This window comes from Pantoea rodasii (assembly GCF_002095465.1).
Classification (GTDB): Bacteria; Pseudomonadota; Gammaproteobacteria; order Enterobacterales; family Enterobacteriaceae; genus Pantoea; species Pantoea rodasii.
Genome location: NZ_MLFP01000007.1, coordinates 57,672 through 173,014, shown reverse-complemented (window position 1 = coordinate 173,014; position 115,343 = coordinate 57,672). Strand labels below are relative to the sequence as shown.

83 protein-coding genes, 15 pseudogenes and 1 riboswitch (2 of these 99 cut by a window edge) are annotated in these 115,343 nt (G+C 55.2%); of the genes and pseudogenes, 46 read left to right on the top strand and 52 right to left on the bottom strand.

The genetic code is table 11. The annotated features are described in order from the left end of the window. From HA45_RS11985 to dgt, 4 genes and pseudogenes are all read right to left on the bottom strand, one after another. A protein-coding gene (locus tag HA45_RS11985) for an alginate lyase family protein (RefSeq protein WP_100704646.1) crosses the window boundary here: on the bottom strand, nt 1-813 show its 5' portion. Its footprint begins 459 nt before the window's first position; only the first 813 of its 1,272 coding nucleotides appear in the window; it begins with the start codon at nt 811-813; its stop codon lies off the left edge, out of view. Between the two features lie 25 nt (nt 814-838). Beyond that, complete coding sequence (locus tag HA45_RS11980; RefSeq protein WP_100704645.1) at nt 839-1,996, bottom strand: CdaR family transcriptional regulator; 1,158 nt, start codon at nt 1,994-1,996, stop codon at nt 839-841. A 242-nt stretch (nt 1,997-2,238) separates the two neighbouring features. Further along, nucleotides 2,239-3,683: pseudogene (degP, locus tag HA45_RS11975) on the bottom strand (serine endoprotease DegP). Nucleotides 3,684-3,819: 136 nt separating this feature from the next. Then, entirely contained in the window at nt 3,820-5,313 is a 1,494-nt protein-coding gene (dgt, locus tag HA45_RS11970) for a dGTPase (RefSeq protein WP_100704643.1), read from the bottom strand. Between the two features lie 97 nt (nt 5,314-5,410). On the opposite strand from dgt, the gene mtnN reads away from it, so the two are divergent. The 3 genes from mtnN to HA45_RS11955 all read left to right on the top strand — a co-directional run bounded on the left by mtnN (nt 5,411) and on the right by HA45_RS11955 (nt 7,270). Then, nucleotides 5,411-6,109: a 5'-methylthioadenosine/S-adenosylhomocysteine nucleosidase gene (gene mtnN / locus HA45_RS11965; protein WP_100704642.1), complete on the top strand. Its 699-nt coding sequence runs from the start codon at nt 5,411-5,413 to the stop codon at nt 6,107-6,109. Next, nucleotides 6,102-6,911: a vitamin B12 ABC transporter substrate-binding protein BtuF gene (btuF, locus tag HA45_RS11960; protein WP_100704693.1), complete on the top strand. Its 810-nt coding sequence runs from the start codon at nt 6,102-6,104 to the stop codon at nt 6,909-6,911. Before mtnN ends, btuF begins: the two co-directional genes overlap by 8 nt. Before the next feature lie 107 nt (nt 6,912-7,018). Continuing rightward, nucleotides 7,019-7,270 carry a hypothetical protein gene (locus tag HA45_RS11955; RefSeq protein WP_100704641.1) on the top strand — a complete coding sequence of 84 codons (252 nt, stop codon included), beginning with the start codon at nt 7,019-7,021 and terminating at the stop codon, nt 7,268-7,270. Nucleotides 7,271-7,305: 35 nt separating this feature from the next. On the opposite strand, the gene erpA is transcribed toward HA45_RS11955, so the two are convergent. Further along, nucleotides 7,306-7,653 carry an iron-sulfur cluster insertion protein ErpA gene (erpA, locus tag HA45_RS11950; protein WP_100704640.1) on the bottom strand — a complete coding sequence of 116 codons (348 nt, stop codon included), beginning with the start codon at nt 7,651-7,653 and terminating at the stop codon, nt 7,306-7,308. Nucleotides 7,654-7,875: 222 nt separating this feature from the next. On the opposite strand from erpA, the gene hemL reads away from it, so the two are divergent. Next, entirely contained in the window at nt 7,876-9,156 is a 1,281-nt protein-coding gene (gene hemL, locus HA45_RS11945; protein ID WP_100704639.1) for a glutamate-1-semialdehyde 2,1-aminomutase, read from the top strand. 143 nt (nt 9,157-9,299) lie between these two features. Here hemL and fhuB read toward each other — a convergent pair. From fhuB to hrpB, 6 genes and pseudogenes are all read right to left on the bottom strand, one after another. Continuing rightward, nucleotides 9,300-11,275 (bottom strand): annotated as a pseudogene (fhuB, locus tag HA45_RS11940) (Fe(3+)-hydroxamate ABC transporter permease FhuB). Then, nucleotides 11,275-12,153, bottom strand: a complete 879-nt coding sequence (gene fhuD / locus HA45_RS11935) for a Fe(3+)-hydroxamate ABC transporter substrate-binding protein FhuD (RefSeq protein ID WP_100704638.1) — start codon at nt 12,151-12,153, stop codon at nt 11,275-11,277. Before fhuD ends, fhuB begins: the two are co-directional and overlap by 1 nt. Before the next feature lie 9 nt (nt 12,154-12,162). Continuing rightward, complete coding sequence (gene fhuC, locus HA45_RS11930; protein WP_100704637.1) at nt 12,163-12,957, bottom strand: Fe3+-hydroxamate ABC transporter ATP-binding protein FhuC; 795 nt, start codon at nt 12,955-12,957, stop codon at nt 12,163-12,165. A gap of 81 nt (nt 12,958-13,038) precedes the next feature. After that, nucleotides 13,039-15,240: a ferrichrome porin FhuA gene (fhuA, locus tag HA45_RS11925; protein WP_100704636.1), complete on the bottom strand. Its 2,202-nt coding sequence runs from the start codon at nt 15,238-15,240 to the stop codon at nt 13,039-13,041. Nucleotides 15,241-15,458: 218 nt separating this feature from the next. Continuing rightward, nucleotides 15,459-17,987, bottom strand: coding sequence for a bifunctional glycosyl transferase/transpeptidase (gene mrcB, locus HA45_RS11920; RefSeq protein WP_100704635.1), 2,529 nt, complete (start codon nt 17,985-17,987; stop codon nt 15,459-15,461). Nucleotides 17,988-18,099: 112 nt separating this feature from the next. Further along, a pseudogene (gene hrpB / locus HA45_RS11915) lies at nt 18,100-20,556 on the bottom strand (ATP-dependent helicase HrpB); the annotation flags it as partial. 25 nt (nt 20,557-20,581) lie between these two features. On the opposite strand from hrpB, the gene thpR reads away from it, so the two are divergent. The 9 genes and pseudogenes from thpR (at nt 20,582) to panD (ending at nt 27,652) form a co-directional block, all read left to right on the top strand. After that, nucleotides 20,582-21,118: an RNA 2',3'-cyclic phosphodiesterase gene (gene thpR / locus HA45_RS11910; protein WP_100704633.1), complete on the top strand. Its 537-nt coding sequence runs from the start codon at nt 20,582-20,584 to the stop codon at nt 21,116-21,118. Next, nucleotides 21,119-21,835, top strand: a complete 717-nt coding sequence (gene sfsA / locus HA45_RS11905) for a DNA/RNA nuclease SfsA (protein WP_100704632.1) — start codon at nt 21,119-21,121, stop codon at nt 21,833-21,835. A gap of 258 nt (nt 21,836-22,093) precedes the next feature. Then, nucleotides 22,094-22,549 carry an RNA polymerase-binding protein DksA gene (gene dksA / locus HA45_RS11900; protein WP_084938388.1) on the top strand — a complete coding sequence of 152 codons (456 nt, stop codon included), beginning with the start codon at nt 22,094-22,096 and terminating at the stop codon, nt 22,547-22,549. A 70-nt stretch (nt 22,550-22,619) separates the two neighbouring features. Further along, complete coding sequence (gene gluQRS / locus HA45_RS11895) at nt 22,620-23,555, top strand: tRNA glutamyl-Q(34) synthetase GluQRS (protein WP_100704631.1); 936 nt, start codon at nt 22,620-22,622, stop codon at nt 23,553-23,555. A gap of 37 nt (nt 23,556-23,592) precedes the next feature. Further along, nucleotides 23,593-25,004, top strand: a pseudogene (gene pcnB / locus HA45_RS11890) (polynucleotide adenylyltransferase PcnB). Beyond that, entirely contained in the window at nt 25,001-25,486 is a 486-nt protein-coding gene (folK, locus tag HA45_RS11885) for a 2-amino-4-hydroxy-6-hydroxymethyldihydropteridine diphosphokinase (protein WP_058960868.1), read from the top strand. Before pcnB ends, folK begins: the two are co-directional and overlap by 4 nt. Nucleotides 25,487-25,568: 82 nt before the next feature. Further along, a complete protein-coding gene (gene panB / locus HA45_RS11880; RefSeq protein ID WP_100704629.1) occupies nt 25,569-26,363 on the top strand; it encodes a 3-methyl-2-oxobutanoate hydroxymethyltransferase in 795 nt (264 codons plus the stop codon). A gap of 15 nt (nt 26,364-26,378) precedes the next feature. Then, a pseudogene (gene panC / locus HA45_RS11875) lies at nt 26,379-27,232 on the top strand (pantoate--beta-alanine ligase). A gap of 39 nt (nt 27,233-27,271) precedes the next feature. Further along, nucleotides 27,272-27,652, top strand: a complete 381-nt coding sequence (gene panD / locus HA45_RS11870; RefSeq protein ID WP_100704627.1) for an aspartate 1-decarboxylase — start codon at nt 27,272-27,274, stop codon at nt 27,650-27,652. 37 nt (nt 27,653-27,689) lie between these two features. Here panD and HA45_RS11865 read toward each other — a convergent pair whose 3' ends face one another. The 3 genes from HA45_RS11865 to hpt form a co-directional block, all read right to left on the bottom strand. Next, a complete protein-coding gene (locus HA45_RS11865) occupies nt 27,690-28,460 on the bottom strand; it encodes an ABC transporter permease (protein ID WP_100704626.1) in 771 nt (256 codons plus the stop codon). Next, nucleotides 28,457-29,380 carry an ABC transporter ATP-binding protein gene (locus tag HA45_RS11860; protein ID WP_100704625.1) on the bottom strand — a complete coding sequence of 308 codons (924 nt, stop codon included), beginning with the start codon at nt 29,378-29,380 and terminating at the stop codon, nt 28,457-28,459. The genes HA45_RS11865 and HA45_RS11860 overlap by 4 nt, the downstream gene beginning before the upstream one ends. Before the next feature lie 245 nt (nt 29,381-29,625). Beyond that, entirely contained in the window at nt 29,626-30,162 is a 537-nt protein-coding gene (gene hpt, locus HA45_RS11855) for a hypoxanthine phosphoribosyltransferase (RefSeq protein WP_039331277.1), read from the bottom strand. A gap of 166 nt (nt 30,163-30,328) precedes the next feature. Here hpt and HA45_RS11850 point away from each other — a divergent pair, with 166 nt between their 5' ends. Then, nucleotides 30,329-31,621, top strand: a complete 1,293-nt coding sequence (locus HA45_RS11850; RefSeq protein ID WP_100704624.1) for a cystathionine gamma-synthase family protein — start codon at nt 30,329-30,331, stop codon at nt 31,619-31,621. 105 nt (nt 31,622-31,726) lie between these two features. Here HA45_RS11850 and cueO read toward each other — a convergent pair whose 3' ends face one another. Then, complete coding sequence (gene cueO / locus HA45_RS11845; RefSeq protein WP_100704623.1) at nt 31,727-33,349, bottom strand: multicopper oxidase CueO; 1,623 nt, start codon at nt 33,347-33,349, stop codon at nt 31,727-31,729. A gap of 177 nt (nt 33,350-33,526) precedes the next feature. Between cueO and HA45_RS11840 the strand changes: the two genes are divergently transcribed. The 3 genes from HA45_RS11840 (at nt 33,527) to speD (ending at nt 35,661) form a co-directional block, all read left to right on the top strand. Next, nucleotides 33,527-33,874: a YacC family pilotin-like protein gene (locus HA45_RS11840; protein WP_007888732.1), complete on the top strand. Its 348-nt coding sequence runs from the start codon at nt 33,527-33,529 to the stop codon at nt 33,872-33,874. 108 nt (nt 33,875-33,982) lie between these two features. After that, on the top strand, nt 33,983-34,846 hold the full coding sequence (gene speE, locus HA45_RS11835; RefSeq protein WP_100704622.1) for a polyamine aminopropyltransferase: 864 nt from the start codon (nt 33,983-33,985) through the stop codon (nt 34,844-34,846). Between the two features lie 5 nt (nt 34,847-34,851). Continuing rightward, on the top strand, nt 34,852-35,661 hold the full coding sequence (gene speD, locus HA45_RS11830; RefSeq protein WP_100704621.1) for an adenosylmethionine decarboxylase: 810 nt from the start codon (nt 34,852-34,854) through the stop codon (nt 35,659-35,661). A gap of 102 nt (nt 35,662-35,763) precedes the next feature. Here the strand turns inward: speD and HA45_RS11825 are convergent, their stop codons facing one another. From HA45_RS11825 to dtnK, 3 genes are read right to left on the bottom strand one after another with little or no spacing between them, the layout of a single operon-like run. After that, nucleotides 35,764-36,525 (bottom strand): DeoR/GlpR family DNA-binding transcription regulator, encoded by a 762-nt coding sequence (locus HA45_RS11825; protein ID WP_100704620.1) that lies wholly within the window; start codon nt 36,523-36,525, stop codon nt 35,764-35,766. A 6-nt stretch (nt 36,526-36,531) separates the two neighbouring features. Further along, complete coding sequence (locus tag HA45_RS11820; protein ID WP_100704619.1) at nt 36,532-37,512, bottom strand: D-threonate 4-phosphate dehydrogenase; 981 nt, start codon at nt 37,510-37,512, stop codon at nt 36,532-36,534. Then, on the bottom strand, nt 37,505-38,776 hold the full coding sequence (gene dtnK, locus HA45_RS11815; RefSeq protein WP_100704618.1) for a D-threonate kinase: 1,272 nt from the start codon (nt 38,774-38,776) through the stop codon (nt 37,505-37,507). The genes HA45_RS11820 and dtnK overlap by 8 nt, the downstream gene beginning before the upstream one ends. A 188-nt stretch (nt 38,777-38,964) precedes the next feature. Between dtnK and HA45_RS11810 the strand changes: the two genes are divergently transcribed. The 6 genes and pseudogenes from HA45_RS11810 to HA45_RS11785 all read left to right on the top strand — a co-directional run bounded on the left by HA45_RS11810 (nt 38,965) and on the right by HA45_RS11785 (nt 45,945). Then, complete coding sequence (locus HA45_RS11810) at nt 38,965-40,113, top strand: iron-containing alcohol dehydrogenase (protein ID WP_100704617.1); 1,149 nt, start codon at nt 38,965-38,967, stop codon at nt 40,111-40,113. A 17-nt stretch (nt 40,114-40,130) separates the two neighbouring features. Then, nucleotides 40,131-41,015 (top strand): dihydrodipicolinate synthase family protein, encoded by an 885-nt coding sequence (locus HA45_RS11805; RefSeq protein ID WP_100704616.1) that lies wholly within the window; start codon nt 40,131-40,133, stop codon nt 41,013-41,015. A gap of 54 nt (nt 41,016-41,069) precedes the next feature. Continuing rightward, entirely contained in the window at nt 41,070-42,023 is a 954-nt protein-coding gene (locus HA45_RS11800; RefSeq protein WP_100704615.1) for a phosphoglycerate dehydrogenase, read from the top strand. A 157-nt stretch (nt 42,024-42,180) separates the two neighbouring features. Beyond that, nucleotides 42,181-43,500: an MFS transporter gene (locus tag HA45_RS11795; protein WP_100704614.1), complete on the top strand. Its 1,320-nt coding sequence runs from the start codon at nt 42,181-42,183 to the stop codon at nt 43,498-43,500. A gap of 68 nt (nt 43,501-43,568) precedes the next feature. After that, nucleotides 43,569-44,905, top strand: a pseudogene (locus HA45_RS11790) (MFS transporter). Continuing rightward, nucleotides 44,902-45,945 carry a cyclase family protein gene (locus HA45_RS11785; protein ID WP_100704612.1) on the top strand — a complete coding sequence of 348 codons (1,044 nt, stop codon included), beginning with the start codon at nt 44,902-44,904 and terminating at the stop codon, nt 45,943-45,945. The pseudogene HA45_RS11790 and the gene HA45_RS11785 overlap by 4 nt, the downstream one beginning before the upstream one ends. Before the next feature lie 153 nt (nt 45,946-46,098). On the opposite strand, the gene yacL is transcribed toward HA45_RS11785, so the two are convergent. From yacL to HA45_RS11770, 3 genes are all read right to left on the bottom strand, one after another. Next, nucleotides 46,099-46,461 (bottom strand): protein YacL, encoded by a 363-nt coding sequence (yacL, locus tag HA45_RS11780; protein WP_100704611.1) that lies wholly within the window; start codon nt 46,459-46,461, stop codon nt 46,099-46,101. A gap of 172 nt (nt 46,462-46,633) precedes the next feature. Continuing rightward, the gene (gene acnB / locus HA45_RS11775) at nt 46,634-49,231 is read right to left on the bottom strand and encodes a bifunctional aconitate hydratase 2/2-methylisocitrate dehydratase (RefSeq protein ID WP_100704610.1); all 2,598 of its coding nucleotides are present in this window, start codon (nt 49,229-49,231) and stop codon (nt 46,634-46,636) included. A gap of 236 nt (nt 49,232-49,467) precedes the next feature. Beyond that, nucleotides 49,468-50,463, bottom strand: coding sequence for an aldo/keto reductase (locus HA45_RS11770; protein WP_100704609.1), 996 nt, complete (start codon nt 50,461-50,463; stop codon nt 49,468-49,470). 98 nt (nt 50,464-50,561) lie between these two features. Here HA45_RS11770 and HA45_RS11765 point away from each other — a divergent pair. Together HA45_RS11765 and HA45_RS29025 are read left to right on the top strand one after the other, a co-directional pair. After that, nucleotides 50,562-51,460 (top strand): annotated as a pseudogene (locus HA45_RS11765) (LysR family transcriptional regulator). A gap of 281 nt (nt 51,461-51,741) precedes the next feature. Next, nucleotides 51,742-51,888 carry a Hok/Gef family protein gene (locus tag HA45_RS29025; RefSeq protein WP_100704607.1) on the top strand — a complete coding sequence of 49 codons (147 nt, stop codon included), beginning with the start codon at nt 51,742-51,744 and terminating at the stop codon, nt 51,886-51,888. A gap of 146 nt (nt 51,889-52,034) precedes the next feature. Here the strand turns inward: HA45_RS29025 and lpdA are convergent, their stop codons facing one another. The 4 genes from lpdA to pdhR all read right to left on the bottom strand — a co-directional run bounded on the left by lpdA (nt 52,035) and on the right by pdhR (nt 59,097). Beyond that, nucleotides 52,035-53,459, bottom strand: a complete 1,425-nt coding sequence (lpdA, locus tag HA45_RS11755; RefSeq protein WP_038650261.1) for a dihydrolipoyl dehydrogenase — start codon at nt 53,457-53,459, stop codon at nt 52,035-52,037. 174 nt (nt 53,460-53,633) lie between these two features. Further along, on the bottom strand, nt 53,634-55,523 hold the full coding sequence (gene aceF / locus HA45_RS11750; protein WP_100704606.1) for a pyruvate dehydrogenase complex dihydrolipoyllysine-residue acetyltransferase: 1,890 nt from the start codon (nt 55,521-55,523) through the stop codon (nt 53,634-53,636). A gap of 14 nt (nt 55,524-55,537) precedes the next feature. Continuing rightward, nucleotides 55,538-58,204 carry a pyruvate dehydrogenase (acetyl-transferring), homodimeric type gene (gene aceE, locus HA45_RS11745; protein ID WP_100704605.1) on the bottom strand — a complete coding sequence of 889 codons (2,667 nt, stop codon included), beginning with the start codon at nt 58,202-58,204 and terminating at the stop codon, nt 55,538-55,540. A gap of 128 nt (nt 58,205-58,332) precedes the next feature. Beyond that, on the bottom strand, nt 58,333-59,097 hold the full coding sequence (gene pdhR / locus HA45_RS11740) for a pyruvate dehydrogenase complex transcriptional repressor PdhR (RefSeq protein WP_034829622.1): 765 nt from the start codon (nt 59,095-59,097) through the stop codon (nt 58,333-58,335). A gap of 513 nt (nt 59,098-59,610) precedes the next feature. Between pdhR and aroP the strand changes: the two genes are divergently transcribed. From aroP to HA45_RS11725, 3 genes and pseudogenes are all read left to right on the top strand, one after another. Then, nucleotides 59,611-60,966 carry an aromatic amino acid transporter AroP gene (aroP, locus tag HA45_RS11735; protein WP_100704604.1) on the top strand — a complete coding sequence of 452 codons (1,356 nt, stop codon included), beginning with the start codon at nt 59,611-59,613 and terminating at the stop codon, nt 60,964-60,966. 162 nt (nt 60,967-61,128) lie between these two features. Beyond that, the gene (locus tag HA45_RS11730) at nt 61,129-62,535 is read left to right on the top strand and encodes a glycoside-pentoside-hexuronide (GPH):cation symporter (RefSeq protein ID WP_100704603.1); all 1,407 of its coding nucleotides are present in this window, start codon (nt 61,129-61,131) and stop codon (nt 62,533-62,535) included. Further along, nucleotides 62,532-63,483, top strand: a pseudogene (locus HA45_RS11725) (glycoside hydrolase family 43 protein). Before HA45_RS11730 ends, HA45_RS11725 begins: the two are co-directional and overlap by 4 nt. Here the strand turns inward: HA45_RS11725 and ampE are convergent. After that, nucleotides 63,465-64,319, bottom strand: coding sequence for a beta-lactamase regulator AmpE (gene ampE, locus HA45_RS11720; RefSeq protein ID WP_100704601.1), 855 nt, complete (start codon nt 64,317-64,319; stop codon nt 63,465-63,467). The pseudogene HA45_RS11725 and the gene ampE sit on opposite strands and share 19 nt — an antisense overlap. Nucleotides 64,320-64,335: 16 nt before the next feature. Beyond that, complete coding sequence (gene ampD, locus HA45_RS11715; RefSeq protein ID WP_100704600.1) at nt 64,336-64,887, bottom strand: 1,6-anhydro-N-acetylmuramyl-L-alanine amidase AmpD; 552 nt, start codon at nt 64,885-64,887, stop codon at nt 64,336-64,338. A gap of 181 nt (nt 64,888-65,068) precedes the next feature. On the opposite strand from ampD, the gene nadC reads away from it, so the two are divergent. The 4 genes from nadC to hofC all read left to right on the top strand — a co-directional run bounded on the left by nadC (nt 65,069) and on the right by hofC (nt 69,164). Beyond that, the gene (nadC, locus tag HA45_RS11710; protein ID WP_100704599.1) at nt 65,069-65,965 is read left to right on the top strand and encodes a carboxylating nicotinate-nucleotide diphosphorylase; all 897 of its coding nucleotides are present in this window, start codon (nt 65,069-65,071) and stop codon (nt 65,963-65,965) included. Between the two features lie 175 nt (nt 65,966-66,140). After that, nucleotides 66,141-66,584, top strand: coding sequence for a prepilin peptidase-dependent pilin (ppdD, locus tag HA45_RS11705; protein WP_100704598.1), 444 nt, complete (start codon nt 66,141-66,143; stop codon nt 66,582-66,584). Then, nucleotides 66,584-67,972 (top strand): type II secretion system protein GspE, encoded by a 1,389-nt coding sequence (gspE, locus tag HA45_RS11700; protein WP_100704597.1) that lies wholly within the window; start codon nt 66,584-66,586, stop codon nt 67,970-67,972. The genes ppdD and gspE overlap by 1 nt, the downstream gene beginning before the upstream one ends. Then, nucleotides 67,965-69,164 (top strand): protein transport protein HofC, encoded by a 1,200-nt coding sequence (gene hofC / locus HA45_RS11695; RefSeq protein WP_100704596.1) that lies wholly within the window; start codon nt 67,965-67,967, stop codon nt 69,162-69,164. The genes gspE and hofC overlap by 8 nt, the downstream gene beginning before the upstream one ends. Before the next feature lie 159 nt (nt 69,165-69,323). On the opposite strand, the gene HA45_RS11690 is transcribed toward hofC, so the two are convergent. Then, nucleotides 69,324-70,364 carry a GMP reductase gene (locus tag HA45_RS11690; protein WP_100704595.1) on the bottom strand — a complete coding sequence of 347 codons (1,041 nt, stop codon included), beginning with the start codon at nt 70,362-70,364 and terminating at the stop codon, nt 69,324-69,326. Between the two features lie 219 nt (nt 70,365-70,583). On the opposite strand from HA45_RS11690, the gene coaE reads away from it, so the two are divergent. From coaE to yacG, 3 genes are read left to right on the top strand one after another with little or no spacing between them, the layout of a single operon-like run. Beyond that, the gene (gene coaE / locus HA45_RS11685; RefSeq protein WP_100704594.1) at nt 70,584-71,192 is read left to right on the top strand and encodes a dephospho-CoA kinase; all 609 of its coding nucleotides are present in this window, start codon (nt 70,584-70,586) and stop codon (nt 71,190-71,192) included. Between the two features lie 4 nt (nt 71,193-71,196). Then, entirely contained in the window at nt 71,197-71,940 is a 744-nt protein-coding gene (gene zapD, locus HA45_RS11680) for a cell division protein ZapD (RefSeq protein ID WP_100704593.1), read from the top strand. 8 nt (nt 71,941-71,948) lie between these two features. After that, entirely contained in the window at nt 71,949-72,146 is a 198-nt protein-coding gene (yacG, locus tag HA45_RS11675; protein ID WP_100704592.1) for a DNA gyrase inhibitor YacG, read from the top strand. Between the two features lie 26 nt (nt 72,147-72,172). Here yacG and mutT read toward each other — a convergent pair whose 3' ends face one another. From mutT to ilvI, 22 genes and pseudogenes are all read right to left on the bottom strand, one after another. Further along, nucleotides 72,173-72,568, bottom strand: coding sequence for an 8-oxo-dGTP diphosphatase MutT (gene mutT, locus HA45_RS11670; protein WP_100704591.1), 396 nt, complete (start codon nt 72,566-72,568; stop codon nt 72,173-72,175). A 110-nt stretch (nt 72,569-72,678) separates the two neighbouring features. Beyond that, entirely contained in the window at nt 72,679-75,384 is a 2,706-nt protein-coding gene (secA, locus tag HA45_RS11665; RefSeq protein ID WP_100704590.1) for a preprotein translocase subunit SecA, read from the bottom strand. 74 nt (nt 75,385-75,458) lie between these two features. Then, nucleotides 75,459-75,959, bottom strand: coding sequence for a secA translation cis-regulator SecM (gene secM / locus HA45_RS11660; protein WP_143808502.1), 501 nt, complete (start codon nt 75,957-75,959; stop codon nt 75,459-75,461). Between the two features lie 267 nt (nt 75,960-76,226). Continuing rightward, a complete protein-coding gene (gene lpxC, locus HA45_RS11655; protein ID WP_100704588.1) occupies nt 76,227-77,144 on the bottom strand; it encodes a UDP-3-O-acyl-N-acetylglucosamine deacetylase in 918 nt (305 codons plus the stop codon). Between the two features lie 101 nt (nt 77,145-77,245). Then, the gene (ftsZ, locus tag HA45_RS11650; RefSeq protein ID WP_100704587.1) at nt 77,246-78,400 is read right to left on the bottom strand and encodes a cell division protein FtsZ; all 1,155 of its coding nucleotides are present in this window, start codon (nt 78,398-78,400) and stop codon (nt 77,246-77,248) included. Between the two features lie 71 nt (nt 78,401-78,471). Then, nucleotides 78,472-79,728, bottom strand: a complete 1,257-nt coding sequence (gene ftsA / locus HA45_RS11645; RefSeq protein WP_013507861.1) for a cell division protein FtsA — start codon at nt 79,726-79,728, stop codon at nt 78,472-78,474. Further along, on the bottom strand, nt 79,725-80,564 hold the full coding sequence (gene ftsQ, locus HA45_RS11640) for a cell division protein FtsQ (protein ID WP_100704586.1): 840 nt from the start codon (nt 80,562-80,564) through the stop codon (nt 79,725-79,727). Before ftsQ ends, ftsA begins: the two co-directional genes overlap by 4 nt. A gap of 1 nt (nt 80,565) precedes the next feature. Continuing rightward, nucleotides 80,566-81,486: a D-alanine--D-alanine ligase gene (locus HA45_RS11635; RefSeq protein WP_100704585.1), complete on the bottom strand. Its 921-nt coding sequence runs from the start codon at nt 81,484-81,486 to the stop codon at nt 80,566-80,568. Next, nucleotides 81,479-82,953: pseudogene (gene murC, locus HA45_RS11630) on the bottom strand (UDP-N-acetylmuramate--L-alanine ligase). Before murC ends, HA45_RS11635 begins: the two are co-directional and overlap by 8 nt. A gap of 70 nt (nt 82,954-83,023) precedes the next feature. Beyond that, nucleotides 83,024-84,081, bottom strand: a pseudogene (gene murG / locus HA45_RS11625) (undecaprenyldiphospho-muramoylpentapeptide beta-N-acetylglucosaminyltransferase). Then, on the bottom strand, nt 84,078-85,292 hold the full coding sequence (ftsW, locus tag HA45_RS11620) for a cell division protein FtsW (protein ID WP_100704582.1): 1,215 nt from the start codon (nt 85,290-85,292) through the stop codon (nt 84,078-84,080). The pseudogene murG and the gene ftsW overlap by 4 nt, the downstream one beginning before the upstream one ends. Then, nucleotides 85,292-86,607: pseudogene (murD, locus tag HA45_RS11615) on the bottom strand (UDP-N-acetylmuramoyl-L-alanine--D-glutamate ligase). The gene ftsW and the pseudogene murD overlap by 1 nt, the downstream one beginning before the upstream one ends. A 2-nt stretch (nt 86,608-86,609) precedes the next feature. Then, a complete protein-coding gene (gene mraY / locus HA45_RS11610) occupies nt 86,610-87,692 on the bottom strand; it encodes a phospho-N-acetylmuramoyl-pentapeptide-transferase (protein ID WP_100704580.1) in 1,083 nt (360 codons plus the stop codon). Further along, nucleotides 87,686-89,047, bottom strand: coding sequence for a UDP-N-acetylmuramoyl-tripeptide--D-alanyl-D-alanine ligase (murF, locus tag HA45_RS11605; protein ID WP_100704579.1), 1,362 nt, complete (start codon nt 89,045-89,047; stop codon nt 87,686-87,688). The genes mraY and murF overlap by 7 nt, the downstream gene beginning before the upstream one ends. Then, nucleotides 89,044-90,530, bottom strand: a pseudogene (murE, locus tag HA45_RS11600) (UDP-N-acetylmuramoyl-L-alanyl-D-glutamate--2,6-diaminopimelate ligase). The gene murF and the pseudogene murE overlap by 4 nt, the downstream one beginning before the upstream one ends. Next, nucleotides 90,517-92,280 (bottom strand): annotated as a pseudogene (locus HA45_RS11595) (peptidoglycan glycosyltransferase FtsI). Before HA45_RS11595 ends, murE begins: the two co-directional pseudogenes overlap by 14 nt. 20 nt (nt 92,281-92,300) lie before the next feature. Further along, a complete protein-coding gene (ftsL, locus tag HA45_RS11590; RefSeq protein ID WP_100704576.1) occupies nt 92,301-92,621 on the bottom strand; it encodes a cell division protein FtsL in 321 nt (106 codons plus the stop codon). Continuing rightward, nucleotides 92,618-93,559, bottom strand: coding sequence for a 16S rRNA (cytosine(1402)-N(4))-methyltransferase RsmH (gene rsmH / locus HA45_RS11585; RefSeq protein WP_100704575.1), 942 nt, complete (start codon nt 93,557-93,559; stop codon nt 92,618-92,620). The genes ftsL and rsmH overlap by 4 nt, the downstream gene beginning before the upstream one ends. 2 nt (nt 93,560-93,561) lie before the next feature. Further along, nucleotides 93,562-94,020 (bottom strand): division/cell wall cluster transcriptional repressor MraZ, encoded by a 459-nt coding sequence (gene mraZ, locus HA45_RS11580; RefSeq protein ID WP_038649082.1) that lies wholly within the window; start codon nt 94,018-94,020, stop codon nt 93,562-93,564. A 495-nt stretch (nt 94,021-94,515) separates the two neighbouring features. Next, the gene (gene cra, locus HA45_RS11575) at nt 94,516-95,526 is read right to left on the bottom strand and encodes a catabolite repressor/activator (protein ID WP_100704574.1); all 1,011 of its coding nucleotides are present in this window, start codon (nt 95,524-95,526) and stop codon (nt 94,516-94,518) included. A gap of 199 nt (nt 95,527-95,725) precedes the next feature. Then, nucleotides 95,726-96,217, bottom strand: coding sequence for an acetolactate synthase small subunit (gene ilvN, locus HA45_RS11570; RefSeq protein ID WP_100704573.1), 492 nt, complete (start codon nt 96,215-96,217; stop codon nt 95,726-95,728). A gap of 2 nt (nt 96,218-96,219) precedes the next feature. Next, a complete protein-coding gene (gene ilvI / locus HA45_RS11565; protein ID WP_100704572.1) occupies nt 96,220-97,944 on the bottom strand; it encodes an acetolactate synthase 3 large subunit in 1,725 nt (574 codons plus the stop codon). A gap of 732 nt (nt 97,945-98,676) precedes the next feature. On the opposite strand from ilvI, the gene leuL reads away from it, so the two are divergent. The 5 genes from leuL to leuD all read left to right on the top strand — a co-directional run bounded on the left by leuL (nt 98,677) and on the right by leuD (nt 103,535). Next, the gene (gene leuL, locus HA45_RS29020; protein WP_128598939.1) at nt 98,677-98,760 is read left to right on the top strand and encodes a leu operon leader peptide; all 84 of its coding nucleotides are present in this window, start codon (nt 98,677-98,679) and stop codon (nt 98,758-98,760) included. Nucleotides 98,761-98,858: 98 nt separating this feature from the next. Then, a complete protein-coding gene (gene leuA, locus HA45_RS11555; RefSeq protein ID WP_100704571.1) occupies nt 98,859-100,421 on the top strand; it encodes a 2-isopropylmalate synthase in 1,563 nt (520 codons plus the stop codon). Nucleotides 100,422-100,423: 2 nt separating this feature from the next. Next, complete coding sequence (gene leuB, locus HA45_RS11550; RefSeq protein ID WP_100704570.1) at nt 100,424-101,515, top strand: 3-isopropylmalate dehydrogenase; 1,092 nt, start codon at nt 100,424-100,426, stop codon at nt 101,513-101,515. A gap of 4 nt (nt 101,516-101,519) precedes the next feature. Continuing rightward, complete coding sequence (gene leuC / locus HA45_RS11545; RefSeq protein ID WP_100704569.1) at nt 101,520-102,926, top strand: 3-isopropylmalate dehydratase large subunit; 1,407 nt, start codon at nt 101,520-101,522, stop codon at nt 102,924-102,926. Nucleotides 102,927-102,929: 3 nt separating this feature from the next. Then, nucleotides 102,930-103,535 (top strand): 3-isopropylmalate dehydratase small subunit, encoded by a 606-nt coding sequence (gene leuD, locus HA45_RS11540; protein WP_100704568.1) that lies wholly within the window; start codon nt 102,930-102,932, stop codon nt 103,533-103,535. An 83-nt stretch (nt 103,536-103,618) separates the two neighbouring features. Here leuD and HA45_RS11535 read toward each other — a convergent pair whose 3' ends face one another. After that, nucleotides 103,619-104,800, bottom strand: a complete 1,182-nt coding sequence (locus HA45_RS11535) for an MFS transporter (RefSeq protein ID WP_100704567.1) — start codon at nt 104,798-104,800, stop codon at nt 103,619-103,621. Nucleotides 104,801-105,052: 252 nt separating this feature from the next. On the opposite strand from HA45_RS11535, the gene sgrR reads away from it, so the two are divergent. From sgrR to thiQ, 4 genes are all read left to right on the top strand, one after another. Beyond that, nucleotides 105,053-106,714 (top strand): HTH-type transcriptional regulator SgrR, encoded by a 1,662-nt coding sequence (gene sgrR / locus HA45_RS11530; RefSeq protein WP_100704566.1) that lies wholly within the window; start codon nt 105,053-105,055, stop codon nt 106,712-106,714. A 35-nt stretch (nt 106,715-106,749) separates the two neighbouring features. Next, nucleotides 106,750-106,844: riboswitch (TPP riboswitch) on the top strand. Between the two features lie 47 nt (nt 106,845-106,891). After that, entirely contained in the window at nt 106,892-107,878 is a 987-nt protein-coding gene (gene thiB, locus HA45_RS11525; RefSeq protein WP_100704565.1) for a thiamine ABC transporter substrate binding subunit, read from the top strand. Continuing rightward, the gene (gene thiP, locus HA45_RS11520; protein ID WP_100704564.1) at nt 107,854-109,464 is read left to right on the top strand and encodes a thiamine/thiamine pyrophosphate ABC transporter permease ThiP; all 1,611 of its coding nucleotides are present in this window, start codon (nt 107,854-107,856) and stop codon (nt 109,462-109,464) included. The genes thiB and thiP overlap by 25 nt, the downstream gene beginning before the upstream one ends. Then, the gene (thiQ, locus tag HA45_RS11515) at nt 109,448-110,149 is read left to right on the top strand and encodes a thiamine ABC transporter ATP-binding protein ThiQ (protein WP_100704563.1); all 702 of its coding nucleotides are present in this window, start codon (nt 109,448-109,450) and stop codon (nt 110,147-110,149) included. Before thiP ends, thiQ begins: the two co-directional genes overlap by 17 nt. Here the strand turns inward: thiQ and HA45_RS11510 are convergent. Beyond that, nucleotides 110,146-110,909 (bottom strand): annotated as a pseudogene (locus tag HA45_RS11510) (DedA family protein). The gene thiQ and the pseudogene HA45_RS11510 sit on opposite strands and share 4 nt — an antisense overlap. A 166-nt stretch (nt 110,910-111,075) precedes the next feature. On the opposite strand from HA45_RS11510, the pseudogene polB reads away from it, so the two are divergent. Both polB and rapA read left to right on the top strand, forming a co-directional pair. Continuing rightward, nucleotides 111,076-113,435 (top strand): annotated as a pseudogene (polB, locus tag HA45_RS11505) (DNA polymerase II). 152 nt (nt 113,436-113,587) lie between these two features. Then, nucleotides 113,588-115,343, top strand: partial view of an RNA polymerase-associated protein RapA gene (rapA, locus tag HA45_RS11500; RefSeq protein ID WP_100704560.1) — the 5' portion only. 1,151 nt of this gene lie beyond the right edge of the window; the window shows 1,756 of its 2,907 coding nt (coding positions 1-1,756); it begins with the start codon at nt 113,588-113,590; its stop codon lies off the right edge, out of view.

Genomic DNA, 115,343 nt, shown 5'->3' with positions numbered 1-115,343 from the left:
TTTAATCACTGCAGGCTGATGCAGGTACCAGGTAATTCCAGCCACTTGCGCCGCGTACCAACTGCCGTGGTTATTGGGCGCATCACGCTCGCCTTGAGCCAGCGTGTTGTTTTGCAGCCAGTCGAGATAATCGCTGAACCAGGCCTGCAGTGCGACCTGATCCTGTTGCCGCCAGCCCGGCGAATCTTGCAATAGTCGCAGTGCATCTACCACGCGAGTGGAAAAATAGCGCCCATCCAGCACCCCGGTGTGACGCCCCTGCGCTCTGCCCGGCACGCCCTGGGCAAAGTTAAGGTTGGGATTCATGCGCGTTGCTGGGTCGATAAACCAGGTGCGTATCATCGATTGGGCTTTCGTCGCATAACGCGCCTCGCCGGAAAAATACCAGGCGAGGGTGAGCGCCTGCACATCAGCGGTAAAACGCGCCAGACGCACACCGTCACTTTGATTGTTCTTACTCGCTGGATTGACCTCGCCATCGCGACGCACCCATGGCAAGCCATCGGCCTTCTCAGGATCCGGCCACCAGTAGGCGCTCAGGCTGAGGTAATCATGGCGCGAACCGCTGGGCGGTAATATACCTTTCTGAATCACGCTGGGATTTGGCTGCTTGAGTGCACGGTCAGCTGCCTGTTTGAGTTGCTGCCAGGCCTGCACGGTCTGTGGCGCAGCCTGATGACTCTCCAGCGCTGCTCGTGTCTGCTGCATCGCCTCACGGGATAAAAATGCCAGCGCGGGGAGTTGAGCATGGCAGGCCGCCGTCATCATCAAACCAACCAGTAGCCCGGCAATGCGCACTTTCAATGGCAACATCTTCCTCTCCCACTTACAACAATGATTAGCTCTGTTCGTCCAGTTGCAACGCCACATACAGCAGCAGACGATCGTCAAAATTACCCAAATTTAATCCGGTGAGTTCGGAGATGCGGTTAAGGCGATACTCCAGGGTATTACGATGGATAAACAGCGCGCGCGCCGTGGCGCTCGGCTGGACGTTATGGCTGAACCACGCCACCAGCGTGCGGCGCAATAAACCATTATTATCATTGGCTTTCAGTTTCGCCAGCGGACGCGCCAGCTCATTGGCTTGCCAGCCTCCGCGCAAACTGTCCAGCAGCACGGGCAACACCAGATCCTGATAGAAGAAGCTGCGCTGTTCAGGCATACGCTGTTTGCCCACCATCATGGTGGTGCGCGCCGTACGATAGGAACGGGCAATACTGCCGGGGCCGGTAAAGAAATTGCCGAGCGCGATGCGCATGCGTACCTGACCACTCTCTTTCATGCGTTGTAACAGTTGATCGACACGACGGCGGTGATCGTCCTGATCGTAACGGCCATGGGCGTTGAGCGCTGGCTTTAAGACCACCATTTCAGTGAGTGAGACGATGGCAATCAGGTTGTCACGATCCGGCGTGGTCAGTAGCGTTTGCAACTGCTGGAGTTCCGACATGGCGCTGTCAACGCCAAGCTGGCCACTGTCCACTTCCACCACCGCCACCACGCGCGGTTGATTAAGATCGATGCCCAGGCGCTGCGCCCATTCGCTCAGCGCGGGTGAAAGCGTATCGCTGCGGATCAGGTTCAACACCAACTCCTCGCGCAGACGACTGTCCTGCGCCAGCATGTGCAGCAGCCGTGCCTGCTCCAGCATCATTTCCGCCGTCATACACACCAGTTCACCGTAGTGACGCAGTGCCGTAGGTTGACCGGTCAGGCCGATAACACCCACGATTTCACCATCAATACGCAACGGCAAGTTGATGCCTGGCCGCACGCCGTGCAAGTGTTTTGCCACGGCTTCATCGATATCCACCACTCTTCCCTGCGACAACACCAACAGCGCACCTTCGTGCAATTCGCCAATACGCTCACGATCACCGCTGCCGATAATGCGGCCGCGCGCATCCATCACGTTGACATTACTGTCAATAATTTGCATGGTGCGGGCAACAATATCCTGAGCCAGTCGCGCATCGAGATGATAGGTGGCCATCAATCACTCCAGAGAAAGAGACGAATTGACAGAATACGCATCCCACGCACGCCTGGCATTGTGCAACTGCACATAGCCGGATGGAGAATGCGGGAATTGCGGTGGACGTCACATTGCGAAACCGGCAGCTGCACAATTTGGACCACCTTAAAAGGGTGCTGATGCTAGCGAGTGGCGCAGCCGCGCATGACAAAAACAAAACAGGCGAGCCGAAGCTCGCCTGTTGACATCATCAGATGACTTTACTGCATCAGCAGGTAGAGGCTGCTGTCTCCGCGTTGCACGTTCAGTGCCAGCACGGACGGTTTAGTATCAAGGATTTTGCGCAGTTCACCGAGATTAGCGATAGCCTGTTGGTTGACGCCCAGAATCACGTCACCTTTCTTCAGACCAATCCTCGCCGCTGCACTGCCCGCTTTCACATTATCCACACGCACGCCTTTCTGGCCATTGCTGTCGATATTGCTCAGGTCGGCTCCTTCAATGCCAGTGTAGATAGTGGCGGACTGCACTTTTTCCTGCGTGCTCTGTTGCAACTCAACCGTGATATTCACCGGCTTGCCATCACGCAACAGACCCAACTGCAGTTTAGTGCCGACCGGCAGTGAACCCACTTCAGCACGCAACGCCGCAAAGCTGGTCAACGGTTTACCGTTCATCGACACCACAACATCACCGGCTTTCACGCCCGCTTTTGCCGCTGCCGAATTCGGCAGAACCTGGCTGACAAAGGCACCGCGCTGGGCATCGACTTTCATCGCTTTCGCCAGTTCAGAGTTTAACTCGGTGCCCATAATACCCAGCTCACCGCGTTTCACCTGGCCAAACTCGATCATCTGCGCCGTCAGGTTTTTCACCATCGCACTCGGGATCGCAAAGCCGATGCCGATATTGCCGCCGTCTGGCGCCAGAATCGCCGTGTTGATGCCGATCAGTTCACCGTTCAGGTTCACCAGCGCACCACCGGAGTTACCGCGGTTAATCGCGGCGTCGGTCTGAATAAAGTTTTCGTAATTTTCAACGTTGAGACCACTACGTCCCAGTGCAGAAACGATACCGGAGGTCACCGTTTCGCCGAGTCCGTAAGGGTTACCGATCGCAACGGTATAATCACCTACACGCAGGTCGTCAGAGTCGGCGATCTTAATCGCCGTCAGGTTTTCGCGTCCTGCAGCTGAATCAGCGCGATATCAGACTGCGGATCTTTGCCGATCACTTTGGCGTCATAGCGACGGCCATCGCTCAGCTGCACCTGAATTTTAGTGGCGTTGTCCACCACGTGATTGTTGGTAACCACATAGCCTTTATCAGCATTGATCACCACACCTGAACCCAGCGCGCGGAATTTTTGCTGCTGAGTGTTGGCTCCGCCGCTGTCACCGCCCTGGCTTCCCTCACCGCCGCTCTGGCACATTGGCGAGCTTTGGAAAGGCGATCCGTCCTGGCAGAAAGGTGAATTATCACCAAAGAATTGCTGGAACTGCTGCGGCATGCGCGGGGTTTTCACCGTGGTGCTGCCTTCAACGCTAATACTCACCACGGAAGGCATGACTTTTTCCAGCATCGGTGCCAGGCTTGGCAACTGTTGGCTCGAGGAGGAAGCACTTTCCGCCGCGAAACTCACAGGGCTCATTGCCATGCCCAGACTAAGCGCCAGTGCACTTAACATTAATGTGCTTTTTTTCATTTGTCTGTGTCTCTCTAAGATTTACGGCCAGACCATTGCTGTGGTCGTGATGATGAGATTAAGTTTTTAGCGCGAAGTTCCTACTAAAGTTTTGGTCAAAGGTAAAAATTTATTCTTCATCTTTACAATTCTCACCTTATTCCACGGCCATTAAACGGCGATACTCATCCCAGGCGTAATTGTCTGTCATACCGCTGATATAGTCCTGAATCAGCCGTGAACGATAATAACGTTCCCACAACAAACGCTGATATTTATGCTCGACAATTAATGAGCGCGTCTGCTGTTGATAGGCTTTGCGATGTTTTCCTGAAAGCTTATGAAACAGTCGGGTTTCAATCGGATGTTGCGGTAAGAAATCGTCGTTCATCAGGCTGGTAAACTGCTCATAATCCAACAACATCAACGACTGATAGATTTCCAGCAGGCCTTTTATCACCCGATAACCCTGTAATTCCAGCTGTTCAACTTCAGGATGGTTAAATACCCGCTGTCGCGCCACGGTTTTAAATAATTTCAATAAACGGCCTTCTTCACCGTCATCTTCCAGCAGTGCGTGATTGAAGTTTCCTTCGAAAATAGCCGGAAGGTTATCGACAAAACGGCGCACAGCATGGCTGACTAACACATTTTGTACGTTAACCCGAAGCGACATGAAAAATTGGTCGCTAACACTGCGACGTTTTTTCTGATTGGCCTCTTTCCAGGCCTCGCCCACCGTGCGGCTAAATGCATCGCCACTGTTTACCGCCCCCCAAGCCTGGAGCAAATATTTATACAAGGTTTCGACATCGAAAATATCTTTTTCGACGGCATCATCTAAATCAGCAATACAGTAAGAAATATCGTCGGCGGCTTCCATAATCCAGGTGAGTGGATAACGGTGATGTTCTTTAATATCGGTGGCGGCCCGTAAGTCAGCCACATATTCGCGCTCGGACAAATAAAAGCCCGGCTTCTTCATCAACACGCTAAACGCTTCCGGCTTATCGCCCTGCCACCACGCCGGTGCGGTGTATTTTAAAATACAGGCGACCTGCGCATAGCTGAGATTGAGCTGCAGCAGTGTATGTACGAGACGAATCGCCTGCGCGTTGCCCTCAAAGTGGCACAAATCCTGACGAATCATTGCATTTAGCTGGTCAAAATCCGCGCGCTGATGTTCATCGGCCACGCCCGCCACCAGCGGGTCCACCAGCTCAAGAGGCAGATTGTCGTCAAACCAGTCATTAATCGCGGCTTCACCAAAGTGGCCAAACGGCGGATTACCCACATCATGCAGCAGGCAGGCCATCTCAATCAGGCTCTCAAACGCACCTTCAAACTCATCCAGTCCGTAATTCGCCAGCCCACCGCCCTGCGTTTTCAGGTTTTGCAGGATCTCTTTGGTGATATAGCGCCCGGTTTGCTGCACTTCCAGCGAATGCGTCAGACGCGAACGCACCGCAGCATTGCGCTCCAGCGGAAACACCTGCGTCTTTTGTTGCAAACGGCGAATAGCAGCAGAATTGATGATGCGCCCACGGTCACTCTCAAAGTGGCGGGTAATAAAGTATTCGCCCTCGGGATCTTTGCGGCTGGTATAAGGTCGGGTGAAACTGATCTTATTTTTGAAATTGATCGGCGCCATCATTACCCCTTATTTTTGGTGAATTCATCCTCTGCCAGCCATGGTAGACTATGCCTCACTTTTAAGCTTTACATCCATAACTACAGCGAGATTCTTTATGAAAGCAGGCATTATTGGCGCGATGGAGCAGGAAGTCACCCTGCTGCGTGACAAAATTGAAAACCGTCAGACCCTGACGCTGGCTGGTTGTGAAATTTATACCGGCACGCTGAACGGTGTTGAGGTTGCTCTGCTGAAATCAGGCATCGGTAAAACGGCGGCGGCACTTGGCACGACCCTGTTGCTGGAGCTGTGCAAACCCGATGTGGTGATCAACACCGGTTCGGCGGGCGGCTTGGCTGCAACCCTGAAGGTCGGCGATATCGTGGTCTCCGATGAAGTGCGCTATCACGATGCCGACGTCACCGCGTTTGGTTATGAACCAGGCCAGATGGCCGGTTGCCCGGCAGCCTTTGTGGCGGATGAAAAACTGATCGCCGCTGCGGAGCAAGTGATTAAGCAATTGGATCTCAACGCCGTGCGCGGTTTAGTGGTCAGCGGTGATGCGTTCATCAACGGTGCTGAGCCACTGGCACGCATCCGCTCCACCTTCCCACAGGCGATCGCCGTGGAGATGGAAGCCACCGCTATCGGTCACGTTTGCCATCAGTTCAAGGTGCCGTTCGTGGTGGTGCGCGCGATTTCTGATGTGGCGGATAAAGAATCCCACCTGAGCTTTGATGAGTTTCTGGTGGTTGCCGCAAAACAATCGTCACTGATGGTTGAAAACCTGCTGGCGCAGCTGGCGCGTGGCTAAATATCTGCTTTTAGGGCTATTGCTGATTGGCAATAGCCTGTTTGCCGCTGCACCCCGTGTCATCACCCTGTCGCCCCATCTTACCGAACTGGCATTCGCTGCAGGCATTACGCCGGTGGCGGTCAGTGCGTATTCAGATTTCCCGGTGCAGGCAACCCAGCTTGAACAGGTGGCAAACTGGCAGGGCATTAAAGTTGAGCGCATCCTGCAACTGAAACCGGACGTGGTGCTGGCCTGGCGCGGCGGTAATCCGCAGCGGCAGATCGATCAACTGCAACGTTTAGGCATTAAGGTTGAGTGGATCGATCCGCAATCCATCGATCAGATGATTGATGCGCTGGCAGCGCTAAAACAGTGGAGTCCACAACCTCAGCAAGCGCTAGACGCCGCCCAATCACTGCGAGAGCAGGAAAATGAGCTACGTAAACAGTATCAACAGCACACGCCAATTCCACTGTTTCTGCAGTTCGGCCAGCAGCCACTGTTTACAGCCTCACGCAACACGTTGCAAAACGAAGTCATCACGCTGTGCGGTGGCAAAAACATCTTTGCTGACAGCCGCGTGAACTGGCCGCAGGTCAGTCGTGAGCAAGTGCTGGCGCGTCATCCGCAGGCGATTGTGATTGGCGGTGACCGTGCTCAAGCTGCAAATATCGTGAAATTCTGGCAGCCACAGCTGATGGTGCCAGTGATCGCCATCAATGATGATTGGCTCAGTCGTCCTGGCCCGCGTATCCTGCTGGCAGCCAAACAGCTGTGCGCTGATTTACATCCGGCGAAAATAAACACCATAAAAGATTAAAGATTCGGCAAAAATTGTCGAAAATCAAAATATAAGGCACTGCGGCCACGTATGCTCAGTGCCCTTTTTGCGCAACGCGCAACTTTTGACTTCACCAGGAATTATTCATGACCAGAGCACTGCTCATGGCCATAGGGCTCGCGATGGCTGCGCCAATTGGCGCGGCGACTTCAACCGGCTCAATTGCCGTCACGCTGACGTTATTTTCCCGCTGTGATATTTCACGCCAGAGCGAACAAACATTGCCATCGATTGATTGTGGACGTCACTTCAGTGCACAGCCGCGGGTGACCGAAAGCGTGTTAAAACGCGATGCGAAGCGTCGAGAAACGTCACGATTAGTGACCGTTGAATGGTAGGTTTCTGGCCGCCAGAACGGCGGCCAGAACAAGTATCAGATACTGAAAGAAGAACCACAGCCGCAGGTGGTTTTCGCGTTCGGGTTTGTCACGATAAAACGTGAACCCTCAAGGCCTTCAGTGTAATCGACCGAACCACCCACCAAATATTGCAGGCTCATGGGATCAACCACCAACGCCACGCCCTGCTTCTCAATGGTCATGTCGCCGTCATTCATTTGATCGTCAAAGGTAAATCCGTACTGAAAACCACTGCAACCGCCGCCAGTGATATACACGCGCAGTTTCAGCTCTGGATTTTCTTCATCCGCTATCAGGTTTTTTACTTTTTTCGCTGCTGCCTCAGTGAATTGCAAAGGCAACACGGCTACGTCGTCACTCATGTTTTACTCCGGGTAAACGTCCAGGTCAGAAAACGACCTTAATTCCGCTATTATCTGCCAGCCGCCCAGTGCAATCAAGTACCCGACTTGTCACTGTGTGCCGACCAGGGTGCGCTAAAGTATAGCTTTACTAAGGGCTTTCGCACCCATGCGCCTTTCGCCGCGAGACGTTCTTCCCTAAAATGGCGCCAGAATTTATTCCAGAACAGCAGGAGCCGAACAATGAGTAAGTCAGAAAACCTGTATGCCGAAGCGCAACGCCTGATCCCTGGCGGTGTGAACTCCCCGGTACGTGCTTTTACCGGTGTGGGCGGCGTGCCGCTGTTCATCGAACGCGCCGACGGTGCCTATTTGTATGACGCCGATGGCAAAGCCTATATCGACTATGTCGGTTCATGGGGCCCAATGGTACTGGGGCACAACAACGCCACCATTCGTAATGCGGTGATTGAAGCGGCATCACGCGGTTTGAGTTTCGGTGCACCAACCGAAATGGAAGTGAAAATGGCGGAGTTGGTGTGTGAGCTGGTGCCAAGTATGGACATGGTGCGCATGGTGAACTCCGGTACCGAAGCCACCATGAGCGCGATTCGTCTGGCGCGAGGCTTTACCCATCGTGACAAGATTATTAAATTCGAAGGCTGCTACCACGGCCACGCCGACTGCCTGCTGGTGAAAGCCGGTTCCGGCGCGTTGACCTTAGGCCAACCGAACTCGCCGGGCGTTCCTGCAGATTTTGCTAAACACACCCTGACCTGCACCTATAACGATCTGGCATCAGTGCGCGAGGCCTTCGAGCAGTATCCAGAAGATATCGCCTGTATCATCGTTGAGCCGGTTGCGGGCAACATGAACTGCATCCCGCCACAGCCGGACTTTCTGCCAGGACTGCGTGCACTTTGCGATGAGTTCGACGCATTGCTGATTATTGATGAAGTGATGACCGGCTTCCGTGTGGCGCTGGGCGGTGCTCAGGCCTATTACGATGTTACTCCAGACCTGACCTGCCTCGGCAAAATCATCGGCGGCGGGATGCCGGTGGGCGCGTTTGGTGGTCGTCGTGATGTGATGACAGCGCTGGCACCAACCGGGCCGGTTTATCAGGCGGGTACGCTGTCGGGTAACCCGATTGCGATGGCAGCCGGTTTTGCCTGTCTGACACAGATTGCTCAACCGGGCACGCACAGCACTCTGACCGACCTCACCACGCAGCTGTCTGAAGGCTTGCTGGCAGCGGCTAAAGCGGAAAACATCCCGCTGGTGATCAACCGTGTTGGCGGTATGTTCGGTATTTTCTTCACCGATGCAGAGAGCGTAACCTGCTATGCAGACGTGACGAAATGCGACGTTGAGCGCTTTAAGCGCTTCTTCCACCTGATGCTGGAACAAGGCGTGTACCTCGCACCTTCTGCCTTTGAAGCGGGCTTTATGTCACTGGCGCACAGCCAGGAAGATATTCAGCGCACCGTAGATGCAGCACGCCGCAGTTTCGCGCAGCTGTAAATCAATTAGCGGGCGCCATGAATGGCGCCCGCTACATTAGTGCCCGACTGAACCTTAAGGCGCAGTTACCCCGCAGACACCCATTGCCGAAATCTGCGCATTTATGCGTGCCCCACAGAAACCCATTGCCGTAGGTTGCGCATTTATGCGCGACGCAACAGCCAGATAAAGTACGGCGCGCCAAAGAAGGTCGCCATCAGCCCTGCCGGGATCTGATCCGGGAACGCCAGCATCCTGCCACACCAGTCGGCAAACACCATCAACCCGCCGCCTAATAATCCCGCCATCAACACCTGCGGTAAGGCACGCCGGAAACCTAGCATGCGCACGATATGCGGCGCCATCAAACCGACAAAACTCAACGGACCAATGGTTAAGGTGGCCGTTGCCGTCAGCGCCGCCGCCAGCAGCAGCAAGCTCAGACGCGAGCCGGTCAATGCCATACCGGCCGAACGCGCCGTAGCGCTGCCCAACGGCAGCAGCGTGAGCCAGCGACTCGCCAGCGGGGCTAGTGCTATCAGGATGATACCCACCACGGCACTTTGCACTGCTTGCGACAGATTGATGTTGTAGGTTGAACCGGAAATCCAGCTCAGCAGACCGCCCATCCGCGGATCGCCGCTCGCCATTAACACCATCAGCAAAGTGACAAACGCACTGTTGAGCGCCATACCCGCCAGCAGCATCCGTTCCGGTGAGAAGCCACCGCGACTGGCGACCAGCATAATCACCAGCAGCGTCAGCGCCGCGCCCAGTGCCCCGGCTGGCAGCAGCCATGCCACCGCATCGCCGGGCACGAAGAACATCATCACCACCACACCACAGGCCGCACCGGAGCTGATGCCTAATACTTCCGGGCTTGCCATCGGGTTGCCGGTGAGGCGTTGAATCAGCGCACCGGCCACACCCAGCATCATGCCCACCACCAGCGCCGCCAGCACGCGCGGTGCACGCCACGGCAACAGCTGATGCAGCATTTCACCGCTCGCCCACGTCCAGCTATGCGCATCGCGACCAAACGACAGGCCAGCAGCACTCAACAGTGCCAAAATCCCTAAACCGATGCCGCACCATAGCAGCACCTTTTGACGCTCTGCCGGCACTTTGTCACCGATATTCATCGCCGGAGGAACCGAACCGGTGCGCAATCGCGGCAATAGCCACAGCAGAATCGGCACACCGATCAGCGCCGTCGCCGTTCCGGTGGAGACTTCGCGCCAGTGGCTGGTCAGCCACAGCACGCACTGATCGGCGAGCCACAGCAGTAAGGCACCGATCAGCGGCGCCAGCAACATGCGGCTCAGCAAGCGGCGGCCGCCCAGCATTTTCGCCAGCAGCGGCGCAAACAGGCCGATAAAACCAATAATCCCGGCGACGTTTACCAATTGCGCACTCAGCAAGATGGCCAACGCCAGAGAGGCAATGCGCGCCACCGACAGCGCCAGTCCGAGGTTTTTGCCACGCCATCATCCAGCCCCATCAGCGTCAGCGGACGTAACAGTGCCAGTGCGACCACAAAGGCCAGCAGCAGACGTGGCCACAGCATCGCGACGTTATGCCCATCCATCTGATTCAGTGCGCCAGTGCTCCACAGGAACATATTCAGCAGTTGGTCGTGGTTGAAGATGGCAAAGATTTGGTTCACCGAACCGGCATATAAGCTGAGCACCAGCCCGGCGAGGATCAGCGTTACCGGCGACAGCCGTTTGCCCCATGCCACGCCAAACACCAGAATGCCCACCAGCACCGCACCGGCCATCGCGGCAAATTGCTGCGTCAGCTCGCCGCCCGGCAAGTGCCAGAGCGTCGCAACGGTAATACCGAGTTGCGCGCCCGATGACACGCCCAGCGTAGTCGGTTCGGCCAGCGGATTGCGCAGCACCTGTTGAAACAGCAGGCCAGCCAATCCGAGGCCCGCGCCCACCAGCAGCGCCAGGGCCAGCCGCGACAACAGGCTGTGATGGAACACCACTTGTTGAATACTGTTGATATCGGGGGCAAAGAGAGCCTGCTGCCACTGCGCCACGGGCAAGGCTTCACGCAGGTTGATATAGGTCAGCGCCAGCGCCAGCAAGAACATGCTGCTCAGCAGCATCACAGGAAAGAGACGATGGCGCATCATTGCGACTCCAGCGCGTGTTCCAGCACGCGAACAAATTTCAGCGCCGAATAGGTCGCGCCGTAATACCACACCGCCGGAACGCGCTGAAAGCGGCCGCTGCGAATAAACGGCAATGCCTGCCACAGCGCGGTTTTCATCACCTGCTGCATATCCCGATCGTTGTCGTGATCAAAGCAGATCACCTGCACATCGCCGACATCGGCCAGCCGTTCAAGCCCCACTACGGCGCTGCCCCAGAAGTTGGTTTCACCATGCCAGGCGTTGCTCAGGCCAAGGATTTCCATCACTTCCAGAAACAGACTGTTGGTGCCAAAGGTGATCGCGTGGCGGCTGTCCATTAATGACATCAGCAGCACCGGGCGATCCGCCCAAGGCTTCAGACGCTCCCGCGCCGCCGCTAGCTGCTCGTCAAGGAATTGCAGATGTTGTGCGGCCTGCGCTTCACGCCCCAGCCGGGCACCGAGTGCATGCAGTGATTTGCGGGCAGTGCTGAGCGGTTTACCGTCGCCGCTATTGAGATCAAAGCCCATGGTAGGTGCGATGCGATCGAGTTTATCCAGCCCAGGACCGTAGCCGTTGGAGTGCAGGATTAAGGAAGGTTCGAGCTGCGTCATCAGTTCCAGATTGGGTTCGGTGCGCAAGCCGAGATCAATAGTGCTGGCAGGCAGCAGCGGCTCGCCCACCCAGATGTTGTAGTTACGCAAATCGGCCACACCGAGCGGTGAAACACCCAGCGCCATCAGTAACTCCACCGGCAGCCACTCCAGCGCCAGGATGCGCTGCAGATCAGGTATTGCCGCGCGTAGTGGGGCAACATTCATCAGTGGCGAAAGTGCCAGCGCCGTCAATAAGCGACGGCGGGAAATGTCGAACATGGCGAGGCCTCAGTAAACAAAACTGACGGGCGCACCGCCCTGTGGATGAGGCAGAATGCCCATCGGAATACCGTAGATATTGCCCAGCACATCGGCTTGCATGATCACCTCAGGGCCGCCCTCGGCAATCATTTCACCGCCTCGTAGCGCCACCAGGCGATCGCAATAACGCGCCGCCATGTTGATGTCATGCAGTACGGCAATCACTGTTAACCCCCGCTCGCGGCTCAGGCGCTGTATCAAGGCCAGCACATCAACCTGATGGGCGATATCCAGCGCCGACGTCGGTTCATCCAGCAGCAAACAACGGCTGTTCTGCGCCACTAACATGGCCAGCCACGCACGCTGACGCTCACCGCCTGACAGGCTGTCCACCAGACGCCCGGCGAACGGTTTCAGTCCCACCAGCGTAATCGCTTCCTCTACGCGGTCACGGTCTTCCTGGCCGTAGCGCCCCAGCGCGCCGTGCCATGGATAACGACCAATCGCTACCAGCTCACGCACCGTCATTCCTTCCGCTGCCGGTAACTGCTGGGGTAGATACGCCACCTGGCGCGCAAAATCTTTGCTGCCCCAGTTGTCCACCTCATCGTCATTCAGCAATACCCGCCCTTCACTCGCCGCGTGGTGGCGACCGAGCATTTTAAGCAGAGTGGATTTGCCAGAGCCGTTGTGACCAATCAGCGCCGTGACTTTACCGGGTGCAAAGGTGAGTGAAAGTGGATGCAGCAGCGTGCGCCCAGGCACGCGAAAGCTGACGTTATCCAGCGTAAAGGTGGTTTCCTGGTGATGCGGATGCTGCATGGTTATCCCTGATTAATAAACACAAAACAGTGCTGATTTTGCCGGGTGCGGCCCTTGGCCGCACCCGTATTACATGACGAATCAGAAGCGGAAGGTCGCCGTACCAACGATTTGACGCTCAGCGCCCCAGTAGCAGGCGTAATCACGATAGCAGCTGGCAACGTATTCACGATCGAACAAGTTGTTGATGTTAACGCCAACCGTCGAGCCCGGCAGGCCAAAGCGACCAAGGTCATATTTCAGCGCGGCATCGACGGTGGTGTAACCTGCCACATCGAAGTTTTGATTGATGTTGTCGCCTGTTGAATAAAGGCCTTTGCTTTCGCCAACATAACGTACACCTGCGCCCAGCGTCACGCCTGAAAGCGCAGTCTCATGGAAGGTATAGTCACCCCACAGCGAGGCCATATGCTTCGGCACCTGAACCGGCGTTCTTCCCTTCAGCACGGTGTCTTCAGTGTATTCGGCATCAGTGTAGGTGTAGGACGCCGTCATGTTGATATTGGCGTTCACCGCCGCCTTGGCTTCCAACTCAACACCGCGTGAACGGATTTCACCGCTCTGTACGCTGAAATTAATATTGTTTGGGTCTGGCGTCAGGTTCTTGGTTTTGGTCAGTTGATAGATCGCACCGGTAATCACGATTGGGCGGTCTTTCGGTACGTATTTCACCCCGGCTTCATACTGCTTCGCACGTGAAGGGTCGAAAGTTTCACCGCTGGATGTGGTACCCGCCGTTGGGATAAACGATTCGCTGTAGCTGAAGTAAGGCGCAATACCGTTATCAAAGACGTAGTTTAAACCGCCACGCCAGGTGAAGGCCTGATCATGGTTTTTCTCTTCCGTGTTGCCATTACGATTCAGTGCTGAAGTCATCGCATAATCGTAACGCCCCCCTAAGGTCAGAACCCAACGGTTCCACTCCATCTGATCCTGGGTGTACAGGCCGGTTTGCTCTTGGCGATTCAGATATTGGTAAGGGAATGCAGCACCATCTAGTGCATCGTTACCGTATTGAGGATTGGTCGCACTGATTGGGAATGCTGAGCCAAACGCCGCATCAATATCATTACGTGTGCGCTGATAATCCACGCCCATCAGCAAAGTATGATCCACCGCGCCAGTGCCAAATTTAGCCTGTGCCTGCGTATCTACCGCGAATTGGTTTAACTTCTCATCTGAAACCGCAGAACCACGGGTAATTTCATTGGTGGCGGCGTTGAAGCCATTACCGTAAATACTGCGATATCCCGTACGTAAATCCGCATAGCGCAGATTCTGACGCACCGTCCAGGTATCGTTAAAGCTGTGCTCGAAGTTGTAGCCCACCATCTTGGTGTTGCGCGAGATCTTATTGCTGTCTTCGCCTTCATCAAAGTTGGTTGGCAGTTTGTAGCTGCTGCCGTCCGGGCGGGTAATACCTACCACGGTGCCCTGACGCGGCAACCAGCCGTAATAACCGGTTTCCGGTTCATTCTGGAAGTAGGTCAGCAGATCAAAGCGGGTATTGGCATCGGGACGCCAGCTGAACGAAGGCGCAATGGTGTATCGCTTCTCTTTGTTCATATCCTGCTGCGCATCAGCGCTGCGGGCCAGGCCCGTCAGACGATAGCTATACACGCCGTCATCATCCAGCGAACCGCCGAAATCGAAGCCCGTTGAGAACAGGTTGTCAGTGCCCATCTGGAACTGCACTTCACGCAGCGTTTCCTGCGTCGGGCGCTTACTCACCAGCGACACGACGCCGCCCGGGTTGCTTTTGCCGTACAGCACCGATACCGGACCGCGCAACAGCTCGGCGCGTTCCAGGAAGTAAGGATCGATAGCAAACTCAGAGTAGTTATCACCCTGCAGTTTCAGGCCATCAAGGTATTGGTTGGTATTGGTTTCGCTGAAGCCGCGAATTGACAGCGCATCGATCACGCTTGAGCTGCCACGGTTACCGGTTAACACACCCGCCGTGTAGTTAAATGCACCTTTAACGCTGGTCACCGCGTGCATCGACATCTCTTCCTGAGTCACCACCGAAACCGACTGAGGGTTTTTCTCAATCGGCGTATCGGTTTTGGTACCGGTGGCACTTTGCTTGGCAGCAATAGTGGGAGCCGGGCCCCATGCGCTTTCCTGCGCTGCGCTGCTGCCGCCATTACCGGTGACCACCACGGTATCTTCCGCCAGCGCCTGTGCGCTCAGCGTGCCCAGAGTTAATGAAATGATTAAAGCGAGCGGACGACGGGAAGTCGCAGCACGGGCAGAACAAGGATTAAAATTTCGCGCATTCATAAAAGGATCTCTCGAAAAAAGGAAACAACGATGCAGGCGAATGAAAACGAGAATGATTATTAGACGCACGGATTTTAGGCGAAGTTCTGCAAGATCCGCAAGATGTAATGCCTGATAGCGGAGCGTTTGCGACCAGATCGTGCATATCCATGATCGCGATTAACAATAGTGCAGACGTAAAAAAGGGCGCCGAAGCGCCCTGTACTTTCTGCAGCTAACTATTTGCTGCCGAACATATCTTTGATCCAGCCGGCGACACCGTCAGCGTCTTTCTGCTCACCCTGCTGCTGCTGAGGTGACTGCTGTTGCGGTTGCGACTCTTGCTGCTGTTGGATCTGTTGCTGCTGTTGCTGACACAGCGAGGCAGGATCCAAAGTCCATACTGGCAGTGAACGCCAGGTGCTGCTGCCTGTACCGCACACGAAGTTACCGGCAGAATCGACGTTCATCTGCGTGATATCTTCCGGCGGTGTCAGTTGCAGCGGCATCGGTGCCTGGTTATCGAGGTAGCGACGATAAATCTGCATCGCCCCGCTCGCACCATACAGTTTCGAGGTTTGGTTGTTGTCGCGGCCCACCCAGGTGATGGCCACTTCTTTACCATCGACACCCGCAAACCAGCTATCAATCAGGTCATTGGTGGTACCGGTTTTGCCCGCCAGATGAGCATTCGGATAGCGTGCACCCAACGCGCGTGCAGTACCGTGATCGGCAACCTGCTGCATGGTATACAACGTCAGATAAGCCGCCTGCGCCGGTTCTACGCGCTGCGCCTGCGGGAAGCTCTGATACAACACCGTGCCATCTTCTGCGATCACCGAACGTACCGCTGACAGGTCCGCACGGTTACCGCCGCTGGCAATCGACTGGAACGCCTGCGCCACTTCGATTGGTGTCAGGTTCAGGGCTCCCAGCAGCATTGCTGGCACTGGATTCAGCTGATCTTTCGGTACGCCCAGCTTCGTCCAGGTATCGACCACGGAATTCAGCCCCAGCGTCATCCCCAGATTGACCGTCGGTACGTTCATGGAGTTGGTCAGCGCGTCCACCAGCATCACTTTGCCACTGAAGCGCTTATCGTCATTCATCGGCTTCCAGACCGATCCATTTGGCTGCTTCAGGGCAATCGGTTCGTCGGCAATCCAACTGTTCAGGCGATAAGTGTTTGGCTGGCCTAGCGCGGTTAAATAGGTCGCTGGTTTTGCCAGTGAACCAATCGAACGACGCGCCTGCAGCGCACGGTTGTATCCGGCAAACTGCGGATCGGAACCGCCGACCATGGCGCGTACTTCACCACTGAAGCGGTCAACCACCACCATTGCGGTTTCCAGATCCTTCAAGCCACGCTGCTTCTTCAGCGCTGGAATGCCATCTTCCACCGCTTTTTCTGCCGCATCCTGTGAAATCGGATCCAGCGTAGTGAAGATCTTCACGCCAGACAGATCTTTTACCTTGTCGCCCAGTTTGGCCTGCAACTCGTTACGCACCATCTGCATAAAAGCAGGCTGAGGTGTGATCACGCCGCCTTTCGGCTGCACACCCAGCGGACGCGCAGAGAGCATGTCATACAGCTCCTGGTCGATGACGTTCTGCTGTTGCAGCAAACGCAGCACCAGGTTACGACGTTCCAGCGCCAGTTTCGGGTTGCGCCACGGGTTATACAGCGACGCACCTTTCACCATGCCGACCAGCATCGCCTGTTGATCGAGGCTCAGCTCATCCACCGGACGACCAAAGTAATACAGACTCGCCAGCGGGAAGCCACGAATTTGATCGTTGCCAGCCTGACCGAGATACACCTCGTTCAGATACAGCTCAAGGATACGATCTTTGCTGTAGCGCGCATCCATGATCACGGCCATATAGGCTTCACGCGCTTTACGCCACAGTGAACGCTCATTGGTCAGGAACAGGTTTTTCACCAGCTGCTGCGTCAACGTACTGCCGCCCTGCACCGCTTTACCAGCGGTAATGTTGGCGAGGAACGCACGACCAATCGAATACGGGCTGATGCCGTCATGCTCGTAAAAATGGCGGTCTTCGGTGGCGATCAGCGTACTGACCAGCAGATCCGGGAATCCTGCGCGCGGCACGAACAGACGTTGTTCACCGTTCGGCGATTGCAGCATGGTGATCAAACGTGGATCGAGGCGGAAGAAGCCAAAATCACGTCCGGTATCGAGGTTTTTAATCTCGCTCAGTTCGCTACTGCTGAACGTCAGACGGGCGTTGATCTGCCCTTCTTTGCTGTCCGGGAAATCAAACGGACGACGCAGCAGATCGATGGTGTTGCCTTTGACGCTGAATTCGCCGGGACGGGTAATGCGCGACACTTCGCGATACTGCGTGCCTTCCAGCAGCGCAATCATCTCTTTTTTGTCGTACGGCATGCCCGGTTCGAGGCTCACCATGCGGCCGTAAACGGCTGCAGGTAACTGCCACACTTTACCGTCGATGCGGCTGCGGATTTCTGAGTCGAGATAGATGCCCCAGGCAACCATCACTACCACAAAGACCAGGAAGAGCTTAATCAACCAGCCTAACCAACGACGTTTGCCGCGTGGCGGACGTTTTCCTTTCCCTTTACCTTTTGGTGGCACTGGTGTGCTCTCCTCATCATCTTCGTCAAAATCATCCTGATCGATATCATCATCAAGTTCCCTGCGGCGACCCCGACGCGCAGTGCTGCGCGGCGGCTTTGGCGCTTTTCCTTTGCGCCCAATAGGTTCGCGATCGTTCCCAGACATGCTTTTATTCTCCAGGCACAGCTTCGGCTGCGGCCGTTACTCTAACTGCTTTCTCGTGCTGCGCATGGCAGAACCCTCTGAAATCGATCCACAGAGCGTCACGATGAAAATTTTTGGTGCGCCTTGTTGGTAAGGCGCTGGCCGGATCGTCGGGCCAGGGATGTTTGGGATAGCGCCCTTTCATCTCTTTCTGCACTTCTGGATACGCCCCCCGCCAGAACCCCGCCAGGTCACGGGTGATCTGCAACGGACGGTGCGCGGGTGAGAGCAATTCCAGCACCAGCGGAATACGGCCTTCAGCCACCGCCGGGTTTTGCGCTTCGCCAAACATCTCCTGTATGCGCACTGCCAACGCCGGGGGCTTTTCAGTATCGTAACGAATAGGCAGGCGACTTCCGGTCGGCACAGTGTAATGAGTTGGCAGCACAGTATCCAGCCGCTGACGTTGTGACCATGTCAGCAAATGTAATAATGCGCTGACAAGACTGACGCCTTGCAGGCTTTTGAGATCGCGCACGGAACCCATCTCGGGCAGCAGCCAGCGCTCCAGTGAATCCAGCAGGCTTTCATCGTCCAGCGGCGGCCACGCCTCCTCCGGCAGCCATTTGGCCGCGCAGTGTAAACGCAGACGCAGCTGTTCTGCTTGCGGTGTCCAATCCAGTACCGAGAGCCCTTTTTCGCGGATCCAACGCAGCATGGCCAGATGCAGAATGTCAGGCTCCGGACGTGCCTGTGGCTGCGCTTTTAGGACCAGCGCCCCCACCAATTCGCGTCTCCACGCGCGCAAAGTGCCCTTTTCTTCGTCCCATTCCACATCCGTGCGCTGCGTCACCAGTTCAGGACATTGCAGGCGTAACGCCGTCATCTCCACCGGCAGCGCCAGCAATATGCGGGCTTCGGCAGCGCTGGCGCCTTGTAGCAAGGTCGGCGCAATCAGCCACTCATTCCGGCTCAAGCCATCCTGTTCATCCAGCATCGCCCCAATGCCGTTGGCCAACTGATAACGCGCGCTGGTGCCACGACGCAGCGCCAGACGATCGGCAAAACCTGCGGCCAGCAACGAGGGGAAAAGATCGGGATTCACCTTGCCAGCGCTGGCATTAAGCCGCTGCTGCCACTGGCGCGCGCGTCTCTGCCAATGCGGCTGAGGTCGATTGAGCGCATCACGCAGATCTGCACTGCTATTACGCGGCGGATCTTCCAGAATCGCCACCAGCAAACAAGCACTGGCGATGGCATCGCTGTCCTTTGCTGCGCAGAGTATCGCCGTCAAACGCGGATCGCTGCCGAGCGCCGCCATTTTGCGGCCGCGTGCGTTGAGCTTATCGTTCTCCAGCGCGCCTAAACGGGTCAGGAGTGCATTCGCCGCCTTAATGCTGCGAGAAGGTGGTGCGTCAAGCCAACGCAGCTGTGACGCATCCTGACAGCCCCATTGCAGCAAATCGATCTGCAACGAGGCCAGGTCGCTGTTGAGCATCTCGGGTTCACTTTGTGCCGCAGCTCGCATCGCTTGCTCCTGCGGCAACAAATGCAGACAGATGCCCGGTTCAAGTCGTCCGGCTCGCCCCGCTCGCTGGGTCATGGAAGCCTGGCTGATTCGCTGTGTTTGCAGGCGCGTCACGCCGCTGCGCACATCGAACTGCGCCGAACGCTCCAGCGCGCTATCCACCACCAAACGGATACCCTCGATGGTTAAACTGGTTTCTGCGATATTCGTCGCGAGCACCACTTTGCGGCGACCTGCGGGCGACGGCAGAATGGCGCGACGCTGCGCATCCAATGATAAGGCGCCATATAAAGGAGAGAGATCAACGTCTTCGCCCACGCGGGATTCCAGCTCGCGCTTCACACGCTCAATTTCCGCCACGCCGGGCAAGAACAATAACAACGAGCCCGATTCTTCCCGCAGCATCTGCGCCACTTCGCGCGCGACCGCCTCTTCAAAGCGCGGCTGCAGGTTGAGCGATGCGTAACGCCGCGCTACCGGGAAACTGCGCCCTTCAGAGACGATAAAAGGGGCCTCCGGCAGCAGTTGTCGCAGACGATCGTTATCCAGTGTCGCGGACATCAGCAGAATTTTCAGGTCGTCGCGCAGCCCTTGCTGCACGTCCAGCAGCAGCGCCAGCGCTAAATCCGCCTGCAGGCTGCGCTCATGGAACTCATCGAGAATCACCAGCGACACGCCTTCAAGCATCGGGTCGCGCTGTAACATGCGCGTCAGAATGCCTTCGGTCACCACTTCCAATCGCGTATGGGGTCCGCAGCAGTTTTCTCCGCGCATACGATATCCCACGGTGGCGCCGGGCTGTTCACCCAGCTGCTCTGCCAGGCGTTGCGCCACATTACGGGCCGCCAGACGACGTGGCTCAAGCATGATGATTCGGCCTTGGAGTTGCGCCTGTTGCAACAGTTGTAACGGCAACCAGGTCGATTTTCCCGCGCCGGTGGGGGCCGCCAGTAATACCTGCGGCGACTGCGACAGCGCATTCAGCAATGCAGGCAGCACCTCGCTTACCGGTAATTCACTCACACTCAACTCCCACTCTGCCTGTGCTAAGATGGCGCGCATTGTAGCACTCTACGGCCACGCCACCATGTCCACGCAACGTCTGTTTTTTGCCCTCGAACTCCCCACTCCGCTCCAGCAACAGCTGGTACAGTGGCGTGCGGATACCTTCGCTGAAGAGGCGGGGAAACAGGTGGCAGCAGCCAATCTGCATCTGACGTTGGCGTTTCTCGGTGACGTCAGTGCTGAGACCTCGCAACAGTTACAGCAGCTCGCCTCACGCATTACACAGCCCGGTTTTGCTCTTGATCTGGATGATGCCGGACACTGGCCGCGCCCCGGCGTGGTGTGGCTTGGCTGTCAGCGGGCACCACGGGGTTTATTACAGCTGGCAAGTTTACTGCGCGCTCAGGCTGCACGTCATGGGTGCGCACAAAGTCCACAGCCTTTCCACCCGCATATCACGCTTTTGCGCCATGCCACGCAGCAGGTCGCCTTACCGCCGCGCGGCTTTCACTGGCGCTACGATGTCAGTGACTTTGCCCTGTTCTCATCGACCTTTAGCCAGGGCCGTACCCGCTATCGGCGGCTGGCTCACTGGCCACTTTCTTCCTCAGGAGCTTAGATGCAGTTTGACCCGCCACTGAAACCCGCCCGTCTGATTGCGCGTTACAAACGCTTCCTCGCTGATGTGGTGACATCAGAAGGCGAAACCCTGACGATCCACTGCGCCAATACCGGTGCGATGACCGGTTGCGCCACGCCAGGCGATACCGTGTGGTACTCCACCTCCAGCAGCATCACGCGCAAATACCCACACAGCTGGGAGCTGACCGAAACGCAGCAAGGCCATTGGATCTGCGTTAACACCCTGCGCGCGAATCAATTAGTGCGGGAAGCGTTAACCCTTGACGCGATTCCAGAATTATCCGCTTACAGCCACATCCAGCCCGAAGTGAAATACGGCACGGAAAAAAGCCGAATTGACTTCCTGCTGCAAGCGGAGGGCAGATCAAACTGCTATATTGAAGTCAAGTCCGTCACCCTTTTACAGCAGGGCAAAGGCTATTTTCCGGATGCGGTGACGACTCGTGGACAGAAGCATCTGCGCGAACTGAGTGCTATCGCGGCAGAGGGTCATCGAGCCGTTTTGTTGTTTGCCGTTCTGCACACGGGGATTGAGGACGTCTCCCCGGCGCGCCATATCGATGCGCACTACGCAGAACTACTGGGACAGGCACAGCGCTGTGGAGTTGAAGTGTTGGCGTACCAAGCTCAGATCTCTCCTGCTCAAATGTTACTCACTCAGTCAATCGCCGTGACGATTAACGCAGAGTTGTAATATTTATAGCAATTTGCTGTGATAGGAATGTTCAAGGCGGTGCGCTAAATACGCTGTTCCTCACAGGCTTGTCAAGGTGCGAATATGAATAATTGCCAACCTTGATGGCTTCTGCTATTTATAGCGGCCTGTTTTTTCCCTGATGGGAATCGATATACCCCTTAATAATTCACGTTGCGGGCAGTTGGTGGATAATTTAACCAGCGCACAGGCAACCTGAAGTATGACGGGAAGGGCGTGTTATCCAGGAGAAACAACATGCAAGAAGGGCAAAACCGTAAAACATCGTCCCTGAGTATCCTCGCCATCGCTGGTGTGGAGCCGTATCAGGTGAAACCGGGCGAAGAGTATATGAACGACGCCCAACTGGTCCATTTCCGCAAGATTCTGGAAGCCTGGCGCAACCAACTTCGTGATGAAGTCGACCGCACTGTGTCGCACATGCAAGACGAAGCAGCTAACTTCCCGGATCCGGTAGACCGTGCCGCGCAGGAAGAAGAGTTCAGTCTGGAATTACGTAACCGCGATCGTGAGCGTAAATTGATCAAAAAGATCGAGAAGACGCTGAAGAAAGTGGATGACGACGATTTTGGCTACTGTGACTCCTGTGGTGTAGAAATTGGTATTCGCCGCCTTGAAGCGCGTCCGACTGCCGATCTCTGCATTGACTGCAAAACGCTGGCTGAAATCCGCGAGAAGCAGATGGCAGGCTAATGGCCGTGAGCAGACTGTCACCGCACTGCCGGGAAAACCACTGTTTTCCCGACGTGCGGTGCACTTCAAAATGAACTCTTCCATTTCTTCCTGCGTGGGACGCTTTGCTCCCTCTCCTTCTGGTGATCTGCATTTTGGTTCGCTGATAGCCGCATTAGGCAGCTATCTTAGCGTGCGTGCGCAGCATGGCCGTTGGCTGGTGCGCATAGAAGATATCGATCCCCCGCGGGAAGTCGCTGGCGCGGCCACGCGCATCCTCAAGCAACTGGCGCATTACGGCCTGCATTGGGATGGCGAAGTGGTGTGGCAGTCGCAGCGTCATGAAGCTTACCGTGACGCTTTGAGTTGGTTGCAGCAGCAGCGTCAGAGCTATTTCTGCACCTGCACGCGCAGCCGTATTCAGCAACTTGGCGGCTTTTATGATGGCCACTGCCGTGCTTTACATCTGCCCGCGGAGAACGCGGCGCTTCGTCTGCGTCAGCATGCGCCGGTGTATGGCTTTGACGATCGCCTGCGCGGTTATTTAGCGGCGGAGGCCTCGCTGGCTGAGGAAGATTTTATTATTCATCGCCGGGATGGGCTGTTCGCCTATAACCTGGCGGTGGTAGTGGACGACCATTTTCAGGGTGTGACGGAAATCGTACGTGGCGCGGATTTGATTGAGCCCACGGTACGCCAAATCGCACTTTACCAACAGTTTGATTGGCCAGTGCCGGCATATCTGCATTTGCCGCTGGCGGTCAATCATGACGGCAACAAGCTGTCCAAACAGAATCACGCGCCCGCCTTACCGACGGGCGATGTGCGACCATGGCTGATTCATGCGCTGCGCGTGCTCGGGCAACCGATTATGGATTGCTGGCAGGATGCCACGGTGGAGCAGTTGCTACAGCACGCGGTTACCGAGTGGAGTATCCAACTGATCCCACAACAGAACGCGCGAATAGCGGATGAGGCGACATCGCCATTCCTAAATGGTTCGCAACAGGCTATGATTAGCCGCTGATTTATTAACACCAATTTTGTCACTGTCGAGGTGTCCCATTTTTACCCGAGTCGCTAATTTTTGCCGGAGAGTCCTCAAGCGTGACGAGGAGGCGCCTGAAGAGGTGGAAACTGAAAGTCTGATGACCGTCATTCCCCGTGAAAGCCATAACATCTCACGCAAAGATATCAGCGAAAACGCCCTTAAAGTGCTGTATCGCCTGAATAAAGCCGGTTTCGAAGCTTACCTGGTTGGCGGCGGCGTACGCGATTTGCTGCTGGGTAAGAAGCCGAAAGACTTTGATATCACCACCAACGCCACGCCTGAGCAGATGCGCAAATTATTCCGCAACTGCCGTCTGGTGGGACGTCGTTTCCGTTTGGCGCACGTGATGTTCGGTCCTGAAGTGATCGAAGTCGCGACCTTCCGTGGTCACCATCAGGAAGAAGCTGAAGACGATCGCAACAATTCTCAGCGCGGCCAGAACGGCATGCTGCTGCGTGATAACATTTTTGGCAGCATCGAAGATGATGCGCAACGTCGCGACCTCACCATCAACAGCCTGTATTACAGCGTGTCGGACTTCTCCGTGCGTGATTACGTCGGTGGTTTGCAGGATCTGGATGACGGCGTGATCCGCCTGATTGGCGATCCGGAAACGCGTTACCGCGAAGATCCGGTGCGTATGCTGCGCGTGGTGCGTTTTGCCGCCAAGCTGGAGATGCGTATCGCAGCGGAAACCGCTGAGCCGATTCCGCGCCTGGCCACGCTGCTGAATGACATTCCGCCTGCGCGTCTGTTCGAGGAATCCCTCAAGCTGTTGCAAGCCGGTTACGGTTTCCGCACTTATCAGATGATGCGCGAGTATCAGCTGTTCCAGCCACTGTTCCCTATCCTGACGCGCGGCTTCACGGCTGAAAGCGACAGCCTGATGGAACGGATGCTGGCGCAGGTGCTGAAAACACCGATAGCCGTATTCTGAACGATATGCGCGTTAATCCGGCCTTCCTGTTTGCCGCTATGTTCTGGTATCCGCAGCTGGAATCGGCTGAACGTATTGCGCAGGAAAGTGGGCTGACTTACTACGATGCGTTTGCCCTGTCGATGAACGAAACGCTGGATGAAGCCTGCCGTGCGCTGGCCATTCCAAAACGTATCACCACCCTGATTCGCGATATCTGGCAGCTGCAGTTGCGCATGTCGCGTCGTCATGGCAAACGCGCCTGGAAGCTGATGGAGCATCCGAAATTCCGTGCGGCTTATGATCTGCTGGCGCTGCGTGCCGATGTGGAGAACAACCGTGAACTGCAAAGCCTGACCCACTGGTGGGGCGAGTTCCAGGCGGCCGCGCCGGTACAGCAGAAAACCATGATGAACACGCTGGGCGATGATCCAGGCCCGCGCCGTAAACCGCGCCGTCCACGTCGTCGTCCAACCGGACCGCGTCAAGATACCAATAGCACGTCATGATCCGCGTTTATCTCGCGCTGGGCAGTAATCTGGCCGATCCGCTGCATCAGGTTGATGCAGCGTTGGCCGCGATTGATGCGATACCGCATACGTCGCGCGTGGCCACCTCCTCGCTCTATCGCACGCCGCCATACGGACCGCCGGACCAGCCCGATTACCTGAATGCGGTGGTTGCGCTGGATACCACGCTGGAAGCCGAAGCGCTGCTCGATCATACCCAACGCATTGAGCTGGAGCACGGTCGTGTGCGCAAAGCGGAGCGCTGGGGGCCACGTACGCTGGATATCGACATCATGCTGTTTGGCCAGCAGACGATTCACACTCCGCGTCTTACCGTGCCGCATTACGATATGCACAACCGTGCGTTTATGCTGGTGCCGCTACTGGAAATCGCACCAGGCCTGCGTTTGCCTAATGGTCAGCCGCTGACCGGCATCCTCGCCACGCTCGATCGCAGCACCATTCGTCTGTGGTCTGAGTAGGCTGCAATAATCGCACTACGGTCGTATCGCCTTTTCAATCAATCCAGTACACTGCGCGCATCAGAAAACTCTGGAGTGTGCGATGAAACCTACAACCCTCTCCCATCTACGCCAGTTAAAAGCCAGTGGCCGTAAATTTGCCACCCTGACGGCTTATGATTTCAGCTTTGCCCGCCTGTTCGCGAACGAAGGCATTCAGGTGATGCTGATTGGCGATTCGCTCGGCATGACCGTGCAGGGCCATGAATCTACCTTACCCGTTACCGTTGCCGATATCGTCTATCACACCGCGGCTGTGCGCCGGGGTGCGCCCAATGCGCTGGTGATGGCCGACCTGCCGTTTATGAGTTATGCCACACCGCAGCAAACCTTCGATAACGCCGCACAGCTAATGCGTGCCGGAGCCAACATGGTGAAGCTCGAAGGTGGCGCATGGCTGGCAGATACCGTGCGTATGCTGACCGAACGCGCCGTGCCGGTGTGTGGCCATCTTGGTCTGACGCCGCAGTCAGTGAATATTTTCGGCGGTTATAAAGTCCAGGGCCGTGATGAAGCGGGCGCCGAACGCCTGCTGGCTGATGCGCTGGCGCTGGAGGCTGCCGGTGCGCAGCTGATGGTGCTGGAGTGCGTGCCGGTTGCGCTGGCAGAGCGCATCACCCAGGCGTTGAGCATTCCCGTCATCGGCATTGGTGCCGGAAACGTCACGGATGGGCAGATTCTGGTGATGCACGACGCCTTTGGCATTACCGGCGGTCATATTCCCAAATTTGCCAAAAATTTCCTCGCGGAAACCGGCGACATCCGTGCGGCAATTCGCCAGTATATTGCCGACGTTGAGGCGGGCATCTATCCAGCCGCCGAACACAGTTTCCAGTAAATCAGGAGATTTGCAGTGCTGATTATTGAATCGCTGCCGATGCTGCGCCGTGAAATTCGTCGCTGGCGGCAGGAAGGTAAACGTATCGCGTTGGTGCCGACCATGGGCAATCTGCATGACGGCCACTTAACGCTGGTGGACGAAGCACGCGAGCGAGCTGATATCGTGGTGGTATCGATTTTCGTCAACCCGATGCAGTTTGAACGCGCCGATGACCTGGCGCGCTATCCCCGCACCCTGCAAGATGACTGCGAGAAGCTTAATCGCCACAGCGTGGATGTGGTGTTTGCGCCCGCGCCCGCAGAGGTCTACCCCAAAGGCTCGACAGCCAAACCTTCGTCGAGGTGCCGGGCTTATCTTCGCTGCTGGAAGGCGCCAGCCGCCCAGGCCATTTCCGCGGTGTTTCCACCATCGTGAGCAAACTGTTTAATCTGGTGCAGCCTGATATCGCCTGCTTTGGCGAGAAGGATTTTCAGCAGTTGGCGATCATTCGCAAGATGGTGATCGACATGGGCTTCGACATTGAGATTGTGGGTGTACCGACCGTTCGCGCCAAAGATGGCCTGGCGCTGAGTTCACGCAATGGCTATCTCACCCGCGAAGAACGCAGCATCGCCGCGGGTTTAAGCCAGGTGATGAACCGCATGGCCGAACGTCTGAGCAACGGCGAACGGCACGTGGAAGAGATTATTGAAAGCGCAGAAGTCGCGTTGCGCGAGCAAGGGTTCCGTCCCGATGGCCTGGCGATTTGCGATGCCGAAAACCTGCAACCGCTGACGGTCGATAGCCAGCGCGCAGTGATTTTGATGGCCGCATGGCTGGGCAATGCGCGCCTGATCGATAATCAGCAAGTGGATCTGACGGAGTAATCTCCGTCGTTTAATCGCAGCTTAACAAGGTTACCCGTTATGATTCGCACCGTGTTACAGGGCAAACTGCACCGCGTAAAAGTCACTCAGGCAGATTTGCACTACGAAGGCTCCTGCGCCATCGATCAGGATTTTCTCGATGCTTCCGGCATTCTGCAATACGAAGCCATCGACATCTATAACGTCACCAACGGCCAGCGCTTCTCAACCTACGCGATTGCTGCGGAACGTGGATCGAAGATCATTTCCGTCAACGGTGCTGCTGCCCGTTGTGCCTGCGAAGGCGATATCATGATCATCTGTTCTTACGTGCAGGTGGAAGATGAAGTGGCGCGCAGCTGGCAACCGAAAGTCGCCTATTTCGAAGGGGATAACCACATGAAACGCATCGCCAAAGCGTTGCCGGTTCAGGTGGCTTGATACAACGAGGGCGGCCATCAGGCCGCCCTCGTAAAACTTAAGTACGCAGACCGCGCCCACGCTGAATCAGCATATACACCAGCACGTAAAAGCCCACGATAAAGCCAATCAGCACTGACAGCGTGAACACCAGCGGCACATCATTGATGCCAAGGAAACCGTAGCGGAAGCCGCTGATCATATACACCACCGGGTTCAGCTTCGACACCGCCTGCCAAAATGGCGGCAACAGCGTCAGCGAGTAGAACACGCCGCCCAAATAGGTTAACGGCGTCAGCACGAAGGTCGGAATCAAGCTGATGTCATCAAAGGTGCGGGCGAATACCGCATTCAGCAGGCCAGCCAGCGAGAACAGAATCGCGGTGAGCAGTAGCGTGATTGCCACCATTGACCATGAATGTACATGGAACGGCACGAAGAACAGCGATATCGCGGTAACCAGAATGCCGACGCATACACCGCGCGCCACGCCGCCGCCGACATAACCGGCGATGATGATGTGCGTCGGTACAGGTGCCACCAGCAGCTCTTCGATGTTGCGCTGGAATTTAGCGCTAAAGAACGACGATGCCACGTTGGCATAGGCATTGGTGATCACCGCCATCATGATCAGGCCCGGCACGATGAACTGCATGTAGCTAAAGCCGTGCATATCGCCGATGCGTGAACCAATCAGGTTGCCGAAGATGATGAAGTAGAGCGTCATGGTGATCACCGGCGGCACCAGCGTCTGAATCCAGATGCGCGCGAAGCGGTTGATCTCTTTAGCCCAGATGCTCTTGAGCGCCACCCAGTATAAATGTGTCATGCTTTCACTCCTTTTCCCTGGGTCAGGCTGACGAACAGCTCTTCAAGGCGGTTCGCTTTATTACGCATACTCAATACCTGCACACCCTGTGAACTCAACTGACTGAAGACACTGTTCAGACCCTGCTCACGCATCACTTCCACTTCCAGCGTGGACGTATCCACCAGTCGATACTGGAAACCTTCCAGCTGCGGCAGCGGGCTGCGCGGCGCCAGATCGAGAATAAAGGTTTCAGATTGCAGCTTAGACAGCAGGCCTTTCATCGAGGTGTTTTCCACCAGCTCACCGCTCTGAATAATGCCGATATTGCGGCACAGCATTTCCGCTTCTTCCAGATAGTGAGTGGTCAGAATGATGGTGGTGCCTTTGATATTGAGATCTTTCAGGAAGGTCCACATCGAGCGGCGCAGTTCAATATCGACGCCAGCGGTAGGTTCATCAAGGATCAGCAGTTTAGGCTCATGCATCAGCGCACGGGCGATCATCAGACGGCGTTTCATCCCGCCTGAGAGCATACGCGCACGCTCGTTGCGTTTACCCCATAAATCCAGCTGATTAAGGTATTTTTCCGCACGCTTATTGGCTTCTGCGCGTTCAACACCGTAGTAACCCGCCTGATTCACCACAATCTGCATCACGGTTTCAAACGGGTTAAAGTTGAACTCCTGCGGCACCAGGCCGAGCTGGCGTTTCGCATTGACCACGTCCTTCGACAGGTCATAGCCAAACACCCGTACGCTGCCGCCAGATTTATTCACCAGCGAACTGATAATGCCGATGGTGGTCGATTTGCCTGCGCCATTCGGCCCAAGCAGCGCATAAAAATCGCCTGCCTCAACATTGAGATCAAGCTTCTTCAGCGCCTGAACGCCGCCGGGATAGGTCTTGGTGAGCCCGGAAATTTCCAGTGCATAAGTCATTGCGAATCCATACCCTGTTGTAGTGACATCAAAGCCCTATGAAATGATAGTGCGCTCACGTCGTGTATGCGGGGTTATTCAGAGATAACGAGTGAAAAATCAAAGATGAAGCGCTGAGCGATAACCTGCCACACTTTACCACTCTGCATGCTGCAGGGGAACGCAAGCGCAACCCTTAAGCCATTGACTTGCGGGCTGCGCATCTTATCGCAGGCTAAGGGGATTAGCCTTGGAAGATTGTGCGGTTATTCACCGGTCGGGATAACTTTGCCGATATACGGCAGATGACGATAGCGCTGCGCATAGTCGATACCAAAGCCGACCACGAACTCGTCGGGAATGGTGAAGCCGACGTATTCCACGGTCACTTCCACTTCGCGACGTTCGGGTTTATCCAGCAGGGTGCAGATGGCCAGTGATTTCGGCTCGCGCAGGCGCAGGATCTCGCGCACTTTGCTCAGCGTATTCCCGGAGTCGATGATGTCTTCCACGATCAGCACGTCTTTGCCGCGAATGTCTTCGTCGAGATCTTTCAGGATCTTCACATCGCGAGTCGATGACATGCCACTGCCGTAACTGGAGGCCGTCATAAAGTCGACTTCATGCGGCACATCTATCGCGCGGCACAGATCGGCCATAAACATAAAGGAGCCACGCAGCAGACCCACTAACACCATTTCGCTGCCGCTGCTGCGGTAGTGTTCGCTAATCTGTTTGCCCAGCTCGGCAATACGGGTTGCAATCTCCTGCTCAGAGATCATCACGTCGACGGTGTGTTTCATTGCATTCGCCTGGTTAAGGTTTTCAGAAAGCCACGAAGTCTATCATAGTCGAACCAACCTCTAACGCCGCGCACAGAACGCAAACGATACCGTGGCAAAATTTATTGCGCTGTCCTTAACTACAGAAACCCCACCCGCTCTCTCACCGGTGACCTCTGGAGATCCTATGGCCGCTTCATCCAGTAAAAAAACGCAGATTGGCACCCACGATCTGCACCCGGAAACGCAAATGCTTAACTACGGTTACGATCCGCGGCTGTCTGAAGGCGCAGTGAAACCGCCGGTGTTCCTTACGTCGACCTTTGTGTTTAACAGCGCCGAAGAGGGACGGGATTTCTTCGATTTTGTCTCCGGGCGCAAACAGCCGCCGGAAGGCAAAAGCGGCGGGCTGGTGTATTCACGCTTTAACCATCCCAATAGCGAGATCGTGGAGGACCGGCTGGCGATTTACGAAGGGGCCGAGAGTGCCGCACTGTTCTCCTCAGGCATGTCCGCCATTGCCACCACGCTGCTGGCCTTCGCGCGCCCCGGCGAGGTGATTCTGCACTCGCAGCCGCTGTATGGCGGCACTGAAACCCTGTTGAGCAAAACCCTGCACGATCTGGAGATCAAAGCGGTGGGATTCAGCGATGGCACCGATGAGGACAAAGTGTATGAAGCGGCCAAGCTGGCGTGGCAGCGCGGGCGGGTGGCGCTGATTCTGATTGAAACACCGGCCAACCCGACTAACAGTTTGGTCGATATTCAGCTCATGAAGCAGGTCGCGGATGTGATCACTCAGCAGCAGGGTTCACGTCCGATTCTCGCCTGCGATAACACCCTGCTCGGCCCGTTGTTTCAGCATCCTTTGCAGCACGGCGCGGATCTGTCTCTGTATTCGCTGACCAAATATGTCGGCGGTCACTCGGATTTGATCGCTGGCGCGGTACTCGGTAACAAAGCGCTGGTGAGTAAGGTGCGCTCACTGCGCAGTGCCATCGGTACCCAGCTTGATCCGCACTCCAGCTGGATGATTGGCCGATCGCTGGAAACGCTGTCGCTGCGAATGGAGAAAGCCGCCAGCAATGCGGAAAAAGTGGCGGCTTTTCTGCGCGATCATCAGCAAGTGGAGAAGCTGCACTGGTTGCCTTACCTCGATGCCAACAGCCCGGCGGGAGAAACTTATCAGCGGCAATGCAGCGGTGCGGGTTCAACCTTCTCGTTTGATATTCACGGCGGCCAGGCAGCAGCGTTTCGTTTCCTTAACGCGCTGGGATTGTTCAAACTGGCTGTCAGCCTCGGCGGCACCGAATCACTCGCCAGCCATCCCGGCAGCACCACCCATTCGGGCGTGCCGCAAGAGGTGCGCCAACGTATTGGCATCACCGACGCCACGGTACGGTTGTCGATTGGTATCGAGCATGCGGAGGATTTAATTGAGGATATTCGGTTAGCGCTGGAGGCGGCAGAGAAAAATTAAATTTTCTCTGCGATAACGTACCAACCGCAGCGGCGTGATTTATCACGTAAACCTAAAGCAGCACAGTTAGGCGCAATACCTTGCGCCGCGACGGGACGTGCGTGTTTAACTCACGGTAAACCCTAACATCATGCCGGTATCTTCATGCTCCAGCAGATGACAGTGCGCCATATAGGCATTGTCGGCATTGGCAACGTAATTAAAGCGCACCAGCACTTCACTGCGCCAGCCGTTGACGCTGACCATGTCTTTCCAGCCCGCACGGTGCGCGGCTGGCGGTTTACCATTTTCTGACAAGATGCGGAACTGAGTGCCGTGAATGTGGAACGGATGCAGCATGGCGTCGCCTTCACCCGAAATGGTCCATTTTTCCAGCTTGCCGAGTTCAGCATTGAACATCGGCTTGGTCATGTTAAACGCCTGACCGTTGATTTTATTGCCGTTATGGAAATCGTAGGCCGCCGTTTTTCCGTGATCCATCGGCATACTGCCATGGTCCATCTTCATCGCGCCGCCGCTCATGTCCATGCTGCCATGATCCATCTTCATGGCCCCGCCCTGCGCGTCCATGCTGCCGTGATCCATCTTCATCCCGGCCATGGCTTTGTGGCCGTAACGGTCCATCAACGCCTGCATACCCCGTTGATCCAACTGCGGATCCATCATCAGCTGCAGCCAGCGACTTTGTATGCCTTCAATAGAGGGCACCGGTGGCAAATCCACCAGCTTGTCCGGCATCGTGCCGCTCGCCATCACGCGCAACGGCAGAATTTGCACCAGCGGCAGAGGCTGATCAAACGGTGCCAGCGTCATGCCCATTTGCGTCACCGGCAGCGTGACCATATCGAAGGTTTTGCCGTCTGAAGTATCGATCAGCACTTCGAAGCGCTCACCCGGCAGCAGCGGCAGACTGTCGACTTTCACCGGCTCAGCCAGCAAACCGCCATCGCTGGCGATCACATACATTGGGCGCTTATCGCTGGTGGCAATATCCAGCGATCGGGCATTGCAGCCGTTCAACAGGCGCAGGCGTAACCAGCCGCGTGGCACCGCCTGCTGCGGATATTGCACACCGTTGGTCAACATCATGTCGCCAAACCAACCCACCGCCGCGCGCATCACATCGAGTTGATAATCGATCTTCGCGCCGTCTTTGGTCAGCTGTTTGTCCTGAAATATCAGCGGCACGTCATCTTCGCCCCACTGCATTGGCAGACGCAATTTGCCCGAATCTTCATCCTCCAACAGCACCAAACCGGCCAGTCCCTGCGCGACCTGATAACCGGTTTTGCCATGTTGATGCGGATGGAACCAGCAGGTCGCGGCGGGCTGATCGGGGGTGAAACTGACTTGCCGCGAGCCGCCGGGGGCAATCAGCGCCTGCGGCCCGCCATCGACGTCGCCGGGAATTTCCAGACCGTGCCAGTGCAATGTCGTCGCTTCCGCCAGACGGTTATGGATATTCACGGTAACCCTTTTCTCGCGCTGCAATCGCAGCACCGGTCCCAAAATATCGCCGTTGTAACCCCATGTGGGCACTGCTTGCCCCTGCCATTGGCTGGTGCCGCTCATTGCAGTGAGTGTGTACTGCCCGCGTGCATCAGGCTGCAAAATAGAGGGAATCGGTAATAGCGGACGCGTAGCCGCCATAAGCGAGCGGCTCCACAGCGGCAGCGCGCCTGCTGCGCTGAGTGCGGCAGTCAACTTTAGAAAATGACGACGTTGCATATGCTTATCCTTGTCGTGAATATGGGCACAGCGTAAACCTTTACCCTGCGGGAGGGTCAAGTGCTGAAACAGAATGCACCGATAAAAAGCGCGGGAATCGCCCGTTTAGGCAAATTTAGCGGAATCCCTGCAATAACTGTGCTAACGTCAATAAATTGTCCCTTGTTGAGAATCATTATGACGAAAAGCATCAAGATCCTGCTGCTGGCGGGACTCCTTGGCTTCTCCTCCACCAGTTTTGCCCTGAGCGAATCCGAAGCAGAAGATCTGGCTGACCTCACGGCGGTATTCGTATACCTGAAGAACGACTGCGGCTATCAAGATCTGCCGGATGCGCAGATTCGCAAAGCACTGGTGTTTTTCGCCCAGCAGAATCGTTGGGATTTGAGTAACTACAGCAACTACAACATGAAGTCCCTCGGTGAAGAGAGCTATAAAGATTTGAGCGGCATCGCCATTACCAATGACAAGAAATGTAAGTCACTGGCGCGAGACTCGCTGAGTTTGCTCGCTTACGTCAAATAGCCCGCTATCCCGCTCTGCTGCTGAAGATTTGACCGTGCAACCACGGTCATAATTCGCTATGCTTTTTTGCCCAATTTCATGGCGATGACATCCGAGGAGAGCCCCATCATGGCCCAAAATGAAATGTGGTATGAGACGCTTCATGCCGGATTTGGACAGTATTTCACGGTAGATAAACAACTTTATCGCGACAAAACCGCACATCAGGATCTGGTGATCTTTGAGAATGCCGCTTTTGGTCGCGTTATGGCGCTGGACGGTGTGGTGCAAACCACCGAGCGCGATGAGTTCATCTACCACGAAATGATGACCCACGTGCCGATTCTGGCGCACGGCAAGGCGAAACGCGTGCTGATTATCGGTGGCGGCGATGGTGCGATGCTGCGCGAAGTCTCACGCCATCAAACGCTTGAACAGATCACTATGGTGGAAATCGATGCTGGCGTAGTGAGCTTCTGCAAGACGTATCTGCCTAATCACAGCGCCGGTGCCTATGACGATCCACGACTGAATCTGGTGATTGATGATGGCGTGAATTTCGTTAGTCAGACCGATGAAAAATTCGACGTCATCATCTCAGATTGCACCGACCCGATCGGTCCCGGCGAAAGTCTGTTTACCTCCGAGTTTTACGCAGGCTGCAAAAATGCCCTTAATCCGGGCGGAATTTTTGTGGCGCAGAACGGCGTCTGCTTCCTGCAGCAGGACGAGGCAGTTAATAGCCATCGCAAACTCGGCCACTACTTCTCTGACGTGAGTTTTTATCAGGCGGCCATCCCCACCTATTACGGCGGCATCATGACGTTTGCCTGGGCAAGCGACAACGAGACGCTACGCCAGTGGGATGCAACGACCCTGCAATCTCGCTTTGACGATGCGGGCCTGCGCTGCCGCTATTACAATCCCGCGATTCATGTTGGTAGCTTTGCGTTGCCGCAATATCTGCTGAATGCCCTGTCGTGTGAGGAGTGACGAAATTGCAAAAGCTGAAACTACACGGCTTCAATAATCTGACGAAAAGCCTGAGTTTTTGTATTTACGATATTTGCTACGCTAACAGCGAAGCCGAACGTGATGGCTACATCGCCTACATTGATGAGCAATACAACGCCAACCGTCTGACCGAGATTCTGACCGAGACCTGTTCAATCATTGGTGCCAACGTGCTGAACATTGCGCGTCAGGATTATGAACCGCAGGGTGCCAGCGTCACCATTTTGGTGAGTGAAGAGCCGATCAACCCGCAGGATATCGACAAATCTGAGCATCCTGGCCCGCTGCCGAATTCGGTGGTGGCGCATCTGGATAAGAGCCATATCTGTGTGCACACTTATCCAGAGAGCCATCCTGAGGGCGGATTGTGCACCTTCCGCGCCGATATCGAAGTCTCCACCTGTGGGGTGATCTCACCGCTAAAAGCGCTGAACTACCTGATTCACCAGCTGGAATCTGACATCGTCACTATTGATTATCGCGTGCGCGGTTTTACCCGTGATGTGAACGGCGTGAAGCACTTCATCGACCATGAGATTAATTCGATTCAGAACTTTATGTCCGAGGATATGAAGGCAATGTACGACATGGTGGATGTGAACGTTTATCAGGAAAATATCTTTCACACCAAGATGTTGCTGAAGGAGTTTGACCTGAAGTATTACCTGTTCAATACCAAGCCCGAAGAACTGAGCCCGCAGGAGCACAAGCGCATTACCAATCTGCTGTGGAAAGAGATGCGTGAGATCTATTACGGCCGCAATATTCCGGCGACAGGATTGAAGTTGTTATAAAACCCATCCCCTTGGTAGCGGCGTGATTTATCACGCGTTCCTGAAGCTGCACAGTGGCTAACAGAAGCGCGATAAATCGCACCGCTACGTATCAGCACCCCATTAAGCCGTCAGCTGCAGCCCAATGCCACGCTCACGTAATTCGCGGCACACCACTTCATCCAGACGCGTATCCGTGACCACATCGGTCAAACTATCAATCGGCGCGGCGCAATACAGCGACCAGGAGCCGTATTTACTGCTGTCAGCCAACAGAATGCGGCGGCGCGCATTGGCCAGCAGATCCATCTTCAATCCTGCCTTGTCTTCGGTCGGCGTGGTAATCCCGCGCTCGATACTCCACGAGTTACAGCTGACAAACGCAATATCAGGATTGATGCTGCGCAGCAGGCGACGACCGTGTTCACCAATGCAGGACTGGCTGGTGTCATCAATGCGCCCACCAATGATGGTGGTTTCGATTTGCTTAAACTCCGACAGGAATAGCGCGATGTGCAGGTCGGCCGTGATCACCCGCAGCTTCAAATGGGTTAGCTGACGCGCCAGTTCCAGCATCGTCGTGCCCGCATCCAGCACCACCGAGTCGCCAGACTGCACATAGCTGGCAGCAAACTGCGCGATGGCCTGCTTTTCGGCCAGATTACGCTGCATCTTTTCCAGCGTGGTGGGCTGAGCAGGAATAAAGCGATTGAGCGTCACCCCGCCATGACTGCGGCTAATAACGCCTTCCTTGTCGAGCTTGATCAGATCGCGGCGGATGGTCGCTGGCGAAGCTGAGATCGCACTCACCAGCTGTTCTACAGTGACCAGATTATGACTTTTCAAATAGTCCATAATCTGGTCGAGACGGCTTTGTCCCTTCATATTTCCCTATGCTAGCTGCATCGCGAGTTTAATGGAGATCGCCATGCTCGCAGAGTTCGCTTTACCTGTCCAGGCGATATCAAACGCCGTACCGTGGTCCGCCGAAGTGCGGATAAACGGCAGGCCAGCGGTGATATTCACGCCATCATAAAAACCTAACAATTTCAGCGGGATGTGCCCCTGATCGTGGTACATCGCCACCACCATATCGTACTGGCCTTGCTGGCACTGCAGGAATACCGTATCCGGCGGGCACGGGCCGTAGACATCAATGCCCTTTTCTTTCATCACTTTGATCGCCGGCGCCACGATAGTGATCTCTTCATCACCAAACAGGCCGTTCTCACCGGCATGCGGATTGACGCCCGCTACCGCAATGCGCGGCTTATCATAACCCACGCGGCGCAGGAAGGTATCCGCCATGCCGATCACCGTCTGAATACGATCGCCGTTCAGGGTATCGAGGAACTTACGCAGGGCAATATGCGTGGTGACATGGATCACCTTGAGATGATCGGTGTAGAGCACCATGGCGTAGTTTTTGGTATTGGTGAGTTGCGCCAGCAGTTCCGTGTGCCCCGGATAGATATGCCCAGCCGTATGCAACGCTTCCTTGTTCAACGGTGCCGTCGCAATGGCGTGCACCTCGCCCGCCAGCGCCAGTTCGGTGGCACGCTTTACACAGCGCCAGGCCAGATCGCCGGCCTCTTTCTGTACCACGCCAGGCTTCAGGGCTTCAGGATTGGCCAGCGGTTCATCGATAACGTTGATAATGCCCGGCGCGAAGTGCGCGTCTTTTACGTTATCCAGCACGCGCAGTTCGGCCTGCGGCGTAATGTTCAAGCCCATGACCCGACGCAGCGTGCTGGCACAGCCGATCACCACCGCCGGGATCCCCGCCAGGTCGCCTTCCGCTAGCGCTTTAATGATAATCTCCGGGCTGATGCCCGCCGGATCGCCCATGGTCACCGCAATAATTTTATTCACTCGACTTCTCCTCAATGAAACGGATGGCTTCTACCAGGGTGTTTTCGTCGCCAAAGCCACCCGCTTTGGTCATCACCGGCAGGTGTAATTCGCTATTTAGCAGAACCCCGTGCGGCACACAGCCCGCCACCAGGCCCTGAATCTGGAAACCCTTGGCGCCAAGCGCCTGTGCTACCGCAATCGCCACATCACCGCCCGAGAGATACAACCCGGCAGGTAACGTATGGCGGCAAACCGTGCTGGTCAATTGGGCGAGGAACTGGCAAATGCGCTCACCCAATCGCTGACGCGAAACCTGATGCTGCTGACAGAGTTGCTCAATGTCGTGTCGCTGATCGGCATGCTGAGTGGTACGCACCACACAGTGCGCGCCGTCGCAAATAGCCTGCTGCATCGCCTGTTGCCACTCGGCGGCCTGTGGCCACGCGGGTTGGGCAAACAGTTGGCGAATATCAATATCGATAATGCGGATGTCGCGCTGCGAGGCGAGACGTGCAATCTGCTGCTGCGCGATGGCACTCATTGAGCCCACCACCGCTAACACCGGGCGCGCAGGCCGTGCGGCCAGATGTTCGCCCAGCGCGTCACCTAGCCCGGAAGCGCCCGCCAACAGGGGGCGCGTGGTTAAGGTCGCCGCAGCCGCCATGATTAAAGCGATATCCGCGTCCTGTTCGGCATCCACCACTACAAAACCCTGTTTGCTGGCCAGCACCTGCGCCAGATTGCCACCGCGCACTGTCGCCAAATCAACGGTTTCTCCCGCCATCTCACTCTGCATGTGCAGACGCGCCAGCACATGGCTGGTGGTGACCGGGGTTTTCGGATCGCTGGCGAATTCGGTATCGGTCAGACGCTGAAGGTTGATCCACACTTCACCTTGACGCGTGGTGCGGCCAAGCTTCGGCACCGCAGGCACCACCAGCGCTAAGGTTTTTCCGCTGGCAATTAAAGCGGCTTCAATTTCCGCACCGGGATTGCCACGCAAGGTGGAATCGATCTTCTTAAACAACCAACCATCCTGGGCAATCGCCTGATGCTGCTGTACGGCCAGCGTTGTACGATGCGCTGCCTCTGTTGCGCTGACTGCACGGCTATCAGTACTGATCACCAACACATCGGCGTTGTCGGCATCGTGTGGCGTGCGGCTATCGAACAGCACATGCACGCTGGCACCCGCTCGCGCCAATCCGCTACCGGCGTCATTGGCACCGGTAAAATCATCTGCGATCACTAAGATTGGCGTTTTCCATGGCTGTGAAGTCATTCTCATTCCTCTGCCGGCAGCTCGCCGTGTTGAGATTGATTATATTCAATCATGATTGATTATATGTGAGCAAGATCAAATTATTTGAAATCAATTTGCCCTATAAATTTAGGCACTGTAGTGACAGAAACCGCATTGAATGAGCAAAGTTAATCATTCAGTACGAAAAAACGCGATAAGGGTATGAAATGAATATCAACAGCACCGTGATCAGTGGCTTTCAGGCGCTTAATGACCTCAGCTATCTGCTGCAAGGTAAAGAAAAAGCGCTTCTGGTCACCGACAAGAATATCGAAGGCATTCCAGCGGTCCAGTCGCTGATCGCGCAGCTGAAGCAGCAGATCAGCAACCTGAATATTGTGAACAGCGTGCCACCGGAACCAAGCCAGCATGATGTCGCTGCCATTGTTGCGGCCTTGCCTTCTAAGGACATTGACCTGGTGATTGGTGTGGGCGGCGGCAGCGTGTTAGATGTCGCGAAACTGCTGTCCATTCTGTGCGTTGACGGCGCACCGACGCTGGATGCGCTGCTGGCCGGTGAAAAGCCGCTCACTCGCACCACTTCACTGCTGATCCCAACCACGGCAGGCACCGGTTCAGAAGCCACGCCCAACGCGATTCTGGCGATCCCGGAGAAAGAGACCAAAGTGGGCATTATCACGCCGGTGATGCTGCCGGATTATGTCGCATTGGTGCCTGAACTGACCACCAGCATGCCGCCACACATCGCCTCTTCTACCGGTATCGACGCACTGTGTCATCTGATTGAGTGTTTCACCGCCACCGTGTCGAACCCGGTGAGCGACAACTATGCGCTGATTGGCATGAAAAAGCTGTTTACCAGCCTTGAGACCACCATTGCCGAACCGGGCAACCTCGAAGCGCGCCTGAATATGCTTTGGGCCTCTTATTACGGTGGCGCATCGATTGCCCATGCTGGCACTCATCTGGTGCACGCCATGTCCTATCCGCTGGGCGGCAAATATCATCTGCCACACGGCGTGGCCAACGCCATTCTGCTGGCACCGTGCATGCGCTTTGTGCGCCCCGCCGCCGTGAGCAAATTCGCGCAGGCTTACGATTTACTGCCAGATGCCGATGCTTCACTGGATGAAGAAGCCAAATCGCACGCGCTGGTGGCGTATTTCGCCGCGCTGGTGAAACGTCTCAAGCTGCCTGCCAGTCTGGAAGAGCTGGGTATCGGCCCGGATCATCTGCCGTATCTGGTTGAAGCCGCACTCGACGTGCAGCGACTGATGAAGAATGTACCGATGAAAGTGAGCGCCGATGACGTACGAAACGTCTACCTGACGCTGTTTCCGGCTTTGAATCACTAAGGATTAATGAGGGAATCATGAGCAAGAAAATTCAGGGCGTATTAACCGCCATCGTCACCACCTTCGATAGCGAAGGTGCTTTCAATCCCGCCGCTCAGCGCCTGCAGGTGCAACGTCAACTCAGCGCCGGTAACGGCATTTTCTGTGGCGGCACCAACGGTGAGTTCTTTGTGCTCAACGAGCAGGAGAAATTAGCCGTCACCGAAACCTGCGTGGATGAAGTGAATGGCACCGCGCCGGTTGTGGCGCACATCGGTGAAATCTCCACCCGTGAAACCATCCGTCTGGGTAAGCAAGTCGCCAAATTGGGCGTGGATGCGGTTTCGGTGATCACCCCCTATTTCGTGCCGCTGAAGCAGGAAGAGCTGATTGCCCACTATCGCGCGGTGGCCGATGCGATTGAGGTGCCGCTGTATCTCTACAACATCCCCGCGCGTACTGGCAACACCCTGCAACCTGAAACCGTGCGTGCGCTGGCTTCGCATCCCAACATCATCGGCATCAAAGACAGCGCGGGCAGCTATGAAAGCCTGAGCGGTTTCCTGAAGGCTGCGGAAGGCATCGAAAACTTCAACGTGCTGACCGGCCCAGACTCGCTGATCCATCGCGGTTTTGTTGAAGGTTGTACTGCCTGTATTTCGGGTCTCGCCAACGTGGCACCGAAAGAGATCAACGCCATCTGGGCACGTTTCCACGCGGGCGACATTGAAGGTTCACGCCAGGCGCAGGAGAACATCACCGGCCTGCGCACCGATCTCTACAGCGTCGGTTTCCCACCGGCCACCGTGAAGAAAGCGGTGTCACTGTTGGGTTCGGATGTGGGCAATAGCCGCTATGCGGTGAGCTTCTCTGCCGAAGAAGAGCAGAAGATCCGCCAGATTGTGAATCAGTATTTGCAGTAACGGCCGATTGGGCAGCGGTTGCTGCCCGTACCAACACCAGGATTGGGAAAAGCTATGAAAGTTATCTGTACCTCACCCTCTTTCGCTAAATACGACGCTGCGCCAATCGACACCTTGCAGCAGCACGATTTTGAATTGATCACGCTGCCCGCCGATGCACCGCTCAGCGCGCTGGAACCGCATCTGGCCGATACCGTGGCGATGATCGTTGCCTTTACCGATGTGAATGAAGAACTGCTGGCAAAAGCGCCTCAGCTGAAGATCGTGTGTAAGCATGGCGTGGGCGTCGACAACATCAATCTGGATGCTACCCGCGCACGCGGCATTTACGTCACCAATGTGCCGGATGCCAACAAACATGCGGTGGCTGATTTCGCGTTCGCATTGATTCTGAATAGCGCACGCCAGATTACCCAGGCTGCGATTGAAACTCGTGCCGGCAACTGGCCGCGTATCTTTGCCACCGATGTCTATGGCAAAACGCTGGGGATTATCGGCCTGGGGAACATCGGTAAGCAGGTGGCACTGCGCGCCAAAGGTTTCAACATGCGCGTAATTGCTTTCGATTTTTATCCGGATGAAAAATTTGCCGCCGAGCATGGCATCGAATTCGTCAGCCTCGATCATCTGACCGAAAGCAGCGATTTCATCACGTTGCACAAGCCGCTCACCGATAAAACCCAGAATCTTTTCGATGCTGCGCGTATCAAGCGTATGAAAAAGAGTGCGTTCCTGATCAACGCCTCACGCGGGGGCATCGTCAACGAGCAGGATCTGTATCAGGCGCTGCTGGACAACGTTATCGCTGGCGCGGCTGCCGATGTCTTTGAGCAGGAACCGCTGGTGGAACATCCGCTGTTCACTCTCAGCAACTTTATCCCGACGTCGCATATTGCGGGTTACACCGACGGCGCCATCAGCGCCATTGGTGAACGCTGCGTGACGCAAATTGTGCAGTGCATCAAACAGGGCGATCGCCCAACCAACGTCATGAACGGGCTGGATTAATTTTTCTCAACACCCTACTTAATCCAAATTTTAATCCCCAGTCATTGGTGCGGTAATCCGGCGGCCCTGTCATTCATCCCGAGGAAACGAACGGGGTGAATAACGGGTTTGAAGGCTGTTACCGCGCGAAGGACACCGGGAAGGTGAAAAAAATACTATGAACAACACCTCTCGCTCTACCCGCGTTCGCTGGTGGATTGCAGGCCTGATGTGGCTGGCAATCGCCATTAACTATATTGACCGAACCGTACTCTCTGCGGCCGCCCCGCATTTGATTAAAGAGCTCGACATCAACCCTGAGATGATGGGCTTTATCATGGCGGCGTTCTTCTGGTCTTACGCGCTGCTGCAAATCCCGGCGGGCTGGTTCGCCGATCGCTTCGGTCAGAAGAAAGGCCTTGGCATTGCGGTAGCATGGTGGTCGATTGCCACCATGGCAATGGGCCTGGCAACCGGCTTTAAATCACTGCTGGCACTGCGTTTAGCGCTCGGCGTCGGTGAAGCGGCTGCTTACCCCAGCAATGCCGGTATCACCGCGCGCTGGTTCCCGGACCGTGAGCGCGCCACCGTTTCTGGTCTGTTCGACAGCGCCTCGAAGTTTGGTGGTGCCGTGGCCATGCCACTGATCGTGTTTATGATCGCCATGTTCGACTGGCGCATCACCTTCCTGGTGATTGGTGCCCTTGGCGTGTTCTGGGTTATCGCCTGGTACTTTATCTATTCGGAAAATCCGGAAGATCATAAATCCATCAGTCGCGAGGAAGTGCGCTTTATCCGTGATGGCCAGGCGCAAAAGCACGGCGATAAAAGCGTGCGTCCGATGAAATGGTACAAGCTGCTGCGCTATCGCAACATCTGGGCGATGTGTATTGGTTTCTTCACCATCAACTACACCTCTTACTTCTTTATCACCTGGCTGCCGACCTACCTGGTGAAAGATAAAGGCATGGATTTCCTTAAAATGGGGATGGTGGCTGCGCTGCCGCTGATTTGTGGCATGGTGATTGAAGTCGTGGCCGGTTGGGCATCTGATCGCATCGTGCACAAAAAGATGCTGTCGCTGACCGCCACGCGCAAATTGTTCCTGACCATTGGCCTGCTGATGGCGCTGTGCATCGGCTTCGCGCCGTTCACTGATTCAGTATTCATGACCGTGCTGCTGCTGTGTATCGCCAAATCCGGCACTACCGTGGCCGCCTCTCAGGTCTGGGCGCTGCCGGGTGATGTCGCACCGCAGAACAGCGTGTCGATTGTGGCAGGCCTGCAAAATACCGTCTCCAACATGGGCGGTGCCGTGGGTCCGATCATCACCGGCGCCATCGTCGGTGCCACCGGCCACTTTACCTGGGCGCTGGTGTTCTCTGCTGTATTAGTGGTTATCGGAATTCTTAACTACCTGTTCCTGATGGGCAAAGTTGAGCCCATCGTGGATGAGGAACAGGTGCATCATCCACATTCCGTGGTAAGCGGCGCGTAAGTGCCAAACCCGCCGCATCGTCCTGATGCGGCGTTTCCCCTACAAAATAAAAAACAATTGGAGGCGACATGTCGCTGAATTCCAATGGATCACCTGCTGCAATTGAGGCAAGTAAAGCGAAAGGGAAATTTCGTTTCGTCATTCTCACGGTGCTGTCAGTCGGCATCGCCATTAACTACATCGACCGCGCCGCCATGAGTGTCGCCATGCCGTTTATGAGTCAGGAGTTGAACTTCTCGCCCACTGACAGCGGCTTGCTGCTCTCGGCATTCTTCTGGAGCTATGTGCTGTTCCAGCTGCCCGGTGGCTGGCTGGTGGATAAGCTCGGTCCGCGCATTACCTTTGCCGCGAGCAGCCTCGGCTGGGGCTTAGCCACTGCTGCCTGCGGTCTGGCCAGCTCGATTGGCGCGCTGGTGGGCTTCCGCTTTGTTTTAGGTGCCGTGGAAGCGCCCAGCTATCCGCCAGTTCGTCAACGGTCACGCGCTGGTTCCCGCGTCAGGAGCGCAGCTTTGCCGCCGCCACCTTCAACAACGGCAGCAAAATCGGCGGCACGCTGGCGATTCCAATCATCTCTTTCCTGATCGCGCTGGTCGGCTGGCGTATGACCTTTGTGATCTCCGGTGTGGTGGCCGTTGTCTGGGCGCTGGCGTGGTATCTGTGGTATCGCGATCCGCGTGAGCATCAATCCGTGACGCGCGAGGAAGTCGAGTTCATCGAGGCCAATCAGGATCCGCAAACCGGCGACCCGATGAGCGTGCGTCAGCTGCTGGGCCAGCGCGCGGTGCAAGCGATGATGGCGGGCTTCTTCTGCATCAATTTCGTCTCTTATTTCTTCTTCACCTGGTTCCCGACCTATCTGGTGGAAACCTTCCATTTATCGCTGATGAAGTTTGGTCTGCTCGGCATGCTGCCAGGACTGGCGGCGATCATTGGCGGCTGGTGCGGGGGATTGCTGTCTGATTCGCTGGTGCGTCGCGGCTATTCGCTCAGCGTCGCGCGCAAGATCCCGCTGGTGGGCGGCATGCTCGGCAGCGCCACCATCGGCCTGGCGGCGTTTTCACCCACTGTAGGCCTGGCGCTGGCGGCACTCTGCTTTGCCAACTTCGCCGCCACCTTTGCGTCTGCCGCGCTGTGGGCACTGCCGTCTGATGTTGCCCCCAATCGCGCTAACGTCGCTACCATCGGCGGTATTCAAAACATGGCGGCCAATCTGGCAGGCATTATCTCGCCTATTCTGATTGGGGTGATCATGCAGTACACCCACTCCTTTGTGATCCCACTGGAGATTGCCGGGGTAATCGGAGTGGTCGGCGCCTTAATTTACGCATTCTGGCTGCCGCGCGTGCAGCCAATGGGCACCGATAACGCTGCCACGCTGGAAGCAAACTTAAGGAGAGAAGTATGAATGCTCGCTGGAAGCAACGCCCGGCGCACGCGACCTGGGGTGATTTCGGTCCGGACGATCAGCTCGGGCGATTGAATCTGTTGACCGCGCAGAAAGTATTGGAAGGCGTGGCGGAAGTGAAAACCGGGCAGACTTTTTGCCTGAGTTTACCGCTCGATTTGCCGGGCGGCACGGCGATGAATCCACGTCGTCCTCCGCCACAGCTCAATGCCACACGCCGCGGCGAGCATGCCAATATGACCTATCCGTTATCGCGTGATAACCCACTGCTCACCGATGTGATTTGCGATGATACCGTGACGCTGGCGCTGCAATACTCGACGCAGTGGGACAGCCTCGCGCACATGGGCCAGTGGTTTGATGTGAACGGCAACGGCGAACCGGAGATGGTGTTCTACAACGGCTATAAAGCCAATGTGGATATCGTCGGGGAAACCGATTATCGCGGCGGCTGTGGCTGCAATCACGGCAGCCATTTGGGCGCGAAGAAACTCGGCATCGAAAATGTGGCGCAGCATGGCATGCAGGGCCGCGCGGTGATGATTGATATCAAGCGTCACTTCGGCACCGAGCGGTTTGCCTTTGGTTATCCACATCTGCAGCAGATCTTACAGGCGGATGGCATCGAAGTGCGCCAGGGCGATATGGTCTGTTTCCGCACCGGCATGGATGAAGCGATTCTGGCGATGCAGGGCGAGCCGGATATGACGTTTTTGAACAGCCACTTTGCCGGATTGGATGGCAGTGATGAGCAACTGCGCAACTGGATCGTCGAGAGCGGCGTGGTGGCGCTGATTGCCGATAATCCAGCGGTAGAGATTTTACCGGCACGCCCAATGAACGATGATTTTTATCCGTCGCATCCGCTGCACGATCTGTGTCTGTTCCGGCTGGGGGTGTATCTCGGCGAGCTGATGTTACTTAGCCCGCTGGCAGATTGGCTGGCGCAGCATCAGCGCCATGCGTTTCTGCTCACCGCCCCGCCACTGCGCCTGCCGGGCGCGGTGGGTTCGCCTGCAACACCGATTGCCACCGTTTGATGTGCCAGACGGTAGCGCGGTGTCTGAGGCGGCACTGTGGCCGTGGGGAGCGCAATAAATTGCGCCGCTACGGCCTGTGCGAGTTTGAGACCGGACTGTGGCTGTGGGGAGCGCAATAAATTGCGCCGCTACGGCCAGTGCGAGATTTTGCGGTTATTTTCCCGCCAGGAATTGACGATACGCCGCGATCACCGCGAGGAAATCTTCCACGCCGCAAAATGACAGGCTCTCTTCATCGTAATACGTCATGCCCTCTTCCATGCCATCGTCTTCCAGCGCCAGCTGGTTGGCTCGGATCATCACTTCTTCTTCATCCAGCCAGATGGTGTATTCATGCCCAATACGCTGCCACTGATTGATGGTGCCTTTCACTTCACGCGCGGCCGCTTCCACTTCATCCAGCAGGGCCAGATTTTCACTGGCCTCTTCATTGAACCAGTGACCTACCGCTTCATGGTCCATCGACATACGTACTTTGACCTTACCGGTCAAATCACGCAGAAATTCATACTCCATGGGATTGCCTCGTGTAGCTAATGGCGCGACGAGCAGCACCGGTTAGGTGCATTTTGTGCGTAGCGCGCTGAATAAAGTGGGATCGCGCTCGCATTATGCCAGGTCATGCCTGAGGAAAAAAGCGCATAAAAAGGGACGATTCGCATCGTCCCCTCTTCATCCTTCGCGCCGATTAAACAGCGGTCTGGAAGATCACACCGTCAGCTTTCTCAGTGTATTGACCCAGCTGGTCAAAGTTGAGATAGCGGTAAGTATCTGCCGCCGTCTTATCAACCTGAACCATAAACTGCTGATACTCATCTGGCGTTGGCAGTTTACCCAGCAGGGATGCTACAGCTGCCAATTCTGCTGATGCCAGGAACACGTTCGCGCCGGTACCCAGACGGTTCGGGAAGTTACGGGTTGAGGTGGAAACCACCGTCGCACCGTCTTTCACACGCGCCTGGTTACCCATGCAGAGTGAACAGCCTGGGATTTCGATACGCGCACCGCTCTTACCGAAGACGCTGTAGTAGCCCTCTTCGGTGAGCTGTGCCGCATCCATCTTGGTTGGCGGCGCTACCCACAGACGGGTTGGCAGCTGACCTTTGTGCGCATCCAACAGCTTACCCGCCGCACGGAAGTGACCGATGTTGGTCATGCAAGAGCCGATGAACACTTCATCGATCTTCTCGCCCTGCACATCAGACAACCAGCGCGCATCGTCCGGATCGTTAGGTGCACACAGGATTGGCTCTTTGATGTCGGCAAGATCGATATCGATCACTGCCGCATATTCTGCATCCGCATCGCCTTCCAGCAACTGTGGATCAGCCAGCCATTTCTGCATCCCTTCCACGCGGCGCTCCAGCGTACGACGATCGCCGTAACCTTCAGAGATCATCCACTTCAGCAGCACGATGTTTGAGTTCAGGTACTCAATAATCGGCTCTTGATCCAGCTTGATGGTACAGCCAGCAGCAGAACGCTCCGCAGAGGCATCTGTCAGTTCAAACGCCTGCTCAACTTTGAGTTTCGGCAGACCTTCAATTTCTAACACGCGGCCAGAGAAGATGTTTTTCTTACCTTTCTTCTCAACGGTCAGCAAGCCAGCTTTGATGGCGTACAGCGGAATGGCGTGAACCAGATCGCGCAGCGTAATACCCGGCTGCATTTCACCTTTGAAGCGCACCAGTACCGACTCAGGCATATCCAGTGGCATGACGCCGGTCGCAGCAGCAAACGCCACCAGACCAGAACCCGCCGGGAACGAGATACCGATTGGGAAACGGGTGTGTGAATCGCCACCGGTGCCGACGGTGTCTGGCAGCAGCATGCGGTTCAGCCAGCTGTGGATGACGCCATCGCCCGGACGCAGTGAAACACCGCCACGGTTCATGATGAAGTCTGGCAGCGTATGGTGCGTGGTGACGTCAACCGGCTTCGGATAGGCTGCCGTGTGACAGAACGACTGCATCACCAGATCCGCAGAGAAACCGAGGCAGGCCAGGTCTTTCAGTTCATCACGGGTCATTGGACCGGTGGTGTCCTGAGAACCGACCGAGGTCATTTTAGGTTCGCAGTAAGCGCCAGGACGAACGCCCTCTACGCCACAAGCACGACCCACCATTTTCTGCGCCAGTGAATAACCACGGGTGCTGGCGGCCACATCTTTCGCTTGCACGAACACTTCGCTGTGCGGCAGACCCAGTGACTCACGCGCTTTGGTGGTGAGGCCACGACCGATGATCAGTGGAATACGACCACCGGCACGCACTTCATCCAACAGCACGTCAGTCTTCAGTTCGAAGGTGGCGAGCAGCTCGTCGGTTTCGTGATTGCGTACTTCACCTTTATACGGGTAAACGTCGATCACATCGCCCATTTCCAGGCGATCAACGTCCACTTCGATCGGCAGTGCACCGGCATCTTCCATGGTATTGAAGAAGATAGGCGCGATTTTACCGCCAAGGCACAGACCGCCGCCTTTTTTGTTCGGCACGTAAGGAATGTCATCACCCATAAACCACAACACCGAGTTGGTGGCGGATTTACGTGAAGAACCGGTACCCACTACGTCACCGACGTAGGTCAGCGGGAAGCCTTTCTTCAGCAATGATTCAATCTGCTTGATAGGGCCAATGTTACCAGCATCGTCGGGTTCGATGCCTTCACGGGCGTTTTTCAGCATGGCCAACGCGTGCAGTGGAATATCCGGACGAGACCATGCATCCGGCGCCGGAGAGAGGTCGTCGGTGTTGGTTTCGCCGGTCACTTTGAACACGGTGGTGGTGATTTTTTCGGCCAGCTTAGGACGCTTCAGGAACCATTCTGCATCGGCCCATGACTGGATAATTTTCTTCGCGTGGGGGTTACCCGCTTTCGCTTTCTCTTCGACATCGTAGAAGTTGTCGAACATCAGCAGCGTGTGGGACAGGGCTTGCGCGGCAATCGGAGCCAGTGCTTCATCATCAAGCGCTTCGATCAGGGCATGGATGTTGTAGCCACCCTGCATGGTGCCCAGCAGTTCGACTGCTTTTTCGCGAGTAACCAGAGGAGAGAGGGCTTCACCCTTAACTACTGCGGCCAGGAATCCGGCTTTAACATACGCCGCTTCATCAACACCTGGCGGGACACGGTTGACCAATAGGTCGGTCAGGAATTCTTCTTCACCCGCTGGCGGGTTTTTCAGCAGTTCAACCAGCGCGGCCATTTGGGAAGCATCTAACGGCTTAGGTACGATTCCCTGGGCAGCACGCTCGGCAACGTGCTTACGGTATTCTTCTAGCACGACGTTCTCCTCGCTCTCATTGTATAGCTTTCCGGTACACCCCTTGAGCTGTCAAACAGTAGGGTGAGGTGCCCGGTTCCGCGTCGGCCAGCATAGCAGCATTTCGGCTGATTGTTAATCTGTTTACAAAAAAGCAACATCCGCGCGTTATTTAGCAGATTTCGCTAAGTGTTGAGCAGGATCACAAAAAAAAGCAGGCAATGGATGCCTGCTTTTCATGACGTGAAGCGTAAAAACTAGCGGTCAACCATCTCGAACTCGCTGGCGTTGTAACGTTCACCCTGAATATTTTTAGCATCAAATAGCGTGTCTAACGCCGTGAGATCGGCCGCTTTCAAAGTCAGGGACGCTGCGGCGCAGTTCTGTTCCAGATTGGCGATTTTACTGGCGCCTGGAATCGGCACGATAAACTCACCTTTCGCCAACACCCACGCCAGCGCCAGCTGTGCTGCCGTTGCATCATAACCTGCAGCCATCTCTGACAGTTGATTCACTAACTTCTGGTTATGCGCTTGTGCATCCTGCTGGAAACGTGGCAGGTAGCGGCGGAAATCGTCTTCAGCCAGCGTTGACGCAGCCGGGAATTTTCCAGTAAGGAAACCGCGTCCTAACGGACTGTATGGCACAAATCCAATGTTGAGTTCGCGGCAGGTTGCCAAAAGGTCCTGTTCTGGATCGCGCGTCCACAGCGAGTATTCGCTCTGCAAGGCTGAAATAGGATGTACCGCCTGCGCACGGCGTAAAGTGGCGGATGAGACTTCCGACAGACCGAGGTACTTCACTTTGCCTTCACGCACCAGATCCGCCATCACGCCCACCACATCTTCGATCGGTACGGCAGGATCGAGACGATGTTGATACAACAGTTCAATGGCCTCAACACCCAGGCGCTGCAACGAGCCTTCTACCGCGCGACGAATGTGTGCTGGCTCGCTGTTGGCACCGGTAATACGCTCCCAACCTTCGCCCTGCTCGGTGATGCGAAAACCAAACTTGGTCGCGACCTTGATATCACGACGACCCTTAATGGCTTTCGCCAGCAATTCTTCATTGGTGAAAGGACCGTAGACTTCCGCGGTATCGAGGAAATTGACGCCCAGCTCAAATGCCCGTGCCAGCGTGTTTAACGCCTGCTTCTCATCATTTTGACCATAGGCGAAGCTCATGCCCATGCAACCTAATCCTAATGCTGAAACCTGTAATCCCTGATTGCCTAATTGACGTTGCTGCATTGATTTATCCTCTTCGCGGTTAGTGATAATGTTATAAACCTCAACAATCACGGCAACAATTGCGGTGATTTCGTCGATTTAGTGAGTGAAATTCAGCAATGAACAACTATCGTGCATCGATGCAGGAACTGGAGATGTTTGCCGCCATCGCGCAGCATCTAAGTTTCGTAAAGCGGCCGAGGAGCGTAACGTCACGCCCTCTAGCCTGAGTCACGCCATGCGCAATTTTGAAGCGCGCCTCGGCGTGCGCCTCCTGAACCGCACCACGCGTAAAGTGGCGCTGACTGAAGCCGGAGAGCGTTTTCTGCAGCGTATTCAGCCTGCGCTGGCTGATTTATCGCAGGCCGTAGATGAGCTTAATGACTGGCGCAGCGACCCGCGCGGCGTGTTGCGCATTAGCATGCCGCGTTCGGCGGAGGCGCTGTTCTTTCAATCCCTGATATTGCCTTTTGTGCAACGCTATCCCGAAATCACGTTGGAAATTGACAGTAACGATGCACTGGTCGATATCGTGGAGAGTGGTTTTGATGCCGGCGTGCGCTATGGCGATGTGCTGGCGCAGGATATGATCGCGCTGCCTTTCGGGCAGCCAATGCGCGCACTCGCCGTGGCCAGTCCGGCCTATCTCGCTCTGCATGGCACCCCACAGACGCCGGCCGACCTGCTAAATTTCCCCTGCATTGAGCGACGCTTTCCCAGCGGACGTCGTTATCGTTGGGAGTTTTGGCAGGATGGACGCAAACAAGAAGTGGCCGTAAAGGGCTCACTGGTGCTGGATAATAATGACCGCATTCTGCAAGCAGCCCGCGCGGGATTGGGTATCGCCTTTTTACATCAGGAGGCGCTCAATAAGGCGTTAGCCAAGGGGGAGTTAATTGAAATCCTCGCGAATTATACGCAAGTCGAAGAAGGATTCTGGCTCTATTATCCCAGTAGACATTATCTCTCTGCGCCATTAAGACATTTCATTGATTGGGTAAAACGCATCAACAATTAATTAGCCAAACGCTTAATGACTTTAAATAATGACGACAAATAAAAGTAAAAAGGTTAAATTAAAAATAACGAGAGATTAAACGTGAAATAAGAAATAAAACGCGTAGACTGCCTGCGGGCGCTTGAGGCAATCTGCCTTAAGCATTATTCATTGAGGTGGGTTGTGGAGTGAGAAACTCATGCGGTCAATTTTCATCAACCGCACGAGCAGGCAACTACCCACAACACATAAGCAATGTTAGGGTAGTTGCTTGCTCGTGCTAATGCAAGGAGTAAGTGATTATGAAGTTATCATTCAGCAAGCTGATTATCGGCGGGCTCATGCTATTCGTGTTGTGTCTGATTAGTCGTAATACACTCTGTGAATTGCGATTTAAGATATTCACTGCTGAATTATCTGCGGTAATGGCTTACGAAGTTAAGCAGTAACGCTTCATTAGCAGGGGTTCGCCCCTGCTATTTCCGGCATGGCTGATGCGTTAGCTCCAGCGCCTTATTTATCGATTCAATTAAATAGAACCCGTAATAAAAAACGGCTCCATCAAGGAGCCGTTTATTTTATTTAGCGCGAAAACTTATTTCTTTTTCGCTTTCGGGTTTGGCAGGTCAGTAATGCTACCTTCAAACACTTCAGCCGCCAGGCCAACAGACTCATGCAGCGTAGGGTGCGCGTGAATGGTCAGTGCGATGTCTTCTGCATCACAGCCCATTTCGATCGCCAGACCGATTTCACCCAACAGCTCGCCGCCGTTGGTGCCGACAATCGCACCACCGATCACACGGTGAGTTTCTTTGTCGAAGATCAGTTTGGTCATACCGTCTGCGCAGTCAGAAGCGATAGCACGGCCAGAGGCTGCCCACGGGAAGGTGGACACTTCGTAGCTGATGCCTTTCTCTTTCGCTTCTTTCTCAGTCAGACCTACCCAGGCAACTTCTGGCTCAGTATAGGCAATAGAAGGAATCACTTTCGGGTCGAAGTAGTGCTTCAGACCGGAGATCACTTCTGCTGCCACGTGGCCTTCGTGCACGCCTTTATGCGCCAGCATTGGCTGACCGACGATGTCGCCGATAGCAAAGATGTGTGGCACGTTGGTACGCAGCTGTTTGTCGACGCGGATGAAACCACGATCGTCAACTTCCACGCCCGCTTTACCGGCATCCAGACCTTTGCCGTTTGGCACACGGCCAATCGCCACCAGCACTGCGTCATAACGCTGCGCTTCAGCCGGAGCTTTTTTGCCTTCCATCGATACGTAGATACCATCGTCTTTCGCTTCAACAGCGGTCACTTTGGTTTCCAGCATCAGGTTGAATTTTTTGCTGATACGCTTGGTGAAGACTTTCACCACGTCTTTATCGGCAGCAGGGATAACCTGGTCGAACATCTCAACCACGTCGATCTCTGAACCCAGCGCGTTATACACGGTGGCCATTTCCAGACCGATGATGCCGCCGCCCATAACCAGCAGACGCTTAGGCACTTCTTTCAGTTCCAGCGCATCGGTTGAATCCCACACGCGTGGATCGTTGTGTGGAATGAATGGCAGTTCGATTGGGCGTGAGCCCGCAGCGATGATTGCGTTATCGAAGTTGATGGTGGTTGCGCCACCCTCACCTTCCACCACCAGGGTGTTCGCGCCGGTGAATTTACCCAGACCGGTAACCACTTTCACTTTACGGCCTTTCGCCATACCGGCCAGACCGCCAGTCAGTTGGGTGATAACCTTTTCTTTCCAGGTACGAATCTTGTTGATGTCAGTTTGCGGCTGGCCAAACACGATACCGTGCTCTTCCAGTGCTTTCGCTTCTTCGATCACTTTCGCAACATGAAGTAGCGCTTTTGACGGGATACAGCCCACGTTCAGACAAACACCACCGAGGGTGCTGTAACGCTCAACGATTACGGTTTCCAGACCTAAATCAGCGCAACGGAAGGCTGCAGAGTAACCTGCAGGACCTGCCCCAAGTACCACGACTTGAGTTTTAATCTCTGTACTCATCATGACCTCTTATTAGATTGCCGGCGGTCAAAAGCGAGCCCGTCCCAGGCTCCGCATGCCCTTTATCCACCGGGACATTTCACCGCAAGAGTTTACAGAATTGTTAATAAACTGCCAACCGCGGCAACATTGAATGCTTACAACAAGGCCGGCATTTGCCGGCCTTGGTTAACTTCACATCACCAGACGGCGAATGTCGGACAGTGTGTTGTTGATAATGGTGATAAAGCGCGCACCATCAGCACCGTCGATCACGCGGTGGTCGAAGGAGAGTGAGATTGGCATCATCAGACGCGGTTCAAACTCTTTACCGTTCCACACCGGTTCCATCGCAGACTTAGACACACCGAGGATCGCCACTTCTGGCGCATTCACGATAGGTGCAAAGTGCGTGGTCCCCAAACCGCCGAGGCTGGAGATGGTGAAGCAACCGCCCTGCATATCGCTAGCCGTCAGCTTGCCATCACGCGCTTTCTTAGAAATCGCCATCAGCTCACGAGACAGTTCAGTGATGCCTTTCTTGTTCACGTCTTTGAACACTGGAACCACCAGACCGTTTGGCGTATCAACCGCCACACCGATGTTGATGTATTTCTTCAGCGTCAGTTTCTGCGCATCTTCAGACAGTGAACTGTTGAAGCGTGGCATCTGCTCCATCGCAGCGGCAACGGCTTTCATGATGAACACCACAGGGGTGAACTTCACATCCAGCTTACGTTTTTCTGCTTCGGCGTTCTGCTGTTTACGGAATGCTTCCAGATCGGTGATGTCGGTTTTGTCGAAGTGCGTAACGTGCGGGATAACCACCCAGTTACGGCTCAGGTTAGCGCCTGAGATTTTCTGGATACGGCCCAGTTCCACTTCTTCGACTTCGCCGAACTTGCTGAAGTCCACTTTCGGCCAAGGCAGCAGACCCGGCAGGCTTCCGCCACTTGCCGCTGCAGCCGGTGCGGTTTCCGCACGCTTCACCGCATCTTTCACGTAAGACTGCACGTCTTCTTTCAGGATGCGACCTTTACGGCCGGTGCCTTTGACTTTCGCCAGATTCACACCGAACTCGCGCGCCAGGCGACGAATCACCGGGGTAGCGTGGATGTAAGCGTCGTTCTCAGCAAACTCGCCTTTTGCTTCAGCTTTTGCCTGTGGCGCAGCAGCAGGTTTTGCCGCCGCTGGCGCTGGGGCCGCTTCTTGCTTAGCCGCAGGTGCCGCAGCAGCAGGCGCAGCGCCTTCTACTTCGAACACCATGATCAGTGAACCGGTGTTCACTTTATCGCCGGTGGACACTTTCAGCTCTTTGACGATACCTGCGAATGGCGCAGGCACTTCCATTGACGCTTTGTCGCCTTCCACCACGATCAGTGACTGTTCAGCAGTGACTTTGTCACCCACTTTCACCAGCACTTCAGTGACTTCAACTTCATCGCCGCCGATATCAGGCACGTTGACGTCTTTCGCGCCACTTGCCGCTGCAGGGGCTGCTGCTGGAGCCGCTTCCTGCTTCGCTGCTGGGGCCGCCGCCGGTGCTGAACCTTCCGCTTCGAAGATCATGATCAGCGAGCCGGTATTCACTTTATCGCCAGTCGCGATTTTGATCTCTTTCACCACGCCCGCGAACGGTGCTGGCACTTCCATTGAAGCTTTGTCGCCTTCAACGGTGATCAGCGATTGTTCAGCCGCCACGGTGTCGCCGACTTTTACCAGAATCTCAGTGATTTCGACTTCATCACCACCGATGTCCGGTACGTTCACTTCTTTGCTCACTGCAGCAGCAGCCGGCGCAGGCGCGGCTTCTGCTTTTTTCTCTTCTGCGGCCGGTGCAGCTGCTGCTGCGCCCTCTGCTTCAAAGATCATCATCAGTGAACCGGTATTCACTTTGTCACCGGTAGAGATTTTAATCTCTTTAACCACACCCGCCTGCGGCGAAGGGACTTCCATGGAGGCTTTGTCACCTTCCACGGTGATCAGCGACTGTTCCGCTTCAACGGTGTCGCCCACCTTCACCAGAATTTCGGTGACTTCAACTTCGTCTGACCCGATATCCGGTACGTTAATTTCGATAGCCATTACTCTCTTACCTCTTAAGCCAGACGCGGGTTAACTTTATCGGCGTCGATATCGAACTTGGTGATCGCTTCTGCTACCACTTTCTTATCGATTTCGCCGCGTTTAGCCAGCTCACCCAGCGCAGCAACCACAACATACGATGCATCCACTTCGAAGTGGTGACGCAGGTTTTCACGGCTGTCTGAACGACCGAAGCCATCGGTACCCAGAACGCGATAATCGCTTGAAGGTACATAGCTACGAACCTGTTCTGCGAACAGCTTCATGTAGTCCGTTGAGGCAACAGCTGGCGCTTCGTTCATCACCTGAGCGATGTACGGTACGCGTGGTGCTTCGGTCGGATGCAGCATGTTCCAGCGCTCACAATCCTGGCCATCACGTGCCAGTTCGGTGAACGAGGTCACGCTGTATACGTCAGAACCGATGCCGTAGTCGTTAGCCAGAATCTGCGCCGCTTCACGCACGTGACGCAGGATAGAACCTGAACCCAGCAGCTGCACTTTGCCTTTGCTACCGTCTACCGTTTCCAGCTTGTAGATACCCTTACGGATACCCTCTTCCGCACCCTGCGGCATCGCAGGCATGTGGTAGTTTTCGTTCAGCGTGGTGATGTAGTAGTAGATGTTTTCTTGCGCTTCGCCGTACATACGCACCAGACCATCTTGCATGATGACCGCAACTTCGTACGCGTAAGACGGATCGTAAGAGATACAGTTCGGGATAGTCAGCGACTGAATGTGGCTGTGACCATCTTCGTGCTGCAGGCCTTCGCCGTTCAGCGTTGTACGACCTGAGGTGCCGCCGACCAGGAAGCCGCGCGCCTGTTGGTCGCCTGCCAGCCACATCAGATCGCCGATACGCTGGAAGCCAAACATCGAGTAATAGATGTAGAACGGAATCATCGGCAGGTTGTTGGTGCTGTAAGAGGTCGCCGCCGCCAGCCAGGATGAACCTGCGCCCAGCTCGTTGATCCCTTCCTGCAGAATCTGGCCTTTCTCGTCTTCTTTATAGTAAGCAACCTGCTCACGGTCCTGCGGGGTGTACTGCTGACCGTTCGGGCTGTAGATACCAATCTGACGGAACAGACCTTCCATACCGAAGGTACGTGCTTCATCCGCAAGGATTGGCACCAGACGATCTTTGATCGACTTGTTCTTCAGCATCACGTTCAGAGCACGCACAAACGCGATAGTGGTTGAGATTTCTTTGTTCTGCTCTTCCAGCAGCGGTTTGAACTCTTCCAGCGTCGGCATTTCCAGCTTCTCGCTGAAGGTTGCCTGACGGGTTGGCAGATAACCGCCCAGTTTTTCACGCTGACCGTGCAGATAGTTGTACTCATCCGAACCTTTATCGAAGGTCACGTATGGCAGTTTTTCGATCTGATCGTCAGCCACTGGCACATTGAAGCGATCGCGGATGTAGCGAACGCCATCCATGTTCATCTTCTTAACCTGGTGCGCAATGTTTTTACCTTCGGCAGTGTCACCCATACCATAACCTTTAATGGTATGTGCCAGGAGCAGCGTTGGCTGACCTTGGGTGTCCTGCGCTTTTTTCAGTGCCGCGTAGATTTTTTTCGGATCGTGACCACCACGGTTCAGCGCGAAGATCTCTTCGTCTGACCAGTCTTTCACCAGTGCAGCCGTCTCCGGATATTTACCGAAGAAGTGCTCACGCACGTACGCACCATCGCGGGATTTAAAGGTCTGGTAATCGCCATCAACGGTTTCGTTCATCAGCTGGATCAGTTTACCGCTGGTGTCCTGCTTCAGCAGTTCATCCCAACGCGCGCCCCAGATCACTTTGATCACGTTCCAGCCAGCACCGGCAAAGATGCCTTCCAGCTCGTTGATGATTTTGCCATTACCGGTAACCGGGCCATCAAGGCGCTGCAGGTTACAGTTAATGATGAACACAAGGTTGTCCAGCTTCTCACGGGTGGCGATAGTGATCGCACCTTTAGATTCTGGCTCATCCATCTCGCCATCGCCGAGGAAGGCGTAAACGGTCTGGTTCGCGGTGTCTTTCAGGCCGCGGTGATGCAGATATTTCAGGAACTTGGCCTGATATATCGCATTCAATGGACCCAGGCCCATGGAAACGGTTGGGAACTGCCAGAAGTCCGGCATCAGTTTCGGATGCGGGTAAGAAGACAGACCTTTACCGTGCACTTCCTGACGGAAGTTGTTCATCTGCTCTTCAGTCAGACGGCCTTCAAGGAAAGCACGTGAGTAGATGCCCGGAGAAATGTGACCCTGGAAGTAAACCAGATCGCCGCCGTCTTTATCGCTACGTGCGCGGAAGAAGTGGTTGAAGCACACTTCATAAATGGTGGCAGAAGACTGGAATGAAGAGAGGTGACCACCCAGCTCCAGATCTTTCTTCGACGCACGCAGGACCGACATAATGGCGTTCCAGCGAATTGCGGAACGGATACGACGTTCAAGAGAGGTGTTGCCCGGATAGTCCGGTTCATCTTCAACAGCAATAGAGTTGATGTAGTTACTGATAGCCGACGCACCGCCTGCCACTTTCACGCCACCTTTGCGTGCTGTGTCCAATACCTGATCAAGCAGATACTGCGCGCGCTCAACACCTTCTTCACGGATGACCGATTCGATCGCCTGTAGCCAGTCACGAGTCTCGATCGGATCCACGTCATTCTGTAAACGTTCTGACATGGGGTGTATTCCTTATCTGTGTCTAATACGTTGAATTATCAGGAGCCTGTCTGCTTGTGCTTTGCTTCTGGTTCACAGCACAAGGAAGACAGGCCCGTCGTTTATGTCCGCACGTTCGTTGCCGTGCGTTATTCCTTACGTTGCTGTAAACGACGCAGGGAGCGTTCACGACGGCTCTGCTCCCGACTTCTATCCAGCAAGATTTCCTCAATAAACGCCAGGTGACGATGGGATGCCTCGCGTGCTTGTTCTGGCTCACGAGCCACAATCGCCTCAAAGATACTGGCGCGGTGACCGCTCACTTTCGCCAGCATTTCCCGGCGAGCGTAAAGCAATTCGAAATTCTGACGGACGTTTTGTTCCAGCATAGGGCCCATGGAACGTAGCAAATGCAACAGCACCACATTATGAGCGGCTTCTGTGACAGCGATCTGATACTTCATCACTGCATCTGCTTCGGCATCCAGATCGCCGCTGTCCTGTGCCTGTTGGATGTGGACATGACAGTCACGGATGCGCTGCAAGTCTTCATCGGTGCCACGTAGCGCTGCGTAATAGGCAGCAACGCCTTCCAACGCGTGGCGGGTTTCCAGCAGGTCAAACTGGGATTCTGGATGTTCGGCAAGCAGGCTCACTAACGGATCGCTCATGCTTTGCCAGAGATTTGTTTGCACGAAGGTACCACCGCCCTGACGGCGCAGCAGCAGGCCTTTGGCTTCCAGGCTCTGAATCGCTTCGCGCAGGGATGGACGTGAGACATCAAACTGTTTCGCCAGTTCGCGCTCGGGGAGAAGCTTTTCACCCGGCTGAAGTGTCCCTTCCATAATGAGGGACTCCAGCTGTTGCTCGATCGCATCGGAGAGCTTTGGTTGGCGAATTTTACTGTAAGCCATCTTCCCTTCTTATTGTGCAAAACGTCCGGAGTAAATTGGTAATACCAATTGAAAAATGGTGCCCGTAAAGTAACAAAGTATTCACCTTGTGTCTATATGGCAGGCATCACACTTCCGGGGTATACCGCTGTTACAGCACGCTAACTTGCCGGGATAAAGGCATAAATTTGCTGCTGGAGTGAATTGTTAACAGATTTCACTTTTACCAAACCTTACACTGAGTTAGCGCGAAGCCTTAGGCGCAACCATAAGGGAAAGCTATTCGTGTTTATTGATTTTTCATGTCAGAAATAGCGCGAGCGCCACACAGTGAATAGTGCTGCTTTTTCAGCCATCTCTTAGCACAAAAAGCAAAAGCAGGTGCAAAGCGGCGCGCTTATCACTATTCTGGTCGCCATGGTAGTTCAAGCATGCACACAGCACGCCAGATACCGTAAAGAAAAGAATACATTACGTAAAAAGCCTTACAGTGCGCGCACTGCAGGTGCACAATAACAACATCACGAGGTTTGTATGGAACAACAGCATGGCGAAGCGCTGCACCGCGGCCTGAAAAATCGCCATATTCAGCTGATTGCGCTGGGCGGTGCCGTGGGTACCGGTCTGTTTCTGGGTAGCGCATCAGTGATTAAATCGGCCGGTCCGGCCGTGATTCTCGGTTATGCGATTGCAGGATTCATTGCCTTTCTGATTATGCGCCAGTTAGGTGAAATGGTAGTGGAAGAGCCGGTTGCCGGCAGCTTCAGCCACTTCGCTTATAAGTACTGGGGTAACTTTGCCGGTTTCGCCTCTGGCTGGAACTATTGGGTGCTGTATGTTTTGGTCGCAATGGCCGAATTGAGTGCCGTCGGTAAATATATCCAATTCTGGTATCCAGAATTTCCAACCTGGGCCAGCGCCGCCATCTTCTTCGTGGTGATCAACGCCATTAACCTGACCAACGTAAAAGTGTTTGGTGAAATGGAGTTCTGGTTCGCGATCATCAAAGTGGTCGCCGTTATCGGTATGATCCTGTTCGGCGGCTGGTTGCTGTTCAGTGGCAACGCCGGTCCGCAGGCCAGCGTGACGAACCTGTGGAGTCAGGGCGGTTTCCTGCCACACGGTATGACCGGCCTGGTGATGATGATGGCGATCATTATGTTCTCCTTCGGTGGCCTGGAGTTAGTGGGTATCACCGCCGCTGAGGCGGACAATCCGCAAGAGAGCATCCCGAAAGCCACCAATCAAGTGCTGTGGCGTATCCTGATTTTCTATATTGGTTCACTGGCGGTACTGCTGTCATTGATGCCGTGGACCCGCGTCACGGAAGAAACCAGCCCGTTCGTGTTGATCTTCCACGAGTTGGGTGATGCCTTCGTGGCCAACGCACTGAATGTGGTGATCCTGACGGCGGCACTGTCGGTCTACAACAGCTGCGTCTATTGCAACAGCCGTATGCTGTTCGGCTTAGCGCAACAGGGCAATGCGCCGAAAGCGTTGCTCAATGTTGATAAGCGCGGCGTGCCAGTAGCGACCATCCTGGTTTCTGCTGTGGCCACAGCACTGTGCGTCCTGATCAACTACCTGATGCCAGGCGAAGCCTTCGGCCTGCTGATGTCACTGGTGGTCTCCGCGCTGGTGATCAACTGGGCGATGATCAGCCTCGCGCACATGAAATTCCGTAAGAAGAAAGACCAGCAAGGTGTGACCACCCGCTTTAGAGCCGTGCTCTATCCGTTTGGCAACTACCTGTGCCTGGTGTTTATGGCGGCGGTACTGGTGATTATGGCCATTACCCCCGGTATGGCAATTTCAGTTTGGTTAATTCCGGTCTGGATCGTCATCCTGGCCGTGGGCTACACCATTAAAAATAAAGTGCAAAAAGCCTGATGCACACCATGGTCCGGCACTCCGCTGCCGGGCCGTTCTCCTGATCTGCTTCACACTTTTCCCCGCCCACCTGTTTTGTCCATCTACGCAACCAATTGCTCCCCATCAGGTTACTGATTTAACGCTAATAATTTCGTCTTACCTTGTCGATGGAGACGAAAGATGAAAGGAGCTGCCCTCTCATTCAGGGAGAAACTGGGATACGGCATGGGCGATGCCGGATGCAACATGATTGGCGGTGCCATCATGCTATTCCTTAACTACTTCTATACCGATGTCTTTGGCCTCGCACCGGCGCTGGTCGGCACGCTTCTGCTGTCAGTGCGGGTGTTGGATGCCGTGACCGATCCGATCATGGGCGCCATTGCTGACCGCACCCAAAGCCGCTGGGGTCGCTTTCGTCCGTGGTTGTTGTGGGTTTCGGTTCCTTATGTGCTGTTCAGCGTATTGATGTTCACCACGCCAGACTGGAGTTATGAAAACAAAGTCATCTGGGCGTTTGTCACTTACTTCCTGATGTCACTAACTTACACCGCTATCAATATTCCCTACTGCTCGCTGGGCGGCGTGATTACCAACGATCCCGGTGAGCGTGTCTCCTGCCAGTCTTACCGCTTTGTGATGGTGGGGGTTGCCACGCTGATCCTCTCACTGTCACTGCTGCCGATGGCCGAGTGGTTTGGTGGCGAAGATAAAGCACGTGGTTACCAGATGGCGATGAGCGTGCTGGCGCTGATTGGGCTGGCGATGTTCCTGTTCTGCTTTGCCACGGTGCGGGAACGCATTCGTCCTGCAGTGCCCAGCACGGATGATTTGAAAACAGATTTACGCGATGTATGGAAGAACGATCAATGGGTGCGCATTCTCCTGCTCACCTTCTGTAACGTCTGTCCCGGCTTTATTCGCATGGCAGCCACCATGTACTACGTGACCTGGGTGATGGGGCAATCGACGCATTTTGCCACGCTGTTCATCAGCCTGGGCGTAATTGGCATGATGTTCGGCAGCACGCTGGCAAAAATCCTGACTGACCGCTGGTGCAAGTTGAAAGTGTTTTTCTGGACCAACATTGCGCTAGCGTTGTTTTCCTGTGGTTTCTACTGGATCGACCCGCATGTCATCGTAGCCGTGGCCGTGGCTTATTTCTTCCTGAATATTCTCCATCAAATCCCTTCTCCGCTGCACTGGTCGCTAATGGCAGATGTCGATGATTACGGCGAATGGAAAACCGGTAAACGTATCACCGGCATGAGCTTCTCGGGCAACCTGTTCTTCCTCAAAGTAGGCCTGGCGGTGGCAGGCGCCATGGTCGGTTTCTTACTCTCCATTTATGGGTATGACGCAGGCGCAAAACAGCAACAGCCTTCGGCCATCAACGGCATCATGCTGCTGTTTACCGTCATTCCCGGCGTGGGCTATCTGATCACCGCCGGTGTCGTGCGCTTAATGAAGGTCGATCGCAAACTCATGCGTACCATTCAGGATGATCTTGCGCTACGCCGTGCCAACGCACGTGAATTATCCCCTGCTTCACTGCCTGTCACCCCACAACCCGGAGAGATCAAATGAGCTGGCCAAATCCCTTTATCACACAACGCGCCGACCCTTTTATCCTGCGCCATGGCGGGGGCTACTACTTCGTGGCATCAGTGCCAGAGTATGACCGACTTGAGATCCGTTACGCGGATACGCTAAAGGGTTTGATTGAGGCGGAAGCGGTGACGGTGTGGCGTAAACCCGATACCGGACCGTACAGTGCGCTGATTTGGGCACCGGAACTGCATTATATCAATGGGCAATGGGTGATTTACTTTGCTGCCGCCCCGACGCGTGACATAAAAGACGGCCTGTTTCAGCACCGCATGTATGCGCTGGTTTGTGATGATAGCGATCCGCTTTCCGGCCAGTGGCAACCTGCTCGCCGTGTGTTTACCCCCATCGACTCGTTCTCGCTCGATGCGACGCATTTCGTACATCAGGGTAAAACTGGTATCTGTGGGCACAGAAGGATCCCGCTATTCCAGGCAATTCCAATCTCTATCTTGCAGAGTTACTCAACCCCTGGACGCTAAAAAGCGCACCGGTGATGCTCAGTCGGCCGGAATATGAGTGGGAGTGCGCAGGCTTTAGCGTCAATGAGGGCCCCGCCATTGTACGTCATAGCGATAGGCTGTTTGTCACCTATTCCGCCAGCGCGACTGATGAGAATTACTGCCTGGGAATCCTCAGCATCGACATGATGGCCGATCCGCTCGACAGCACAGCCTGGCAAAATCCGCGCGGCCCGTCTTCACCACCAGCTGGGAAAATCAGCAGTATGGGCCGGGACATAACAGCTTTACGCAGGATGAGGAAGGAAGGGATGTGCTGGTGTATCACGCACGGAACTACACGGAGATTGAGGGTGATCCATTGTGGGATCCTAACCGCCATACGCGGCTAAAATACTTTGCGTGGCGTGAGGACGGTACACCGGATTTCGGTGTACCGCCTGCCGATCACACCAGCGTGCCGTAAATGGTCAGCAGTGCCACCACCACCACCAACACCAGCGAGATACGCTTCGCCAGCGCCACGGCCACCCGTGGCGTTTCGACTTTATCCATATGCGGATCGCGCGCCAGCGAGAACTGCGCCAGGCTAGTCAGCACCTGATATTGCGAACGATGCCGATCGCTTAACGAAGCAAACCAGGCTGGCAGTGCGCGCTCACCGTGGCCCAGCAGCGCGTACGCCACGCCTGCCAGTCGGACCGGGATCCAGTCAACCACATGCAGTATGCGGTCGACACCCGACTGCGCACGCTCAAGTGATGAGTGATGCTTCGCCAGCCAACTCTGCCAGGCACGCAGGAATGCATAACCCACCAGCAGCACCGGGCCGTAAGGCCCTCCGACCACAAACCAGAACAGCGGCGCGAGGTAGAAACGAAAGTTTATCCAGATCAGCGCATTTTGTAGCTCGCGCAGGAATTCACGCTCACTGCACTCAACCGGCACGCCATGAATCAGCGTCAGTTCCGCTGCCATGGCCTGATGTGCCGCTTCATCATCGTGGCTGGCCGCTTTCAGATAGTGATGATAGTGCAGACGCACGGAACCCGCGCCGATACACAGCAGGCCCACCACAATCCAAAATGCCAGCTGCGCCACGCCAAACAGAATGCCTTTTAGGCTCCAAACCAGCAGCCAGACAATCAACATCGCAACGAAGGTCATCACCAATGTACGCAACAGCGAAAACCGCTGGCGCCCGCGGAACAACGGCTCCAGCCGATGATCCAACTGCCAGTGCTCACCCAGCTTAAACAAGCGTTCCCAACCTAACACTAATAACAAGCTAAACAACGTCATAACTGCTCCTGCTGTTTCAGGGATTCTCCTGCCTGATAGACTCTTTATAGCGTATCCAGTCGAAAGCGGGCCCTGGATCGGTTTTGCGTTGCGGGGCGATGTCGCTGTGCCCGGTGATACGTTCCAGCGTCAGCGGATAGTGCTTAAGCAATAAGGCGCTGACCTTTTTTAAGGTTTTATACTGCGCATCGGTATACGGCAGCGTATCCGTGCCTTCCAACTCAATGCCCATGGAAAAATCATTGCAGTTTTCTCGCCCGGCAAACTGCGACACGCCGGCATGCCACGCGCGCTGATCGAAAGACACATATTGCACCAACTCACCATCACGGCGAATCAAGCAATGAGCCGCCACGCGCAGCTGGGCGATATCAGCGAAATAGGGATGCGCATCCGCCGGCAGCGTGCCGGTGAACAGATGATCTATCCATGGGCCGCCAAATTCGCCGGGTGGCAAGCTGATGTTATGAATGATCAGCAACGAAGGAATTTCGTTTTCCGGCCGCTGGTTAAAATGCGGCGAGGGCACTTTGCGCGCGCTGGTGATCCAGCCATCTTCCAGTTTCATGCCTTTAATCCTAAGCAAAATCAGCCTGAGAATAACATGTTTCACTATACCGGCTTGTGACTTAATGCGAACGCGGATCGATGTTAAGGATACTAAACATTTCATCTACCACGACTGGCAATAGCCCATAATTCAGGCTAAGGTGAGCGCACTAAAATCCGATTAGTGGAGTGGTAAAACCATGGCATCGCGTCGTTACGATCCCGATCATCGTCGTCAGGAATTGATTAAGCGTATTGAGCAGGACATTCCCGAAGCCGTTGCTCGCGCGCTTCAGGAGGACTTAGGTGGCGAAGTGGATGCCGACCGCGATATCACCGCGTTGCTGCTACCCGCAGAAAAACAGGCCGAAGCGCAGATCATCACGCGTGAAGCCGGTGTTTTTTGTGGTAAACGCTGGGTGCAGGAAGTCTTCATCCAGCTTGGCAACAAAGTGACCATTGCCTGGCATGTTGAAGATGGCCAAACCGTCGTCGCTGACCAACTGCTGTTCGAGTTAAAAGGCCCGGCTCGTCTGCTGTTAACCGCTGAACGAACCGCATTGAATTTCGTGCAAACACTTTCCGGTGTGGCCACGGAAGTCAGCCGTTATGTCGCCTTGCTTGACGGGAGTGAAACCCAATTGCTGGATACACGCAAAACCCTGCCCGGCCTGCGTACGGCGTTGAAATATGCGGTGCTGTGCGGCGGCGGCAGTAATCATCGACTCGGCCTGTCCGATGCCTTCCTGATCAAAGAAAACCACATCATTGCCAGCGGGTCTGTACGTAAAGCAGTAGAAAACGCGATGTGGCTCCAGCCAGATGTGCCGGTTGAAGTCGAAGTTGAAAGCCTTAAAGAGCTGCAGGATGCGATTGATGCCGGTGCCGACATTATCATGCTGGATAACTTCAGCTTCGAGATGATGCATGAAGCCGTAGTTCTCACCAATAAACGTGCGCTGCTGGAAGTCTCCGGTAATGTTACGGAAGCCACGCTGCCGCAGATTGCCAAAACGGGCGTCGACTTCGTTTCCGTGGGGGCACTGACCAAACACGTACGCGCCATGGATCTTTCCATGCGTTTCCGCGACAACTAATCCCGCCTTCCGCCGCGTATGCACGCGGCGGTTTGCGTGCCCGCTTCCAGTTTCCTGCCACCTGCCCTGCAAACACCGCGATTCGTTGCGCCCTGCTTTCCAGCATTGAATTGAATGACTTTCGCTTTAAGACGCCGTTTTTTACCGTAGCCGCTCCACAACAAGGAGCCTGACTATGGAAAGACAACGGGGTTTTACCCTTATCGAACTGATGATTGTGATTGGCATCGTGGCCATTCTGAGCGCCATCGGCCTGCCCAGTTATCAAAATTATCTGCAACGCGCGGCACTCACCGACATGCTGCAAACCATGGTGCCGTATAAAACCGCGGTGGAACTTTGCGCCATTGAACGTGGTGGCCCCACTCAGTGCCAGGCAGGTGCAGGCGGCATCCCTGCTGCCAAAGGTTCACGCTATGTGGCCTCGCTAAGCGTCGTGAATGGCGCCATCACCTTAACGGGTCAGGAGAGTCTTACCGGGTTGAGTGTAGAAATGACACCGGTCTGGAACACCTCAGAAGGCACGCTGGATTGGCAACGCAGCTGTACCAGCACCAGCACCAGCTTGCGCGACAGCTGCCTTGAACAGTTCCGTTTCGCTGATAAGGAAACCCGTTAATGGAGCAGCCAAACACTGGACTACAAAACCTGTGCGCCCGCTATCAGGCCGTCATGCTCCAGCATGATGCCACTTCATTGCGTGTTGCCGTAGCGGAGACACCCGATCCGCTGCTGCTGGAAGCCCTGCGATTTGCCAGTCAGTGCCAAGTCGAAGTCGAGTGCTGGCCCGCAGCCAGACTGGAGCAACTGCTGCACCAGTCTGATGAAACGACGGCGACTCCAGAGCCTGCGACCACGGAATCGGCCATCAATGCGGTTGAACAGATTTTGCGTCAGGCGATTCAACGCCGTGCCTCAGACGTGCATTTTGAACCTCAACATCATGGGCTACGCGTCCGTCTGCGTATTGATGGCGTATTGCATAAATTGACGCATTTACCGGAGGCACCCACAACGGCGATATTGGCGAGACTGAAAATCCTGGGTGGGCTGGATATCGCGGAACGTCGCTTGCCACAGGATGGGCAGTTTACGCTGCAAATGGATGGGCATCAGGCTGCGTTTCGTCTCTCCACCTTACCGATCAGCCATGGTGAAAAAGCCGTGGTAAGGCTACTGCAAAGTGAAAATAGCGCCATCTCGCTGGATAAACTGGGTATGCCGCTCGCTCAACTGCGCCTGCTAAAAAATGCCCTGGCGAAACCTCAGGGGCTGATTCTGGTAACGGGCCCCACCGGCAGCGGTAAAACCTTCACGCTCTACAGCGGATTGAGCGCGCTGAACATACCGGATAAAAATGTGTGCAGCGTTGAAGACCCGGTTGAAATCCCTTTAGCCGGCATCAACCAGACGCAAATTCAGCCGCGAAGCGGGCTCGATTTTAATCGTGTACTGCGTGCTCTGCTGCGACAAGATCCTGATGTCATCATGGTGGGCGAAATTCGCGATGCTGAAACCGCCAGCATCGCCGTCAAAGCGGCACAAACCGGGCATCTGGTGCTCTCAACGTTACACACCAATTCGACGGCGGAAACCCTCACCCGACTGCGCCAGATGGATATACCGGGCTATTTGCTCGGTCCTGCCTTACAGCTGGTGATCGCGCAGCGTCTGGTAAGACGGCTGTGCGTTCATTGCCGTCAGCCAGCCCAAGCTATCGCGCATTTGCCACACGACATCTGGCCCGGCACCTTACAAACCTGGCGAGCACCAGGATGTGACCACTGCTTCTCGGGCTATTACGGCCGCCTCGCACTGTTTGAGGTGCTTCCAATAAGCAATAAACTGCAAAATGCGATTTCCGCCGACATGCCACTTGAGCATGTCATTACGCTGGCGAATGAAGGGGGAATGAAAACCCTGCTCGCCGCCGGACTCGAAGCCGTGAGCCGTGGCGATACTTCTTTTGAGGAGGTGCAACGTGTTGTGGGTATAGGAGATGGCTAATCTCTACCTGTTTCGCTGGCAAGCACTGGACACGCTGGGCGCGTTGCTGGAGGGGAACTCATTGGTTGCCAGCCAGGATGTATTGCTCGCTCAGCTTTCGGATCGAGGTATGCTGCCGGTCAGTTGGCAGCAGGGAAAATGCTGGCGCAACCGGGACTGGAAGTGGCAGCAAAAGATCGACCTGGTGCGACAGCTTTCCACCTTGTTGAAAGCCGGACTGCCGCTGGCGGAGAGTCTGACGTTGCTGGCTGAAGGTCATCCACACGCAGGCTGGCGAGTGTTACTCGAAGAATTGCAACGCCGGGTGATGGCCGGAGAGGCATTTTCATCTGCGCTCCGCGCCTGGCCACATATCTTCCCTCCGCTGTTTCCGGCATTGATGGAAGTGGGTGAACTTACCGGTCAGCTTGATGAATGCTGTCGCCAGCTAGCGTTACAGCAAAGCAAGCAACAACATCTGCGGCAGAAAGTCGTCAAAGCGTTGCGTTATCCCTTCTTTATCCTGCTGGTCGCGTTGGCAGTAAGTGCAGGCATGCTGCTGTTTGTACTGCCCGAGTTTGTCGCGGTGTATGCCAGCTTTGATGCGCCGCTTCCTGCCTTCACCGCAGCGGTGATGAGTCTGTCAGCATTTTTACAGCAGGCGGCGCTACCACTCATGATATTGATGGCGTGCGTCGTGCTGGGCGGGCGATGGCTTTACTGTCGCTCCGTCGGCTGGCAAAAACGCGTACATCAGTGGCTATTGCGCCTGCCGTTACTCGCCACGCTGTGGCGCGGCGGCCAGCTCAGCCAGATCTACGCCATTCTGCAATTAACACAGCAAGCCGGGCTCACCTTGCTGCAAAGTTTGCAGGCGGTTGAAGTCACTCTGGCATCACCATTGTGGCGTGAGGCGGTTATGGCGCTGCAGAAACATATCGCCGCCGGTGCGCCACTCCATCAGGCCTTACAGCATCACGCGCTTTTCACGCCACTGTGCGCACAGCTGATTCGAGTCGGTGAAGAAGCAGGGGCGCTGGATGTGATGCTGGCACGTTTGGCGGAGTGGCATGAAGCACAAACATTGATGCGTGCCGATGCACTGGCAGCTTCGCTGGAGCCTTTAATGATGGTGGTGATTGGGGGTATTGTCGGGACGTTAGTGATCGCGATGTACCTGCCGGTATTTGGCTTAGGCGATGCGATTCGTTGACAGGTGCGCGTGATGCGCACCTGTTATTAGTCATCAGTCATCAGTCATCAGTCATCAGTCATCAGTCATCAGTCATCAGTCATCAGTCATCAGTCATCAGCCATCAGCCATCAGTCATCAGTCATCAGTCATCAGCCATCAGTCATCAGTCATCAGTCATCAGCGCGTGAATACCCGATTTTCCTGTTCCGCCACACGAATGAACGTAGTGCGTTTTGTCAGTTCTTTAAGACGCTCGGCACCGACGTAAGTGCAGGCAGAACGCAGTCCGCCGAGAATATCCTTAACGGTATCCTCGACCGGGCCACGCAGCGGCAGACGCACGGTTTTACCTTCTGCAGCACGATACTGGGCAACACCGCCGACATGGCGTTTCATTGCGGATTCTGAACTCATGCCATAGAACAGCATAAACTGCTCGCCCTGCTCTTCAACAATCGTCCCCTCGCACTCATCGTGCGCAGCCAGCATGCCGCCGAGCATGACAAAATCTGCACCGCCGCCGAACGCTTTAGCAATATCCCCCGGCACCGAACAGCCACCGTCACTCACGATTTGGCCACCGAGGCCGTGCGCGGCATCGGCGCATTCAATCACAGCCGATAACTGCGGATAACCAACCCCCGTCTTCACGCGCGTGGTGCAGACCGAACCGGGGCCAATGCCCACTTTGACGATATCCGCGCCGGAGAGAATTAATTCTTCCACCATTTCACCCGTCACTACGTTGCCCGCGCAGATGGTTTTGCCGGGAAATGCTTCACGGGCGCGCTGCAGGAATTCCACGAAATGTTCCGAGTAGCCGTTGGCGACATCAATGCAGATGAAGTTCAGCTGTGGTGATAATGCAAAAATTGAGGTGAGCTTGCTGAAATCGGCTTCTGAGGTGCCAGATGACACCATTACATGACTGAGCACCTTTACCGGCACGCGCTGGATAAACGCCTGCCAGTCTGCCACGCTGTAATGCTTGTGCACCGCGGTCAATACATTGAAGCCGGCTAATGCTTCGGCCATGGTGAATGTGCCAACGGTGTCCATGTTGGCCGCGATCAGCGGCACACCGCTCCAGCTTAAGCCGGAATGCTTGAAGGTGTAGGTGCGTTCCAGTTCAACCTCAGAACGGCTTTTGAGGGTGGAGCGTTTGGGGCGGATCAAAACATCTTTAAAGCCCAGTTTTAAATCTTCTTCAATACGCATAGCTGAATGTCCTGGTTAGTGACGTCGAACCACAGTTCGGGTAGCGCTCACGGCTCCAGTGTCATTATCATACGCGCCATTCGTTCCGCGACAAGACTGCGAATTTCACTTTATTTAGGCTACAATCCCTTAAATTTAGCTGAGAAAATTGATTGTGATCATGCTCTCATCTTATTGCGGCTGATGGTCGCCCAATCAAGACAATGTTGAGAGAACGCTATGCCATTTACCGTTGCGCTCACCGGAGGAATTGGCAGTGGTAAAAGCACCATTGCCAACGCTTTCGCAGCGTTAGGCGTTGATATCATTGACGCCGATGTGATAGCTCGAGAAGTGGTTGAACCGGGCACGCCCGCCCTACAGGCGATTGTGAAACGCCATGGCGAGTCGATCCTCACCGCAGAAGGGGCACTGTATCGTGCGCGGCTGCGGGAAATTATTTTCCAGCAGCCTAAAGAGAAAAACTGGCTAAATCAGTTGCTTCATCCCCTTATCAATGCGCGTACACAGCAGCTAAAATTACTGGCATCTTCACCCTACGTTTTATGGGTTGTGCCGCTATTGGTGGAAAACGGGTTACAGCGTCAGGCCGATCGGGTTTTGGTGATCGACGTGGATGAAGCGACACAGTTGCAGCGTACCCAGCAACGTGATGGCATTAGTTTAAGCCAGGCAAAAAAAATTCTTGCCGCACAGGCCAGCCGCGAACAGCGCTTAGCCTGTGCGGATGACATCATCGATAACAGCGGTTCGCCCGAGCAGGCGCTACCGCGCGTTGCTGAACTTCACCAGCGCTACTTACGCCTGGCAGCAACCGGACAGGATTAACATCATGAGTACAGTCGTTCTATTTGAACATCCGCTGAATGAGAAGATGCGCACCTGGCTGCGCGTGGAGTTTTTACTCAACCAACTGCATGAGACCGTGCCCGTCGTAAGCTCCGTCTCTGCCCTGGGTGTGTTTCGCATCATTGCCGATCTGTTGGATATTTTTGAGCGCGGTGATATGCGCACCGAGTTGTTGAAAGAACTGGAGCGTCAGCAGCAGAAACTGCGTGCCTGGCTTGATGTGCCCGGTGTCGACGAGCAAACGGTCAGCAGCCTGCGTGACCGATTGAAGCAGCAATCCAGCGAGCTGAATGCAGTGCCGCGCATGGGCCAGCAGTTACGCGAAGACCGTCTGGTTGCATTGGTGCGCCAGCGTTTGAGCATTCCTGGTGGTTGCTGCAGTTTCGATCTGCCGAGCCTGCACATCTGGTTGCACCAGCAGCAGTCAATGCGGGATACACAGGTTAACGGCTGGCTGGAATCGCTGAATGCGCTGCGCAATAGCCTGACGATGATCCTTGATTTGGTGCGTCAGTCAGGCGTGTTTCGCCATCAAACCAGCCTCAATGGCTTCTACCAGGATAATGCCGAAGGCTCTGATTTACTGCGCCTGCAGCTAACGCTGGAGGATGCACTTTACCCGCAGGTTTCCGGCCATAAAAGTCGTTATGCCATTCGCTTCCTTCCCCTTGATAGCGAACGCGGTGAAGTACCAGCCCGATTAGATTTTGAATTAGCGTGTTGTTAGAGGATGTTATGCAAGAAGAGATGATGACCGTGTCTTGCCCCAACTGCGGTAAAGACGTGATGTGGGATGAACTGAGTCCGTGGCGCCCGTTTTGCAGTAAGCGTTGCCAGCTGATCGATCTGGGCGAGTGGGCCGCTGAAGAGAAACGCATTCCCAGTGACAGCGATCATAACGACAGTGACGACTGGAGTGAAGAGCAGCATTAAGATGTAAGGGGCTTACGCCCCTTCGCTTAAATCTCGTCGGCTACCAATTGGGCAATCAACGGATGGTTGGCCGGAGGAAACTCATCCGCGACCAGATCGCGTTGTTCCACCCAACGCTGTGGTTGCCCTTCGCGGCCATACGGCTCACCGTTCCACTCTTCAACCAGGAAGAAATGCAATGTGACGCGCAGATCGTCATAGCTATGGTCCGCCTGGCCAATCGCTTTCGCCGCCGTTACTTCGATACCAGTTTCTTCCATTAACTCACGCTTGAGCGCTTGTTCAGCGGTTTCATCTTGTTCAATTTTTCCGCCAGGAAATTCCCATTTGTTAGCCATGTAGGAGCTTGCCGCTCGCTGGGCAAGAAAGATCTGGCGACTGGCATTGCGAATGATGCCCACCGCGACTTGCAGGTGTTTCATAAGCTGGATTCCGCTTTTAAATAATGAGCGCTGATAGTAATGCAGCTGTTAACCAATGTTAATCACCGGCGACTGCCAAAAGAAAAAGGAGCCCGAAGGCTCCTTGATGATCAGGCCAGACGGCCGTGACACTGTTTGTATTTCTTACCGGAACCGCATGGGCACAGATCGTTACGTCCCACTTTGCGCTCCCCGCCCTGTTCAGCCATCGCGGCGGCAGCAGCGGTTTCATCATCAACGTGGCTCAGCTGTTGCTGTTGTGCCAGGCGCTCTGCCTCTTCACGGCGTTGCTGTTCCATCGCTTCCACTTCTTCCGGCATGCGCACCTGCACTTTGGCGAGGGTGCTGATCACTTCATACTTGAGTGACTCCAGCATCGCAGCGAACATTGAGAAGGACTCGCGCTTGTATTCCTGCTTCGGATCTTTCTGCGCATAACCACGCAGATGGATGCCCTGACGCAGATAATCCATTGCCGCCAGATGCTCTTTCCACAGAGAATCGAGTGTCTGCAGCATGACGCCTTTTTCGAAGTTACGCATCATTTCAGCGCCAACCACTTCTTCTTTCGTCGCATAATTTTCATGCGCGCGGGTCATGATACGTTCACGTAGCGTTTCTTCATGCAGATCCGGCTCTTTATCCAGCCAATCAGTGATTGGCAGATCAAGGTCGAAATCGTTACGCAGACGTTCTTCCAGACCTGGAATATCCCACATTTCTTCCAGCGACTGCGGCGGAATGTAAGTATCGATGGTGGACTTGAACACATCTTCACGGATGCTGTTGATGGTTTCAGACACATCAGACACGTCCAGCAGCTCATTACGCTGGCTGTAGATGGCACGACGCTGATCGTTGGCGACGTCATCGTATTCCAGCAGTTGCTTACGGATATCGAAGTTACGGCTTTCAACTTTACGCTGTGCGTTGGCAATCGCTTTGGTCACCCATGGGTGCTCAATCGCCTCGCCTGGCTTCATACCCAGTTTACGCATCATGTTAGACACACGGTCTGAAGCGAAAATACGCATCAGCGCATCTTCCATAGACAGGTAGAAGCGGGATGAACCGGCATCACCCTGACGACCCGCACGGCCACGCAACTGGTTATCGATACGACGCGATTCATGGCGTTCAGTACCGATAATATGCAGACCGCCCGATGCCAGTACCGCATCATGACGCAGTTTCCAGGCTTCTTTGATCGCCTGAACCTGCTCTTCAGTTGGGGCTTCCAGCGCCGCCACTTCGGCCTGCCAGCTACCACCCAACACAATATCGGTACCACGACCCGCCATATTGGTGGCGATGGTGACGGCAGCAGGTTGACCCGCTTGCGCCACGATATCTGCTTCGCTGGCGTGGAACTTGGCGTTCAGTACGCTGTGTTTGATACCGGCGCGCGTGAGTTCGTTAGAGACCACTTCTGATTTTTCAATCGAAATCGTACCCACCAACACCGGCTGGCCGTTGGCAGTACAGACACGAATGTCTTCGATAATCGCGTCGATCTTCTCTTTCTCGGTCATGTAGACCAGATCGGCCATGTCTTTACGCACCATCGGACGGTTGGTGGGCACCACGATGGTATCGAGTTTGTAGATCGAGCTAAATTCAAACGCTTCGGTATCGGCAGTACCGGTCATACCGGCCAGTTTTTCGTAGATACGGAAGTAGTTCTGGAAGGTAATGGACGCCAGCGTCTGGTTCTCGTTCTGGATTTCCACGCCTTCTTTGGCTTCAATCGCCTGATGCAGACCATCAGACCAGCGACGGCCCTGCATGGTACGGCCGGTGTGTTCATCGACGATGACCACTTCGCCGTCTTTGACGATGTAATCGACGTCACGGGTGAACAGTGCATGAGCACGCAGCGCCGCAGTGACATGGTGCATCAGCATGATGTTGGTCGGCGAGTAGAGTGATTCGCCCTCATCCATAATGCTCTGGCTCACCAGCAGCTCTTCGACTTTCACCAGGCCGCGCTCGCTCATGTGAGCCTGGCGTGATTTCTCATCCACCCAGAAGTCGCCTTCACCCTGGAAGGTTTCTGAATCTTCCTTTTCCTGGCGTACCAGGTGAGGAATGATTTTATTCACCTTGGTGTACATATCAGAGCTGTCTTCAGCTGGACCGGAGATGATCAGCGGTGTACGCGCTTCATCGATCAGAATGGAGTCCACCTCATCCACCAGCGCGTAGTGCAGCTTACGCTGTACACGCTCTTCCGGGCTAAAGGCCATGTTGTCGCGCAGGTAGTCGAAGCCGTATTCGTTGTTTGTGCCATAGGTGATATCAGCAGCATAAGCAGCGCGTTTAGCCACCGACGGCATGTTTGGCAGGTTAATGCCGATAGACAGACCAAGGAATTCAAACAACGCGCGGTTGTTTTCAGCATCACGCTGGGCCAGATAGTCGTTCACCGTGACCACGTGAACCCCTTTGCCGCTCAATGCGTTCAAATACGCCGGCAACGTTGCGGTTAAGGTTTTACCTTCACCCGTGCGCATCTCAGCGATGCAACGTTCGTTCAATACCATGCCGCCAATCAGCTGCACATCGAAGTGACGCATGCCGAAGACACGCTTACTGGCTTCACGCACGGTGGCAAAGGCTTCAGGAATCAGGCTTTCAAGGCTCTCACCTTTCTTCAGGCGCTCACGGAACAGATCGGTCTTGGCCTTCAGTTCATCATCGGAGAGCTTGACGAAATCAGGCTCCATTTTATTGATGACATCGACAATTTTACGCATGCGGCGCAGAGTACGATCGTTGCTGCTGCCAAAGACTTTAGTTAACAATTTGATCAACATGATAAATTTTTCTCAATTCAGCCGTCATTACACGGTCTGGAAAATCTAAAACAAGATGTGGGAAAAATGAGCTGTTAAGCGTTGCGAGGCCCAGCGCGGATGCCATGGATAGCAGCCTGCCAGTCAGCAGAAGTCTGGATTTGAGGTTCACGATGGCGCAGCGTTTCCTGCGACTCAAGTGCAATAGCGGGTTGTGCAGGCGAAGTCAGTAGCGCCTGCAGCGAATCAATTAACGCCAGCTTTTGCGCCGCCAGCGGCTCAGCCTGATTGGCCTCGGTATCAGCAGGAGGCGTCATGCTAAAGGAAAGATGGCGGATAACGGTGCGTATGGCATGTTGATGCCAGTAATCGACATTAAAATTTGGTCGACGCGCACTTTCCTGCAGACGGATCAGGTGATCGAAATGAACAACATTGCCGACAAACAGGCTGCTGATGGGCAAGTCTGTCGCTGTGGACTCCGCGCTTTGCGCACAGGCAGGCAGGCCCAAACTGGCCGCCACCATCCCTAATAAGAGATGAGGCCAGAAGTAGCGTCTGCCTAATTGTCGCCAGCGTGAGAAAATCCCGATCACAACCTGTCCACAGTTAAATAAAGTAATGAAGCCGGCGCGAGTATCCGCGAACCTGCTCATATGAGCGCCAGATAATAGCACTTATGTGAGGCCACGACACCAGTGATTAAAGGGCTTACGGGGGATTTCACGTTTATTTGTACAGGCTTTCGCCAGTGATGACAGAGAATTGAGAGCGGTCTTGCAGGAATAAAAACGGGCAATAAAAAACGGCAGATTCACTGACCGGAGAGGGTGCCAGCGAAACCTGCCGTTTTTTGGTCTAGCTTATGCCAGAACTAAATTTGGTGCTTTGAATGCCAGTGGCAGTTCAGCTTCGTCTTCGAAGGTTGCCCATTCCCAGGCTTCCTGCTTCGCCAGAACCGCTTGCAGCAATTTGTTGTTCAACGCATGACCCGATTTAAACGCGGTAAACGCGCCAATCACGTTGTGGCCACACATAAACAAATCGCCGATTGCGTCCAGCATTTTGTGACGAACGAACTCATCTTCAAAGCGCAGACCGTCTTCGTTGAGTACGCGGAAATCATCGAGCCCAATCGCACAATCTAAACTACCGCCCAGGCACAGGCCTTTAGACTGCAGATATTCGATTTCACGCATAAAACCAAAGGTGCGCGCACGACTGATTTGGCGAACAAACGCATCAGCCGAGAAGTTCAACTGGTAACGCTGCGAGCTTGAGTCAATTGCTGGGTGCTTAAAGTCGATAGTAAAATCGAGCGAGAACCCGTTGAAAGGTTTAATCTCAGCCCACTTATCACCGTCTTCTACACGTACCGTTTGCTTAACGCGTACGAATTTCTTCGCGCTGTTTAGCTCTTCGATACCGGCATCCATCAGCAAATAGACAAAAGGCGCGGCACTGCCATCCATGATTGGGATTTCAGGCGCATCAACTTCAACAATAATGTTGTCGATGCCCAGACCTGCCAATGCAGCATTCAGGTGTTCAACCGTCGAAATACGCACGCCTTCATCATTCACCAGACAAGTACTCAGCATGGTGTCGCGCACGTATTTTGCATCAGCCGGGAAATCAACCGGTGGATTCAAGTCAGTGCGACGATAGATGACCCCGGTATTAGCCGACGCAGGGCGTAAGGTCAGCGTGACTTTCTTGCCGGTATGTAAACCGACACCTGTCGCCTGAACAATACGTTTTAATGTCCTTTGTTTGATCATCGCATTATCTCGCAATATTACCCATCCGACCGCCAGTATAAATTACCAGCGGGCGAATACTTTAGCACAAAGAGCGGAGAATCCCAATTCTCAGGATATTCTTAGTCTGCCTGTTTACGCAGGAAGGCTGGAATATCAAGGTAATCTGGCTCTTTGCTGGACGAAGCTGGCTGGTCGTTAACCACTTTGGCCGCCGGCTTTTGTTCCTGCGGCAATGGCGCCATGCCATGCTGCTGGTAACGGTGGTCCATCACAGGCTGCGTGGCCGGCTTGTTGGTCACCAGAGTGATTTCCGGACGCTTATCCATGCCAATACCGGTCGCAACAACGGTCACACGCAGTTCGTCGTTCATCTCTGGATCCAGAGAAGTACCGATAACCACGGTCGCGTTGTCAGAGGCGAAGGCGCGGATAGTGTTACCCACGGTCTCGAACTCATCCAAACGCAGGTCGAAGCCCGCTGTGATGTTGACCAGCACGCCGCGCGCACCTGACAGGTCGATATCTTCCAGCAGTGGGCTGGAGATCGCCATTTCGGCCGCTTCTTCGGCACGGTCTTCACCGCATGCCACGCCTGAACCCATCATGGCATAACCCATTTCTGACATCACGGTACGCACGTCCGCGAAGTCAACGTTCATCAAGCCTGGGCGAGTAATCAGCTCAGCGATACCCTGCACCGCACCTTTCAGTACGTCGTTGGCTGCGCCAAACGCATCCAGCAGAGAGATACCGCGACCCAGCACTTTCAGCAGCTTGTCGTTTGGAATAGTGATCAATGAATCGACATGCTTAGACAGCTCAGCGATACCCTGCTCAGCAAAAGCCATACGCTTTTTGCCTTCGAAGTTGAAGGGCTTCGTCACCACCGCAACCGTCAGGATACCCAAATCTTTTGCCACTTCAGCCACGACTGGCGCTGCACCGGTACCGGTACCGCCGCCCATGCCTGCAGCGATAAACACCATGTCTGCCCCTTCCAGCGCAGCACGCAGTGCTTCACGGTCTTCCTCCGCTGAGGTACGACCGACTTCCGGGTTTGCACCCGCACCAAGACCTTTGGTAATGCCGGTCCCGATCTGAATCGTCTGGCCGACCGCTGTTTTACGCAATGCTTGCGCATCGGTGTTCACAGCGAAGAATTCTACACCTTCGATACGCTCGCGTACCATGTGCTCTACGGCGTTGCCACCGCCACCGCCGACGCCGATGACTTTAATCACCGCGTCATTGGTTAATTCCATAGGTTCAAACATGATTTCTCTCCGTTATGTGCCTGTCGCCTGGAGATCATAAACATTGCCAGCATGATCTCCTTTTTCAAAAATTAAAATTCTTTCTTCAGCCAACTATTGATGCGTTTAAACCAATTGCCCACTGAAGCGCGTTTTTCCGTTTCTGCATCACCGTTCATGTGTGACTCTTTGCCGTAGTGCAGCAGACCGACTGCAGTTGAGTAATACGGCTCCTGCGCATAATCCGTCAGGCCGGTGATGTTCAATGGCTGTCCGATACGCACCTGCGTGTGGAACACACGTTGGGCGCAAGCGGCCAAACCTTCAATCTGTGCTGCGCCACCGGTCAGCACGATACCGGCTGCCAGATGATGCTTAACGCCCTGCTGACGCAGTTGCTCCTGCAATTGCAGAATCTCGTCATTCACCAGATTCAGCAGTTCGGTGTAACGTGGCTCAATTACTTCCGCCAACGTTTGACGCTGCAGACTGCGCGGGGGACGTCCACCGACACTTGGCACTTCGACGTTTTCGTCTTTGCCAACAATCGAACCCAGCGCACAACCATGGCGTACTTTGATCGCTTCCGCATCGGTTGGCGGTGTGCCGAAGGCATAAGCGATATCACTGGTCACCACATTCCCTGCATAAGGGATCACTTTGGTGTGACGCAGCGCGCCGCCGGTGTAAACCGCGATATCCATTGTACCGCCACCGATGTCAACAACACAGACTCCCAGCTCACGTTCATCTTCAGTCAGAACCGAAAAACTGGACGCCAGACCGGCAAAAATCAATTGGTCAACTTTCAGGCCGCATCGTTCAACGGCTTTGACAATATTTTTTGCCATATCATTGTGGCAGGTGATCAAGTGTACTTTTGCCTGCATGCGCACGCCGGAAAGTCCCACCGGATTCTTAATGCCTTCCTGATAATCGATAGCATATTCCTGAGGAATAACATGCAGGATACGATGTTCATCACGAACGCGTACGGATTTCGCCGTATGTACCACGTTCTCTACATCATCCTGAGTCACTTCCTCTTCCGAAATCGGAACCATCCCGATTTCGTTCTGACAACTGATATGTTTGCCCGATAAAGCAAGGTAAACCGACGAAATCTGGCAATCTGCCATCAGTTCAGCCTGGTCGATGGCGCGCTGAACGCATTTCACCACCGACTCAAGGTCGTTTACGCCGCCTTTATCCATGCCGCGAGACGGGCAGCTGCCCACCCCAATAATGTTGACCATACCATCAGGCAGAATTTCCCCAACCAGGGCGGCAACCTTTGCGGTGCCGATTTCAAGTCCTACTACCAGTTTTCTGTCCGTTGCCTTGATCATTGTGGTTTAGCCTGTGCCTGGTTTTGTTGCTGATTACTGTCCTGTGGCTCCAACGGGGCCGCTGCCCAACCTACTGCGGCACCAGAGTCGTAGCGCAAATCGACATAGGTAATGCGCTTGTTCTGACTCTGGCCCTGCTGCAGCAGCTCCGGATAGAGCTCAATAAAACGGTTCAGACGCTTCATGGTTTCGCTGCGTCCCAGCTCAATGCGCACATCGTCACTGGTCACCAGTTGCCACGAGCGCCGCGCCGTCATCGACGCGACCTTCAGGGTAAACTTGCCGGCCTTGAGCACATCACTCATGGTGTGATAACCCGCCAGCACCTCTGTTTCACTGCCTTCCGGGCCATACAACATCGGCAATGTCTCTTTACCGATGTGGCTGGCCGGGACGCTGAAGGAGACGCCATCGGCGTCTACCATGTGTGAGTCATTCCAGCGTGCCACCGGAACGTACTCCACCAGGTTAATCTTCAGCTCATCAGGCCACTGCTTACGCACACTGACCTGTTTAATCCAGGGTAAACGCTCAATCTGCTGCTGGATGATGTCCACATTCTGCGACATAAACGTGCCAGGCGCGCCGAGCGACAAAATAGCCTGGCGAATATCATCATGTGTGGTGTAGTGGGTTTCACCCGTCACCACCAGCTTCGATAACGGCAAGCGTGATGCATCATTCATCCACTTCAGCACCACCAGCCCACCGGCCGCCATGATGCCCAGCACAATCAGCAGGAACACGACGCCAAACAGTCTGGCGCCGTTGCTACGCCCGGTGCGCGCACGCTCCTGGGGTTCGCGATTTCTTACACGTATCGCCGCCTGAGACATATCAGTCAGCCAGCGCCAGAATACGTGCCACCAGCTGCGGGAAGCTGTATCCCGCCTGCTTAGCGGCCATTGGCACCAGACTGTGACTGGTCATGCCCGGTGAGGTATTCACTTCCAGCAGCTGGAAGTTTCCGTCTCCGTCGGCCATCACATCCACACGCCCCCAGCCGCTGCAACCTAATGCGCGCCAGGCAGCCCAAACCAGCGTCTGCAATTCTGCTTCTTGCTCTGCACGCAAACCGCTCGGGCAGAAGTATTCAGTATCGTCAGAAATGTATTTAGCTTCATAGTCATAGAACTCGCTGGCGGTTTTTATTCTGATTGAAGGCAGAATTTCATCGCCCACGATGCCAACCGTGTACTCCGCACCACTCAGGAAGGCCTCAATCAGCACATCACTATCATGGCGGAAGGCTTCGTTGAGTGCGGCTGGCAATGCTTCAAGGGTGTTCACACGGCTGATGCCCACGCTTGATCCTTCGCAGCTTGGCTTCACAAACAGCGGTAAGCCGAGCGCATCAATTGCATCGCGGGTCTCCGCAGACAAACCTTGCTCATGCTGCTGACGCGTCAACCAAACAAATTTGCCTGAAGGCAGTCCCCTGCCCTGCCACAGCAATTTGCTGCGCAGCTTGTCCATGGTGATTGCCGAAGCCATCACGCCGCTGCCGGTGTAAGGCAGTTGCAGAAACTCTAACACCGCCTGAAGTGTGCCATCTTCACCGCCTCGACCGTGCAGGGCGATAAAGGTCTTCGCAAATCCCTGAGCTTTAAGATCCAGCACAGAGACATCACGGGTATCCACGCCGTGTGCATCAATGCCCATCTCACGCAGGCCCGCCAGCACGGCGCTGCCCGACATCAGTGATACCTCACGCTCTGCTGAGGTTCCGCCCATCAAGACGGCGACTTTCTCAGCCATGACGAGCCTCCGTTTTCACTGTTGGCTGCAATTGGTTATCAGCCAGCTTACGCGCGATCTTGCCAATGTTGCCTGCGCCCTGAACGATCACCAGGTCATCGCCTGAGAGCAGTGGTGCCAGCGCTTCCGGCAACGCATCATGCTCGGACACTAAAATCGGATCGACCTTGCCACGGCTGCGAATTGCACGGCACAGCGAGCGGCTGTCCGCACCAGGAATCGCGGCCTCGCCGGCTGGATACACATCCAGCATCAGCAGGACATCAACCTGTGACAGCACGTTAGCGAAGTCGTCAAACAGGTCACGCGTGCGCGTATAACGATGTGGCTGGAACACCATCACCAACTTTTTATCCGGCCAGCCCGCACGGGCGGCTTTGATGGTGACATCCACTTCGGTTGGATGATGACCGTAATCATCCACCAACATCGCGCTGCCCGGATTGCCGTTGACCGCAGCGGTATCAAACTCGCCCAGCACGTCAAAGCGGCGTCCGGTGCCCTGGAAGCTCTCTAGCGCGGCCAGAATCGCGTTGTCCTCAATGCCTTCTTCGCTCGCGACCGCGACGGCTGCAGCGGCATTCAGTGCATTGTGACGTCCCGGCGCATTCAATGTGACTTTCAGCAGCGGTTTGTCCTGACGAATCAGGGTGAAGTGCCCCTGCGCGCCACGTTGTTCATAGTTCTCGATGCGCACATCGGCGTCATCGCTGAAACCATAAGTGGTCACCTGACGGCCCACGCGTGGGATCAAATCGCGGATCACCACATCATCCACACACATCACCGCACGTCCGTAGAACGGCAGGTTATGCAGGAAATTAATGAACGTCTGCTTCAGGTTCTCGAAATCGCCCTGATAGGTGTCCATATGATCCGCTTCGATGTTGGTGACGATCGCCACCATCGGCTGCAGATGCAGGAACGACGCATCACTTTCATCGGCTTCCGCAATCAGGTAACGACTGGTGCCCAAACGCGCATGCGTGCCCGCTGCTTTCACCAGGCCGCCATTGACGAAAGTCGGATCCAATCCACCTTCGGCATAAATACTGGTGACCATCGCCGTGGTGGTGGTTTTGCCATGCGTGCCAGCAATCGCAATGCCATGACGGAAGCGCATCAGTTCTGCCAGCATCTCTGCACGACGGATCACCGGGATACGCTGCTCGCGTGCGGCGACCAACTCCGGGTTGTCCTGTGCTACCGCTGTTGAAACCACGACCACACTCGCATCCGTCACGTTTTCCGGACGATGGTTGAAATAAATGGTGGCACCCAGCGAGGACAGATGCTGTGTCACCGGGTTAGGGGCCAGATCCGATCCGCTGATGTGGTAACCTTCGTTCGCCAACACCTCGCAATACCGCCCATGCCAGCACCACCGATGCCGACAAAGTGAATGTGCCGGACGCGACGCATCTCGGGCACAATGGAACGCAGTTTTGCCAATTGTTGTGTATTCATCTGTCTCAATTACCTGTTTATCTCATCTGTACCTGCATTCAGGTACCAGCCGGTCAAACCGGCCCATTAATTACTTCGCGACGCGAGCCACTTCCTGCGCCACCCGATCGGTGGCATCAGGAATCGCTGCCTGACGCGCTTTCTCAGCCATCGCCAGCAGCGTAGCGCGATCCCAATGGCGCAACGTGTCCGCTACTGCAGTCGCGGTAAACTGCGGCTGCTCGAAAATTTTGGCCGCACCCGCTTTTTCCAGCGGCAACGCGTTCCAGTACTGCTGACGATCTTTGTGCTGAAATGGCACGAAGATCGCCGGTAAACCTGCGGCGGCCACTTCGCTCACCGTCAATGCGCCCGAACGGCATACCACCACATCGGCCCAGGCGTAAGCTTCCGCCATGTCATCGATAACTCGGTGATCTTGTGCTGCGGCTGTCCGGCATCGCGATAAGCCTGCTGCACTATTTCCAGCGCGCCTTTACCGGTTTGATGCCAAACGGTGATCGCTTCACCCAGTTCCGCAGCCACCTGCGGCACTGTCTGATTCAGAATGCGCGCGCCCTGGCTGCCGCCGACCACCAGCACACGAATCGCGCCAGTACGTCCACTCAATCTTTCAGCTGGCAATGGCAAGGCCAGCACATCGGTACGTACGGGATTGCCGACAACGTCCGCTTTCGGAAAGGCGCCGGGGAAAGCCTGCATCACTTTGGTGGCGATTTTCGCCAGCCATTTGTTAGTCAGCCCTGCAATGCCGTTCTGTTCGTGCAGCACTACGGGAATGCCACAGCTCCATGCTGCTAAACCGCCCGGTCCGGAAACGTAACCGCCCATACCGAGTACCACGTCCGGCTGCCAGCGCTTCATAATGCGGCGCGCCTGGCGCCATGCATTGAAAATACGTACCGGTGCCAACAGCTGCGCTTTGACACCTTTGCCGCGCAAACCGCTAATGCGGATAAATTCAATCTCGATGCCATGTTTCGGCACCAAATCCGCTTCCATTCGGTCAGCGGTTCCGAGCCAGCGCACCTGCCAGCCCTGTTCGATCAGATGGTGTGCCACGGCCAAACCCGGGAACACATGTCCACCGGTTCCGCCGGCCATCACCATCAGCCGCTTGCTACTCATCGAGCACCTCGGGTAAACGCCTGCGCTTTTGCCAGACGCGTTTCATAATCTATGCGCAATAAAAATACGATGGCGGTCGACATGATAATCAGACTCGAACCACCGTAGCTGATCAGTGGCAATGTCAGGCCTTTCGTCGGCAGCATGCCTGCAGCCGCACCGACATTAACCAGCGCCTGGAAGCTAAACCACACGCCAATTGAGCAAGCGAGGAAGCCCGAAAAGCGCTGATCGATCTCCAGGGCACGGCGACCAATCGACATCGCGCGAAAAGCGACGAAGAATACCATCAACAGCGCTAAAACCACACCGACATAACCCAACTCTTCACCAATGATGGAGAAGATAAAGTCGGTATGCGCTTCGGGCAGATACTCCAGTTTCTGTACCGAGTTGCCCAAGCCTTGTCCCCAGAATTCGCCGCGGCCAAACGCCATCAGTGACTGTGTCAGCTGATAGCCGCTGCCGAACGGATCTTCCCATGGGTTCCAGAAAGAGGTCACGCGGCGCATACGATACGGCTCCGCGATAATCAGCAACACCACGGCAAAAATGCCGGAGCCGATGATGGCGAGGAACTGCCACATCTTGGCGCCCGCGAGGAACAACATCGCCAGCGTGGTGACAAACAGCACCACCACCGTACCGAGGTCCGGTTGCGCCAGCAGTAATACGGCTAACACGACCATCACGCCCATCGGCTTACAGAAACCCCAGAAGTTGTTACGTACTTCTTCGACTTTGCGTACTAGGTAGCTGGCGAGATAACAGAACAGCGACAGCTTCGACAATTCAGCTGGCTGGATACGCAACGGGCCGAGGGCGATCCAACGTGATGCGCCGTTAACCGAGCTACCCACCACCAACACGATCAGCAGCATGGCAACAGAAGCCATTAACATGGCATTGCTGTAGCGCTGCCAGAAATCCATCGGCACGCGCAGCGTCACCATTGCCATACCCAGCGCTAACAGGATGTAAAACGCATCGCGCTTGGCGAAGTAAAACGGATCTTCATTGAGGCGCTGCCCCACGGGCATCGAGGCGGAAGTCACCATCACAAAGCCAATGATCGCCAGACCAAAGGTCAGCCATAGCAACGTACGGTCATACAGCACCACTGGCGCGTCATCATTTTCACGTCCGCCCATCACCCAATCGCGTAAGCGTACGGAGATGAAGCTGGCAATACTGGCACCCGGAATACGCATCAGCTTAACTCCTTCGCCAGTTGCGCGAACTGGTCGCCGCGCTGCTCAAAGTTACGGAACTGATCGAGGCTGGCGCAGGCCGGTGACAGCAGTACCATATCGCCGGCTTTCACCTGAGGTGCAATCAGCTCCATTGCTTGCTGCAAAGTCTCGGTGCGGGTAGCAATCTCAGGGCGAAGCGCCGCCAGTGCATCGCCGTCACGGCCAAAGCAGAATAGTTGTACGTTGTCACCTTGCAGGAAGCGTGTCAGCGCGCTGAAATCGGCGGCCTTACCATCACCGCCCAGCAGTAACCACAAGGTGCCTTGCACCTGCAAACCGTTCAGCGCCGCTTCGGTGCTGCCCACGTTGGTGGCTTTCGAATCATTAATCCAACGCACGCCGTTAGCTTGATGCACCAGCTGGAAACGGTGCGGCAATCCGCTAAAGGTGGTTAACGCCTTCAGGCTGGAGGCGCGCGGGATATTGACCGCATCCGCCAGCGCCAGCGCGGCCAATGCGTTGGTGTAATTGTGTTGCCCGACCAGCGTCATCTCGTTGGTATTCAGCACTCGCTCACCCTGCGCACGCAGCCAGGTGCTGCCCTGCTGCTGAGTCAGATGATAGTCACCGAGATTGATGCCGAAGCTGACGCAACGCGCATCAACGCCGCGTACGGGCATGGTCATGCCATCGTCAGCATTCACCACACAGACGCGGGCGTTTCATAAATACGCAACTTCGCTGCGCGATATTGCTGCATGCCCAACGGATAACGATCCATATGATCTTCCGTCACGTTAAGAATGGTGGCGGCAGCAGCCTGCAGGCTGTGAGTGGTTTCCAACTGGAAGCTGGAGAGTTCCAGCACATACAGCTGCGCCGGAGATTTCAACAGTGTCAGCGCCGGTAAGCCGATATTTCCGCCAACGCCAACCTGCCAGCCGGCTGCACGCGCCATTTCACCCACTAACGTGGTCACGGTGCTTTTACCGTTTGAACCGGTAATGGCCACAATCGGCGCCTGTGCTTCGCGACAGAACAGTTCGATATCGCCCACGATTTCGATTCCTGCGTCTGCGGCTTCACTGAGTGCAGGATGAGCCAGTGCAATGCCTGGACTGGCAATAATCAAATCCGATGCCAGCAACCAGTCACTATTAATACCGCCCACATAGCGCTCAACCGCTTCAGGTAGCTTATCGATACCCGGCGGTGACACACGGGTATCCATCACGCGGGGCGTTACACCCTGCGCGAGGAAGAAATCAACACAGGACAGGCCAGTAATGCCTAATCCAATGATGACGACTTTTCTGCCCCGATAGTCAGCCATGATTAACGCACCTTCAGTGTTGCCAGGCCAATCAGCACCAGCATCAGTGAAATAATCCAGAAGCGCACGATGACGCGCGGCTCCGGCCAGCCTTTCAATTCATAGTGGTGGTGAATCGGCGCCATACGGAAAATACGTTGACCGCGCAGCTTGAACGACCCCACCTGCAGAATCACCGACAGCGTTTCAACCACAAACACGCCGCCCATGATCACCAGCAAAAACTCCTGACGCAGCAGCACGGCGATGGTGCCTAACGCGCCACCCAGTGCCAGCGAACCCACATCGCCCATAAAGACCTGAGCTGGGTAGGTGTTGAACCACAGGAAGCCGAGGCCCGCACCGACAATCGCGGTACAAACGATCACTAACTCCCCGGCGTGGCGCAGATACGGAATATGCAGATACTCGGCAAACTTCACGTTACCGGTCGCCCAGGCCACCAGAGCAAAACCAGCTGCAACGAAGACGGTTGGCATGATCGCCAGGCCATCCAGACCATCGGTCAGGTTGACTGCATTGCCGGTGCCGACAATCACAAAGTAAGCCAGCAACACGTAGAACAATCCAAGCTGCGGCATGATGTCTTTGAAGAAGGGCACGACCAGTTGCGTCGCTGGTGTGCCTTTACCCGCGGCATATAACGCAAAAGCCACACCGAGAGATATCACCGACATCCAGAAATATTTCCAGCGGGCAATCAGGCCTTTAGTGTCTTTACGTACCACTTTGCGATAGTCATCGACAAAGCCGATGATGCCGAAACCAATCAGCACCGCCAGCACGCACCATACGTAAGGGTTCGACGGATATGCCCACATCAACACCGAAACGGTGATGGAGGTGAGGATCATAATGCCGCCCATAGTTGGCGTGCCGCGCTTACTGAAGTGCGACTCAGGGCCGTCGTTGCGCACGACCTGACCAATCTGCAATTTCTGCAGCCAGGCGATCAGGCGCGGGCCCATCCACAGTGAAAGGAACAGAGCGGTCAGCAGGCTGACAATGGCGCGAAACGTCAAATACGAGAAGACGTTAAAGCCCGAATAAAATGTGACCAAATGTTCGGCCAGCCAGACTAGCATGTTCCTTTCTCCTGTAAGCTCTCGACGACCTGCTCCATGGCGGCGCTTCGTGAGCCTTTAACCAAAATAGTGATGTCCTGATGTTGGGACAGCAATGTGCGTAAACGTTCCGTCAGATCGGCTTTTGTGGCGAAATGCTCGCCTTTGCCGCTGCTTTCACCAATCAATCGGCTCAACGTGCCGGTGCTCAGAACACAATCAATGCCAGCGGCTTTGGCGGCTTCCCCCACCTGCTGATGACACTGTTCGGCTTCATCGCCCAATTCCGCCATATCGCCCACCACCATCACCCGGAAGCCAGGCATATCGCCCAGCACCTGCGCGGCGGCCGTCATCGAACCGACATTGGCGTTGTAGCTATCGTCGAGCAGTAACTGATTGGCAGCAAGGCGAATCGGGAACAGACGACCAGGCACAGGCTGCAACGTTTTCAAACCGGACTGGATGGCACTCAACGGAGCATCAACCGACAGCGCCAGCGCGGCCGCCGCTAAGGCATTAGCAATGTTATGGCGACCCGGCAACGGCAGCTCTACCGCGATATCCCCACGCGGGGTATGCAGGGTAAACAGCGTGGCATCCGCACGCAGCACGATTTCGCTGGCACGGAACTCCGCATCGGCCATGGGCTGTGGCGAGAAGCGCCACAATGTCTTATCGACAAACTGTGATTGCCAGTTGGCGAGGTCGTTGCTGTCGGCGTTGACAATCGCGGTGCCGTGAACCGGCAATCCACCAAAAATTTCGCCTTTCGCTTTCGCCACACCGGCCAGTGAACCGAAGCCTTCCAGATGTGCCGCAGCGAGGTTATTAACCAGCGCGGTTTCTGGACGCACCAAATCAGTGGTGTAAGCAATTTCACCCTGATGATTGGCACCCAGCTCAATCACTGCGTAATCATGATCTTTGGTCAGACGCAGCAGCGTCATCGGCACGCCGAAGTCGTTATTCAGATTGCCTGCGGTATACAAGGTTTCACCGCACTGGCGCAGAATCGCCGCCGTCATCTCTTTGACTGAGGTTTTGCCGGAAGATCCGGTCAGCGCCACCACGCGCGCTTTCGCCTGCTGACGCACCCAGGCACCGAGCTGACCAAAAGCGATGCGGGTATCGGCGACCACCACTTGTGAAACATTCACAGGTAAGTGCTTACTGACTAACAGTGCTTTGGCACCGTTAGCGATGGCATCGTTAGCGAAGTCATGCGCATCAAAACGTTCACCCACCAGCGCCACAAACAGGCAGCCATCGGTGACTTTGCGCGTGTCACTGGTGACGTCAGCAATGCTGAAATCCGCACCGTGCAGTTGACCACCACTGATTTCAGCCAGGGTTTTGAGGGAAATTGGAATCATGCCACCACCCCCAGCAAACGGGCGACGGTGTCGCGATCGGAGTAATCAAGACGGCGGTTACCAATGATTTGATAATCTTCATGGCCTTTACCGGCCACCAGCACGATGTCATCAGCATGGGCTTGCATCACGGCGTTAGTCACCGCTTGAGCACGCCCCGCGACCACACGGGCGCGACCTGGGTCGAGTAACCCGGTCAAAATGTCATTCACAATCGCGGCAGGCTCTTCACTGCGTGGATTGTCATCAGTAATCACGACGATGTCAGAGAATTGTTCAGCAATCGCGCCCATCAGCGGACGTTTGCCTTTATCGCGGTCGCCGCCACAGCCAAACACACACCACAGCTTGCCTTTGCAGTGCAGGCGCGCAGCTTCCAGCGCTTTTTCCAGCGCATCAGGCGTATGAGCATAATCCACCACCACCGTGGGTTTTTCAGGTGCCGTGAAAACTTCCATGCGGCCACAAACCGGCTGCAACTGTGATGCGGTGGTGACCAACGCCTCCAGCGGATAATCGAGCGTCAACAAGGTGGCCAATGCCAATAGCAGGTTGCTGACGTTGAAGGCGCCCATCAGGCGGCTATCAAACTCGCCCTCACCCCAGCTGGAGTTGAACTGGATATGCGCGCCACCGTCATGATAATTAACCGCCGTGGCTTTTAACCAACGTCCACGACAGCCCGGCTGCAAATTGTTATCCAGCGTAACGGCTACGGCGTCAGGCAGTTTTTCCAGCCAGCGGCGTCCGACTTCGTCATCCGCATTAATAATGGCATCCGCCACCAGGTGCTCGGAGAACAGCAACCATTTCGCGGCTTCATAGCTCTGCATGTCGCCGTGATAATCGAGGTGATCGCGGCTCAGGTTAGTGAACACCGCCGCAGCAAACGGCAACGCCGCCACACGATGTTGCACCAGACCGTGTGAAGAGACCTCCATCGCGGCCACGGTTGCGCCCTGGACGACTAAATCATTCAGAACATGCTGCACATCCACCGCAGAACCGGTGGTGTTTTCGCTTGCCACCAGTTGGCCATACAAGCCATTGCCCACCGTGCCCATCACCGCGCCGGTTTCACCCAGTAAATTAGCCCACTGCGCCATTAACTGGGTGGTGGTGGTTTTACCGTTGGTGCCGGTAACCCCGATTAACTTCAGTTTTTCAGCAGGCTGCTGATAAAACGCCCGGCCAGTGCAGAGAGACGCTGCTGCAACTGCGCCAGATAGATAACCGGGACGCCGTGCATCTCGCGGATATCTCCATCGCTGGCTTCGCCTTCGGCTTCGGCAATCACTGCCGCCACGCCCTGCGCAATAGCCTGCGGAATAAAACGACGTCCATCAGCATGATGGCCCGCCACGGCGATAAACAGATCGCCAGCAGCCGCAGCGCGGCTGTCTAGTGTCATGTCACGGAGTGGACGCGCCGGCGCACCCGGCACCCACGGGGCCAGTAAATCGCGCAGGTTACGATCGGTCACTTGATTCCTCACTTCTGTTCTTCACCAACTCGTCTTTATCAATTGTCGGCAACGCATCAGGCTCGATGTTCATGGTACGTAATACTCCGCCCATGATGGCGCCAAACACCGGTGCAGAAACTGCACCACCATAATATTTACCGGCCTGGGGATCGTTGATCACCACCACCAGTGCAAAACGAGGGCGACTGGCAGGCGCAACGCCTGCGGTGTAAGCAATGTATTTATTAACGTAACGTCCATCCGGCCCGACTTTTTTAGCGGTACCGGTTTTGATGGCGATGCGATAGCCCTTGATAGCGGCTTTAACACCACCACCGCCTGGCAACGCAACGCTTTCCATCATGTGCATCACCGTTCTCACCAGGTCTTCCTGGAAAACGCGCTCACCCGCCACTGGCGGGTCAACTTTGGTGATCGACAGCGGGCGATTGATGCCGTAGCTGCCAATGGTTGCGTAGACTCGCGCTAACTGTAACGGTGTTACCATTAGCCCGTAGCCGAAAGAGAAGGTGGCCCTCTCTATGTCAGACCACCGTTGTTTTTGAGGGTATAAGCCACTACTTTCCCCGACCAGCCCCAAATTGGTCGGTTTACCCAGTCCAAAGCGCGCGTAAGTATCTACGAGTGCTGAGGAGGGCATCGCTAACGCCAAACGTGAAACCCCGACGTTACTCGACTTCTGTAAAACCCCGGTAAGGTCAATTCGTTGTAGCGCGCCACGTCTTTGATCTCATGACCATTGACGCGGTACGGCACGGTATTCAGTACGCTGTTCTCTTTCACCACACCGCGTTGCAAGGCCGTCATCACCACCATCGGCTTCACAGTAGAGCCTGGCTCGAAGATGTCGGTGATCGCGCGGTTACGCATCACGTCTTTTGGCGTGTTGCTGAGATTGTTCGGGTTGTAAGCTGGGCTGTTCGCCATCGCCAGCACTTCGCCGGTATTCACATCCACCAGCACGGCGGTACCCGACTCTGCTTTGTTGAAGGCTACGGCGTTGTTTAATTCGCGGTACACCAGCGCTTGCAGACGCTCATCGATGCTCAGCGTAAGGTTGTGCGCGGCGCGACTGTCGACGGAAGAGATGTCTTCGATGACGCGCCCGAAGCGGTCTTTACGCACCGTACGTTCACCCGGCGCACCGGTCAGCCATTTGTCGAAGCTCTTTTCGATGCCTTCAATGCCTTGACCATCAATATTGGTAAAGCCAATCAGGTGCGCAGTGACCTGACCGGCGGGATAGTAGCGACGTGACTCTTCACGCAGATAAATGCCCGGCAACTTGAGTTTTTAACGTACTCGCCAATGGCCGGATTCACCTGACGCGCCAGATAGATAAAGCGTCCTTTGGGATTAGCATTCACGCGAGCAGCGAGCTGATCCAGCGGGATCGATAACGCGTCCGAAAGCGCTTTCCAGCGACTGTCCAGTGACACGCCACCGTGCTCAGCCAACTCTTTAGGATCGGCCCAGATGGCATTCACCGGTACGCTCACCGCCAGCGGACGTCCCGCACGATCGCTGATCATGCCGCGCGCAGTGGGAACAGCCTGCACGCGCAGGGAACGCAAATCGCCCTCTTTCACCAGTTTGTCGGGGCTGATGACCTGCAGCCACGCCACGCGTGACAGTAAACCGCCCAAAGCCAGTAAAATACAGCCGCACAGCAACGCAAAACGCCAGCTTATAAAGCTGGCCTTATCTTCCTGTTTTTTAACTTCAGCGTTTTGCCTGCGCCGCTCATTGAGGTCTGCGATTCCTTATTTATTTCTGCACCACGATATTTTCCTGTGAAGGATCAACATGTTGCATTTGCAGCTTATCGGTTGCTATCCGCTCAACCCGGCTATGATCGCCGAGCGCATTCTCTTCCAGAATCAGGTTGCGCCACTCGATATCCAGCGCGTCACGTTCTAACACCAACTGCTCGCGCTGCGCCGTTAACAGACGCGTCTTGTGCGTGGTGGTAACAACCAGAACCGAGGACACCAGCACCGCTATCAGCAATAACACCGGGATCTTGCCAAATCGCAGCAAATCACCGCCGATGACGCCGGGCAGGCTGTGTCGCTCGTTTCCGATCATGAAGCGGTCCTTTCAGCGATACGCAGAACTGAACTTCGCGCACGCGGGTTTTCGTTCACTTCGTTTTCACCTGGAATCAGCTTGCCGAGAGTTTTCAGTTCACGGCCACCCAGGGCTTTCAGCTGGCTCTCTGTCATCGGAATACCCGCTGGAACCTGCGGACCGCGGCTTTGGTCACGCATGAAGCGTTTCACCAGGCGGTCTTCCAACGAATGGAAGCTGATCACCGACAATCGACCGCCAGGCGCCAGCACCGACAGTGCCCCTTTCAGGGCGATATCGATCTCTTCCAGTTCGCTGTTAATCCAGATGCGAATCGCCTGGAAGGTGCGCGTAGCCGGATGCTTGAACTTATCTTTCACCGGCATCGCGGCGGCAATGACTGTCGCTAACTCTTTGGTGCGCGTCATTGGCTGTTCACGGTTGCGCTCTACGATGGCGCGCGCAATACGTTTGCCAAAACGTTCTTCACCGAAGGTTTTAATCACAAACGCGATATCGGCTTCTTCTGCACTCATCAACCATTCAGCAGCGGATTGTCCGCGTGTTGGGTCCATGCGCATATCCAGCGGCCCATCACGCATGAACGAAAAACCGCGCTCTGCGTCATCTAACTGCGGTGATGACACGCCAAGATCCAACAATACGCCGTCGATCTTGCCGGTGAGTCCACGCTCTTCGACATATTCTGCCAGCGCCGAAAACGGCCCGTGCACAATCGAAAAACGTGAGTCATTGATCTCTGCGGCTGCCGCTATGGCTTGCGGATCGCGGTCGATGGCCAGTAATTGTCCGTTCGCACCAAGTTGCGAAAGGATCAGGCGTGAGTGCCCACCGCGACCAAATGTGCCGTCAATGTAGATGCCATCTTCCCTGATATTGAGGCCGTTAACCGCCTCATCCAGTAGCACTGTGGTGTGTTTAAAATTATCCTGCATAGCTATAGTGACAAGTCCTGCAACCGCTCAGATAAAGGCTCCTGAGCTGACTGTTCTGCGTCAATATCATCCTTAACTTGTTGATACCAGGTCTGTTCATCCCACAGTTCAAACTTGTTGAACTGTCCAACCAGCATCACTTCTTTGGTTAGGCTCGCATGTTGGCGTAGCGTATTCGCCAGCAACAAACGACCTGCGTTATCCATCTGGCATTCACTGGCATGCCCTAGCAGCAGTCGCTGCACGCGACGCTCATTCGGATTCATGCTAGATAAGCGCGCCAGTTTTTTCTCAATGATTTCCCATTCGGGCAGGGTATAAAGCAACAGGCAGGGCTGATGGAGGTCAATGGTACACACCATTTGCCCCTGAGATTCTGCGACCAGCAATTCGCGATAGCGTGTTGGTACCGCCAATCGGCCTTTGCCGTCGAGATTGACTAACGTTGCTCCACGGAACATGCCAGCCTCACCCCTCAATCACCCGTTTTCACCACTTTATCCCACTTTTTACCACGAAACGAGTGTACGGAGCCGATGAAATCCTTGTCAAGCCGCAACGACAAGTGAATATCACTCTTTACACGGAATAAATTTATTTAGTGGAGGGGAATAATGGGTAATGAATGGCAAAATTAAAAAATTAACCTGATGAATAGTGGAATAAAAAATTTTCACAATTGAAAAAATGGCGAAAAATAAAGCGCTTTTACCCCGAAACATAATTATCCCGGGATATGCGACAGCGGCTGCATTTTAGGGGATTTCTGAAAGGAAGCCCAGCACCATCGCGCCAGCTCTGCTACGCGTCTCTGCTGAAGATGTAAACAAATAAGAAAATTGAGCGCGGGTAATTCGTTAGCGGAAATGGCGATAATTTACGCTTTTTTACCCCAGTCCGATGGCGGAAGTATATCTGAAGGATTAATAAGCGCGGGCAGCGAACTGCCCACGGTTTCATTTCGCGCGTCGGCTTAATTGACCACGACGGAATAAATTGCGGCGAATACGCGTTAATCCCGGCTTCGGTTTACGCGGTTCATCTAGCGAGGCCAAAACTAATTCCAGCACGCGTTCGGCCACATCGCGGTGGCGTTGTCCCACGGCCAGCACCGGACACTCCAAAAAGTCCAGTAATTCGTGGTCGCCAAACGTCGCGATAGCAAGGTCAGTTGGCAAACGTCCATCGCGCTTCAGGGTAATATCCATCACGCCCTGCAACAGACCGAAAGAGGTGGTAAACAGCGCTTCCGGCATGGCATGATCTTCGAGGTATTTCTCGAATAACGTGGCGGCAGCAGCACGATCGAAACTATTACAGTAAAGGTAATCGATGGGGCGCTCATCATCCTTCCACGCATCACGGAAACCCATTTCGCGCAGGAAACTCACGGAAAGCTCGGGGAGCGCACCAAGGAACAGCACGTTTTTCACCGGTAGCTGACGCAATTCAGCCCCCAGTGCATGCGCGTCATCCTGATCGGCGCCTACCACGCTGGTGAAGTGTTCACGATCCAGCGCGCGGTCGAGCGCGATAATCGGCAGCGGATCGTTGATCCAGCGTTGATAGAACGGGTGCTCCGGCGGCAACGACGTGGAGACGATGATGGCATCCACCTGGCGCTGCAGCAGATGCTCAATACAACGCATCTCATTGTCGGGCTGATCTTCCGAGCAGGCGATCAGCAGCTGATAGCCGCGCTGACGTGCCTGACGCTCCAGATAGTTTGCGATGCGCGTATAACTGGTGTTTTCCAGATCGGGGATCACCAGTCCGATCGATCGCGTCCGCCCGGCACGCAGGCCCGCCGCAACCGCATTCGGGTGATAATTATGCTCACGCACCACCGCCATGACTTTTTCGACGGTTTTGTCGCTGACACGATACTGCCGCGCTTTGCCATTAATGACATAGCTGGCCGTGGTGCGCGACACGCCCGCCAGGCGCGCAATTTCATCCAGTTTCACGATGACACCTTAATTCTGATAAGCCACGGCTGGCGAAAATGTCCGCAGAGTAGCTAAGGGTAAAACATTTGTAACATCTAACCGCAGAACCCTACGCTGAGCAACCGCTTTTATCGGGCAGCTCTCACAAGCGCATTAAATAAAAAAAACCCGGCATTACGCCGGGTTAGCTTGATTATGCGATGGTCACGTTACGGTATTAACGCATCACACGATCGCCGCGTGAGACGCCAACGATACCTGAACGCGCCACTTCAATTATCTCTGCGACATCACGCACGGTGTTGAGGAAGGCGTCGAGCTTGTCGCTGGTGCCTGCTAGCTGAACCGTGTACAGCGTCGGCGTAACGTCAATAATCTGACCGCGGAAGATCTCAGCGCTGCGCTTCACTTCCTCACGGCCATAACCGCTCGCCTGAATCTTCACCAGCATGATTTCGCGTTCAACGTAAGCACCCTGCCCCAACTCGCTGACACGTAACACGTCCACCAGCTTGTGCAGTTGCTTCTCAATCTGCTCCAGCACTTTCGCGTCACCGACCGTTTGAATGGTCATGCGCGACAGCGTTGGGTCATCGGTAGGCGCAACCGTCAGGCTCTCAATGTTGTAGCCGCGTTGAGAGAACAGGCCCACCACGCGTGACAATGCGCCGGATTCGTTTTCCAGCAGAACCGATAATACACGACGCATAATTAAGTCCTCTCCGTTTTGCTCAGCCACATCTCATCCATCGAACCGCCGCGAATCTGCATCGGGTAAACGTGCTCGCTGCCGTCGATATTCACATCAACAAACACCAGACGCCCTTTCGCCAGCGTATCCAGCGCCAGTTGCAGCTTCTCTTCCAGCTCAGCCGGGTGTGAGATGGAAATGCCCACATGGCCATAGGCTTCGGCTAAACGCACGAAGTTCGGCAGAGATTGCATGTAGGATTGCGAATGGCGGCCAGAATAAATCATATCCTGCCACTGCTTCACCATGCCGAGGAAACCGTTGTTGAGGTTCAACACCAGCACCGGCAAATCGTACTGCAGCGCAGTCGACAGCTCCTGAATGTTCATCTGGATGCTGCCGTCACCGGTCACGCAAATCACGGTCTCGTCTGGCAGCGCCATTTTCACGCCCAGCGCGGCCGGTAAGCCAAAGCCCATGGTGCCGAGGCCACCAGAGTTAATCCAACGGCGCGGTTTGTCGAACTGGTAGTAGAGCGCGGCGAACATCTGATGCTGACCGACGTCAGAGGTGACGTAAGCCTCGCCTTTGGTCAGGCGGCAAATGGTTTCGATAACGGCCTGCGGTTTGATTTTGTCGCTGGTGCGATCGAATTCAAGGCACTTACGGCTGCGCCAGCCATCAATGGTTTGCCACCAGTCACGCAGACTATCCAGCTCTTGTTTGGCATCGCTTTGCGCCAGCAATTCCAGCATCTGCGACAGCGTCTGCTTCGCATCACCCACAATCGGGATATCCGCGCTGACGGTCTTGGAAATCGAGGTCGGATCGACGTCGATATGCATGATGGTGGCGTTCGGGCAGTATTTTGCCAGATTGTTGGTGGTACGATCATCGAAGCGCACGCCAATACCGAAGATCAAATCGGCATTGTGCATCGTCATATTGGCTTCATAAGTCCCGTGCATCCCCAGCATGCCGACGCTTTGGCGATGCGTGCCAGGGAATACGCCAAGGCCCATCAGCGACATGGTGACCGGAATATTCAGCTGTTCGGCTAACTGCAGCAGTTCCGCTTCACAACCTGACATGATCGCACCGCCACCGGCGTAAATCACCGGCTTATGCGCGGCCAGTAGGGTTTGCAAGGCACGTTTGATTTGCCCTTTATGACCCTGAATCGTCGGGTTATAAGAGCGCATGCTGACCGTTTCTGGATAGACGTACGGCAGCTTATTCGCCGGGTTAAGAATATCTTTGGGCAGATCGATCACCACCGGGCCGGGACGGCCACTCGCTGCCAGCCAGAAGGCTTTTTTCAGCACGGTAGGGATCTCTTCCGCGTTCTTCACCAGGAAACTGTGCTTCACCACCGGACGGGAAATCCCGACCATGTCGCACTCCTGGAACGCATCGTAGCCGATCAGTGAAGACGGAACCTGACCCGACAGAATCACCATCGGGATTGAATCCATATACGCCGTCGCAATACCGGTAATGGCATTGGTTGCGCCTGGACCTGAGGTGACTAACACCACGCCGACTTCGCCGGTCGCGCGTGCCAGACCATCCGCCATATGCACTGCGCCTTGCTCGTGACGCACTAATACGTGGTCAATACCACCGACCGTTTGCAGCGCATCGTAAATATCGAGCACTGCTCCGCCCGGATAGCCGAATACCTGCTTTACGCCCTGATCGATTAACGAACGGACGACCATTTCGGCTCCTGACAACATCTCCATTTTCTGCCTCCAGGCTTGAGGAACAGAATCCGGCAACGCGAAGTTCCCTGCGCTGCTGACCTTCTGTCCCGTATTCGCCAATTAAGATCAAAACCTTATGTTTATGCTCAGAGGGCAGAATTCATTTCTGCCTTCCAGGTACAGGGAATCTACTTGAGTTGATTCTTTTAAGAGTAGGTCGATTACCATAACCGCAGAAAACCCGCCCTGCAAACAGCAGGACGCTGCGGCACGCTTAATCCGGCACTGAAGGCTCTGATACGTGATAATTGCTCGCGAGGATTAAACTAATGCCCGACCACAACCACAGATGAAAATGCTGGTTTAAGGATTATTTGCAGCGTGTTCTAAGAAATATGATTTTCATATAGCCTGACCGTTCAGCCCACAATCTTTCCTGCGAATTACTTTCTGGCGTGATTAACTCCGAAAGTCCCCTCGCACATGACAATATGCTAAGCAACGCGCTGAATTTCGTGGTCAGACCCACTTAAACACTCCGAAAAAGCACAGTAAATTCAGTTAATTAAAATTAATTCGGTTTTATAAAATATTTTTTAGGATGTTCAGACTATTCAGCCTACGGCTAATTAATGCCAATGCTCTGTTTAGCCAGATATTCGCAGCAGATCGCCCTTAACCGGCAAAAGAAATACCCTTTCACTTAGGGTTGACTTCATGCACTAATCCCAGTATCAATATGTGCAGCACAAAATTAACGAGGTTTGATTCATGTTTCATTCTTTCCGCCTACTCGGTCTACTACTAAACGCATTCAGATTGCGCGGTAGACTTGTGGGTGGAATCAATCACTGATTCGAACCTGAAGAAGTTTAAAAAACCCGCGCCGATGCGCGGGTTTTTTTATGCTCGTTACACCGGCGAAGTTGAGTTAAAGCAAAAGGAAGATGACCATGAGCCAGCAAGTTATTATTTTCGATACCACTCTGCGCGACGGCGAGCAGGCATTACAGGCCAGCCTGAGTGTTAAAGAAAAACTGCAGATTGCCCTGGCGCTGGAGCGTATGGGCGTGGATGTGATGGAAGTCGGCTTCCCTATCTCCTCGCCTGGCGATTTTGAATCGGTGCAGACCATTGCGCGCTCGGTGAAAAACAGCCGCGTTGCCGCCCTGGCACGTTGCGTTGATAAGGATATTGATGCCGCCTATGAGGCATTGCGTGTTGCTGAAGCATTCCGCATTCATACCTTCCTCGCGACTTCGCCAATGCATATCGCCACCAAATTGCGCAGTACCTTGCCAGATGTGATTGACCGCGCAGTGGCCTCGATCAAACGCGCCCGCAATTACACCGATGACGTTGAGTTCTCTTGCGAAGACGGCGGTCGTACCCCAATCGACGATCTGTGCCGCGTAGTCGAAGCCGCGATCAACGCCGGCGCGACTACCATCAACATTCCGGATACCGTGGGCTACACCTTACCGCACGAGTACGCCAACATCTTCAGCCAGTTGCGCGAGCGCGTCCCGAACATCGACAAAGCCATCCTGTCAGTTCATACCCATGATGATTTGGGCATGGCAACCGGCAATGCGGTAGCGGCGGTATTGGCCGGTGCGCGTCAGGTGGAAGGTACGATCAATGGCTTAGGTGAGCGCGCCGGTAACTGTGCGCTGGAAGAAGTGATCATGACGATTAAAACCCGTCAGCAGATCATGAACCTGCACACCAATATTCATCATCAGGAAATCTACCGTACCAGCCAGCTGATCAGCCAAATCTGCAACATGCCGATTCCGGCCAACAAAGCGATTGTGGGTACGGGCGCTTTCGCCCACTCTTCCGGCATCCATCAGGATGGCGTGTTGAAGAACCGCGAGAACTACGAAATCCTGACGCCGGAATCCATTGGCCTGCACAAAATTCAGTTGAACCTGACTTCACGCTCTGGCCGTGCTGCGGTGAAACACCGTATGGAAGAGATGGGTTACAAAGACGCCGACTACAACGTCGATGCCTTGTACGACGCCTTCCTGAAGCTGGCCGATAAGAAAGGCCAGGTATTTGATTACGATTTGGAAGCGCTGGCCTTCATTAACAAACAGAACGAAGAACCAGAATATTTCCAGCTGAACGAATTCAATGTGCAGACCGGTTCCAGCGTTACCGCCACCGCGTCTGTGCAATTGGGCTGTGGCGAAGAGACCAAAGCCGATGCCGCGACCGGTAACGGTCCGGTCGATGCCGTGTATCAGGCCATCAACCGCATCACCGGTTTTGAAGCGGAGCTGGTTAACTACAAGTTGACCGCTAAGGGCCACGGCGAGAACGCGCTGGGTCAGGTAGATATCGTGGTGAACTACAACGGTCGTAAATTCCATGGCGTGGGCCTGGCGACCGATATCGTCGAATCTTCTGCCAAGGCGATGGTGAACGCCCTGAACAATATCTGGCGCGCCAAACAGGTGGAAAAAGAATTGCAGCGTAAATTTAAAGATCAGAAGGAAACGGTGTAACTATGACTCAGTCTTATCATATTGCGGTAATGCCAGGCGACGGAATCGGCCCGGAAGTGATGGCGCAGGCTATCAAGGTTCTCGATGCCATTCGCGCACGCTACGACATGCGTATCACCACCAGCGAATATGATGTTGGCGGTATCGCCATCGATCGTCACGGTGAACCGCTGCCGCCTGCCACCGTTGCCGGAGCAGAGCAGGCCGATGCGATTTTGTTCGGCTCCGTCGGCGGCCCGAAGTGGGAACATTTGCCGCCGGCCGGTCAGCCAGAGCGCGGTGCACTGCTGCCGCTGCGTAAGCACTTCAAGCTGTTCAGCAACCTGCGCCCTGCTGCGCTGTATAAAGGTCTGGAAGCATTTTGCCCACTGCGCAGCGACATCGCCGCACGCGGCTTCGACATTCTGTGCGTGCGTGAACTGACCGGTGGCATCTATTTTGGTCAGCCAAAAGGGCGCGAAGGCAGCGGTCCACACGAACGTGCTTTCGATACCGAGGTGTATCACCGCTTTGAAATCGAACGCATTGCTCGCAACGCGTTTGAAGCAGCTCGCAAACGCAGCAACAAAGTAACGTCCATCGACAAAGCCAACGTGTTGGCGACCTCGGTAATGTGGCGCGAAATCGTTAATGAAGTCGCTAAAGATTACCCGGATGTGCAGCTGAGCCATATGTACATCGATAACGCCACTATGCAGCTGATTAAAGATCCATCACAGTTTGATGTGCTGCTCTGTTCTAACCTGTTCGGTGACATTCTGTCCGACGAATGCGCGATGATCACCGGCTCGATGGGCCTGTTGCCTTCCGCCAGCATGAATGAAGAAGGTTTTGGTCTGTATGAGCCTGCGGGCGGTTCAGCACCGGATATCGCTGGCCAGAACATCGCCAACCCGATTGCCCAAATTCTGTCGTTGTCACTGCTGTTACGCTATAGCCTGAATGCAGATGACGCCGCCGCCAGTATCGAGCGTGCAGTGAGCCGTGCGCTGGAAGCAGGCCATCGTACCCGCGATTTGGCCGGCGATGGCCCAGCCGTGAGTACAGATGAAATGGGCAGCATCATTGCCGGTTTCATCGCTGAGGAAAAATAATAAAATGAAAAGCTTATACCAGAAGTTATTTGATGCACATGTCGTCCACGAAACACCTAATGAAACCCCGTTACTGTATATCGATCGCCATCTGATCCATGAAGTGACGTCACCGCAGGCCTTTGATGGCCTGCGTGCGCACGGCCGTAAAGTACGTCAGCCGTCGAAGACCTTCGCCACTATGGATCACAACGTTTCTACCCAGACCAAAGACATCAATGCGTCGGGTGAGATGGCGCGTATTCAGATGCAAGAGCTGATCAAGAACTGTGCCGAGTTCGGCATTCAGCTGTATGACCTGAATCACCCGTTCCAGGGCATCGTGCACGTGATTGGGCCTGAACAAGGGATGACGCTGCCAGGCATGACCATCGTCTGCGGCGATTCCCACACCGCAACCCACGGCGCATTCGGTTCGCTGGCATTCGGTATCGGCACCTCCGAAGTTGAGCATGTGTTTGCCACACAAACCCTGAAGCAGGGCCGTGCCAAAACCATGAAGATTGAAGTGCTGGGCGAAGCGGCGCCGGGCATTACGGCAAAAGATATCGTGTTGGCGATTATCGGTAAAACCGGCAGCGCCGGCGGTACCGGTCACGTCGTCGAATTCTGTGGCCCGGCGATTGAAGCGCTGAGCATGGAAGGCCGTATGACGCTGTGCAACATGGCGATTGAGATGGGCGCCAAAGCGGGCCTGGTCGCGCCGGATGACACTACGTTCGCTTACCTGAAAGACAAGCAGTTCGCACCGAAGGGCGAGCAGTGGGAACACGCCGTTGCTTACTGGCGTACCCTGAAGTCAGACAGCGAAGCCAAATTCGACTCCACTGTCACTCTGAACGCGGCGGATATTGCGCCACAGGTCACCTGGGGCACTAACCCTGGCCAGGTGATGGCGGTGGATCAAGCGATCCCGAATCCACAATCCTTTGCCGATCCGGTTGAGCGTGCTTCTGCTGAGAAAGCACTGGCCTACATGGATCTGCAGCCGGGTATCAAACTGACTGACGTGGCTATCGACAAAGTCTTCATTGGTTCCTGCACCAACTCACGTATTGAAGATCTGCGTGCCGCAGCTGCTATCGCTAAAGGCCGTAAAGTGGCGCCAGGCGTGGTAGCGATGGTCGTGCCAGGTTCGGGTCCGGTTAAAGCTCAGGCGGAAGCGGAAGGACTGGATAAAATCTTCCTGGAAGCCGGTTTTGAATGGCGTTTGCCGGGCTGCTCCATGTGCCTGGCGATGAACAATGACCGTCTGAATCCAGGCGAGCGTTGCGCGTCCACCAGTAACCGTAACTTTGAAGGTCGTCAGGGGCGCGGCGGTCGCACTCACTTAGTGAGCCCAGCGATGGCGGCGGCTGCAGCGGTCACCGGTCGTTTTGCCGACATTCGTGAATTGACTCAGGGAGCTTAAGCCATGGCGAACAAATTTACTCAACACACTGGGATTGTGGCGCCACTGGATGCCGCGAACGTCGACACCGACGCCATCATTCCAAAGCAGTTTTTGCAGAAAGTGACGCGCACCGGTTTTGGTGCTCACCTGTTCCACGACTGGCGTTTCGAAGATGATGCGGGCACCGTGCCCACCCCAGGTTTCGTACTGAACAAACCTGAATTCAAAGGCACCAGCATTTTGCTGGCGCGCGAGAACTTTGGCTGCGGTTCATCACGTGAGCATGCGCCTTGGGCACTGACCGATTTCGGTTTCCACGCGGTGATTGCGCCAAGCTTCGCGGACATCTTTTATGGCAACAGCTTTAACAACCAACTGCTGCCAGTGAAGCTGAGCGATGAAGAAGTGGATGAGATGTTCAAACTGGTGGCCGCGCAGCCAGGCGTGACCTTTACCGTGGATCTGGAAGCGCAGACCGTGACGGCCGGTGATAAGTCTTACAGCTTTGAAATCGACAGCTTCCGCCGTCACTGCATGATCAATGGCCTCGACAGCATTGGTTTGACGCTGCAACACGAAGCGTCAATCTCCGACTACGAGACTAATCAGCCAGCATTCCTGCGTTAATGCCTTATTCGGTGCGCTTGAATGCGCACCGAATAGAGACGCACTGGATGTCACAAAAGTCGCCTTTGCTGGCGACTTTTTGTTTATCGGGCATCACGTACGCGCGATGCCAGCCCCAGCGCCACAACCGCCATCGCTAAAGCCAGCCAATACACTGACTCATGCCCAAAACGCTCGCTCAGCGTGCCCTGTATCAATCCCGCAATAATCAGACCGGTCGATATTGAGGTGGTAAACATGGTGGTGGCAGCACCGGCGCGTCCCGGCATAAGGTCCTGGAACCACAACATGCCAATCCCCGCGACGATGCCGATAAACGCCGCGTTAAACAGCTGCAACACCATCAACGCCGTGCGTGACTGGAACATCACCAGCCCAAGATAGAACAGGATCGCCGCCACCAGCGCGAGTAACACTAGCTTGCGTTTACCGAAGCGCTTGGCGTAATGCCCTGCCAGCAGCATGATCGGAATCTCCAATCCTGCCGCCGTCCCCATCAATAAGCCTGCCAGCTTTTCCGGCAGCCCCAGCGTGGAGCTGATATACAGCGGCATATCGATGATATACATGGTGTTGCACGCCCACATCACCACCGAGGCGATAAACAGCATCCGCACCTGGCTGTCTTTCCACGGGCTAAGCTGGGTCAGCACCTGCTCTGGCGTTGCGGCCACGCGCGGCACCGATGGCAGAGTGCGCCAGATCAACAACATACTGAGCAGGAAAATCACCGCCGCCACGCAGAACAGCGTCACGAAGCCATAGTTAAGCGCTAAGGCGAATGACAGCGGCGGGCCAATCACCCACGCCAGCGACAGCTGCGCACGCATCACCGAGCTGAACATCACCACTTCACGCGCCGACTGATCGGCATACTCGCGTGCCAGCGCAAAGATCTGCGGTATCGCCACGCTGGCCAGCGCTGACAGCAACACGCCCACGCTGATCAGCGTCAGGTAATGACGATTAAAGGCGAACAGCAGCGCATTCAGCACCGCCATCAGGCAACAAAACAGGATCAGATTACGACGATCGCCGCGATTGTCCGAACGCTTAGCCATCAGCAGACTAATCACAATCCCGGCAATCGCGTTAATGGTAAAAAACAGCCCGACCCAAAACGGTCGCACCTGCACTTCACGCGTTAAAAACAAACTGAGCGTCGGTGCCTGCAAGGCTCCGGCGACACCGGTCATAAACGATACGGCCATAAAAGAGAGATAAACCGGGTTGAGACGACGCTGGCGCGTTAACAGCGATTTCATGCAGAAATCCCTTTGCGGAGAAATGAGGCTAAGACAAACAGGGTAGAAGATTTCACAGCAAAACGAAAAAGCCAGCAGAGAAAACGCTGCTGGCGGTGAAATGCACCCTACTCAGAAAAGGCTCCACGTCGGCGGAACCGCTGGCAGAGCGCCATTCATTGCTGAATGCCTCCCGCTCTTCCATTGCCTGGCAGTATGCCTCTAATATGAGGCAGGAAAAACTGAGCGATTCTGAGAAGGAGTTCCCCTTTTATGTCCTCTGCGCGACTGCAACAGCAGTTCATCCGCCTGTGGCAAAGCTGCCAGGGCGTGGATCAGGAAACCACCTTAAGCGAGCTGGCCGAACGGCTGCACTGCTCGCGCCGCCATATGCGTAATTTGCTTAACGCCATGCAGTCTGCTGGCTGGCTAATCTGGCAGGCGGAAGCCGGGCGCGGCAAGCGTTCGACCCTAAGTTTCAATTACACCGGCCTGGCGCTCCAGCAGCAGCGCGCGGAGGATTTGCTGGATCAGGATCGCATCGAACAGCTGGTCCAACTGGTTGGCGATAAGGATCAGGTTCGCCAGATGATTGCGGCCCACCTCGGACGCAGTTTCCGTCAGGGCAAGCACATCCTGCGCGTGCTCTATTATCGTCCGCTGCCCAATCTGCTGCCCGGTTCACCGCTGCGTCGTTCGGAAACCCATCTGGCACGACAGATCTTTAACGGCATGACACGGATAAATGAGGAAAAGGGGGAAATCGAAGCGGATATCGCCCACCACTGGCAGCAAACTTCCCCACTCCACTGGCGCTTCTTTTTACGTCCCGCGATTCGCTTCCATCACGGCCGCGAACTGGAGATGGAAGACGTTATCGCCTCGCTGGATCGTGTACGCAGCCAGCCGCTGTTCTCGCATATCGATAAACTGCACTCTCCCGCGCCCTGGACACTGGATATTCATCTGACGCAGCCCGATAGCTGGCTGCCGTGGCTTTTGGCCAGCGTGAGTGCCATGATCCTGCCGCGCGAGTGGCCGACGTTACGTCATTTTTCCCGTCAGCCTATTGGCACCGGCCCTTACAGCGTGGTGCGCAATCAGCAGACGCAGCTGAAAATCGCCGCCTTTGATGACTATTTTGGCTACCGCGCGCTGATTGATGACGTATCGATTTGGGTGCTGCCCGAAATCAGCGACGAACTGGTGTATGCCGGCGTAAAGCTGCAGGGGGAAACCGCTGATGAGAAATCCGAAGAGAGCCGACTGGAAGAAGGCTGCTATTTCCTGCTGTTCGACCAGCGTTCTGAGCGCGGCAAAGATGCCCATTTCCGTCGCTGGGTGAGTTATCTGTTCAATCCGATTGCCCTGCTCAACCATGCAGGTGTGGGTTATCAGCGCTACTGGTTCCCGGCATACGGATTCTTACCACGCTGGCACCATCGCCGCGATTTAACGCCGGCAGTAAAACCCGATGGATTAACGCAACTGACGCTCAGTTGGTATAGCCATCATGTTGAGCATGAAGGGATTGCCAACGCCCTGCGCCCGTTGCTGGCTGAACAGGGCGTCGAGCTGATCACCCGCGAACTAACCTATGAAGAGTGGTTCGAAGGTGCGGGAGAAAGTGACATCTGGCTCGGCAGCGTCAACTTCACTCTGCCGCTCGAATACGCCCTGTTTGCCCAGCTCTACGAGCTGCCGCTGATGCACCACTGCGTTCCGATTGACTGGCACGCCGATGCCCAACAGTGGCGGCAGAAAGCCTTGCCGCTGGCAGACTGGAGCAAGCAGTTGGTGAATAGCGACTTTGTTCATCCGTTATTCCATCATTGGTTACTGCTGGAAGGCCAGCGCAGTATGCGCGGCGTGCGCCTCAACACCCTTGGCTGGTTTGACTTTAAATCGGCCTGGTTTGCCCCACCGGAGTTGTGATGCTTTCGCGCTGTCACAGAAGTGTCTAAAATAGTCCGTTCTCAACGGGGTGCCCTGGTTTTGGGCTGAGAGAAACCCGTCGAACCTGATCCGGCTCATACCGGCGTAGGGATTTGAGATGCCCGCTAACTCAGATCCTTTGCGACTCAACCTTATCTTCTCCTCAAGGAGCGCAAAGTGTTAAACAAAGTACTGCCCGTGTTGCTGCTGGTCTCTGCCCCGGTATTGGCTGCCAAGCCTGTTCTTACCGTTTACACCTACGACTCATTCTCTGCAGATTGGGGCCCCGGTCCCGCCGTCAAAAAAGCCTTTGAAGCCGAATGCGGCTGCGAACTGAAGTATGTGGCGCTGGAAGATGGTGTCTCGCTGCTCAACCGCGTGCGCATGGAAGGCAAAAATAGCAAAGCCGATGTGGTGCTGGGTCTTGATAACAATCTGGTGCAAGCCGCCCAGAAAACCGGCCTGTTTGCCAAAAGCCCCGTCGATACCCGCAATCTGCAACTGCCAGACGGCTGGCATAACGACACTTTCATTCCGTTCGACTACGGCTACTTCGCCTTCGTCTACGATAAAAATAAGCTGAAGCACCCGCCGAAAAGCCTGAAAGAACTGGTCGAAAGCCCGGAAAAGTGGCGTGTGATTTATGAGGATCCGCGCACCAGCACGCCGGGATTGGGGCTGCTGCTGTGGATGCAAAAAGTGTATGGCGAGAAAGCGCCTGACGCCTGGCAAAAGCTGGCGCAGAAAACCGTCACTGTCACCAAAGGCTGGAGCGAAGCCTATGGTTTGTTCCTGAAAGGCGAAGGCGATCTGGTGCTGAGCTATACCACGTCGCCGGCTTACCACATCATTGAAGAGAAAAAAGACCACTACGCCGCTGCGCCGTTTAGTGAAGGTCACTATTTGCAGGTGGAAGTCGCCGCGCAGTTGGCGAGCAGCAAACAGCCCAAACTGGCGCAGCAGTTTATGCAGTTTATGGTGTCGCCGGCCTTCCAGCAGACCATTCCAACCGGCAACTGGATGTATCCGGTGATCAAAAGCGATCTTCCCGCCGGATATCAGTCACTGACCGTGCCGGCTACCGCGCTGGAGTTTACCTCTGCGGAAGTGGCCGACCATCGCGCTGAATGGATTAGCGCATGGCAACAAGCCGTCAGCCGCTAATGCCCGGCTGGCTGATTCCCGGTAGTGCTGTCGCGCTGATATTGTGCGCGGTGGCTCTGCTGGCGTTTGGCGCGTTAATCATGGCGGCCCCCGCCACTGACTGGCGCGCCCTGCTTGCTGATAGCTATCTGCACCATGTGCTGGCGTTTTCGTTTGAGCAGGCGCTGCTGTCTGCCCTGTTCTCGGTGCTGCCGGCTATTTTACTGGCGCGCGCGCTATATCGCCGTCGTTTCCCTGGACGCACGCTGCTGCTGCGTCTGTGCGCCATGACGCTGGTATTACCGGTTTTAGTGGCAGTGTTCGGCTTGCTCAGCGTCTACGGTCGCAGTGGCTGGCTGGCGCAACTCTGCAACCTGCTTGGCATTGATTACACCTTCTCGCCCTACGGCTTGCAGGGCATTTTACTGGCGCACGTATTTTTCAATCTGCCCCTTGCTACGCGCATGCTGCTGCAGGCGCTAGAGAGCATTCCCGGCGAGCAGCGCCAGTTAGCCGCCCAGCTGGGTCTGCGAGGCTGGAACCTGTTTCGTTTAGTCGAGTGGCCCTGGCTGCGACGTCAAATCCTGCCCACCGCAGCACTGATCTTTATGCTGTGCTTCGCCAGCTTTGCCACCGTACTGGCACTAGGCGGCGGACCGCGCGCCACCACACTAGAGCTGGCAATTTACCAGGCGCTGAGTTTTGATTACGATCCCAGCCGTGCGGCATTGCTGGCACTGTTACAGCTCGGCTGTTGTATGTTGCTGGTGCTGTTAAGCCAGCGCTTCAGCAAAGCCATCCCCACCGGCAGTCAAAGTATTCGAGGCTGGCGTGATCCCCAGGATTCGTGGCACGCCAGGCTCGGCGACACACTGCTGATTATCTGCGCGCTGATACTGTTGCTGCCGCCGCTCGCCGCGGTAGTGGTTGATGGCTTGCGCGGCGGCGTTGCGGGTGCACTGCAGCAGTCAGCTTTATGGCAAGCGACCTTCACCTCGCTGCGTATCGCCATCGGCGCGGGCCTGTTGTGTGTGGTGCTGACCATAATGCTGCTGTGGAGCAGTCGTGAGCTACGCCAGCGTCAGCGCAACGTGGCGGCACAAGCGATGGAACTGAGCGGCATGCTGATTCTGGCGATGCCCGGCATCGTGTTGGCCAGCGGCTTTTTCCTGCTGTTCAACGCCACCATCGGCTTGCCACAGCGCGCCGATGGGCTGGTGATTTTCACTAACGCGCTGATTGCTATTCCGTATGCAATGAAAGTGTTGGAAAACCCGATGCGCGACATCAATGCGCGCTACCGCCAGCTTTGTTTATCACTGGGTATTGCCGGGGTTAATCGCCTTAAACTCATTGAGCTGCGCGCCCTGAAGCGCCCGATCGCGCAGGCGCTAGCGTTTGCCTGTGTGTTATCGATCGGCGACTTTGGCGTAGTGGCGCTGTTTGGTAGCGCCGATTTCCGCACGCTGCCGTTCTATCTGTTCCAGCAAATTGGCGCCTATCGTGGTGCGGATGGTGCCGTCACCGCGCTGCTGCTGTTATTGCTGTGCCTGTTACTCTTCACCCTGATGGAAAAACTGCCGGGTCGCCATGCTGATACTGAATAATCTCACCTACCTGTACCAACATTTACCGATGCGCTTCCGCTTCGAGGCGCAGCCGGGTGAGCGTCTCGCTATCCTTGGCCCCAGCGGCGCGGGGAAAAGCACCTTGCTCAGCTTGATCGGCGGGTTTCTGCCGGTGAGCCAGGGAAGCCTGATGATCAATGGCATCGATCATACGCGCAGCGTGCCGTCAGCGCGGCCGGTGTCGATGCTGTTTCAGGAGAACAATCTCTTCCCCCACCTGACGGTGCAGCAGAATATGGGGCTGGGTTTGCATCCGGGATTGAAACTGACGCGTGAACAGCAGCAACAGCTGGCCGCCATCGCTGAGCAAACCGGATTAGCGGAGCTGCTGAATCGCTTGCCTGGCGAGCTTTCAGGCGGTCAACGCCAGCGCGTGGCTTTAGCGCGCTGCCTGCTGCGCGATCGGCCGATTCTGTTGCTGGATGAGCCCTTCTCTGCGCTCGATCCGGCCCTGCGCGGTGAAATGCTGCAGCTGGTGCGGTCGGTGTGTGAAGCGCGCAATATTACGCTGCTCATGGTGTCACACAGCCTGGAAGATGCTCAGCAGATTGCGTCGCGCAGTCTGGTGGTGGTCGATGGGCGCATCTACTGGGATGGCAGCACCACGAGCTTGATCAGTGGAGAGAGTGAAGCGGCTGCCATCCTTGGCGTAAAAAAACCTTAAGCGAAAAATACCTTCCACAGCAGCTGGCGGAAGATCGGCATCATCGGGTGATATTGAATGGCGACAAACGCCGCCGCGCCGATAATACCAGCCAGCGGTGCCAGCCAGCGCAAGCGCGCCTGCGGCAGATATTTCGTTGCCCAGTCGCTGGTTTTGCCACTGCGCCACCAGCGCCACATCAGCCAGCAGCCCATCCACACCAGCAATGCCACCAGCAACAGCAACCACTTAAAATTGCCGCCTTGCGCGCCTGCGGCACATCTATCGCCACTCCCGCCAGAATGCCCGGCATCAGATAAGCCGGCGGCCAGAGAATACAGCCAATCAAGTTAGGTGGCAGGAACTTGCGCACCGGCAGCTCAAGCATACCTGCCGCCAATGGAATCAACGGACGCGTCGGTCCGACGAAGCGCCCCACCAGAATGGTAAACATGCTGTGTTCGTGCAGCGCGTGCTCGGTTTTATCCAGCAGGCCCTGATACTTTTTCAGATATTTCCAGCGATGCAACGGCCCCTGAAACTTCCAGCCGATGCCATACGAGACCCAATCACCAATCAGGCAACCGGCGAAACCCGCCGCCCAGGCAGGATAAAGACCAATCTGCCCGCTCCCCACCAGCGCCCCAAGGCTGGCCATTAACACCGTGCCTGGCAACAGCAATCCCACGAACGCCAGCGACTCAAGGAAGGTCACCAGCGCTACGGCCATCAGCGCGTACTCCAGCGATTGCGAAAACAGATGTTGAATCCAGGCTTCCATAACTATCCTCTGCGGAATATAGAGGCTGGATTGTCCGGAGCCAGCGCCAAACCGTCAAGGCAAGAATTGTAGAACGATGTTGATAGAGTGCTGACAATATCGCCACGCGCAGGCACTGTATAAACATCCATGATATACTTCAGGCAATTCATTTCCCGGAGTTAACGTGACCGAACCGCGCGCAGGTTTTCTGCTTACCCGCCACTGGCGAGATACCCCAACCGGCAGCGAAGTGGTGCTGTGGCTGGCGACTGATGAGGGTCCGCAGCGGCTGGTGCTGCCTGCGCAGGAGTCTGTTGCCTTTATCCCCGAGGAATTTCGCCAGCAGACGGAAACGCTAATTCGCGATGAGCGCCACACTCGTGTGCAATCACTGGAACTGAAAGATTTTCGCCGTCGGCCCATCTTTGGGCTCTATTGCCGCAGTAATCGCCAGCTGCAAAACCTGGAAAAGCGCCTGCGAGAAAATGGCATCGCGGTGTATGAAGCCGATATCCGCCCGCCAGAGCGCTATTTGATGGAGCGTTTTATCACTGCGCCGGTGTGGTTCAGTGGCGATGTGCGCGGCGATAGCGTGGTTAATGCCCGCCTGAAACCCCATCCAGATTACCGTCCGCAGCTGAAATGGGTTTCGCTGGATATTGAAACCACGGAACACGGTGAGCTGTATTGCATCGGGCTGGAAGGCTGCGGTCAGCGCCAGGTTTACATGTTGGGTCCGCCCAATGGTGATGCCAGCACGCTGGATTTCGATCTCATCTATGTAGATAGCCGCCCGCAGTTGCTGGAACAGCTCAATGCCTGGTTTGCCCGCCACGACCCCGACGTGATCATCGGCTGGAGCGTGGTGCAATTCGATCTGCGCGTCCTGCAGAAACATGCCGATCGTTATGGCATCCCGTTGCGTTTAGGCCGTCAGAATCAGGCGCTGGAGTGGCGCGAGCACGGCTTCAAACCCGGCGTATTCTTCGCGCAAGCCACCGGTCGCCTGGTGATCGATGGCATCGAAGCGCTGAAATCCGCTTTCTGGGACTTTCCCTCTTTTAGCCTCGAAGCAGTTTCGCGCCAGCTCCTTGGCGAAGGAAAATACATCGACAACCCGTGGCAGCGCATGGAGGAGATCAACTGGCGTTTTGCCCATGACAAACCCGCACTGGCGAAGTACAACCTGAAAGATTGCGAACTGGTGACGCGCATTTTCCAGCACACCGCCATCATGCCATTTTTGCTGGAGCGCGCCACGGTGAATGGCCTGGCGGTTGACCGTCACGGCGGTTCGGTGGCCGCGTTTGGTCATCTTTATATTCCTCGCATGCACCGTGCAGGATTTGTTGCGCCTAACCTCGGCGAAGTGGCACCCGAAGCCAGCCCCGGCGGTTATGTGATGGACTCGCGCCCTGGACTGTATGATTCGGTACTGGTGCTGGATTATAAAAGCCTGTATCCCTCGATTATCCGCACCTTCCTGATCGATCCGGTTGGTCTGGTTGAAGGTTTGGCCCATCCTGACGACGCCGATTCTGTGCCCGGCTTCCGTGAGGCACGCTTTTCGCGCCAGACCCACTGTTTACCGGCGATAGTTGAACAAATCTGGCAAGGGCGTGAAGCCGCCAAGCGCGAAGGCAATAAACCTTTGTCTCAGGCGCTGAAAATCATCATGAACGCCTTTTACGGCGTGCTGGGCACCAGCGCCTGCCGCTTCTTTGATCCGCGCCTTGCGTCCTCAATTACCCTGCGCGGCCACGCCATCATGCAGCAAACACGTGAACTGATTGAGGCCGAAGGGTTTGATGTGATTTATGGCGACACTGACTCGACCTTTGTCTGGCTGAAAGGCGCGCACAATGAGGCGGAAGCCGCAGCCATTGGCCAGCGTCTGACCCAACAGGTCAACGTGTGGTGGCAGCAGCATCTGCAACAGACTTACGGGCTGGAAAGTGCACTGGAGCTGGAGTACGAAACCCATTTCAGTCGCTTCCTGATGCCGACCATTCGCGGGGCTGAGCAAGGCAGTAAAAACGTTATGCCGGCATGATTCGCACGGATGACACGGAACGACTGGTATTTAAAGGCCTCGAATCGGTGCGCACCGACTGGACGCCGCTGGCGCAGCAGTTCCAGCAAACACTGTATGGCCGCATTTTCCGTGGCGAGCCGTGGCAGGATTACATCCGCGATACCGTGGCTCAGCTGCTGGCGGGCGAACTGGACGAATTGCTGGTGTATAAAAAACGCCTGCGTCGCCCCTTAAAAGATTATGAAAAAAATGTGCCACCGCACGTGCGGGCGGCACGATTAGCGGATGAGCAAAATCGTAAACTTCATCGCCCGTTACAGTATCAAAATGGCGGCTCGATTCGTTACGTGATGGCCACTGCAGGCCCGGAACCACTGGAGATCCGCACCACGCCGCTGGATTACGATCACTACGTGATGAAACAACTTCAACCGGTTGCCGATGGAATTTTACCTTTCGTCGGCGATGACTTTGCTACACTGATTACCGGGCAGTTGGGGCTTTTTTGACAGGTGACGAATGCCCTGCCATCCAGTACCATAGCGCCCTTCCTGATTCTCACCGCACATACAATCTGACCAAACACCTGTTTGGCGGTGATGTATTGCCTGAGTGCAGGTGAACTTCTTTATGGCATGTCAGAGAGTCGAGCTAAAAATATATGGTTTTTACACTGGGTCAACGCTGGATTAGTGATACGGAAAGTGAACTGGGATTAGGAACGGTGGTGGCGATTGATACGCGCATGATCACCATGATGTTCCCGGCAACCGGCGAAAATCGCCTGTATGCCCGAAATGATGCTCCCGTCACCCGTGTGATTTTCAATCTGGGTGACACTATCACCAACCATGAAGGTTGGCAGATGAGTGTTGATGAAGTCCGTAACGAAAACGAATTAATGACTTACATCGGCACGCGTCTCGACACTGAAGAAGCGGGCGTAGTCATGCGCGAGGTGATGCTGGACAGCAAGCTGGTGTTCAGTAAACCCCAGGATCGTCTGTTTGCGGGCCAGTTAGATCGCATGGACCGTTTTTCCCTGCGCTTCCGCGCGCGTAAATACCAAAGCGAGCAATACCGTCTGCCGATCAGCGGCCTGCGCGGGATGCGTACTAATCTCATCCCGCATCAGCTGCACATCGCCCATGATGTCGGCCGCCGCCACGCGCCACGCGTACTGCTGGCGGATGAAGTCGGCTTGGGTAAAACCATTGAAGCCGGGATGATTATCCAGCAACAGCTGCTGGCAGGCCGGGCCGACCGCGTGTTAATCGTGGTGCCGGAAACCCTGCAACACCAGTGGCTGGTGGAAATGCTGCGTCGCTTCAACCTACACTTCGCCCTGTTCGATGATGACCGCTACACCGAAGCCCAGCACGACAGCGATAACGCCTTTGAAACCGAGCAGTTGATCATCTGCTCGCTGGACTTCGTGCGCCGTAACAAGCAGCGCCTCGAATTGCTGGCGGATGCTGACTGGGATCTGCTGGTGGTCGATGAAGCGCACCACCTGGCCTGGAGCGAAGATGCACCAAGCCGTGAATATCAGGTGATTGAACAGCTGGCAGAGAAAACTGCGGGCGTGCTGCTGTTAACCGCAACGCCGGAACAGCTGGGGCTGGAAAGCCACTTTGCCCGTTTACGCCTGCTCGATCCCAATCGCTTCCACGATTTCGGCCAATTTGTGGCTGAACAACAAAACTATCGCCCGGTCGCCGATGCGGTGAGTTCACTGCTGGCCGATCACGCCATCAGTAAAGAAGAGATGAACCTGATCAACGACCTGATCGGTGAGCAGGACATCGAGCCGCTGTTACAGGTGGCGAACAGCGATCGTGACGGCAAAGAAGACGCACGCAAAGAGCTGGTATCGATGTTGATGGATCGTCACGGCACCAGCCGCGTACTGTTCCGTAACACGCGTAACGGCGTGAAGGGCTTCCCGAAACGTGAGCTGCACCAGATTCGTCTGCCGCTGCCCGCCCAGTATCAAACCGCCATCAAAGTCTCTGGCATCATGGGCACCCGCAAGAGCGCAGAAGAGCGCGCACGCGACATGCTGTACCCGGAAAAGATTTATCAGGAATTTGAAGGCGATAGCGGCACCTGGTGGAACTTCGACCCGCGCGTAGAATGGCTGATGGGTTATCTCACCAGCAACCGCAAAGAGAAAGTGCTGGTGATCTGTGCCCAGGCTGCCACTGCGCTGCAGCTGGAGCAGGTGCTGCGCGAGCGCGAAGGTATTCGTGCTGCCGTGTTCCACGAAGGATTATCCATTCTCGAGCGCGACCGCGCTGCGGCGTTCTTCGCCTCAGAAGAAGAAGGCGCCCAGGTGCTGCTGTGCTCAGAAATCGGTTCTGAAGGCCGTAACTTCCAGTTCGCCAGCCGCCTGGTGATGTTCGATCTGCCGTTTA

Excerpts from the sequence above, each read along its gene's own strand:
- HA45_RS11980 (WP_100704645.1), bottom strand. The coding sequence starts at position 1,996 with ATGGCCACCTATCATCTCGATGCGCGACTGGCTCAGGATATTGTTGCC.
- dgt (WP_100704643.1), bottom strand. The coding sequence starts at position 5,313 with ATGGCGCCGATCAATTTCAAAAATAAGATCAGTTTCACCCGACCTTAT.
- mtnN (WP_100704642.1), top strand. The coding sequence starts at position 5,411 with ATGAAAGCAGGCATTATTGGCGCGATGGAGCAGGAAGTCACCCTGCTG.
- HA45_RS11955 (WP_100704641.1), top strand. The coding sequence starts at position 7,019 with ATGACCAGAGCACTGCTCATGGCCATAGGGCTCGCGATGGCTGCGCCA.
- erpA (WP_100704640.1), bottom strand. The coding sequence starts at position 7,653 with ATGAGTGACGACGTAGCCGTGTTGCCTTTGCAATTCACTGAGGCAGCA.
- hemL (WP_100704639.1), top strand. The coding sequence starts at position 7,876 with ATGAGTAAGTCAGAAAACCTGTATGCCGAAGCGCAACGCCTGATCCCT.
- fhuD (WP_100704638.1), bottom strand. The coding sequence starts at position 12,153 with ATGTTCGACATTTCCCGCCGTCGCTTATTGACGGCGCTGGCACTTTCG.
- fhuC (WP_100704637.1), bottom strand. The coding sequence starts at position 12,957 with ATGCAGCATCCGCATCACCAGGAAACCACCTTTACGCTGGATAACGTC.
- fhuA (WP_100704636.1), bottom strand. The coding sequence starts at position 15,240 with ATGAATGCGCGAAATTTTAATCCTTGTTCTGCCCGTGCTGCGACTTCC.
- mrcB (WP_100704635.1), bottom strand. The coding sequence starts at position 17,987 with ATGTCTGGGAACGATCGCGAACCTATTGGGCGCAAAGGAAAAGCGCCA.
- thpR (WP_100704633.1), top strand. The coding sequence starts at position 20,582 with ATGTCCACGCAACGTCTGTTTTTTGCCCTCGAACTCCCCACTCCGCTC.
- sfsA (WP_100704632.1), top strand. The coding sequence starts at position 21,119 with ATGCAGTTTGACCCGCCACTGAAACCCGCCCGTCTGATTGCGCGTTAC.
- dksA (WP_084938388.1), top strand. The coding sequence starts at position 22,094 with ATGCAAGAAGGGCAAAACCGTAAAACATCGTCCCTGAGTATCCTCGCC.
- gluQRS (WP_100704631.1), top strand. The coding sequence starts at position 22,620 with ATGAACTCTTCCATTTCTTCCTGCGTGGGACGCTTTGCTCCCTCTCCT.
- folK (WP_058960868.1), top strand. The coding sequence starts at position 25,001 with ATGATCCGCGTTTATCTCGCGCTGGGCAGTAATCTGGCCGATCCGCTG.
- panB (WP_100704629.1), top strand. The coding sequence starts at position 25,569 with ATGAAACCTACAACCCTCTCCCATCTACGCCAGTTAAAAGCCAGTGGC.
- panD (WP_100704627.1), top strand. The coding sequence starts at position 27,272 with ATGATTCGCACCGTGTTACAGGGCAAACTGCACCGCGTAAAAGTCACT.
- HA45_RS11865 (WP_100704626.1), bottom strand. The coding sequence starts at position 28,460 with ATGACACATTTATACTGGGTGGCGCTCAAGAGCATCTGGGCTAAAGAG.
- HA45_RS11860 (WP_100704625.1), bottom strand. The coding sequence starts at position 29,380 with ATGACTTATGCACTGGAAATTTCCGGGCTCACCAAGACCTATCCCGGC.
- hpt (WP_039331277.1), bottom strand. The coding sequence starts at position 30,162 with ATGAAACACACCGTCGACGTGATGATCTCTGAGCAGGAGATTGCAACC.
- HA45_RS11850 (WP_100704624.1), top strand. The coding sequence starts at position 30,329 with ATGGCCGCTTCATCCAGTAAAAAAACGCAGATTGGCACCCACGATCTG.
- cueO (WP_100704623.1), bottom strand. The coding sequence starts at position 33,349 with ATGCAACGTCGTCATTTTCTAAAGTTGACTGCCGCACTCAGCGCAGCA.
- HA45_RS11840 (WP_007888732.1), top strand. The coding sequence starts at position 33,527 with ATGACGAAAAGCATCAAGATCCTGCTGCTGGCGGGACTCCTTGGCTTC.
- speE (WP_100704622.1), top strand. The coding sequence starts at position 33,983 with ATGGCCCAAAATGAAATGTGGTATGAGACGCTTCATGCCGGATTTGGA.
- HA45_RS11825 (WP_100704620.1), bottom strand. The coding sequence starts at position 36,525 with ATGAAGGGACAAAGCCGTCTCGACCAGATTATGGACTATTTGAAAAGT.
- dtnK (WP_100704618.1), bottom strand. The coding sequence starts at position 38,776 with ATGACTTCACAGCCATGGAAAACGCCAATCTTAGTGATCGCAGATGAT.
- HA45_RS11810 (WP_100704617.1), top strand. The coding sequence starts at position 38,965 with ATGAATATCAACAGCACCGTGATCAGTGGCTTTCAGGCGCTTAATGAC.
- HA45_RS11805 (WP_100704616.1), top strand. The coding sequence starts at position 40,131 with ATGAGCAAGAAAATTCAGGGCGTATTAACCGCCATCGTCACCACCTTC.
- HA45_RS11800 (WP_100704615.1), top strand. The coding sequence starts at position 41,070 with ATGAAAGTTATCTGTACCTCACCCTCTTTCGCTAAATACGACGCTGCG.
- HA45_RS11795 (WP_100704614.1), top strand. The coding sequence starts at position 42,181 with ATGAACAACACCTCTCGCTCTACCCGCGTTCGCTGGTGGATTGCAGGC.
- HA45_RS11785 (WP_100704612.1), top strand. The coding sequence starts at position 44,902 with ATGAATGCTCGCTGGAAGCAACGCCCGGCGCACGCGACCTGGGGTGAT.
- yacL (WP_100704611.1), bottom strand. The coding sequence starts at position 46,461 with ATGGAGTATGAATTTCTGCGTGATTTGACCGGTAAGGTCAAAGTACGT.
- HA45_RS11770 (WP_100704609.1), bottom strand. The coding sequence starts at position 50,463 with ATGCAGCAACGTCAATTAGGCAATCAGGGATTACAGGTTTCAGCATTA.
- HA45_RS29025 (WP_100704607.1), top strand. The coding sequence starts at position 51,742 with ATGAAGTTATCATTCAGCAAGCTGATTATCGGCGGGCTCATGCTATTC.
- lpdA (WP_038650261.1), bottom strand. The coding sequence starts at position 53,459 with ATGAGTACAGAGATTAAAACTCAAGTCGTGGTACTTGGGGCAGGTCCT.
- aceF (WP_100704606.1), bottom strand. The coding sequence starts at position 55,523 with ATGGCTATCGAAATTAACGTACCGGATATCGGGTCAGACGAAGTTGAA.
- aceE (WP_100704605.1), bottom strand. The coding sequence starts at position 58,204 with ATGTCAGAACGTTTACAGAATGACGTGGATCCGATCGAGACTCGTGAC.
- pdhR (WP_034829622.1), bottom strand. The coding sequence starts at position 59,097 with ATGGCTTACAGTAAAATTCGCCAACCAAAGCTCTCCGATGCGATCGAG.
- aroP (WP_100704604.1), top strand. The coding sequence starts at position 59,611 with ATGGAACAACAGCATGGCGAAGCGCTGCACCGCGGCCTGAAAAATCGC.
- HA45_RS11730 (WP_100704603.1), top strand. The coding sequence starts at position 61,129 with ATGAAAGGAGCTGCCCTCTCATTCAGGGAGAAACTGGGATACGGCATG.
- ampE (WP_100704601.1), bottom strand. The coding sequence starts at position 64,319 with ATGACGTTGTTTAGCTTGTTATTAGTGTTAGGTTGGGAACGCTTGTTT.
- ampD (WP_100704600.1), bottom strand. The coding sequence starts at position 64,887 with ATGAAACTGGAAGATGGCTGGATCACCAGCGCGCGCAAAGTGCCCTCG.
- nadC (WP_100704599.1), top strand. The coding sequence starts at position 65,069 with ATGGCATCGCGTCGTTACGATCCCGATCATCGTCGTCAGGAATTGATT.
- ppdD (WP_100704598.1), top strand. The coding sequence starts at position 66,141 with ATGGAAAGACAACGGGGTTTTACCCTTATCGAACTGATGATTGTGATT.
- gspE (WP_100704597.1), top strand. The coding sequence starts at position 66,584 with ATGGAGCAGCCAAACACTGGACTACAAAACCTGTGCGCCCGCTATCAG.
- hofC (WP_100704596.1), top strand. The coding sequence starts at position 67,965 with ATGGCTAATCTCTACCTGTTTCGCTGGCAAGCACTGGACACGCTGGGC.
- HA45_RS11690 (WP_100704595.1), bottom strand. The coding sequence starts at position 70,364 with ATGCGTATTGAAGAAGATTTAAAACTGGGCTTTAAAGATGTTTTGATC.
- coaE (WP_100704594.1), top strand. The coding sequence starts at position 70,584 with ATGCCATTTACCGTTGCGCTCACCGGAGGAATTGGCAGTGGTAAAAGC.
- zapD (WP_100704593.1), top strand. The coding sequence starts at position 71,197 with ATGAGTACAGTCGTTCTATTTGAACATCCGCTGAATGAGAAGATGCGC.
- yacG (WP_100704592.1), top strand. The coding sequence starts at position 71,949 with ATGCAAGAAGAGATGATGACCGTGTCTTGCCCCAACTGCGGTAAAGAC.
- mutT (WP_100704591.1), bottom strand. The coding sequence starts at position 72,568 with ATGAAACACCTGCAAGTCGCGGTGGGCATCATTCGCAATGCCAGTCGC.
- secA (WP_100704590.1), bottom strand. The coding sequence starts at position 75,384 with ATGTTGATCAAATTGTTAACTAAAGTCTTTGGCAGCAGCAACGATCGT.
- lpxC (WP_100704588.1), bottom strand. The coding sequence starts at position 77,144 with ATGATCAAACAAAGGACATTAAAACGTATTGTTCAGGCGACAGGTGTC.
- ftsZ (WP_100704587.1), bottom strand. The coding sequence starts at position 78,400 with ATGTTTGAACCTATGGAATTAACCAATGACGCGGTGATTAAAGTCATC.
- ftsA (WP_013507861.1), bottom strand. The coding sequence starts at position 79,728 with ATGATCAAGGCAACGGACAGAAAACTGGTAGTAGGACTTGAAATCGGC.
- ftsQ (WP_100704586.1), bottom strand. The coding sequence starts at position 80,564 with ATGTCTCAGGCGGCGATACGTGTAAGAAATCGCGAACCCCAGGAGCGT.
- HA45_RS11635 (WP_100704585.1), bottom strand. The coding sequence starts at position 81,486 with ATGGCTGAGAAAGTCGCCGTCTTGATGGGCGGAACCTCAGCAGAGCGT.
- ftsW (WP_100704582.1), bottom strand. The coding sequence starts at position 85,292 with ATGCGTATTCCGGGTGCCAGTATTGCCAGCTTCATCTCCGTACGCTTA.
- mraY (WP_100704580.1), bottom strand. The coding sequence starts at position 87,692 with ATGCTAGTCTGGCTGGCCGAACATTTGGTCACATTTTATTCGGGCTTT.
- murF (WP_100704579.1), bottom strand. The coding sequence starts at position 89,047 with ATGATTCCAATTTCCCTCAAAACCCTGGCTGAAATCAGTGGTGGTCAA.
- ftsL (WP_100704576.1), bottom strand. The coding sequence starts at position 92,621 with ATGATCGGAAACGAGCGACACAGCCTGCCCGGCGTCATCGGCGGTGAT.
- rsmH (WP_100704575.1), bottom strand. The coding sequence starts at position 93,559 with ATGCAGGATAATTTTAAACACACCACAGTGCTACTGGATGAGGCGGTT.
- mraZ (WP_038649082.1), bottom strand. The coding sequence starts at position 94,020 with ATGTTCCGTGGAGCAACGTTAGTCAATCTCGACGGCAAAGGCCGATTG.
- ilvN (WP_100704573.1), bottom strand. The coding sequence starts at position 96,217 with ATGCGTCGTGTATTATCGGTTCTGCTGGAAAACGAATCCGGCGCATTG.
- ilvI (WP_100704572.1), bottom strand. The coding sequence starts at position 97,944 with ATGGAGATGTTGTCAGGAGCCGAAATGGTCGTCCGTTCGTTAATCGAT.
- leuL (WP_128598939.1), top strand. The coding sequence starts at position 98,677 with ATGTTTCATTCTTTCCGCCTACTCGGTCTACTACTAAACGCATTCAGA.
- leuA (WP_100704571.1), top strand. The coding sequence starts at position 98,859 with ATGAGCCAGCAAGTTATTATTTTCGATACCACTCTGCGCGACGGCGAG.
- leuB (WP_100704570.1), top strand. The coding sequence starts at position 100,424 with ATGACTCAGTCTTATCATATTGCGGTAATGCCAGGCGACGGAATCGGC.
- leuC (WP_100704569.1), top strand. The coding sequence starts at position 101,520 with ATGAAAAGCTTATACCAGAAGTTATTTGATGCACATGTCGTCCACGAA.
- leuD (WP_100704568.1), top strand. The coding sequence starts at position 102,930 with ATGGCGAACAAATTTACTCAACACACTGGGATTGTGGCGCCACTGGAT.
- HA45_RS11535 (WP_100704567.1), bottom strand. The coding sequence starts at position 104,800 with ATGAAATCGCTGTTAACGCGCCAGCGTCGTCTCAACCCGGTTTATCTC.
- sgrR (WP_100704566.1), top strand. The coding sequence starts at position 105,053 with ATGTCCTCTGCGCGACTGCAACAGCAGTTCATCCGCCTGTGGCAAAGC.
- thiP (WP_100704564.1), top strand. The coding sequence starts at position 107,854 with ATGGCAACAAGCCGTCAGCCGCTAATGCCCGGCTGGCTGATTCCCGGT.
- thiQ (WP_100704563.1), top strand. The coding sequence starts at position 109,448 with ATGCTGATACTGAATAATCTCACCTACCTGTACCAACATTTACCGATG.